We start from the raw sequence: 115,343 nt of genomic DNA on the forward strand, positions 1-115,343 counted from the left end.
CGAAATCGGCGGGTCCGTCGATTCCGGTCGAGATTCAAGGTCTGTCGGAAGTGCCGGGCGCGGGCGAGGAGGTTATCGTGCTGCCGGACGAGCGCAAGGCACGCGAAATCGCCTTGTTCCGTCAGGGCAAGTTCCGCGACGTGAAGCTCGCGAAGCAGCAGGCCGCGAAGCTCGAAAACATGCTCGAGCAGATGGGCGAAGGCGAAGTGCAGAACCTGCCGCTCATCGTCAAGGCCGACGTGCAGGGTTCGCAGGAAGCGCTCGTGCAGTCGCTGCAGAAGCTCTCGACCAACGAAGTGCGCGTGCAGATCGTGCACAGCGCGGTCGGCGCGATCAGCGAGTCGGACGTCAATCTGGCAACGGCGTCGAAGGCGGTCATCATCGGCTTCAACACGCGTGCGGATGCCCAGGCGCGCAAGGTCGCCGAGAACAACGGCATCGACATTCGTTACTACAACATCATCTATGACGCAGTGGATGAAGTGAAGGCGGCGATGTCCGGCATGTTGTCGCCGGAGAAGCGCGAAGTCGTGACCGGCATGGTCGAAGTGCGTCAGGTGATCCGCGTGCCGAAGGTCGGCCTGATCGCGGGTTGTATGGTGACCGACGGTGTGGTGAAGCGCAGCTCTTCAGTGCGCGTGATCCGCAACAACGTCGTGATCCACACCGGCGAACTCGACTCGCTCAAGCGCTTCAAGGACGACGTGAAGGAAGTGCGTCAGGGCTTCGAGTGCGGCATGTCGGTGAAGAATTTCAACGACATCGTCGAAGGCGACCAGTTCGAAGTGTTCGAAGTCACCGAAGTGGCGCGTACGCTGTAAGATTGCCCGCCGTAGAGTCAAGGCGGAGCGGGCCTCAAGGTCCGCTCCGCTTTTTTTATGGGCGCGGGCACGGCAATAAAAGGAACACATCATGGCCAAGAAACGTACATCCCCGAATCGAAATGTGCAGATCGCGGATCAGATCCAGCGCGATTTGTCCGAGCTGATGCGCGAGGTGAAGGACCCGCGTGTCGGGATGGTGACGATCCAGAGCGTCGAGCTGACGCCGGATTATGCGCACGCGAAAGTCTATTTCACGACGCTGACGGGCGATCCGCAGCAGACGCAGGACGGTCTGAATCACGCGGCCGGGCATCTGCATAACCAGTTGTTCAAGCGCTTGCACATCCACACGGTGCCGACGCTGCATTTCCATTACGACCAGACGATCGAGCGCGCGGTCGAAATGTCGAAGCTGATCGACGAAGCCAACGCGACGCGCGCGAAGGACGACGAGGAAGGCGCCTGATCGATGACTGGTTCTGCTCGTCCGAAGATTCCGCGCCGCGCGCTCGACGGCGTTTTGCTGCTGGACAAGCCGCTCGGGCTGTCGAGCAATGACGCGTTGATTCGCGCGAAGCGGCTGTATCTGGCGAAGAAGGCGGGGCATACGGGCACGCTCGATCCGCTCGCGACCGGCTTGCTGCCGCTTTGCTTCGGCGAGGCGACGAAGTTTTCGCAGGATCTGCTCGAAGCCGACAAGACGTATGAGGCGACGATGCGCCTCGGCATCCGCACGACGACGGGCGACGCCGAAGGCGAAGCGATCGACACGCGCGAGGTGACGTGCGACGAAGCGCAGGTTCTAGCGGCAATGGCGAATTTTCGCGGCGAGATCACGCAGGTTCCACCGATGTATTCCGCTTTGAAGCGCGACGGCAAGCCACTCTACGAATACGCGCGCGCTGGTCAGACGGTCGAGCGCGATGGGCGGCAGGTGACGATCCACGCGCTCGACCTGATCGCGTGTGCGCTGCCGCTCGTGACGTTTCGCGTGACGTGCAGCAAGGGCACCTACGTGCGCACGCTGGCGGAGGATATCGGCGAGGCGCTGGGTTGCGGGGCGCATCTCGTGGCGCTGCGGCGCACGGGTGTCGGCGCGCTGACGCTCGCGCACGCGGTGACGCTCGATGCGCTGTCGGATGCGCCGGAGGCCGAGCGCGACGGCTGGATTCAGCCCGTCGACGCGTTGCTCTCGACTTTTCCCGCCGTGCATCTCGATGCCGACGCCACGCGTCGCTTTTTGCACGGGCAGCGGCTGAAGCTTGCGGAAGTGTCGGCGCAACCGCTTGACGACGGTCGCGTGCGCGTCTACGCGGAGGATGGCGCGAAGCTGCTCGGCGTCGCAAAAGCGGGCGAAGGCGTGCTGGCGCCGGAACGACTGGTGGTAACCGCGAACTGAGATCGGCGAGACAAAAAGCCCGGAACCGCAGACACGGTTCCGGGCTTTTTCACATCTACGCGACAAAAAACTCAATGCGCCGCCGATGCCGCCGCCGCCGAGTCTCCGCCGCCCGAGCGTTCGGGCTTCGTGATCCAGATCAATCCGATCAGCGCGACGAAAATCCCCGCCGACAAATAGAACAGATCATTCACGCCGAGTTGCGCCGCCTGCTGTGTCGCCATGCTGTTGAAGAGTCCATAAGCTTGCGACTGATCGAACCCCGCGGCGCCCATTTGCGAAATTGAATTCGAGAAAACCGGGTTGTACGCGTTCGCCTGCTCGACCAGTTGCGTGTGATGGACGATCGAGCGATGCTCCCACGCGGTCGAAAAAATCGACGTGCCGATGCCGCCGCACATGATCCGCACAAAATTCGACAAACCCGACGCCGCCGGAATCCGATGCCCCGGCAGGCCGGACAGCGTGATCGACACGAGCGGAATGAAGAACCCGGCCATGCCAATGCCTTGAATCAGTGTCGGCATCATCAGCGAGTAGGTGTCGACGCCCGTCGTGTAGCGCGAGCGCATCCAGAAGCAGAGCGCGAACACGAGGAACGCCGCCGTCGCGATCTTGCGCGGATCGGTACGCGGCAGGAATTTGCCCGTCACGGGTGACAGCAAAATCGCGAACACGCCGACCGGCGCCATCACGAGCCCGGCGTCGGTGGCCGTATAGCCGATGTCGGTTTGCAGCCACAGCGGCAGGAGCACGAGATTGCCGAAGTACAGGCCGTAGCCGATCGAGAGCGCGATCGTCCCGCCGGTGAAATTGCGGAGTTTGAACAGCGACAGATCGACGACCGGATGCTCCGCCGTCAGCTCCCACACGATGAAGAACGCCAGCGCGATCACCGCGATCAGCGTGAGGACGATGATCGTCGTCGAATTGAACCAGTCGAGGTCCTTTCCCTTGTCGAGCATGATCTGCAGCGAGCCGACCCAGATCACGAGCAGCGCCAGGCCGACCGTGTCGATCGGCGCCTTGCGAATCGCCGAATCACGATCGCGGAAGATCGCAAACGTCGCAATGGCGGCCGCGATCCCGACTGGAATGTTGACGTAGAAAATCCACGGCCACGCGATGTTGTCCGAGATCCAGCCGCCGAGAATAGGTCCTGCGACCGGCGCGATCAGCGTGGTCATCGACCACATCGAGAGCGCCATCGGCGCCTTCGCGCGCGGGTAGCTCGCGAGCAAGAGCGTCTGCGAGAGCGGGATCATCGGACCGGCGACCGCGCCCTGAAACACGCGCGCGGCGAGCAGGAACGGCAGCGTCGGCGCGAGCCCGCACAGCCACGACGCGATGACGAACAGCACGATCGACGACATGAACAGGCGCACCTGCCCAAAGCGCTGCGTGAGCCAGCCGGTGAGCGGCACGGAGATCGCATTGGCGACCGCGAACGACGTGATGACCCACGTGCCCTGGTCGGACGCCACGCCGAGGTCGCCCGAAATCGATGGAATCGAGACGTTGGCGATCGACGTGTCGAGGACGTTCATGAACACCGCGAGCGAAACGGCGATCGTGCCGATCACGAGTTTCGCGCCTTCGAGCGGCGGATGAACCACGTTTGCCTGAGACATTGAACGGACCCGGCGCTTACATCAGCTTCGCTGCAGCGGGCTTCGCGTTGCCGCGCGACACCGAACTCTGCGCGCCGCCGCCCGAGCCGGCGTTCTGCTGGATGATGCGGGCAATTTCCGCATCGGCCTGATCGCCATATTTGTCGAAGACATTCGTCTGGTAGACCGTGTTCGGCGCGGTGCCGAGCTGGCCGCCTTCTTCGCTCTTGATCGTGACGTCGGCGTTCATCGAGAGGCCGATGCGCAGCGGATGCTGCTCCAGTTCCTTCGGATCGAGCGCGACGCGCACCGGCAGACGCTGCACGACCTTGATCCAGTTGCCGGTGGCGTTTTGCGCCGGCAGCAGCGAAAACGCCGAGCCCGTGCCCGCCGAGAAGCCGATCACCTTGCCGTGGAAAACGACGCCCGAGCCGTAGAGATCAGCCGTCAATTCAACCGGCTGGCCGATGCGCATGTGCTTCAACTGCACTTCCTTGAAGTTGGCGTCGACCCAGACGGCGTTGAGCGGCACGATCGCCATCAGCGGATTGCCCGGCGCCACGCGCTGGCCGACCTGCACCGAACGCTTCGCCACATAGCCCGTCACCGGCGCCGGCAGCGTGTTGCGCGCGTAGTTGATGTAGGCGTCGCGCACCTTGGCGGCGGCGGCGAGCACGTTCGGATGGCCCGCGATCGTCGTGTTGGCGGTCAGCGAGCGGTTCGACGCGAGTTCCTGCTGGGCGGCGTCGAGCCCGGCCTGCGCGCTGCGCACGGCGTCGCGCGCGTGCGAAATTTCTTCCTGCGACACGGCGCCCGTCTGCGCGATCGTCATGCGGCGGCGCAGATCGTCCTGCGCGCGCGACAGGTCCGAGCGGCGCAGCGCGACTTGCGCTTCATACTGGTTGTCGTTGACGAAGAGCGTGCGGACCTGGCGCACCGTCTGCGCGAGATTCGCCTCGGCCTGATCGAGCGCGACTTTCGAATCCGCCGGATCGAGCACGACGAGCGGATCGCCGACCTTGACCGTCTGCGTGTCGTCGGCGTTGACGGATGTCACCGTGCCAACCACTTGCGGCGTGATCTGCACGACGTTGCCGTTGACGTAGGCGTCATCGGTGCTTTCGTGAAAGCGCGCGACCAGGAAGTAATACAGCCCGTACGCGACGGCGGCGATGATGATGACGAGCACGATCAGCGTCATCAGCGTGCGGCGCTTGGTCGTGTTGGTCTTCGGCGCCGGCGCGGCGGCGGTTTGTTGGGGGTCGCTCATGGATGGCTCCGTTCCTGTCCTGTTCGATGCTGTTTTTCGATTCTGTTCTTAGTTCGCCGGGGCGGGGCTGGCCGCCGCATGCGTCTGGCCGCTGCCGTCGATGGCGAGATTCGTGTCGGTGGCGTCGAAACCGCCGCCGAGCGCCTTGATGAGCGCGATCTGCAGGTCGCGGCGCCGCATCCTGAGGTTCGTCACGGTCTGCTCGTTCGCGAGCCGGTTTTCGTCCGCCGACAACACCTGCAACTGCGGCGACAAGCCCGCCTTGTAGCGGATCACGGCGAGTTCGTAGGCGTGGGTGGCGGCGTCGAGCGCGCGCTCGGCGTCGACCGTCTGCTTGTCGAGCGAGCGGATCGCGGCGACTTGCGTGGCGACATCGTTCAGCGCATTGATCAGCGTCTGGTTGTAGTTCGCGACATCCAGCTCGAAGTCAGCGTAGCGGCCCTTCAACTGCGAGCGGAGATAACCGGCGTCGAAGATCGGCAGGTGGATCGCCGGACCGGCCTGGATCTGACGGCTGCTTGCCGTGAGAAATTTGCTCCAGCCGAACGCATCGAAGCCGAACGCGGCGGCGAGGTTGATGTCCGGGAAGAACTCGGCCTTCGCTTCCTTGATGTTGTGCGTCGCGGATTCGACCTGCCAGCGCGCGGCGACGATGTCCGGACGGCGCGAGACGAGATCGGCGGGCACGTTGTCCGGCAGCGCGACGTCGATCTTCGGATTCGCGACCGGCTTCGCGATCTGCAGGCCGCGATCCGGCCCCTTGCCGAGCAGCGCGCCGAGCTGATAGCGCACGCCGGTAATCTGGCCGTCGAGTTCGGTCAGGTTCGACTGGCTCGTCGCGACGTTGCCTTCGGCCGTGCGGCGCTCGACGTTCGTGTCGAGCCCGGCGGTGACGCGCCCGTTCGTGATGCGGCCGACGTCGTTGCGGTTCGCGATCTCGCGCTGGGCCACGTCGCGCAGCGCGTAGAGCAGCGCCAGCTGGTTATAGGTCCGCGCAACCGATGCGGCGAGCGTCACGCGCGCCTGCTGCATGTCGGCTTCGGCGGCTTTTTCCTGCGAGACGGCCATCGCGAGTCGCGACTTGTTCTTGCCCCACAGATCAAGCTCCCACGACGCGCTGACGAGCGCATTGTTCTCGCTGTACCACGTGCCGCCGTAGGGCGGCGGGAAGAGGGCATTCGCCGAATAGAGCTCGCGCGTCCACGAATACTGGCCGGTGACCTTCGGATAGAGCGCCGAGCGCGACGTCTCGATGTAAGAAGACGCCTTCGCGATGCGCGCCTGCGCCTGCGCGATCGACGGACTGCCCGCGAGCGCCTCGTCGATCAGTTGCGGCAGTTGCGGGTCGCCGAACTGCGCGGCCCAGTCGAGTTTGGGCCACGTGCCGCCCTGGGTCGGCAGGCTCTGGGTGCTCTCGAAGTTCTCGGGCGCGGCGAGCGTCTTGTCGCTGCCGATGCCGGAATAATTCGCGCAGCCGGCGAGCGCGAGCGCCGCGACTGCCAAGGCGAGCGCGCTTTTCGTGACGCGGGGCGCGGACGAGGAAAGTAGTTTCATCGCTCGACTCTTAGTTTTTGACTGGATGATGGACGGTGCAATCAATTTCTTTCAGTTTCATGACGAAAGTTTATTGTCAGCGCAACGGTGACCCTGGCTGCTTTCCGGCGGAGGCGAGGGCTGAATTGGCAAGCGTCGCGCAACCCGGATCGCCTGAATTCATCAGTACGCGCCGCAGCATGCTCTTGAGAAAGCCGACTTCCTCGGGCGTGAAGCCCATCAGGAGTTTGTCCATGACGCGAATGAAGATAGCCGGAATCTTCTCGGCGAGCGCGAAGCCTTCGGGCGTGAGTCCGAGCCGCACCACGCGCCGGTCTTCCTCGCTGCGCACACGCGAAAGCAGGCCACGCTTCTCCAGCCGGTCAATCAGCCGCGTGACGGCGCTCGCATCGATGCCGTATTCGCGGGCAAGATCGGCGGCGGTGAGGCCTTGTCCAGACGCGAGCATGAACACGATGCTCGCCTGTGTGCTGGTGATGCCGAGCTCGGCGGTCGTGTGTTGCGTGACCATGTTCCACATCGTCGAGCGGACCCGGCTCATCAGATAGCCGACGCTCTCGCCGAGTTGGTAGTCCGCGATTCGCGGCGGAGGATTAAGAGCGTCGCTCATGGATTCTCATGCGGTTGCAATAGTTGACTAGGCAGGATTATAGGATTGCTCTTAGGGCGGAGCAAGAAGTTTATGGAGACGCTTAAAAGTGGCCCGGGATGTGCTTTGACGAAAATCGACAACGGTCGCGCGGCTTTCGGGTTATGTCCTATTGTCAAATGCGCTGAGAAGCAGACATATCTGCGTGCTATACTTTCGGGTTCCCATTGCGCCGAGTGCTCGATTCAGACATCGAGACGTTCTTGCTTGAGTCCCCGAGCGAGCGACTACGGATAGCGCGAGCACCTTCGAAACTCGTCGAAGCTCGCACCGACGGCGCCCAACTGCACAGATCCTATGACTCGCGCCCTCCGCAACATCGCCATCATTGCCCACGTCGACCACGGCAAGACCACGCTCGTCGACCAGCTTCTCCGCCAGTCCGGCACGTTCCGGGAAAACCAGGCGGTCGTCGAACGCGTCATGGACTCGAACGACATCGAAAAGGAACGTGGCATCACGATTCTTGCGAAGAACTGCGCGGTGGAATACGAAGGCACGCACATCAACATCGTCGACACGCCCGGACACGCGGACTTCGGCGGTGAAGTGGAGCGCGTGCTCTCGATGGTCGACTCGGTGCTGTTGCTCGTCGATGCCGTCGAAGGCCCGATGCCGCAAACGCGCTTCGTGACCAAAAAGGCGCTGGCGCTTGGTTTGAAGCCGATCGTCGTGATCAACAAGGTGGACCGCCCGGGCGCGCGTATCGACTGGGTGATCAACCAGACGTTCGATCTCTTCGACAAGCTTGGCGCCACCGAAGAACAGCTCGATTTCCCGATCGTCTACGCGTCGGGCCTGAATGGCTATGCCGACCTGAACCCCGAAGTGCGCGAAGGCACGATGCGCCCGCTCTTCGAAGCGATCCTGGAACACGTGCCGGTCCGCCCGTCGGATCCGGACGCGCCGCTGCAACTGCAAATCACCTCGCTCGACTATTCGACCTACGTCGGCCGGATCGGCGTCGGGCGCGTCGCGCGCGGGCGTATCCGCCCGGGCATGGCGGTCGCCGTGCGTTCGGGCCCGGACGGCGCGATCATCAACCGCAAGATCAACCAGGTGCTGTCGTTCCGTGGCCTCGAGCGCGTGCAGGTCGAGGAAGCGCAGGCGGGCGACATCGTTTTGATCAACGGTATCGATGAAATCGGCATCGGCGTTACGATTTGCGCACCGGAAGCGCCGGAAGCGCTACCGATGATCACCGTCGACGAACCGACGCTCACGATGAACTTCCTCGTGAATTCGTCGCCGCTCGCGGGTCGTGAAGGCAAGTTCGTGACGAGCCGCCAGATCCGCGATCGTCTGATGAAGGAACTGAATCACAACGTCGCGCTGCGTGTGAAGGAAACCGGCGACGAAACCACGTTCGAAGTGGCGGGCCGCGGTGAATTGCACCTGACGATTCTCGTGGAAAACATGCGCCGTGAAGGCTATGAGCTTGCGGTGTCGCGTCCGCGCGTGGTGATGCATGAGGTCGACGGCGTGAAGCACGAGCCGTACGAAAACCTGACCGTCGACATGGAAGATGCGCACCAGGGCGGCGTGATGGAAGAACTGGGCCGCCGCAAGGGCGAAATGCTCGACATGGCGTCGGACGGCCGCGGTCGCACGCGTCTTGAATACAAGATCGCGGCACGTGGCCTGATTGGCTTTCAGGGCGAGTTCCTGACGCTCACGCGCGGTACGGGCCTGATGAGCCACACGTTCGATTCCTACGCGCCGGTCAAGGAAGGCGCGGTCGGCGAGCGCCGCAACGGCGTGCTGATTTCGCAGGACGACGGCGCGGCCGTCGCCTACGCGCTGTGGAAGTTGCAGGATCGCGGCCGCATGTTCGTGTCGCCGGGCGATGCACTGTACGAAGGCATGATCATCGGCATTCACAGCCGCGACAACGACCTCGTCGTGAACCCGATCAAGGGCAAGCAGTTGACCAACGTGCGTTCGTCGGGCACCGACGAAGCCGTGCGCCTCGTGCCGCCGATCCAGATGTCGCTGGAATACGCGGTCGAATTCATCGATGACGACGAACTCGTCGAAGTGACGCCGCAATCGATCCGTCTGCGCAAGCGTCATCTGAAGGAACACGAGCGCCGCCGCGCGAGCCGCGAAGGCGCCGTCGACTAAGTTCGACAGCCTCGCTAATAGTGTTTACCAAGCCGCCTTCGGGCGGCTTTTTCGTTGGCTGAAGCGCTGCAAAGCACTCTTGTTTTATTCAGCGAACGCCCGCACATGCTCGTTGCGACAGGGCGTGAGGTGCGACCATCGGCTATATCGACTATGTGTTGTGTGCTATGCTAGTCAGATGTTTTGCCGCTTTTTAGGTCCTTCCAAGCAGACTTGATTCGCGCAATCCGCCAAACGGTCAGGCCGTGTCGCGGAAGGTTTCTTAACCCGCTATTTCTCGAGAAACTCGAAGAAAGGTGAGCGTAAAAATGATGAAGCAATTCCAGCTGAACTCTTATCTGTTCGGCGGCAATGCTCCGTACGTCGAAGAACTGTACGAAGCCTACCTGGATAATCCCGCGTCCGTTCCGGACACCTGGCGTGATTATTTCGACGCGTTGCAGAACGTGCCGGCCTCCGATGGCACGAACCACAACGACGTGGCCCATGGCCCGATCGTCGAATCGTTCGCACAGCGCGCGAAGGCCAACGCCTTCATCCCGCGCGAAAGCACGGGCGACCTCGCCACCGCGCGAAAACAAGTCTACGTTCAATCCCTGATCGGCGCGTACCGGTTCCTCGGCTCGCAATGGGCGAATCTCGATCCGCTCAAGCGCCGCGAACGTCCGCACATCCCCGAACTCGAACCCGCGTTCTACGACTTCACCGAGTCGGACATGGATCAGACGTTCCATGCGCAGAACCTGTACTTTGGCTTCGAGCAGGCGTCGCTGCGGGAGATCGTCAAGGCGTTGCGCGACACGTATTGCGGCACGCTCGGCGCTGAATTCATGTACATCAGCGATCCGGAGCAGAAGCGCTGGTGGAAGGAACGCCTCGAATCGATCCGCTCGACGCCGAATTTCTCGAACGAGAAGAAAAAGCACATCCTCCAGCGCCTGACGGCGTCGGAAGGGCTGGAGCGCTTCCTTCACACCAAGTACGTCGGCCAGAAGCGCTTCTCGCTGGAGGGCGGCGAGAGCTTCATCGCCTCGATGGACGAGGTCGTGCGTCACGCGGGCGCGGCGGGCGTGCAGGAAATCATCATCGGCATGGCTCACCGCGGGCGCCTGAACGTTCTCGTGAACACGCTCGGCAAGATGCCGGCCGACCTCTTCGCCGAATTCGAAGGCAAGCACGTCGACGACCTGCCGGCCGGCGACGTCAAGTATCACAAGGGCTTCTCGTCGGACGTCTCGACCGATGGTGGTCCGGTGCATCTCTCGCTCGCGTTCAATCCGTCGCACCTCGAAATCGTCAACCCGGTGGTCGAAGGGTCGTCAAAGGCGCGCATGGACCGTCGCGGCGACGAAAACGGCATGCAAGTGCTGCCGGTCCAGATCCACGGCGACGCGGCCTTCGCGGGCCAGGGCGTGGTAATGGAAACGCTGAACCTCGCGCAAACACGCGGCTACGGCACGCACGGCACGCTGCACATCGTCATCAACAACCAGATCGGCTTCACGACGTCGGACCCGCGCGATTCGCGCTCGACGCTGTATTGCTCGGACGTGGCGAAGATGATCGAGGCGCCGGTGCTGCACGTGAACGGCGACGATCCCGAAGCGGTCGTGCTCGCCACGCAGCTCGCCATCGACTTCCGGATGCAGTTCCACAAGGATGTCGTGGTCGACATCATCTGCTTCCGCAAGCTCGGCCACAACGAGCAGGACACGCCGGCCGTCACGCAGCCGCTGATGTACAAGACGATTGCGAAGCACCCGGGCACCCGCGCGCTGTACGCGGAAAAGCTCGTGCAGCAAGGCGTGATCACGGCGGCCGACGCCGACAACTACGTCAAGGCGTACCGTCAGGCGATGGACGAAGGCCATCACACCATTGATCCGGTGCTCTCGAACTTCAAGAGCAAGTACGCGGTGGACTGGGTGCCGTTCCTGAACCGCAAGTGGACCGACGCCGCCGATACGGCCGTCCCGCTCGCGGAGCTGAAGCGCCTCGCCGACCGCATCACGACGATCCCCGACAACTTCAAGCTGCATCCGCTCGTCGAGCGCGTGATCAACGATCGCCGCGCGATGGGTCGGGGCGAGTCGAAGCTCGACTGGGGCATGGGCGAGCATCTGGCCTACGCGTCGCTCGTGGCATCGGGTTATGCCGTGCGTCTGACGGGCCAGGATTCGGGCCGCGGCACGTTCACGCACCGCCACGCCGTTCTGCATGACCAGAACCGTGAACGCTGGAACGACGGCACGTACATCCCGCTGCAGAACATCGCCGACGGTCAGGCGAAGTTCACGGTGATCGACTCGGTGTTGTCGGAAGAAGCAGTGCTCGGCTTCGAGTACGGCTATTCGACGGCCGAGCCGAATACGCTCGTCGCGTGGGAAGCGCAGTTCGGCGACTTCGTGAACGGTGCGCAGGTCGTGATCGACCAGTTCATCTCGTCGGGCGAAGTGAAGTGGGGCCGTGTCTCGGGTCTTACGATGCTGCTGCCGCACGGCTATGAAGGCCAGGGCCCGGAGCACTCGTCGGCGCGTATCGAGCGCTTCCTGCAACTGTGCGCGGACCACAACATGCAAGTGGTCCAGCCGACCACGCCGGCGCAGATCTTCCACCTGCTGCGCCGCCAGATGATCCGCTTGTTCAGGAAGCCGCTGATCATCGCGACGCCGAAGTCGCTCCTGCGTCACAAGGAAGCGGTGTCGGATTTGTCGGAACTCGCGAAGGGTTCGTTCCAGCCGGTGATCGGCGAAGTGGACGACGCCATCGAGCCGAAGAAGGTCAAGCGCGCGCTGGTGTGCTCGGGCCGCGTGTACTACGACCTCGTCGCGCATCGTCGCGAGTCGAAGTCGAACGATGTTGCGATCGTGCGTATCGAGCAGTTGTATCCGTTCGCTCACAAGCAGTTCGACGCGGAACTCAAGAAGTACGAAAACGCGGCCGAAGTGGTCTGGGTGCAGGACGAACCGCAGAACCAGGGCGCCTGGTTCTATGTCGAGCACCATCTGCGCGACGGCATGAAGGAAGGTCAGAAGCTGGCTTACAGCGGACGTCCGGCTTCGGCGTCGCCGGCGGTCGGTTACTACGCGAAGCACTACGAGCAGCAGAAGGCGCTGGTCGAAGGCGCGTTCGGCCGCCTCAAAGGCGCGCAGACGATCGCGAAGTAAGCAGAAGGCGTAAAGGATCGGGCGGTTTTAGACAAACTTCCCGATCCGCTCGTGTGGCCGCACTGCGGCGCTCGCAATCGATCGATGCGCGCAGCAGCCACGGAGTTCGTTCTCACAAGACACGTATTAGGACAATTCAGAATGGCTATCGTAGAAGTCAAGGTTCCCCAGCTTTCCGAATCGGTTTCGGAAGCCACCATGCTGCAGTGGAAGAAGAAGCCCGGTGAAGCCGTCGCGCAAGACGAAATCCTCATCGAAATCGAAACCGACAAGGTCGTGCTGGAAGTGCCGGCACCGTCCGCCGGCGTGCTCGCGCAAGTGATCAAGCATGATGGCGACATCGTCGTCGCCGACGAAATCATCGCGAAAATCGACACGGAAGCGAAAGCGGGCGAAGCGCCTGCGGCCGTCGCCGCAGCGGGCGACGCCGAAGTGAAACCGGCGCCGGTCGCGGCAGAAGCCGCACCGGCCGCGCAAGCCGCGCAGGCCTCGGGTTCGAGCAGCGCCGCATCGCCGGCCGCGGGCAAGATCCTGGCCGAGAAGGGCCTGTCGAACGATCAGATATCGGGTTCGGGCCGCGACGGCCGCATCACGAAGGGCGACGCGCTCGCCGCGACGCAAGGCGCACCGGCCGTCCCGGCCACGAGCGCGCCCGCCGCGAAACCCGCGCCCGCACCGGCTGCGAAGGCTGCCAAGCCGGCGCTGCCGGACGTGAAGGCGCCGACTTCCGCCGACCAGTGGCTGAAGGACCGCCCGGAGCAGCGCGTGCCCATGTCGCGCCTGCGTGCGCGGATCGCCGAGCGTCTGCTCGAATCGCAGCAGACCAACGCCATCCTGACGACGTTCAACGAAGTCAACATGGCGCCGGTCATGGACCTGCGCAACAAGTACAAGGACCGCTTCGAGAAGGAACATGGCGTGAAGCTCGGCTTCATGTCGTTTTTCGTGAAGGCCGCCGTCCACGCGCTGAAGAAGTTCCCGCTTGTCAACGCGTCGATCGACGGTAACGACATCGTTTATCACGGCTACTTCGACATCGGTATCGCGGTTGGTTCGCCGCGTGGTCTGGTGGTGCCGATCCTGCGCAACGCCGACCAGATGAGCCTCGCCGACATCGAGAAGAAGATCGCCGAATTCGGCCAGAAGGCGAAGGACGGCAAGCTGTCGATCGAGGAAATGACGGGCGGCACGTTCTCCATCTCGAACGGCGGCGTGTTCGGCTCGATGCTCTCGACGCCGATCATCAACCCGCCGCAGTCCGCGATTCTCGGCGTGCACGCGACGAAGGAACGCGCCGTGGTCGAAAACGGCCAGATCGTGATCCGTCCGATGAACTATCTGGCGCTGTCTTATGACCACCGGATCATCGACGGCCGCGAAGCCGTGCTGTCGCTCGTCGCGATGAAGGACGCGCTGGAAGATCCGGCCCGCCTGCTGCTCGATCTGTAAAAAACATTCAAGGACGCACGGTGCGCGCGATAGGCTCGCGCGCACCGCGACGCCAACAAAAGAAGGAAAGTCATGTCCAAGGAATTTGACGTCGTCGTGATCGGCGCCGGCCCCGGCGGCTATATTGCGGCGATCCGCGCAGCGCAGCTCGGTAAATCGGTTGCGTGTATCGAAAAGTGGAAGAACCCGGCCGGCGCGCTGAAGCTCGGCGGCACGTGCCTGAACGTGGGCTGCATTCCGTCGAAGGCGCTGCTTGCGTCGTCCGAGGAATTCGAGAACGCGACGAAGCATCTCGGCGACCACGGCATCAGCGTGTCGAACGTGAAGCTCGACGTCACGAAAATGCTCGCGCGCAAGGAAGGCATCGTCGAGAAGATGACGAAGGGGATCGAGTTTCTGTTCCGCAAGAACAAGATCACGTGGCTCAAGGGCCACGGCAAGTTCACCGGCAAGACCGACGCCGGCGTGCAGATCGAAGTGTCGGGCGAGGGTGAGACTGAAACCGTGACCGCGAAGAACGTGATCATCGCGACGGGTTCGAAGGCGCGCCATCTGCCGAACATTCCGGTCGACAACCGAATCGTTGCGGACAACGAAGGCGCGCTCTTGTTCGACGCTGTGCCGAAGAAGCTCGCCGTGATCGGCGCGGGCGTGATCGGCCTGGAACTCGGCTCGGTGTGGCGCCGTCTCGGGTCGGACGTGACCGTTCTCGAAGCGCTGCCGGCGTTCCTCGGCGCGTGCGACGACGCGCTCGCGAAAGAAGCCGCGAAGCAGTTCAAGAAGCAGGGCCTCGACATCCACCTCGGCGTGAAGATCGGCGAAGTGAAGACGACAGACAACAGCGTCTCGCTCGCCTACACCGACAAGGACGGCAACGCGCAGACGCTCGAAGCGGACCGTTTGATCGTGTCGATCGGCCGCGTGCCGAACACCGACAACCTCGGTCTGGAAGCGATCGGCCTGAAGGCGGACGAGCGCGGTTTCATCCCCGTCGACGATCATTGCGCGACCAGCGTGCCGAACGTGTACGCGATCGGCGACGTCGTGCGCGGCCCGATGCTCGCGCACAAGGCGGAAGACGAGGGCGTGCTGGTGGCCGAGATCATCGACGGCCAGAAGCCGCATATCGACTACAACTGCATTCCGTGGGTGATCTACACCGAGCCGGAAATCGCGTGGGTCGGCAAGACCGAGCAGCAGTTGAAGGCCGAAGGGCGCGAGATCAAGTCGGGCCAGTTCCCGATGATGGCCAACGGCCGCGCGCTCGGCATCAACAAGGCGGAAGGTTTCGTCAAGATGATCGCCGACGCCAAGACCGACGAGATTCTCGGCGTGCACATCATCGCGGCGGACGCGTCGGATCTGATCGCCGAAGCCGTCGTCGCGATGGAGTTCAAGGCGGCGTCGGAAGACATCGGCCGCATTTGCCATCCGCACCCGTCGCTGTCGGAAGTGATGCGTGAAGCGGCGCTCGCCGTCGACAAACGCGCGCTCAACATGTAACGCCGGCAGCACCCGAGCAGCACCACGACGAAGGCGGGCGGGAGTCATCCCGCTCGCCTTCGTCATATCCACAGGTCACTTGCGGGCCACATCGCGGCATCATGAACGTCAACGAATATTACGAACACGAACTACAGACGCGCGGTTACCAGTCGGACGAGGCGCAGCTCGTGGCGGTCGAACGCCTGCAGCGCTGCTTCGACGAATGGACCGCGTACAAGGCGCGCCGGTCGAACGCGCTGAAGAAGTTTCTCGTGCGTCCGGATCTGCCGCGCGGCGTGTACCTGTGGGGCGGTGTAGGACGCGGCAAGAGTTTTTTGATGGACAGCTTTTTCGCGGTCGTGCCGGTGCAGAGAAAGACGCGCCTGCATTTCCACGAGTTCATGCGCGAGGTGCATCGTGAGCTGGAAGAACTGAAAGGCCAGGCCGATCCGCTCGACGAACTCGCGCGGCGCATTGCGAAGCGCTATCGGCTGATCTGTTTCGACGAATTCCACGTCTCCGATATCGCCGACGCGATGATTCTTTACCGGCTGCTCGACCGGCTGTTCAACAACGGCGTGCAGTTCGTGATGACGTCCAATTACCATCCCGACACGCTCTATCCTGAGGGCCTGCACCGAGACCGATTGCTGCCCGCGATCGAGCTGATCAAAGTCAATCTGGATGTCCTCAACGTCGATGCCGGGACGGATTACCGCAAGCGCACGCTTTCGCAGGTGACGGCGTATCACACGCCGCTCGGCGCCGCGTCGGACCAGGCATTGCGCGCCGATTTCGCGAAACTCGCCGCCGTCCCTGATGAAAGCCCGCTGCTGCATATCGAAAAGCGCGAACTGAAGGCGCTGCGTAAGGCCGACGGCGTCGTCTGGTTCGACTTCGCGACGCTCTGCGGCGGCCCGCGCTCACAGAATGACTATCTGGAGCTCGCGAGCCGCTTTCACGCGGTGATCCTCTCGGACGTGCCGCAGATGTCGCCGCGCATGGCATCGGAGGCGCGCCGCTTCACCTGGCTCATCGACGTCTTCTACGATCACAAGGTGAAGCTCCTGATGTCGGCGGCGGTGCCGGCGGAGCAGCTATACGTCGAAGGGCCGATGGCGAACGAGTTCGCGCGGACGGTTTCGCGCATCGTCGAGATGCAGTCGAAGGAGTATCTGGAGACGCCGCGACGCATCGTCGACACTTCGCTTACCTGAATACGAGTATCAAAAATACCGGGCGGGCCAATTGGCAAAAGGCTCCGGCTCAATTTCAAGATTCGGACGTATCTGATACCGACGCTTTGGCGCGGTCGGTATCTTCCGTACACACCTAATTGTGTATGGAGATGATCATGAAGCCCTATCGCGACATGACCGATGAAGAATGGCAGATGGTCGCAGCGCTGCTTCCCGAATTGCGTCCCCGCGCCGAGTTGCGTGGGCGGCCGTTGGCGAACACGCGTGCCGTGCTCAATGGCGTCTTGTGGGTAATGTACAGCGGCGCGTCGTGGTCCACGTTGCCGCGCAAGTATCCGTCGTATCAGACGTGCCACCGGCGCTTTAAGGCGTGGCATGACTCAGGTGTGTTGTCACGCGTGATGGTCCAGTTGTTCGGACCGGCGGGCGAGAGCCTCTATTCGCTGATGAGCTCGCGCATGCGCGTGCCGGGCAGCGTCCCCGAGGTCGCGATGGAAGGCGCAGCACAGGTCCACGAGATCGTGCCCGCCGCGCCGGGTATCGTGCCGCCGCGTTTCGTGCCGGATATCGTGCGCCGCGCGGCTTGAGATTCGCCGCATCGGTATCGGTATCTGCGTTCAGCGGATAGAACCGGCCAAAGACGAACGTCTTTGGCCGGTTTTTTCATGTTTGCGGCTGATCAGTCACTGCTGACGCACCCACGTCTGCGAGCGCCCCAAAAGCGCCACGCCGATATACCCCCGCACCACCAGTTTCTGCCCGCCATCCTCGAGACGCATCTTGCACTTGTAGAGCTTGCCGCTCTCCGGATCGAGAATCTGGCCGCCTTCCCAGTCGCTGCCGCTGGGCTTCATCCCGGTGATGATCGTCATGCCCTTGATCAACTGGTCCTTGCGCGAATCGGTGCAGGCCGTGCAGCGGCGCTCCGGCTTGTCGTGCTCGCCGAGTCCCTGAATGATCTTGCCCGACAGATTGCCGCCGCCGTCGTCGATGATCTGCACGAGCGCCTTCGCCTGGCCGGTGTTGTCGTCGATGGTTTGCCACAGGCCCGCGGGCGAGTTCGACTGCGCTGCGGCGATCGTCGCCGATACGAAAAGCGCCGACGCGATCGTCATGCGCGCCAAAGCGCTTCCGATGAAACGGGTCATGCTTTCTCCTTTGCGAAAACGCATCTCTGGCGCGCGGCGTTGGTGTGGTGCCATAGAGAATCCGCGCGTCCTGGCCGGACAGCATACGTTAATGCGCCGGCATCGTTTTGTAGGATGGGCTCTAGGCCAATTTGACGAACTCGCTCAGCTTCGGTGCTCAAGCGCCGCTGTGAGCGTCGCGAAGGTGCGGTCGTCGGTGCGATCGAAGTGCAGCGGTGTTACCGAGACGCGTCCCGATGCGACCACCGCCGTCTCACTATCCGGCGCATTGGCGCGCGGCCCGCGCTGGAAGCGCAGCCAGTGATACGGCAGGCCTCGCGGATCGGTCTCGCTCAGCACGTCGATGCCTTCGACCAGACCGACGCCCTGATTCGTCGGCGTAAGCGGGCCGGCGGCCGAGGCGTCGCAGTCGGGGAAATTGACATTGAGGCACGTCGGTGCGTCGTGGGAGATGTCGAGCAACTGGCGGATCACGCCCGGCGCGAGCGTGCGCGCCGTGTCCCAGCGGACGTTTTCGCGATCGGTGAAAGCCTGCGAAAGCGCGATCGACGGCAAGCCGAGCAGGAGGCCCGTCATCGCCGCGCCGACGGTGCCGGAGAACATCGTCTCGACGCCGAGGTTCGCGCCGCGGTTGATCCCCGAGAGCACGAGCGCAGGCGGCGCGTCCTTCATCAGATGGCGCGCGGCCATCACGACGCAGTCGCCGGGAGTGCCTTGTACGCCGAAACGCCGCTCGCCCTGACGGCTTACGCGCAATGGAGAATGCAGGCTGATCGAATGCGAGGTGCCGCTCTGGTCGTGTTCGGGCGCGATGACCCAGACTTCCTCGGCAAGTTCCGCCGCGACGGCTTCGAGGACGGCGAGGCCGGGGGCGTCGATGCCGTCGTCGTTGGTGAGCAGAACACGTTGAACAATGGGTCGTGCGGACATCGTGGATCTCTCCTGTCGATCAGAGTTCGGGCTTACTCTGAATCCGTGCAACGTAGTTGCAATCGAATTGGCCTGAGCCGACCGATTATTGCAGAGATCGCAGCCTCCCGCGCCGTCGCGCTTACTTCACGCCGAGCCCGCGCAAGATCGCGTTGCCGTCCTCGGTAAGACGCACGGTTTTCTCGCCGGCGTCCTGCGACACCGTTTCGACATACCCATATTCCTGGAGCGAAGCGACATCGGGCGTCGCGGCGATGGCGTTGATCGGCCCGTGCCACAAAAGCAGCAGCGTGGCGATTTCGTGATGACTGAGCAGGCGCTTGATGGCTCGGACGGGAGCCGATTTTGGCCGGAGGTTCATGAGCGAACTCCTCTATTCACATGGCGATGTGGGCGGCGGCGGCCGCGGCGTTTTCGGTGGAGTGCGGGCAATGTATCGGCCGATTCTTAGGCGAAACTTAAATCAATCCGGGCCGGTGTTTCAGCATATGTCACGACCCGCGACGCCTTCGTGTCAGAACCGATAGTCGGGATTGCGCGGGTCGAACGTCTGGTCGTCGAAAGTCTTCGGCACCACGTTCTGGAACACGATGCTTTCGAAGATATTGCCGTCGTTGTCGAACGATTCCACCGAGCGGAACCACGGCCGCTCCAGATCGAGTCCCAGAATCTCCTTCTTCGCGTAGAACTCGGGTTGGCCGGTCGGCGTCTCGTAAGTGAACGCGACGACCCGCGCGCCTTCGATCGTCTTCACCTCGATGCGGCTCGCGCGCGTGACGCCCGCCTCGGCGAACTTCCGGCCCTCGGCGAGAAACTGCCGCGTGATGTATTCGACGCCCAGATCGCGCACCGAATGATTCGACTGCGCCCGCGCGAGCGGCCCGTGCAGCGACGCCCACAGCGGCACGACGCCAAGCAGCCCGCCGAGATGGCCGTAGACCTGGTCGGGGCGCGTCGAGTCGTCGTAGATCAGTTCCTGGCCTGCGTGCGCGCCGTCGGGCAGCCACCGCGCGTAGATGCGCAGCGGCTCGCGCGTGAGGCGCACGAGCATGTGGTCGGGGCGGTCTGGCCAGACGCCGCGGATGCGCTCACGCCGCACGAGCGTGAATTCATACGACGGGTAGCCGTTCGGTCCCTGCTTCAGATAGTGCGGCAGCGTGAGCGGATCGAGCGATTCGAAGAGCGCGACGAGGTCCGCGTCGCCCATGCTCGCGAGCAGGCCGCTGCGGGCGGCGCGCGAGAGCCAGCGGACTTGCTCGTCAAGCGGCAGTTTGCCCGCTTGCGACGGCGCGACGGTCGGCGGCGACGGTTTTTCGGCCGTGAGCGCCGCGCCGGCGGCGGAGGTGGCGGCGGCCGTCGGCAGCGCGTCGGCGGCGGTCTGCGCCGATGCCGCGGACCACCCGACGCAAACGCAGGCGAGCAGAACGGCTGAGGCCAGCGATCGCCTGAGTCGCGCATCCGGCATGAAGGGAGTCTCCGTGATCTAGACCTTCGATTTGGCGATTTCGGCGTCGCGCAGTTCGCGGCGCAAGATCTTGCCGATCGTCGTCTGCGGCAACGTGTCGCGGAATTCGACGGCGGCGGGGCGCTTGTAACCCGTCAGATGTAAACGGCTGAATGCGATCACTTCTTCCTCGGTCAGCGATTTATCGCGCGGCACGATGAAGACCTTTACGCGCTCACCGGTGACCGGGTCGGGCACGCCGAGCGCCGCGACCGAGCGCACTTTCGGATGCATCGCGAGGACGTCCTCGATCTCGTTCGGATACACGTTGAAGCCGGACACGATGATCATGTCCTTCTTGCGGTCGATCAGACGGATGAAGCCGCGCGCGTTCATCACGGCGATGTCGCCGGTCGCGAGCCAGCCGTTTGCATCGATCACTTTCGCCGTCTCGTCGGGGCGGTTCCAGTAGCCGTTCATCACTTGCGGGCCCTTTACGCACAACTCGCCCGGTTCGTCGATGGCGGCCCACGCGCCGTCGTCGCGGCGCATGCGCACGAGCGTGGCGGGCGCCGGCACGCCGACCGAGCCGTCGAATTCCTGCTGCTGACCGACGGTGACCGGCGTCATCGCGACGATCGGCGAGCATTCGGTGAGCCCGTAACCTTCGACGATCGGCTGCCCGGTTACTTCGCGAAACCGTTCCGCGACGGCTTTCTGCGTCGCCATGCCGCCCGCCATCGCAAGCCTGAGCTTCGAGAAGTCGCGGCTGCGGAACGCTTCGTTGTCGAGGAACGCGCAGTAGAGCGTGTTGAGCGCGGTGATGCAGGTGAATGTCTCGTTTCGTAGGACGCGCATCATCGTTTTCGTGTCGCGCGGATTCGCGATCAGGATGTTGCGCCCGCCGATGCCCAGGAAAATCAGCGCGTTCACCGTCAGCGAATAGATGTGATAAAGCGGCAGCGGCGTGAGTACGGTCGCGATGTCGCCTTTCAACTGCTCCTCGGCCCAGGCCTTCGCCTGCAGCAGATTCGCGATCACATTTCGGTGCGTGAGCATCGCGCCTTTCGCGACGCCCGTCGTGCCGCCGGTGTATTGCAGGAACGCGATGTCGCCGTGACCGCTCCGCACCGGTTCGAGCCTGCGCCGCTTGCCTTCGGCCAGGGCATCGCGCAGCGGCACTGCTTGCGGCAAATCGTACGCGGGCACCCCCTTCTTCACATGCCGCAGCACGAAGTTCAGCGCGTGGCCCTTCAGGTTGAGGCCGTCGGAAAGCAGATCGCCGAGCGCCGTCACGACGACGTGCTTCACCTTCGTGCCCGGCAGCGCGTCCTGCAGCGTCTTCGCGAAGGTTTCGAAGACGACGATCGTCTGCGCGCCGCTGTCCTTAAGCTGATGCGCGAGTTCGCGCGCGGTATAGAGCGGATTGACGTTGACGACGATCGCGCCCGCGCACAGCGTGCCGAAGAGCGTGACGGGATACTGGAACGTGTTGGGCATCATCAGCGCGACGCGGTCGCCGGGCTTCACGCCGATGCCCTGCAGATAAGCAGCGAACGCGTGCGCCTTCTTGCCGAGTGCCTCGAACGTGAGTTCGGCCCCGACGCTCACGTATGCGACGCGCTCGCGGTACGTCTCGACGCATTCGTCGAAGAAATGCACGAGCGACCGGTAACGCGACAAGTCGATGTCGTGCGGCACGCCCGGCGGATACGACGCGTACCAGATCCCGTCGGTGCTGTGCGAGTCGGACGCGCCCGGCATGGGCGGTACGTCTAGCGGATTCATCTGCGGTCTCCCTTGACGCCGCGTTGTTGTTCGAGTCGCGATGCGCGCCTAACGTTCCGCTGACAGCGTGCGGTCAGATTACCGCGCGTTCCAGAATTGCGACGACGCCCTGGCCGCCCGCCGCGCAGATCGAGATCAGGCCGCGCGGCGGCTGGCCGTCGGCACGGGCGGGCGCCTTCGCGAGCATCTTCGCCAGGTTGCCGACGATCCGGCCGCCGGTCGCCGCGAACGGGTGGCCCGTGGCGAGCGAGCCGCCGTTGACGTTCAGCCGCGCCCGGTCGATCGAGCCGAGCGGCCCGGCGAGGCCGAGCTGCGTGCGGCAGTATTCGTCGTCTTCCCAGGCGGCGAGCGTGCACAGCACTTGCGCGGCGAACGCTTCGTGGATTTCGTAGAAGTTGAAAGCATCGAGTGTCAGCGACGCGCGCGCCAGCATGCGCGGCACGGCGTAGGCGGGCGCCATCAGCAGGCCTTCCTTCTTGTCGATGTAATCGACGGCGGCCGTTTCCGAAAAGCTCAGGTACGCCAGCACGGGCAGGTTGCGCGCGATCGCCCATTCCTCTGAGGCGAGCAGCACGACCGACGCGCCGTCGGTGAGCGGCGTCGAATTGCCGGCGGTGAGCGTGCCGGCGTCGCGGTCGAAGACGGGCTTGAGCGCCGTGAGCTGGTCGAGCGTGATGTCGGGGCGCAGGTTGTTGTCGCGCGAGAGACCCTTGTACGGCGTCATCAGGTCGTTGAACCAGCCGCGATCGTAAGCCGCCGCGAGCTTGCGATGGCTCTCGTACGCGAGCGCGTCTTGCGCCTCGCGGGAAATTTTCCAGCGCTTCGCCATCAGTTCGCAGTGTTCGCCCATCGAAAGGCCCGTGCGCGGTTCGGCGTTGCGCGGCAGCGTCGGCTTGAAGAGCATGCCGGGGCGCAGCTTCGCGAGGGCGCCGATGCGCTGTCCGGCCGAGCGTCCGCGATTCGCCTCCAGCAGGATCTTGCGCATGCGCTCGTTCACGCCGATGGGCGCATCGGACGTCGTATCGACGCCGCCCGCGATGCCCGCGTCGATCTGCCCGAGCGCGATCTTGTTCGCGACGAGGATCACCGCTTCGAGCCCGGTGCCGCACGCCTGCTGGACGTCGTAGGCGGGCGTTTCCTTCGCGAGGGTGGTCGAGAGGAGCGCCTCGCGCGTCAGGTTGAAGTCGCGCGAATGCTTGATGACCGCGCCCGCCGCGACTTCGCCGAGCCGCACGCCGTGCAGGTCGTAGCGGTCGATGAGCGCCTGCAGCGTGAAGCTCAGCATGTCCTGGTTCGATGCCGTCGCGTACGCCGTGTTCGAGCGCGAGAACGGAATCCGGTTGCTGCCGACGATCGCGACGCGGCGCACGGCGGGAAGGGCGGAGGCGGTCATTTCAATTCCCATTCGAACTGTCCGCGAAGATGCGGTTTGTCGCCGGCCAGGTCGCGGACTTCGAAGTCGCGCTGGGTGGGCGAAGGCGCCGCGCTCCACAGCGTGGTTTCTCCGGGCAGGAAGATCGGCAGCTTGAAGTCGCCGTGAGCACGCGCGGCGGCGAGCGTCTTCGACGGCTGGAGCGCCGCGAGCGAGCGGCCGAGCGTCCACATCCCGTGGGCGATGGCGCGCGGAAAACCGAACGCCTTGGCGCTCAATGTGTGCAGATGGATCGGGTTGAAGTCGCCGGACGCCTTCGCATAGTCGCGGCCGAGCTGCGCCGGAAGCTGCCAGCGGGCTTCGCGAGCCAGCAGCGGTGCGGGCGGACGCGCTTCGGCGGGCGGCGCGTTCGTCGGCTGTCCGCGCGCGGTGCGCTTCAAGTAAACGCTGTCGCCATCCCAGACCGCTTCGCCGCGCCGGTAGATGCGCGTATGCAGCGTGAACGCCTGCCCCTTTTCGTGCGCGACGAGCGGACCGCTCTCCACCTCGATCCGCAGATTCTGCCCGACGGACAACGCCCGCCGCAGCCAGACCGTGTTCGCCAGATGCACGAGCCCGACGGCGGGCCACGGAAACGACGGATCGGTAAGCAGCATCAGGTGCAGCGGGAACGCGAGCACGTGCGGGAAAGTGACCGGCACGCCGTGCTCGGGGATGAAACCGCACACGCGCGCATAGCGGCCGATCTGCTCGGGATCGAGCGCCACATCGGGCCGCACGAGCCGCAGCGCCGGCACTTCCGCCGACGCATGCGGACGCTTCAAGAGCCCCGGCAACGCGCGCCCGTAGAGCTTCGCCGGCGGCGGCAGCGCATCGACGACGATCGTGCGCGCCCGCTGGATCGGGGGAGCCTGCATCGTCAGGCTCCGATCAGGCTCTGGCCGCATACGCGCACCAACTGTCCGCTGATGCCGGCCGACGCCGGACTCGCGAGCCACCCGATCGTTTCGGCGACATCGACCGGCTGGCCGCCCTGGCTCATCGAATTCATGCGGCGCCCGGCCTCGCGGATGCCAAGCGGAATGCGCGCGGTCATCTGCGTTTCGATGAAGCCCGGCGCGACCGCGTTGATCGTGATGCCGCGTGGCTGCAGCACGCGCTCCATGCTCGCGACGCGCCCGATCACGCCCGCCTTCGAGGTTGCGTAGTTCGTCTGACCGAGGTTCCCGGCGATCCCGCTGATCGACGACACGCCGATGATCCGCCCGCAGTCGTGCAGCACGTTCTGCGCGAGCAGGACGTCGTCGATGCGCTCCTGTGCGGACAGGTTGATGTCGATCACGCTGTCCCAGGCAGCCTGCGTCATTTTCGCGATGGTCCGGTCGCGCGTGATGCCGGCGTTGTGCACGACGATGTCGATACCGCCCAGTGCGTCAAGCGCCGCCGCGAGCTCAGCGGGCGCTTCGGGCGCACCGATGTCGGCGAGCAGCGCAGCGTGGACGCCACCCGACGGCGACGCGTCCTCGATGCCGAGCATCGTCTGGTCGAGCGCGTCCTTGGCGGCGGGCACGTCCAGGCCGATCACGTGCGCGCCGAGCGCGGCCAGCACGGCGGCGATCGATGCGCCGATCCCGCGCGCCGCGCCCGTCACGATGGCTCGCTTGCCGCTAAGAGGTTTCGACCAGTCGGCGGGTTTGACGAAGGGCGCGGCCTCGATTCGCACGACTTGCCCCGACACATAAGCCGAGCGCGGCGACAAAAAGAACCGCAACGCGCCTTCGAAGCTGGCACCTTCGGCCACCTGCAGCAGATTCGACGTGATGCCGTGGCGCGCCTCCTTGCCGAGCGAGCGCGCCATGCCTTCCAGCGCGCGCTGCGCGGTCCACGCGTGCGGGCTCCCGCACGTCTCGGGCGGCCGTCCGAGCACGATGATCCGTCCGCTCTTCGCCACCGAACGGATGCCGTCGTGGAAAAAGCCGTAGAGCTTCGTGAGTTCCGTGCTGTCGGCGATGCCTGTGCCGTCGAAGATCAGCGCCTCGACGCGGTCGCTCGCGTTCGCGTCGGGCGCCTGCGGCTCGAAGCGTCCGCTCATCGCGCCGTGCTCGTTGGCGAGCGGCAGCCAGCCGCGCGCGCTTTCGTGCGCGACGCCCGTCATGCCGACCGACTGCAGCACGTCGATCAGCGCGTCGAAAAGCGCCGGCGACGGCCCCGCGCCGATCGCGGCCATCCCGCCGAACTCGGGCCGGTCCGCGCGATGACGGCGCAGCACCTCGGGCCGCGGCAAGCCGATGGACCGGGCGACGCCCGCCCCGAACGATGAATTCACGAAGTCGAGATAGCGGTCTCTCATGATCTCAGGCAATCACCTCTTCCGGTTCCCGCTCGAGCGCGGCTTTGCGCTTCTGCAATGCTTCGAGCATACCGAAATCGGCGGGGAAGTCATCGACCTTCAGCACTTCCGCGCCGTATCGCGCGTAGTCGGCGAGCACCTGGCGGTCGGCGGCATCGATGAAGCCGCGCTGTTCGGCGTCGATCGCCCACGCGTCAAGATCGGGCAGGCTCTGCGGGATCGCCTCCAGTTCGCCTGATTTCACCGCGTGCCGCAACTTGCGCTCGATTTCCGTGAAGCGCGGGTTCAGCGCGAGAATCAGCTCGGCGTAACCGAGCGGGTCGATGTCGGAGGTCGGCGCGTAGGAATCGGCGATCAGGCGCTCGCGGGCGTCGCCGGGTGTCTGCATCAGATCGGCGATGGAACTCGCGAGCGCATCGCGCGGCACGCGGCGCAGCGTGCCGAACGGGAACGCGAGCATCCGCACGAGGACAGCGATCGCGCGGTTCGGATAATTGTCGAGGACACCGTCGATCGCGGCGTGCGCCTGCTGCAGCGCATCCTCGACGCCCCAGGCGACGAGCGGCAGGTCGCGCTCCGGACGGCCGTCGTCCTCGAAACGCTTGAGCGTCGCCGAGATCAGGTAGAGCTGTGAGAGCACGTCACCGAGCCGCGCCGACAGCCGCTCGCGACGCTTCAGATCGCCGCCGAGCGCGAGCATCGAAATGTCGGCGAGCAGCGCGAACGCGGACGAGAGCCGCGTCGCCGCGCGATAGTACGGCGCGAGACGCGGATCGGCGCGGCTCGGTTTCGGGATCAGGCGCGCGCCGCCGAAAGCGAACACGACACTGCGCATCGCGTTCGACGCCACGAAGCTCGCGTGACCGAAAAACGCGGCATCGAAATCGGCGAGGGCGCGGGCGGCGTCGGGCTCGCGCGTCGCGGCCATTTCCTTCAGCACGTACGGATGGCAGCGGATCGCACCTTGTCCGAAGATGATCAGACAGCGCGTAAGAATGTTCGCACCTTCGACGGTGATCGAGATAGGAACCTGCTGATAGGCGCGCGCGAGGAAATTCGACGGTCCCATGCAGATTCCCTTGCCCGCGACGACGTCCATGCCGTCGTTGATCACCTTCCGCGCGCGTTCGGTGATGTGGTACTTCGCGATCGCGGAGATGACGGACGGCTTCTCGCCGAGATCGACCGCTTGCGCGGAGAGCTTGCGGGCCGCGTCCATCACGTAGAGGTTGCCGCCCATGCGCCCGAGCGCTTCCTGCACGCCTTCGAAGCGGCCCACGGCCGTGCGGAACTGCCGGCGCACAGCCGCGTAGGCGCCGGTGCCGCGCACGGCGAGCTTCGCCATCCCGACATTCGACGACGGCAGCGAGATCGCCCGGCCCGCCGCGAGGCATTCCATCAGCATGCGCCAGCCGTTGCCGACCTGCGCGCGGCCGCCGATCACCCAGTCGATCGGGACGAAGACGTCGCGGCCCCAGTTTGGGCCGTTCTGGAACACGGCGTTGAGCGGCCAGTGGCGTCGTCCGATGTTCACGCCGGGGTGGCTCGTCGGGATCAGCGCGCAGGTGATGCCGGCTTCGTCTTCCGTACCGAGCAGGTGGTCGGGGTCGAGCGCCCGGAAGGCCAGGCCGAGCACCGTCGCGATCGGGCCGAGCGTGATGTAGCGCTTGTTCCACGTGACGCGAAAGCCGAGCGTCTCGCGGCCTTCATGCATGCCCCGGCAGACGATGCCGACGTCGGGAATCGCGGCGGCGTCCGACCCGGCGTAGGGGCTCGTCAGCGCGAAGCAGGGGATTTCCTCGCCGCGCGCGAGGCGCGGGAGGTAGTGGTTCTTCTGCTCTTCGGTGCCGTAGTGCATCAGTAATTCGGCGGGGCCGAGCGAGTTCGGCACCATCACCGAAACAGCCGCGGCGGAGCAGCGGGTCGCGAGCTTCATGATCACTTGCGAGTGGGCGTAGGCGGAGAACGCGCGGCCGCCGTACTGCTTCGGGATGATCATGCCGAGAAAGCCGTTGTCCTTGACATAGGCCCATGTCTCCGGCGAGAGGTCCTGCCAGACGGTGGTGGTGTCCCAGTCGTTGGCGAGGTCGCAGAGGCGTGTGCATTCGTTGTCGATGAAGTGCTGTTCTTCTTGCGACAGCCTGGCCGGGCCGTGGGCAAGTAGCGAGTCCCAATGCGGACGGCCGGAGAAGAGGGCGGCGTCCCACCAGACCGTGCCGGCTTCGATGGCATCGCGCTCGGTCGGGGACATCTGCGGGAGCATCTTGCGGAACTGGCTCAGTGCGCGCTGGCTCAGGAGCGTGCGGCGTAGGGGCTTGATCGTCAGCACGAGGGCTGGCGCGATGAAGAGGAGGGCGAGGAGCGTTGTTGCGAGCGGGCCTATGATGCCGGTGAAGCAGCCGGTGGCTACCCAGATGACCGCCCACGCGAGCCATAGAATGGCGTTCGCTTGGATGAAGATTAGCGCGCTGCTCACGACGACGAACGCGATGACGAAGCCTGCTGTCATGTGATTCCCCCTTGGCAGTGTTTTCTTGTTCTACTACAGAACAGGTCAGGAGGTGCAGCAGGGGATGTTCCCGAAGTCTAGAGGCGGCCGTCGGAAAAAACGCAGAAAGCGGAAGGGCCCGTTACCGAGCCCTTTGAAGTCACAGATTGAGGAAAGCTTTGACCCACGTATTTCGCGGCATCGGATTCTTCTTTGGTCGCGACTTCATCGTCAAATTTGAATTCTCTTGCCTTGAAAGAAAGCGATTTGATCTGGTCGACAAGTGCAACAGCCGGTCTGGCGAGAGTCGAGAGCGCCGCTAAGTAATCGCCGCCACCTCCCGCGCCGACTGCGTCATATCCACACCGCGCCGCTCCCGGCTGAACAGAATGAGTGCGGCGATGACCACTGACACCGTCCCCGCAACGATCGCCATCGCCATCCCATAGTTGTCGCCATGCCCCACCGCGATCGACGCCTGCATCGTCGCGTTCACCGATGCCAGCAAATTCCCCAACTGATAAACCAGCCCCGGAAATGTCGCGCGGATCTCATCGGGTGAAATCTCGTTCAGATGCACCGGAATCACGCCCCACGCGCCTTGCACCGATATCTGCATCAGAAACGCCCCGGCCGCGAGCGCCACCGGCCCGCTCGAGAACGCCCACAGCGGCAACACCGGCAGCGCAATCAGCGACGCGATGAAAATCGCCCACCGCCGCCCGATACTTTCCGACATCGACCCGAAAAACAGCCCGCCGACAATCGCGCCGATATTCAGCGTGATCGTGATCAGCGAAACCGTGTGCGGTTCGAAATGATGCTGCTCGCGCAGGAATGTCGGGTAAAGATCCTGCGTGCCGTGCGAGAAGAAGTTGAACGCGGTCATCAGCACGATCGAGTAGACGGACAACTGCCAGTTCTGCTTCAGCGTCTTGACGAGCCCCGTACGCGGGCGCTTTTCCATGGCCTTGAACGCCGGCGATTCGGGCACGTGCGCGCGCACGTAGAGGACGAGCAGCGCGGGCGCGACGCCGATGAAAAACATCCCGCGCCACCCGACATATTGATACAGCACCCCGAACACGATCGACGCGAGCAGATAGCCGGTCGGATAGCCTGCCTGCAAGAGCCCCGACACAAAACCGCGCGATTTCGGCGGGACGGTTTCCATTGTGAGCGCGGAGCCGACGCCCCACTCGCCGCCCATCGCGATGCCGAAGAGCGCGCGCAAAACGAGTAGCGTCATGAGATTCGGCGAGAGGCCAGAGAGCAGTTCGAGCAGCGAGTAACACGCGATGTTGATCATCAGCGTCGGACGGCGGCCGAATTTGTCCGCGAGACGCCCGAAGATCAGCGCGCCGATGGGACGCATCGCGAGCGTCAGCGTGATTCCAAACGCCACAGAGGGGATTTTTGTATTGAATTCGGTGGCGATGTCCTTCAATACGAAAACCATCAGGAAGAAATCGAATGCGTCGAGTGTCCAGCCGAGATAAGCGGCAAACGTCACGTTTCTCTGTTCTCGCGTCCAGCTCATTGCGCGGGTCTCCATCGATTGATTTAATCGAATAGCGATGCAGCCGGCAAACCTATAGCGGACCGGCCGCAGAGGGACGCCCGTCAAGGCGGGCACGAAGGAGTGTACGCCGGTGTTTAATAAATCGCTCGGGGAGGGCGGTGAAGCGGGATTAACTTTGGATAATCGATACAGGATTAATTCATATTCGATTCGGCAATGCCAGATCAATAACAGAAATGAAAGTAAATTGAATCGAAAATGACGACTGAAACAAAAAACCCCACGAACTCAAGTTCTGTGGGGTTGATTGTTTGCTGCATGCTGCTGAATGGACCTTGGTGCCCAGGAGAGGACTCGAACCTCCACGGTGTTGCCACCGCTAGGACCTGAACCTAGTGCGTCTACCAATTCCGCCACCTGGGCCAAGGGGTACAGCAAGCCCGCTATTGTAGCGGGTTGTACAACGGCGTCAATCGTTTGTTTGTTTCAATCCACGCGCATCACCACTCCGATGCGCTGCACAAATGAAAGAGCCACCCGAAGGTGGCTCTTTCGAAACATTTGGTGCCCAAGAGAGGACTCGAACCTCCACGGTGTTGCCACCGCCAGGACCTGAACCTGGTGCGTCTACCAATTCCGCCACCTGGGCCAAGGGTGCGTATGCAGCAAAGAACGCAATTATATCGGGCCCAATCAAGCTGTCAAGTTTTTTGAGATTCCCTCGGCCATCCCGCCGCGAGGCAGGCGCAGCGGGCTTCACGGCCGTCCGCGCGCGCCTTGAGGCCACGATGACGGGTGTTAGAATGATCCGCAGACATAACCCGCGCGCGGCGGCTATCGGAATGATCTGAACCATTCGCGAACCGTTCGAACCATCTGAACCGCGACGCCAGTCCAACGAGAAGAAATCATCGACAAGCCCTTGAGCAAATATCCGTATCCGATTCCGAGCCGCGAAGAAATTCTCGGCGCGTTGCGCACGAGCGAAACGCCGCTCGCCGCGAACGACATCGCCGAGGCGCTGTCGATCAAGCGCCAGGAGCGCGAAGGATTTTTCAAGCGACTGGGCGCCATGGAGCGCGACGGGCAGATCCGGCTCGACAAGCGCGGTCACTATCAGCTCACTCATCCGTCGAATTTCGTTGCGGGCCGCGTCCAGGGCCATCGCGACGGTTTCGGCTTCCTGATTCGCGACGACGGCCAGGACGATCTCTTCCTGCCCAACGGCGAAATGCAAAAGGTGATGCACAACGACCGCGTGCTCGCGCGCATCGTCGGCTATGACCGGCGCGGGCGGCCGGAAGGGCACATCGTCGAGGTCACGGACCGCGCGAACAAGCGCATCATCGGCCGGCTCATCAACGAGAACGGTGCGCTCATTCTCGTGCCGGAAGACAAGCGCATCGGCCACGACATCCTCATCACGCAGAACCCGAAGAAGGCGAAGGTCGGGCAGGTGGTGTCGGTCGATCTCACCGATTTCCCGAGCCGCCATTCGCAGCCGCTCGGCCGCGTGGCCGAAGTGATCGGCGATATCGACGATCCGGGCATGGAAATCGAGATCGCGGTGCGCAAGTACGGCGTGCCGCACGAGTTTAGCGACGCTGCGCTCGCCGTCGCATCGAAGCTGCCGGACGAAGTGCGCCCGGTCGATATCCGGCATCGCGTGGATCTGCGCGACGTGCCGCTCGTCACGATCGACGGCGAGGACGCCCGCGACTTCGACGACGCCGTCTATTGCGAACCGATGACAGTCGGCCGCGGCACGGGTTTTCGCCTGCTGGTGGCGATCGCGGACGTCTCGCATTACGTGCGCCCGAACGAGGCGCTCGACGTCGATGCGCTCGATCGCAGCACCTCGGTCTATTTCCCGCGTCGCGTGATACCGATGCTGCCGGAGAAGCTGTCGAACGGGTTGTGTTCGCTGAATCCGCAAGTAGACCGTTGCGTGCTCGTGTGCGACATGGTCATCACGTCGCGCGGCGAGATCAAGGCGTATCAGTTCTACCCCGGCGTGATGCACTCGGCGGCGCGCCTCACCTACACCGAAGTCGCGGCCGTGCTGACCAACACGAAGGGCCCGGAAGCAGCCCGCCGCGCCGACCTGCTGCCGCATCTGCAGAACCTGTACGGCGTCTACAAGTCGCTGCACGCGGCGCGCCAGAAGCGCGGCGCGATCGATTTCGACACAACCGAGACGTACATCGTCTGCAACGCGCAGGGCAAGATCGAGCAGATCGTGCCGCGCCATCGCAACGACGCGCACCGGCTGATCGAGGAGTGCATGCTGGCCGCGAACGTCTGCGCCGCCGACTTCCTCAAGCGCCACAAGCATGCGGGGCTGTATCGCGTGCATGCGGGCCCGACGCCTGAAAAGCTCGAAAACCTGCGGGCGTTCCTGCGTGGCGTCGGCCTGACGCTTACCGGCGGTGAAAAGCCCCACGCGAGCGACTACGCCGCGCTGATGGCGCAAGTCCGCGACCGGCCCGACGCGCAGATGCTGCAATCGATGGTACTGCGCTCGATGCAGCAGGCCGTCTACAGTCCGGACAACATCGGGCACTTCGGGCTCGCGTACGAGGCGTACGCGCACTTCACGAGCCCGATCCGCCGCTATCCCGACCTGCTTACGCACCGCGCGATCTACGCGATCTTGCAGGGCAAGAAGTATCAGCCGGACATCGGCCATCACATTTCGCTCAGCACGGGCCTGACAAAAGCCGCGCGCGAAATGCAGAAATCCGACGACGAATCGCGCGGCCGTTCACGCAACAATGTCGCGATCTGGGAAGAACTGGGGCTGCACTGCTCGTCGAACGAGCGGCGCGCCGACGAAGCCTCGCGCGACGTCGAAGCCTGGCTCAAGTGCTACTTCATGCGCGACAAGCTCGGCGAGGAATACGGCGGCATGGTGAACGGCGTGACGTCGTTTGGCATCTTCGTGCAGCTCGATTCGCTGTTCATCGAAGGGCTCGTGCACGTGACCGAACTCGGCTCCGACTACTTTCAGTACGACGAGGTCAAGAACGAGTTGCGCGGCGAGCGCACGGGCATCCGCTACCGGATGTCGGATCGCGTGCGCGTGCAGGTGAGCCGCGTCGACCTGGATTCGCGCAAGATCGACTTCCGGCTCGTGCGCGATACGCCGGTAAAGCCGCCTTCGGGACGCATCGCGCCGAACGTGCCGGAACATGCGGGTATTGGCGCGACCGCCGGACCGCGCGTGCGCTCGTTCGCCGCCGATGAAACGCCGAGCACGCGGCGTCGCGGCGGCAGCAAGCGGGGCGCATCGCCGCTCGCCGCTACCGCGAAGGACACCGGCGTCGCTAAAAAGCGCGGCGCGGCGCCAAAGGCGGCTCGCAAGAAGCGCTAGACGCTTATCGCTGGGCTGTTCCGGCGGCGCGCGTCATTCAAAAAATGCGCGGCCCGATGCGTGAAGGCGCATCGGGCCGCGTTTTGGTTTTCTCATTCAAGGTTTGCCAGTCATGTCACGTCTCAAGGTTCTTTACGGTTTTCACGCGGTGACCGCGCGCCTCAGGGCGGATGCATCGACGATCGAGGAGGTGCTGTACGACCCCACGCGCAAGGATCGCCGTATGCAGGATTTCCTGCGCTCGGCGAAGGAAGCGGGCGTGCGTCTGATCGCCGCCGACGAATCGCGTCTCTGGGGTCTCGCGGGCAACGTCGGGCATCAGGGCGTGGTCGCGCGCGCGCACGACATGCCGCTCGCGCAGAACCTCGCGGAACTGCTCGACGGCGTGTCCGGCACGCCGCTTCTGCTCGTGCTCGACGGCGTCACCGATCCGCATAACCTCGGCGCGTGCCTGCGCGTCGCGGATGCCGCCGGCGCGCACGCCGTGATCGCGCCGCGCGACCGCTCGGCGGGCCTGAACGCGACGGCCGCGAAAGTCGCGAGCGGCGCGGCTGAAACCGTGCCGTACATCACGGTGACGAATCTCGCGCGCGCGATGCGTGAATTGAAGGACGCGGGCGTGTGGGTGGTCGGCACGGCGGGCGAGGCGACGACGAGTCTCTATGAGACGAAGCTCGACGGGCCGATTGCGATCGTCGTCGGCGCGGAAGGCGAGGGCATGCGGCGCCTCACACGCGAAACCTGCGACGAAATCATGAACATTCCGATGGCGGGTTCCGTCGAGAGTTTGAACGTTTCGGTCGCGAGCGGCGTGTGTCTGTTCGAGGCGGTGCGCCAGCGGTCGGTGAAGAAATAACGCATCGATGAGGTTCATCGCCGTCGCGCTCGTCTGCGCACTTCTCTCCGCCTGCACCGTGACACGAATCGACCGCGGCACCTACATCGCCGACACGCGTCATCACGCGACGAGCGTCGATTCGCGCGTGCGTTTCCTCGTGATGCACTACACCGAAATCGATGAAGCGGGCTCGCTCGAGGTCCTCACGGGCCCGAACGTCAGCGCGCATTACGTCGTGCCGGATGCGCCCGCCATCGAGCACGGCGAGCCGGTGATCTACCGACTCGTGCCCGAAGAAAAACGCGCATGGCACGCGGGCGTCAGCGAATGGCAGGGCACGACGGAGCTGAACGCTGCGTCGATCGGTATCGAGAACGTGAACCTCGGTCCCGTCGATACCCCGCAAGGCCGCCGGTGGCAGCCGTATCCCGCAGCGCAAGTCGACGCGCTCGTGCGGCTCGCGAAGGACATCGTCACGCGTTACGCGATCCCGCCGACGCGCGTCGTCGGTCATAGCGACATCGCGCCGCAACGCAAGATCGATCCGGGTCCGCTCTTTCCGTGGCGCGCGTTGTACGCGGCGGGCGTCGGCGCATGGCCGGACGATGCGGACATCGCGCGCCATCTCGCGGGCCGCGATCCGAAATCGCCCGCCGATGTGAAAGCGCTGCAGGAAAAACTCAGGCGCTACGGCTACGAAGTCGCAACAGACGGCGTCCTCGACGACAGGACGCGCAACGTCTTCGCCGCGTTCCAGATGCACTTTCGACCGGGCGACTATGCGGGCCGGCCCGACGCCGAAAGCGATGCGATCGCCGCCGCGCTGCTCGACAAATACTTGCGCTGAGCGATCCGGATGACCGACTTCTACTTCCCGCTGCGCGCCCTGCACATGACCTGCGCGGGCTTGAGCATCGCGGGATTCTTTCTGCGCTGGCTCTGGATGCTGCGCGACGCGCCGCTCTTGCACAAACGCGCGACGAAGATCGCGCCACACATCATCGATACCCTGCTCTTGGTGAGCGCCATCCTGCTCGTCTTGATCGTTGGCTTCGAGGCGAACGCGCCATGGCTGTCGGCGAAGGTCGCGGGGCTGGTCGTGTACATCATGCTCGGCACGTTCGCGCTCAAACGCGGCCGCACGAAAACCGCGCGCGCCGTGTCCGGCGTGCTCGCGATCGCGACGTTCGCGTTCATCGTGTCGGTGGCGCGCTCGCACGATCCTCTGGGCTTTTTCCGCGTGTTAGCGTGACCGACGGAGCATGCCCGGCAAGCTCCGTTAAAATTCCGGTTTCCCTTCTCGCAGCCCCCACTCCCATGACTCAAGACGAACTCAAGCAACTCGTCGGCCGGGCCGCAGCCGACTACGTCAACGCGACCGTGCCCGAAGGCTCGGTGATCGGCGTCGGCACCGGCTCGACGGCAAATTGTTTCATTGATGCAATCGCGCAATCGAAGGCCCGCTATCGCGGCGCGGTGTCGAGTTCGCTCGCGACCTCCGCGCGGCTCGAATCGCACGGCTTCAAGGTGTTCGACCTGAATGAGATCGATTCGCTACCGGTGTACGTCGACGGCGCCGACGAAATCGACGCCAGCGGCGCGATGATCAAAGGCGGCGGCGGGGCGCTCACGCGCGAGAAGATCGTGGCGTCGGTGTCGGACGTGTTCGTCTGCATCGCCGATGCGAGCAAGCGCGTGCCGGTGATGGGCGGCTTTCCGCTGCCGATCGAAGTCGTGCCGATGGCGCGCACTGCAATCGGACGGCGCGTGACGGCACTCGGCGGCGTACCGATCGTGCGCGTGCAGAAGGACGGCCTGCCGTTCATCACCGACAACGGCAACGAGATCATCGACGTGAAGGGGCTGCGGATCACCGATCCGCGCGCGCTGGAAGCGCAGATCAATGCGTGGCCGGGCGTCGTGACGGTCGGCCTGTTTGCCGCGCGCGGCGCGAATCTGTGCCTGCTCGGCACGGACACGGGCGTCGAACGGATCGACTACATCCCGTCATAAAAAATAGCCTCGCCGACTGAACCACGCGCGAAAGGCGGTCGCCTCTCGCGCGTTCTTTTTTTGTCCACCGGCACGGATGTGCGCGAACGTACGCAGACGTACGCTGCGAGATAGCAGCGGCATCGAAACACTTAGACAATGCGGGAAGCTGCGGTAGCATGACCGGACTACTATTCGGAACCGCCCTTGCCCAACAACGACAGCGAACAAGCCATCGCGCGCGACGTCGAGGCGATCAGCCGCATCAGCGCGGTCCCGTCGATGCTGCGCGTCATCTGCAAGAACACGGGATTGGGGTTCGCTGCGGTCGCCCGCGTGACCGAAGGCAACTGGACGGCCTGCGCGGTGCAGGACGACATCCAGTTCGGTCTCAAAGCCGGCGGCCAGCTCGACGTCAGCACGACGCTCTGCATCGAAGCCCGCGCGGCGCGCAGGCCCATCGTGATCGATCACGCGAGCCTCGACCCCGTCTATCGCGACCATCACACGCCGCGCCTCTACAACATCGAGAGCTACATCTCGGTGCCGATCGTGCTGCCGAACGGCGAGTACTTCGGCAACCTGTGCGCGATCGATCCGCGTCCGCGCGTCGTCTCCGATCCGCGCACGGTGACGATGTTCACCCTCTTCGCCGAACTGATCGCGCTGCAACTCGACAGCGAAGGGCGCCAGCACGCGACCGAATCGGCTTTGCTCAACGAGCGCGCGACGGCGGAGCTTCGCGAACAGTTCATCGCGGTGCTAGGCCACGACCTGCGCAATCCGCTCGCAGCGGTGAGCGCGAGCGCGGAAGTGCTTCAGCGGCGCAGCAAGGAACCAGAGACGATTTCGATCGGCCGCCGTCTTCAGGCGACGACGCGCCGCATGGCGCGCCTGATCGACGACGTCATGGATTTCGCGCGCGCCCGGATGGGTTCGGGCCTCTACGTGACGCTCGCGCCCGAGGACGATCTGCGTTCCGCGCTGTGCGACGTCGTCGCCGAATTGCGCGATGCGAATCCGGGGCGCACGGTGCTGGAAAGCATCGGGATCGGGCAGCGCGTCGTGTGCGACCGCGGACGCTTGCAGCAACTGCTGTCGAACCTGCTCGGCAATGCGCTTGCATACGGCGCGCGCGATGAGCCGGTGAAGGTGGACGCGTGGATAGAGGACGACTGTGTCGTGGTTTCAGTGACGAACGGCGGCCAGCCGATCGCCAAGGACGACCTGCATAAGGTTTTCGAACCCTATTGGCGTCCCGCGACCAGCAAACCGGGCGGCGGGCTCGGCATCGGCCTGTACATCTGCTCGCAGATTGTCGAGGCGCATGGCGGCGTGCTGGACGTCACGTCTTCGGAGGAGAAAGGCACGCGGTTTGTCGCGCGGCTGCGCATCTGCGAATGAAGCGCGCGAGAAAGGATGGGTCTGAAGAACCAGGTATCGTAATTGCTGAATGAAGGTCGGGAGATTTTGGGGCGATGCCTTTAGAGCCATGGTGGCGCCGCCGATAGGATGCAGGCCGCGCTCGAACGTCAGCCGTTCGGCGTTCAGCACCATCAACACTCATGAGCCCACATCGATGCAATCCGATCTCCGATACGCCCTCAACAGCGCCTACGAACGCATGAAGTTGCAGGAGCCGTCGCCGGCGGCGTTCGCCGCCAGTTACGCGCTCAGCCTTGGGATCATCATGGGCGGGGAGACGTGCAAGGGCATGTCGGCGGAGGAGGCGGCGGTGGAGCGCGCCTATGTATCGATGCTTGCGGCGCTCTACGAAATCCGGTTGGGCGTACAGGCCGTAGGCCGCGAAGTCCCCCGGCGATGACACAAAGCGAAAGGCCCGGCAACGATCTGCCGGGCCTTTCGCGTTTCAGAAGCTTCAATACGCGTTGCGGTTGATGAAACCCTTGAGCATCGTGATCGCGACGATCTTGATGTCGAACCAGAACGACCAGTTGTGAATATAGAAAAGGTCGAACTTCACGCGGCTTTCCATCTTCTCGACCTTCGTCGTCGCCCCGCGATAGCCGTTCACCTGCGCCCAGCCGGTGATACCCGGCTTGATCCGATACCGGAACATGTAGCCGTAGACGAGATCCTTGTACAGATCGTCGTGTTCGATCGCATGCGGTCGCGGACCCACCACCGACATGTCGCCGAACAACACGTTCAGGAATTGCGGCAGCTCATCGAGGCTCGTGCGCCGCAGAAATGCGCCGACCTTCGTCACGCGCGGATCGTTGCGCGTCGCCTGCGTGATGTGGCCGGCGTGCTCCGCGTGCATCGCCATCGAGCGGAACTTGTAGATGCGAAACGGCCGTCCGTCGGCGCCCTTGCGCCTTTGCGTGAAGAGCACCGGCCCCTTCGACGTCGTCTTGATCGCGATCGCGATGGCAACCAGCAAGGGCGCGAGGGCAACCAGTGCGGCCGTCGCGAAACAGCGGTCGAACAGCATCTTCGGCCACATCTGCAGCGCGTTGATGGGCGAGGTCGTGAGGTTGATCGACGGCAGGCCGGCGACGGCGGTCATCGAATGATTGAAGAGCGACATACTGCGCGTATCGGGAATCAGGCGCAGGTCGACGAAGTCGTGGCGCAGCGCGTGGACGAAGCGAAAGATCGTGTGCTCCTCCGACAGCGGCAGCGCGAGCCACACTTCGTTGATGCCTTCGGCGCGCACTTTCGCGACGAATTCGTCGAAGTCATTCAGCACGGGCAGGCGTCCCGCACGCGGATGGCCGATGCCGCTCGCGTGCAGCGCTTCGTCGCCGCTCGTATCGAGCAGGCACACGGGCGTGAAGCCTTGCCCCGGCGTGCGGCTCAGATGGGCAAGCAGCGTTCGCGCGAAGCCCTGCGCGCCGACGATTGCGACCGTTCGCTGATTGAAACCGCGGCTTCGCATCACGCGCAATGCGACGTGCATGACGCACTTGGACAAGACGATCAGCGCGCCCGAAATGAGCGTCGAATAGGCGAACCAGAGGCGCGACACCGCATCCATCCGATGCAGCGTGAAGGCAAGCAATAGCCCCGTCGCGACGACCGCCATCCACGCGAGCGTGACGCGCGCGAGCATCGCGGCAAGCGCCTTGCCGCGCCAGGTTTCGTACACGCCGAAGGTCGGAAAGAGCAGCAGTGCGAGTACACAGTTGAACGCGATCAGGAGGATTTCGGTGTCACTGAAATCCATCGATGGCGAGAAGCGCATCGAGTGGGCGATCAACCCGCCCGCGACGATGAACGCGACATCGAGCGAGCGAAGCGTCCGGTCGAACGTCATGGTCTCGCTCCGCGCTGGCCGCTTTCTGCTTAGTGTTCGTCGCTCGTCGCGGGATGCGTGGTTTCGGTGGCGCGCAGGCGCGGCAGCAGGCGATCGAATTCGCGCTTGACCAGGCCGTAGCATTCGCAGGCGCGCGCTTCGAGCCCCGCACGGTCGACGACCTTGATGCAGCCGCGGCTGTGATGGATGAGGCCCGCGTCGTGCAGCTTGCCGGCCGCTTCGGTCACGCCTTCGCGGCGCACACCGAGCATGTCCGCGATGAGTTGCTGCGTCACCTGCAATTCATTCGATGCCGTGCGGTCGATCTCGATCAGCAGCCAACGGCAAAGCTGCTTGTTGAGCGAGTGATGGCGATTGCAGGCCGCAGTCTGCGCGACTTGCGTGAGGAGCGCTTGCATGTAGAGCAGCATCAGGCGGCGCAGGAAGTCCGAGCGGCCGAACTGCTCGCGCAGTGCCTGCGCGCTCATGCGGTAGGCGAAGCCGGGGCACTGGACCTGCACGCGCGTCGGCATGGTTTCGCCGCCGGTCAGGACCGGCACGCCTGTCATGCCTTCGCGGCCGACTGCGGCGATTTCGACGGAACCGCCGTCTTCCATCGTGTGCAGGAGCGAGATGATCGCGGTGGTGGGGAAATAAACGTGGTGGATGCGCTGACCCGAATCACACAGCAGTTGTTCGGTACGAAGCTGGACGAGTTCGAGATGCGGCGTGAGGGCTTGCCATTCGTGCGCCGGAAGCGCGCCCAACAGATGATTTCCATGCAGGTCGGACTGGAGGGTCAGCATGATTTTTTCTCTCGTAACTTCGCGCAGTGCGCTTCACTATTTTTTTCTGGCGGTGAAGGTCTCGAGGACTTCTCTTGTTACCCCGGTCCGAAACAATCATCGCCAGCCCCGTAGCAGCCCGACTTCGCTTGTTATTAGAGGTTGTTTGCGTCGCACCTTGGCTGCGAGTCTCTTTTAGCGAGGACCGTGCCAATCGAGGCAACAGCAATGCCATCATGGGCTCACCTGAAACAGGCCTTGTGTGCGGCAGCGCAACGAAGCGTTTTTGTTTCAGTTATGAACATCGGTGGTCTAAAGAATCGATGAGTGGCATCCCCCCTTTCGTATGTGAAAAGGGCGCCGGACGGGCTTTCCAGGTTTTGTCCCCCGTCCGATAAGCCTCACCGGGGTTCATCCCTCCTTGGCCCCATCTCCATTTGTAGGGACTTTGAAAAATGATTCATCCGTGTTCCATGAACTTCGTGCATTAACGAAGCGAACGCGGGGTGAATCGTCTGCGCAACGGCCGGACCGCCGTGGCACTGGGCTCGCCGGGTGACAAGCAGGCAGTTCTCGTCTCGTGCGCGCTCTGCGGGAAACGTTGCGTGGGACACATGCGCCGGTCGGGTCACGTCGCCAAAGCGCTTCAGGTAATCCCTTCGCGCCTTGATGGGAAAAGGGCGGGCGCGGTGGTGCAACATCGCGGTCCATGACGCCCGAACCGCCACGATTCCAAAACGTGTGCGCGGTGCGGCGCTGCCCGTGCGATCGAATTCTTCCTTCTCGACGGGCGTGCACGGAAATGTTTCACTTGCCGACATGCCCGCGTGTTTTCGTCGTACGCAAAGCGCGTCGATGATACAAATGCTCATTCAGCAGACGATTGCCGCGAGCACGGGCACGACGCGTTCGTAGGCTTCTTCAAGCAGGTCGAAGGATGCCTCGCAGTGATCGCGCCGTCCGCGCGACAGCGAACGCGCGAGGCGACATTGCAGCACCATCGATTCGCTCGCGATCTTTTGCGCGGCGACCGGCGCGGCCGTCGGAATGTCGAACCCTTGCTTGCGCATCCAGCGCAGGTATTGTCCGAGGAATTCGAAGTTCGAACCAAGCTGTCGCATCACGTTGAACGCGTAATGGCCCGCGTAGGCTTCGCCGCGTTCGAGCATCGTCTCGACGTGGCCTGCGAACGCCGCGCGCCAGCGCGTCACCGGGTTGTGCTCCGGGCGCCGAAGAAGATGGGCGCAGAGAATATCCGCGGCGATCTCGGCGAGAGCCGTGCCCGTCAGCGACGGCCGCGCGCGCTTCACGAACTCGACGTGCGGAAAGATCTCCGCCGCGCCATTGGTTTCGAGAGCGGTATGCAGCACGTGATCGTAATCGTCGCCGTCGAGCAGGTGATAGCCCGTGTTGTGAAAGTAGCCGAGGCGCCGCGCGTCCGGCTCGATCACGTCGATGCCGATCGTCGTCTTCGCATGCGCGCGGCGATATGAGATCGAGCGCGTGTCGGGCAGCCAGAACGCGTCCACTTCAATCAGCACCGTATTGGCGCGGCGTGTCTGGGTGAGCGCGCGCTCTTCCAGCGAATCGAGGATCGACAGTTCCTGCACCTGCAAGCCGTAGAGCTTTTCGATGTCGTCGAGCGGGGGGCGCGGGAGCGTGAACTGATCGTCTTCGAAATCCTGCGTGACCGCGAAGGCAAGCATTGCGCGTGGTTCGAAGCCATAGCCGTGCAGCAATTCGATCCACAAGTCGGCGTGGCTGTCGGTGTCGTGCCAGATGCGTTCGCCGCGATGCAGCGCATGCGCGTGATGGCGGCGCGCGCGCATCTGCAACGGATCGAGACTGATCACGCGCGAACGGCTCGCACCGGAGTCGACGCCCGTGACATGGAACGCGCTCATGCAGTGACCTCGTGGCGAACCGGCGTGTGGACGATGTCGTAGCGACCGCGCGTCGTGCGCGCGATGCCTGCATCGGTGGCGGTGATCATGCGGATTTTCCCATGAAGGGTGAGCGTTGCGCGAGGCAATTCGCGCATGGCGGATGCTTGGCGAATGGCGCTTCGTTTAAGGATGTTCGTCATACGGAAGCACGATGCACCATCGATCGATGATCGTTACGTCGGACGAACCACACATCGGACGGAATGCCGCGAAGCCATGTGCGGTAAGGCTTATTTAACGAATCCGCAGAGGCAGGCGTCGGTGCGATGGCGCACTGAAAGGCGGGAGTTACGGACGTACCGTGTCATCGTCGCAAAGCGGGCTCGTCGCCGGCAGCATGGAGACCTTGATGAACTGGAAAACGCTGGACTTCGAACAATTATCGGCGCGTGAGCTGTATCTGATTCTGCGTGCGCGCAGTGCCGTGTTCGTCGTCGAACAATCGCACGTGCATCTCGATGCCGACGGCCGCGACGAATCCGGCATTCACGTTTTCGCAACCGACGACATCACGCGGCCGATGCCGGTGCTCGCCTACGCACGCATTCACGAAGGCGATGCCGAGGATCCCGAAGTGGTCGTCGACAAGATCCTGACGAGCCCGCTGCGGCGCGGCGACGGCACCGCCGAAGCGCTGATCGAGCGCGTGCTCGCGGTTGCCGCGGAACGCTGGCCGGGACGCGGCGTACGGCTCTCGGCGCCGGTGAGCCTGCGCGGTTTCTACGAGGCGTTCGGATTCCGCAAGACCGAAGGGCCGTTCCTCGAACACGGCATGCCGTACATCGGTCTGACGAGAAAGAGCCGCCTGTTGCGCGATACCGCGAGCCTGATGAAAGCGCAGGCCGCGGCATATCGGGACACCTTCGAACTTCTCTGACCGGTGCGAAGCAACGAGGATTCTTGACGCTTCGTGCCGTTCCGTCCGGCCCCACATGAAAATCGTCCACCTCGCCAATCATGCGCAGACCATCGGCAACGGCACCGTCAACATGATGGTCGACCTGGCCTGCGTACAGGCACGTTTGGGGCACGACGTGGTCGTGGCGTCATCGGGCGGCGGCTTCGAGCCGCTCTTGCGGCGTCACGGCATCAATCACGTGCTCCTGCAACAGTCGCGGCAACCGTGGCGCGTGCCGTCGATGGTCGCGGGCTTCAATCGTCTCATCGACCGTTTCGATCCCGACATCGTCCACGCGCACATGATGACCGGCGCGCTCGTCTCGCGTTTTGCCGGCATGCGGCGGCGCTTCGCGCTCGTTACGACCGTGCATCAGGAGGCTCAGAAGAGCCCGTCGCTCGTGCGCTGCGGTGATCACATGGTCGCGGTGAGCGAGTCGGTGGCGGAGAGCCTGATCGAAGGCGGCATGCTGCGCGAACGGCTTTCGGTCGTGCGCAACGGCGCCGTCGATGCGCCGCGTCTCATCTGCCGGCCGCCCGCGAAACCGGTGCGACTGAAGCACCCGAACGTGCTGTGCGTCGCGGGGATGTATCGGCGCAAGGGGATCGCCGACCTGCTGCAAGCGTTTGCGCAAGTGCACGAAGAGGCGCTCGAGGAACGCGAATTCCTGCCGCAGCCGCATCTGTACCTCGCCGGCGACGGCCCCGACCGCTATTCGATGGAAGAGCTCGCAGCGCAACTCGGTATCGCGGACGTCGTGCATTTTTTGGGCTTCGTCGCGGACCCGCGCCCGTATCTCGCAGAGGCCGATGTCTTCGCGCTCGCATCGCACGTCGATGCGTGCCCGCTCGTGTTGAGCGAAGCGCGGGAGGCGGGCTGCGCGATCGTCGGCACGCGGGTCGGCGGCATCCCCGAAATACTCGATGGCGGCTCGGCCGGCGTGCTCGTGCCACCCGAAGAGCCGGACCAGCTTGCGATGAAGTTGCGCTGGCTCCTGATGGACACGCACGCGCGCGTGCAACTCGCGGCGCGCGCGAAGTGCAACCTCGAGGTGTTTTCGGTGGAACGCGTCGCGCGCGAGTATATGGCGGTCTACCAGCGCGCGCTTTCGGAGCGCGCATCGATGGAACGCAGGCAGGAAGCGCGCGGCACGCGACGCGCCCCCGACGGCGCGCTATGACGCCAACCGGCATATTTACCGGCCCGCGCGCCGCAGTGCCTCCTTCGCGCCGATCTTCCCGATCGCAGTTTTCGATGTTGCACCGCTGAACCATGTACGCGCCGGGCGGACGAGGTGCTCAGACAATACCGACTTCAGCACCCGGCAACGTTCGGACCCGCACAGAACGGCTGCAATATGCTTGTTCAAATGGATATATGACATTCAGGACCGGTTCGATTACCGAAATAATCGGCTGGTCGCCGCGCAAGCGGAAAAACTCACGCCGTCGTTCTTCAGGTTCACTGACGAACGGCGGCGCGTGTGCGGATGAAACGCGGTCATTCGTCCGACAAAGCATGGCAGGCGCGATTCCGTAATGCATGGCCGCGCCGAAACGCAGGTCGCTGGATGAAAAAGGGCAGTGGATACACAAAGAGCGCGTCGCGATATGTGCGGACGACCGCTGTTGGCGCGAAATCGAGAGGGAATACCCTGTCAGGACTTTCCCAACTGGTTTTCGATGCAGCGAAGACGCAACGTATCAAGCACGGCGAATGCCCGTTCGGAACGCCGTGCCCTTCGCAAATGAGGAAAGCGCGAAGCGATGCGCGAGAGGCATACAGCTACGGTCAGGCGCAAGGGGAGAAGCGTGATGGATGAAAACAAAGAGCGATCGCTGGTGGCGAAGGTGATGGACGGACTCGTCTCCGGCATCGTCGAGCAAAAATATGGCGCGATACTGCCGCCACAGGACATTCTGTCCAAGGAATTCGACGTCAGCCGCACCGTCATGCGCGAGGCGCTCAGCATGCTGCTGGCCCGCCACATGCTCGACGTGAGGCCGAAGACCGGCACGCGCATTCGTCCGATGAGCGACTGGCGGCTGATCGATGAAGACGTTGTGAGCTGGCGCTTTCGTGCCAAGCCCGATCAGACGTTTCTTCGCGATGTAATCGAATTCCGCATGCTGATCGAGCCGCGCGCCGCCGCGCTCGCGGCCGCTCGCGCAATGCCGGACGAAGTGGCCGGCATCCGCGACGCGTTCGATGCGCTCGCCCGCCTGACCGTCGGCGAGCCGGAATACCAGGCGGCCGACGAGGCGCTGCACACGCGCATCGTCGCGGCGAGCGGCAACCAGTTTTTCCGCCAGATGACCGCGATCGTGCGCGGCGCGCTGGTGACGGTGAATCCGATCGTCGACGGCATCGAGGCCGTGCGCGAAGCCACGCTCGCGGCGCAGCGCAAGGTGGTCGAGGCGATCGAGGCGAAGGACGCTTCGGGCGCCGAGCGCGCGACGCGTGCGCTGATCGATCTGGCCGCCGAGGAAGTGGGGCGCGCGTTTTCGCTGGAACGAAGCGGCGAAAATCCGCCGGTGGTCGGAGAGGCTGCGGGAATTTAAGGCGCGGATGGACGGGTGTCGTCAGAGCGAACCGGGGCTTGCCCCGGTTTTTTGTTTTTGTGCTTGCCGGTGTCCTGTGAGCGTGAGGCACAATGCCGCGACCGCTTTAACCCACCCGGAGGCCAGCAGATGAGCAACACCACCACCACGATCCGCTGGGGCATCATCGGCGCGGGACGCATTGCGCGGCGTTTCGCCGATGGCCTCGCCCACGTGCCGGGCGCCGTGCTGGCGGGCGTGTGGTCGCGGCGCATTGAAAGCGCCGCGACGCTGGCCACGCCGTTGCGCGCACGCGCCTTCGATTCCCTCGACGCCCTGATCGGCGAAGTCGATGCGCTCTACATCGCGACGCATCAGGACAGCCATCCCGAATACGCGCTGCGGGCGTTCGCCGCCGGCAAGTCGGTGCTGTGCGAAAAGCCCGCAGCCGTGAACGCGCGCACCTTGCAGCAGATGATCGACACCGCGCGCGCCGCGAAGCTGCTCTTCATGGAAGCGATGAAGCCGCCGTTCTATCCGCTCTACGCGCAGTTGCGCGCGCATCTCGCCACTGACCCGATCGGCGAGATCGGGCTCGTGCGCGCGGGCTGCTCGATAGCGAACGTGCCCGGGACGCACCCGTCGTTCTCGAAGGACATCGGCGGCGGCGCACTGCTCGACATCGGCATCTACGAGGCGTTTCTCGCGGTCGACTGGCTCGGCGAAGCGCTCGACGTGCAGACGATCGGACGAATCGGCGCGACGGGCGTCGATACATTCGCGAGCCTGAACGTGCGCCACGAGCGCGGCATCTCGCAACTTTTCTGCGGACTCGACCTGCAAGGCCGCGGCGACGCGCTGATCGCTGGCACTGGCGGCACCGTGACGATCCACGAGAACTGGTGGAATCCGGCGCGCGCGACCGTCACCTATATCGACGGCCGCAAGGTCGAACTGGACGCGCCCTTCGAAGGCGGCGGGCTCAACTACGAGACCGCGCATTTCTGCGAGCTGCTGCGCGCCGGTGCGATCGAAAGCCCCGTGATGCCGCACGCGACCTCGATGCGCATGATCGCGATCACCGATGCCGCCCGCCGCGACCTGGGCCTGCGCTTTCCTTTCGAGACGGATTAAAGTCCGCGCACCTTTCGCCGTTAACTCCGCGTACCGGCGCCGCGTTCGTTGAGGAACGGCGGCGCTCCACAATTTGAAAGCTCGCGAAGCCAACGTCGAATCCATGCCTCCTATGAAAATCCTGTCGAAACTCATGCTGTTGGTCCTGCCCGTCCTCGCCGCGTGCGGCGGGAGCGGTTCCGATGACCAGGTCTGCACGGGCGGCGCCGCGCTCGAAAAGAACTGCGTGCCGAAATCGACGAATACGCTGCCCGAAGGCATCTGGAACGGCGCGACGACGACAGGGCTCGCCGCCCAGACGCTCGTTCTCGAAAACGGGCAGTACTTCAGCGTCTACACGTCGAGCGGCAATTTCGTATGGATGACCGAGGGCATCATCACGGCGAAGGACGGCGCATTCAACGATCCGGCGACGGTCGCGCTGTCGAACTCCGGTGCGCTGATGGCCGGCGTGATGAACGGCAGCTTCATCGGGAAGACCTCGCTCAGCGCGACGACCAACATCAACACGACGCCGATCACCGAGCCGCTGATCTTCAACGGTAACTACAACACGGTCTACGACACGCCGCTCACCGTCGCCGACGTGCTCGGCAACTGGACCAACCCGGCGACCGTCACGACGTCGGCGTCCGTCACGTTCGCCGCCGACGGCACGCTGACCGGCTCGCAGGGCGCCTGCACGTTCACCGGCACCGTCAAACCGCGCGCGACGGGCAAGCACGTGCTCGACGGCTCGCTTCTCTTCACGAGCAGCGCGTGCTCGGCGGGCATCAACGTGGCGATGCCGATCGAGGCTACGGTGATCAACGGGCAACTGACCTTCGTCGGCGTGACGCCGCAGCGTTCCAGCGCGTTCTCGCTGACGGCGACGCGCTAAGGTATTTCCAGCGTCCTGAAGCAAAAAAGCCGCTTGACGAATTCGTCGAGCGGCTTTTTAACGGGCAAAGGGCGCGATCAATCGTTCAATGCCGCCCGGGCAGCGCGAGCCTGCGCTCGAATCTCCGCTGGACGAATTCAAGAATGCTGCACAACACCCAGTAGACGAACGCCGCCGCGAGATACAACGGCAACGGCTGATATGTCGCCGCGATGACTTCCTGCGCGCTGCGCAGCAACTCCGTCACGGTGATCACCGACACGAGCGACGTGTCCTTGATCAGGCTGATCAGACTGTTCGACAGGCTGGGCACCGCGATCCTCAACGCTTGCGGCGCGATGATGTAGCGCAGCGTCTGCGTGCGCGAGAGACCGAGACTGTACGCTGCAAGCCACTGTCCGCTATGCACGCCGAGAATCGCGCCGCGCATGCTCTCCGACAGATACGCCGCCACGTTCGCCGACAATGCGATCACCCCCGCAGGCGTCGGTTCGAGCGAAATACCGAGGCTTGGCAACCCGTAATAGATCACGAAAATCTGCACGAGAAGCGGCGTGCCGCGCATCACGCTCACATAGCAGCGCCCGATCAGGTTAAGTGCGCGATTGCGGCTGATGCCCATCAGCGCCAGCACGACGGCTGCGATCAGCCCGAAGAACATCGAGTAGACGGCGAACTTGATCGTCAGCAGGGCGCCTTGCACGAGGACCGGGGCGGATTGGACGAGCAGGGATGTCGTGGACATGTAGGGGTAACGTTAGCCTTGAAGGGTGCCACGCGAGAAAGCGCACATCATAAACCGGGCGCAAAAAAGAGAAGGGCGGCATCGCCAGCGGATGCCGCCCTCTTGTCGCCTGTGCTTGAGCGCGACTGGCTTACTTGGCGGGCTTCGTCACGTCGATCCCGAACCATTTCTCCGAGATCTTCTTGAACGTACCGTCCGCTTCGAGCTGGGTCATTGCGTCGTCGATGGCCTTCTGGAACTTCGGATTGCCCTTCTTGAACGGAATTCCCGACGGATTGCCCGCACCGACGTTCGCGCCCGTGCGCAGCGGCAGCTGCGAGTTCTTCATCAGGTACGCGAGCATCAGACGGTCGTTCAACGCTGCGTCGAGCCGGCCCGCGGCCAGGTCTCGCAGATATTCAGGCGCGCCCGGATACGTCTTCACGTCGATGCCCTGAACGGCCTTCGCCATGTCCATATAGTTCGTGCCAAGACCGACGCCGAGCTTCTTGCCCTTCAGTTCCTCAAGCGACTTGAACTCGCGCGAATCGTCCTTGCGCTGGATCAGCTGTGCGTTCGAGTACGTGTACGCCGGCGAAAAATCGAGCGTTTGCTTGCGCGCATCGGTGATGCCGACCTGATTCACGATCACGTCGAACTTGCCTGCCTGCAGGCCCGCGATGATGCCGCTCCATTCCGTCGTGACGAATTCCGGCTTCACGCCGAGCTTGGTGGCGACGGCTTTCGCGATATCGACGTCGAAGCCGACGAGCTCACCTTGCGGCGACTTCGAGTTGAACGGCGGGAAGGTGCCTTCGAGACCGACGCGCAGCGTGCCGCGCTGCTTGACCGTGTCGAGCAGATCCTCGGCGTGCGCAACCGCCGACAGCGATGCGCCGATCAAGCCGGCGACGAGCACTTTCTTGAGCAGTGACAGTTTCATTGTGTTGATGACCTCTTGGTTGGGTTCTGTAAGGCGTCGAACGCTGCAAATGCGGCGATCATAGTCAAAATGCAATCGATATCTAAAGATCGTTTGTCTATTTCTATATTACGCAAGCGCCTCGACGCATTCGGTCACGAGCGCCGGCCCTTTGTAGATCAGCCCCGTGTAGATCTGAACGAGCGAGGCGCCCGCCGCGAGCTTCGCGCGGGCATCGGCGCCCGAAAAAATCCCGCCGACGCCGATAATTGGCACCTCCGTCCCGACTTCCGCGCGCAGCTTGCGGATGACGTTGTTCGACGCCTCGAAGACCGGCTTGCCTGACAGGCCGCCGGTTTCGTCTCCATGCGGCAAACCCGTCACGGCGGTACGCGAGAGCGTGGTATTCGTCGCAATCACGCCGTCGATCTGGTGGCGCAACAGCGTGCCCGCGATCTCCTTGATCTGCTCGTCGTCGAGATCGGGCGCGATTTTGAGCGCGAGCGGCACGAGTTTGCCGTGCATGTCGAAGAGGCGCTGCTGCTTGTCTTTCAGCGCGCCGAGGAGCGCATCGAGCTCGCCCGCGCCTTGCAGTTGCCGCAGGTTCTTCGTATTCGGCGACGAAATGTTGATCGTCACGTAGCTCGCGAACGGATAGACGCGTTCGAGGCAATAGAGGTAATCGTCGGCGGCGCGCTCGATCGGCGTATCGGCGTTCTTGCCGATGTTGAGCCCCAGTACCCCGCGATAGCGCGCGGCCTGCACGTTCGCGACAAACTGATCGACGCCGCCGTTGTTGAAGCCCATCCGGTTGATGAGCGCCTCCGCCTCCGGCAGACGGAAGATGCGCGGACGCGGATTGCCCGGTTGAGCGCGCGGCGTGACCGTTCCCACTTCGATGAAGCCGAAGCCCAGTGCCCCGAGGCCGTCGATGCACGCGCCGTCCTTGTCGAGACCCGCCGCCAGCCCGACCGGATTGCGAAAGCTCAGGCCCATGACGGTTCGCGGCGAATCGGGCAATTGCTTCGCGAGCATGCCGGCGAGTCCAGTGCGACCGGCGGCCCCGAGCATGCGCAGCGTCAGGTGGTGGGCGTCTTCGGCGTCCATGCGAAAGAGACGGGCGCGCGCGAGCGGATAGAGAGAACTGAACACGTGGGAATGAGCCGGCGACGGCCAGAAATTGAGACCCGCTATTTTAGCGGCTTTGGGCGGAGCGCCCTTGGGAATCGGAATCGGACGATTTTCGAGGCGTGCTTTTGGGCGAAAGCGGTCGAAAGCGCCCGGAAAGCGCGTTCGTCAGCGCGGTTCGTGCTCGCCGCGCGGCATCTTGCCGGGCATCGGCGGCGTGCCGGCGGAATGCATCGTCGCGGGATCGAGGAGCGACCAGTTGCCGTCGATGAGTCCTTCAAGCGGGCGGAAATTCGCCTTGTACGCCATCTTGTCGCTTTCGCGAATCCAGTAGCCGAGGTAGACATGCGGCAAATCGAGGCTCTTCGCCTGCTCGATCTGCCAGAGGATGTTGTAAGTGCCGAAGCTCGTGTGCGACAGCCCAGGTTCGAAGAACGTATAGACCGAAGAAAGCCCGTCGCCGAGGATGTCGATCATGCTGATCATCCGCAATTCGCCGGGCTGGTCCGGATGGCCAGGATGCGGCGGTTCGCGGAATTCGACGAGACGCGAATTGATGCGGCTTTGCAGGAGGAACTGTTCGTACTGGTCGCGGCTGTCGCGGTCCATGCCGCCACCCGCGTGCCGCGCCGACTGGTAGCGCATGTAGAGCGCGTAATGCTCTTCGTCGTAGTGAAGCGGCGCGACGCTCGCGACCAGCGCGCCGTGCTGCTTCCACACGCGCCGCTGGGTACGATTCGGCATGAAGCGCGCGACCGGCACGCGCACCGGCACGCAAGCTCGGCAGCCGTCGCAATAGGGGCGGTACGTGAAGACGCCCGAGCGCCGGAAACCGGCCTTGACGAGTTCGGTATAGACGTCGGAGTTGATGAGATGACTGGGCGTGGCGACTTGCGAGCGTGCGACGCGCCCTTCCAGATAACTGCAAGGGTAGGGCGCTGTTGCATAGAATTGCAGCGCGGAAAGCGGTGACAGCGGCAGCTCGTTGGGGTGAGTCACGTTGGCGGCTCTCGCAGGCGTCTTCTCTCGGTCCCGGACGTGGCGCGAACAGGTTTCGTCACGCGGCGGTCATCGAGTCAATGCGTCGGATCTGGTCATCTGGATGACGCGCATTTCAGCGCGCCAGCACGTCGAGGAGGACGGATTTGTCGAAGTGCCAGGGGATCGGCGATTCGGCGACAGCGCGGCGCAAGTGCGTAACGAAACCCTTGCGCGGAATCTCGCGGCCGCCCAGCGACGCCAGATGCGACGTGTTCTGCTGACAGTCTATCATCTCAATTTTATGCTGGCGCAAGTGTCCGACGAGCGCCGCCAGCGCGATTTTCGAGGCGTCGCTCTTGTGCGCGAACATCGATTCGCCGAAGAACATCTTCCCGAACGACACCCCATACAAGCCGCCGACGCGCTCGCCGTCGAACCACGTTTCGATACTGTGCGCGTCGCCCGCGCGATGCAGCGTCGAGTAGGCATCGACGATATCGGCGGTGATCCAGGTCCCGCGCTGGCCTTCGCGCGGCGTTTCTGCGCACGCGCGCATGACGGCGGCGAAGTCGTCGTCGACGCGCACTTCCCACGCCGGATCGCGCAGCACGCGCTTTAGCGTCTTGCGAAATGAATCGGAAACCTTGAATTCAGCGGGAACGAGGACCATGCGCGGGTCGGGACTCCACCACAGCACGGGCTGGCCGTCCGAATACCACGGAAAGATGCCGCGCCGATAGGCGTCGATGAGACGCGACGGCAGCAGGTCGGCGCTCGCGGCGAGGAGGCCGGGCGCGCCGCTCGTCGCGCCGAGCGCGCGCTCGACGGGCGGAAACGGATCGTCGGAGGCGAGCCACGGAACCATGGGCGACTCCGTCAGCCGTCGCGCAGGGTGCGGAAGATGTCGCCGGTATGCAGCGTGTAGGTGCCGGCGGCGCGGTCGGCGAAGAAAAAGCGCAGCGTCTGGCCGACGGTCGGGAACGCGATTTCGTCCCACGGAATTTCGCTTTCATCGAAGAGCTTCACTTCGAGGCTCTCCTCGCCGGCGTCGACGTCGATGTCGAGCAGGCGCGCGAGATAGAACAGATGCACCTGATGCACGTGCGGGACGTTGAGCAACGTGAAAAGGCTCTGGATTTCGACGCGCGCGCCGGCTTCCTCGAGCGTTTCGCGGGCGGCGCCTTCGCTCGTCGTCTCGTCCATCTCCATGAAACCGGCGGGCAGCGTCCAGTAGCCGTAGCGCGGTTCGATCGCGCGGCGGCAGAGCAGCACCTTGTCGTCCCAGACCGGCACCGTGCCGACGACGTTGCGCGGATTCTGATAGTGGACGGTGCCGCAGTTGCCGCACACGAATCGTTCGCGGTTGTCGCCGGGCGGGATGCTCAGGCCGACTTCGTGGCCGCAGACGGAACAGAATTTCATAGACGAGGAGAGGGAAAGTGTCGTGGGAGTGTATCACCGGAGGGGGTTCTCTTTCGCGGCGGCATGTCGGGTTCGGTGGCGGCGAGGCGGTCGTTATTTGCGTCCGCCCACGGCTTGTTCGAAGCGATTTTTTTTGCGCGCAGACGGGAAAAGCGCGAGTTGCCTTGCGACCAGCGATTCGTATCCAGCCCGTGCGAGGACATGGTTGACACACTCGCCGGTGTTGGCGCGGCGCCATAGGTTTCAACGCACCAGCCCCGTGCACCGCCCCGACGCGTCTTCACCGCTTCTCGTTACAATATTCGAATCACCACCAGGCACCGCCTCCATGTCCACGATCCCCGCCACGCGCCCCCCAATGCTCGCCACTGCCGAAGCGCTCGCGATCCTGCTTGCCGCCGCGCGACGAGTCGAGGGCGTCGAAACGATCGATACGCTCGATGCCCTCGGCCGCGTCCTCGCCGCCGATGTCGTCTCGCCGCTCGACGTCCCGCCGATGCACACCAGTTCGATGGACGGCTACGCTGTGCGCGCGGCCGATCTGGCGGGCGCGTCGGAAGGCCAGCCCGTCGCCTTGAGCGTCTCGCAGCGCGTCCCGGCCGGCCACGTCGCCGCGCCGCTCGCCGCGGGCACGGCCGCGCGCGTTTTCACCGGTGCGACCGTGCCGCCGGGGGCCGACGCCGTCGTCATGCAGGAAATGGCGAACGCCACCGAGGACGGCCGCGTCGCCTTCGCGCAGCCGCCCGTGGCCGGGGAGTGGATCACGCCCCAAGGCGCCGACATCCGCCGCGGCTCGGTGATCCTTCCCGCCGGCACGCGCCTGACGCCGCAGGCGCTCGGACTTGCGGCATCGGTGGGCTGCGCGGCGCTCGACGTCGTCAAGAAAACGCGCGTCGCCGTTTTCTTCACCGGCGACGAACTGACGATGCCCGGCGAGCCGCTGCGCGAAGGCGCGATCTACAACTCGAACCGCTTCACGTTGCGCGCGCTGCTCGCGAAACTCGGCTGCGAAGTGACCGATCTCGGCATCGTTCCCGACCGGCTCGATGCCACCCGCGATACGCTGCGCCGGGCCGCGCGCGAGCACGACCTGATTCTGACGTGCGGAGGTGTATCGGTCGGCGAGGAGGATCACGTGAAACCAGCTGTCGAGGCGGAAGGGCGCATCTCGATGTGGCAGATCGCGATGAAACCGGGCAAGCCGCTCGCGTTCGGCGCGGTGCGTCGCGGCGATGAAGGCGAGGCTTTTTTTATAGGCCTGCCCGGAAATCCGGTGTCGAGTTTCTGCACGTTCCTGCTGTTCGTCCGGCCGTTCATCCTGCGGCTGGCGGGTGTCGAAGAAGTCGCGCCACGCGTCTTTTCGATGCGCGCTGATTTCACGCAGAAAAAAGGCGATCGCCGTAACGAATTCCTGCGCGCGCGCGTGAACGACGCGGGCGGGCTCGACATCTTCGAAAATCAAAGCTCGGCCGTGCTGACTTCGACCGTCTGGGGCGACGGCCTCATCGACAATCCGCCGAATCACGCGATCGTCGCGGGCGAAATCGTGCGCTTCATTCCGTTTTCGGAACTGATGCGCTAAAGGAAAGAACGAGGAAACGATGAAAGTGGAATTGAGGTTTTTCGCGAGCGTGCGTGAAGCGCTTGGCGTGGCGAACGAGAGCGTCGAGGTGCCGGACGGCATCGTGAACGTCGGCGACGTGCGCGCCTGGCTGCGCACGCGCGGCGGCACGTGGGCCGAGACGCTCGCGGAAGGGCGGTCGCTGCGCATGGCGTGCAATCACGTGATGACGGACCCGTCGCAGCGCATCACCGAAGGCTGCGAAGTCGCGTTCTTCCCGCCGGTCACGGGCGGCTGACATGACGACCGTCCGAGTCCAGGAAGCCGATTTCGATATCAGCACCGAAGTCGCCGCGTTGCGCGCAGAGAACCCGAAGGTCGGCGCGGTGGCGTGCTTCGTCGGGACGGTGCGCGATCTGAACGAAGGCAGCGCCGTCGCGACGATGGAGCTCGAGCACTACCCGGGCATGACCGAAAAGTCGCTCGAAGCGATCGCGCGGCAGGCCCGCGAGCGCTGGCCGGGGTCGGACGTGCTGATCGTGCATCGCGTGGGCGTGTTGAAGCCGCTCGATCAGATCGTGATGGTCGCGACCACGGCGATGCATCGCGCGGAGGCTTTCGAATCCTGCGCGTTCGTGATGGATTATCTGAAGACGCAGGCGCCGTTCTGGAAGAAGGAAAAGACCGAGGCGGGCGAGCGCTGGGTCGATGCGCGCGAATCCGACGATTCCGCGCTCAAACGATGGGGCGGTTGAGCGGTTATCCCGGCCGCTCCGTCCCTTTGCCGACGAATTTCGCCGGAAAGGGTTCACCATCGGCCCGCGCAGGGAGTTCGGGCTCGTCCTTGCCGGTGCGCAGCCGTTTCAACGCCGCGAGCAGGTCGATCTGCTCATCCGGAATCTTGTAATCCCATCCGAATTTGCTCAACTGCAGACTTTGCGCGATGCGCAGCGCTGGCTCCATGAAGAGCACGGCCGCGGCAGGCTCATAGCGCGCCTCGACGGTATTCAAAAACAGCGAAAGCCAGCGCGCGAAGTGCTGCGGTTCGATATCCCCGAGCGGCCGATGCGCTTCCTGCACATTCCCTCGATATTGCTTCGAGCCCAGCACGAGGCTCGACCAGAACGTCGTCATCTTGGCGAGATGCTCGTCCCAGCGGCCCGTCAACTCGCGCGTAAAGATCGGCCCGAGCAGCGGATCGTCGTCAACGCGGTGATAGAACGCCTCGACAAGCGCGCGGACGTTGGCTTCGTCCGCTTCGGCGTGACGCGGTGTCGCGCTTTCGTGCAATGTTTCCTGATTCATGATGGGGCCAGTGTGTTCTCAAGGCGGACGGCCGCGCGTCGGTTTTGCTGACGGCGTGTAACGATCTGTCGCACAATATCGGCTTGTATGGCGGAGTGTCGGTAGCAGATGTTATCCGCCGTCGAGGCCGGCGCGGTAGTTGTCCCTTTGCGCCGAGCGGTTTCGATCATCGAAATCGTTTAACTCCACGCTTCTCCGTCTAATTAATATCAACGATGCGCCATCGAGCGCGTGCACTGAAGCAAATCATGCGACTCACCGACTACACCGATTACTCGCTGCGCGTCATGCTGTACTTGGCGATTCGTCCCGAAGGGCTCACGACAATCCAGGAAATCTCGGATGCCTACGGCATTTCCAAGAACCATCTGATGAAGGTCGTCCAACGGCTCGGTGAACTCGGCTGGATCGAGACCGTGCGTGGTCGCAACGGCGGGTTGAAGCTGAATGAGCGATCGGCCGGGTTGACGATCGGCGAAGTCGTGCGCAAGACGGAAAACGATTTCGTGATCGTCGGCTGCTTTGCCGGCGACGACGAAGCCCACCGCCATTGCGTGATCCAGCCGCATTGCCGTCTGAAAGGCGTGTTCGCCGCCGCGCGCGACGCCTTCCTCGCCGAGCTCGACAAACACACCGTCGGCGAACTGTCGGAGCCTGCAAATGAACTGGCGACGCTGCTCGGCATCGTACGATTCGTGCCGTCGGCTGGCAGCGGTTTTGCGACGGCTCATTGAGCTGACGTTTTTAGCGCGGGTGCCCGCCCGTCAACGCGTCCCGCGCCGAAATCAGAAAAAATGCGCGTGGTGCGCAAATTTATGCTTGAAAGCGCGGAGAAACACCTCATTTTGAACACATTCCGATTTGGAGGTCTCAATAATGAGAATCGACAAGCTAACCACGAAGTTTCAGGAAGCACTCTCCGACGCGCAGAGTCTCGCCGTCGGGCATGACAATCAATACATCGAACCGGTCCATCTGCTTGCCGCGCTGATCGCGCAGCAGGACGGCTCGGCGCGCTCGCTCTTGTCGCATGCCGGCGTGCAGGTGCAGGCGCTGCAAACCGCGCTCAATGACGCAATCACCCGTTTGCCGCAAGTCCGGGGCACCGACGGCAATGTGCAGGTGAGCCGCGAGCTCGCGGGCCTGCTCAACAGCGCCGACAAAGAGGCGCAAAAGCTTAACGACACGTACATCGCGAGCGAGATGTACCTGCTCGCCGTCGCGGACGACAAGGGCGAAACCGGCCGCATCGCGAAACAGCACGGCCTGACGAGGAAGGCGGTCGAGGCCGCGATCAACGCGGTGCGCGGCGGCGCGCAAGTGAATAGCCAGGACGCCGAGAGCCAGCGCGAGGCGCTCAAGAAGTACACCGTCGACCTGACGGAGCGCGCCCGTGCGGGCAAGCTCGACCCCGTGATTGGCCGCGACGACGAAATCCGCCGCGCGATCCAGATTCTCCAGCGCCGCACCAAGAACAATCCGGTGCTGATCGGCGAGCCGGGCGTCGGCAAGACGGCGATCGTCGAGGGTCTCGCGCAGCGTATCGTCAACGGCGAAGTGCCGGAAACGCTTAAGAACAAACGCGTGCTGTCGCTCGACATGGCCGCGCTGCTCGCGGGCGCGAAGTATCGCGGCGAGTTCGAAGAGCGCCTGAAGGCCGTGCTGCACGACATCGCGAAGGACGAGGGGCAGACCATCGTCTTCATCGACGAAATCCACACGATGGTCGGCGCGGGCAAGGCCGAAGGCGCGATGGACGCGGGCAACATGCTGAAGCCGGCGCTCTCGCGCGGCGAGCTGCATTGCGTCGGCGCGACGACGCTCGACGAGTACCGCAAGTACATCGAGAAGGACGCGGCGCTTGAGCGGCGCTTCCAGAAGGTGCTGGTCGACGAGCCGACGGTGGAAGCGACCATCGCGATCCTGCGCGGCTTGCAGGAAAAGTACGAGCTGCATCACGGCGTCGATATCACCGATCCGGCGATCGTCGCGGCGGCGGAACTGTCGCATCGCTACATCACCGACCGTTTTCTGCCCGACAAGGCCATCGACCTGATCGATGAAGCGGCCTCGAAAATCAAGATGGAAATCGACTCGAAGCCCGAGGAGATGGACCGGCTCGACCGTCGTTTGATCCAGTTGAAGATCGAGCGCGAAGCGGTGAAGAAGGAGAAGGACGAGGCGTCGCAAAAGCGATTGCAACTGATCGAAGAGGAAATCGACCGGCTGAACCGCGAATATTCCGATCTTGAGGAAATCTGGACCGCCGAGAAGGCCGCGGTGCAGGGCAGCGCGCAGTTGAAGGAAGAAATCGAGAAGGTGCGCGCGGATATCACGCGTTTGCAGCGCGAAGGCAAGCTCGAAAAGGTCGCTGAATTGCAGTACGGCAAGTTGCCTGAGCTCGAAGCGCGTCTGAAGCAGGTCACGCAGGCCGAGGCGACCGAGCAGAGCAATCCGACGCGGCCGCGGCTCCTGCGCACGCAGGTCGGCGCGGAGGAAATCGCGGAAGTCGTGTCGCGGTCGACCGGTATCCCTGTCTCGCGGATGATGCAGGGCGAGCGTGAAAAGTTGTTGCAGATCGAAGGCAAGCTGCATGAGCGCGTGGTCGGCCAGGATGAAGCGATCGGCGCGGTCGCCGATGCGATCCGCCGCTCGCGCGCCGGTCTCTCGGACCCGAACCGGCCGTACGGCTCGTTCCTGTTCCTCGGGCCGACGGGCGTCGGCAAGACCGAGCTGTGCAAGGCGCTGGCGGCGTTCCTGTTCGATTCGGAGGATCACCTGATCCGCATCGACATGAGCGAGTTCATGGAGAAGCACAGCGTCGCGCGGCTGATCGGCGCGCCGCCGGGCTACGTCGGCTATGAGGAAGGCGGGTATCTGACCGAGGCGGTGCGGCGCAAGCCCTACAGCGTGATCCTGCTCGACGAAATCGAGAAGGCGCATCCGGACGTGTTCAACGTCCTGCTGCAAGTGCTCGACGACGGCCGCATGACAGACGGACAGGGGCGCACCGTCGACTTCAAGAACACGGTGATCGTGATGACGTCGAATCTCGGGTCGCAGGTGATCCAGTCGATGGTTGGTGAGCCGCACAACGCCGTGAAGGACGCGGTGTGGGAAGAGGTCAAGCTGCATTTCCGGCCGGAATTCCTGAACCGGATCGACGATGTCGTCGTGTTCCACTCGCTGGATCGCAGCAATATCCAGTCGATTGCGCGGATTCAGTTGCAGCGGTTGCATGACCGGTTGGCGAAGCTGGATATGCAGTTGGACGTGTCGGATTCGGCGCTGGAGCAGATCGGCAAGGTCGGCTACGACCCGCATTTCGGGGCGCGGCCACTGAAGCGCGCGATCCAGCAGGAAATCGAGAATCCGGTGGCGAAGCTGATTCTGGCGGGCAAGTTCGGACCGAAGGACGTGATTCCAGTCGATATACGGGAAGGGAAGTTCGTGTTCGATCGCGTCGTGCATTAAGCGCTGAGGCGTTTGGTGTTTGCGAGAGGGCGGCGGAGAAATCCGGCGCCCTTTTTTTTTTATTTGCGGTCGCATGGATTTGAATACAGGCACGTCGCGTGCCGCAGGGTTCCTTTTGATTGCACGGATTTTGATAACCCATAGACTTCAATGGGGAAAAATCTATTAGATCGAACGGATAAGTGTCGACCTCATTCGCACGATGCTAGTATCTCTACGATCAAAAGGATTTCGCACATGAAGATCGAACTTGTGGATGCCCATGACATCGGCGTCGCGGTGCGCGCCGCGCGCAAGGCCCAGCGCCTTCGGCAAGACGATGCCGCGGGCAGCATCGGAGTGAGCGAGAGTTTTCTCGGCAAAGTCGAAAAGGGCGCCGAAAGCGTCCACTGGGGCAAGCTTTTCCAGGTGCTCGAAGGGCTGGGCGTGCGCGTGAGCGTCGATATCCCCGATGCCGCCGGCGAACTCTTCGCGAGTGAGGAGATCAAGCGTCGAGTGCGCGTCGAGCGGGCAGAGAAGCGCAAGGCTGTGCGGGAGAAATTGGATGAGTGAGCGGCCGGAAACCGTCGCGGCACACCGCAATCTGGTCGCGAGCATCAATGCCGTCGAAGTCGGCACGCTCAACGCCGACGACGACATCTGGTCGTTCACCTACCTCCCGTCATGGCGCGAGCGCGGCGACGGCTACGCATTGAGCCCCGCGCTTCCGCTGGATGGCGAAATGGTGCGCGACGGCAGCACGCGTCGCCCCGTCCAGTGGTACTTCGACAACCTGCTGCCCGAGGAAGGCCAGCGCACGCTGCTCGCGCGCGACGCCGCGATCCGCAATGAAGCCGATGCCTTCGCGCTGCTGGCGCACTACGGCGCTGTGATGGCATCCAGCTCGCGCCGTTCTACGACCTGCTGAGCGTGGCCGCGTATGGCACGCCGTCGTATCAGAAGAGCGACTGGCCGGGCAGGGCGTCGTTCGCGTGGGACCTGCTCGATGCGCGCCACTACGCCGACTTCGACCGCGCGCTAATGCTGCGCGCCGCAGACGTGCTCGGCATCGCGAAAAAAACGGCGGTGCGCCTGCTGGATGCGCTCGTCAGCGGCATCGCGAAGGCGGCGGCGGATTTGTATGCGCAGGTTGAAGAGGAGAACGCCGCGTTGCTGGCGGCGCGGCCCGCGCTCGCCGCGACGCTCGGCGGCGAGTTGACCTGCCTGCGCGTGATCCGCCACACGATCATCGCGGATATGGTGCGCAGGCTGGAGAAGTAGAGGCGGGAAGGAGGCCTATCGCGAGCGCGTGAACACCGCTCATGGTTTGCGTGCGAGCGGTGTGAACGAGGACAAATCTGAAGCAAGCGCCGGCCAATATTGCGAGCACGGTTTGACTAAGAATAAGAGCAAAGGTGGAAACGCCGACAAACCCCTTCGCTCTAGCAAGCGAATCGGAGTCAAACGCACAAACGAAAACGCCGCCGACGCGAGAAGCGCCAGCGGCGTTGATCCGTTAAAAACGCCTTAAGTGTTCTTGTCGCCTTCGCTCTTGCCGAACAGACCGCCCAGTCCGCCGAGCGAGCCCAGCACGCCGGTCAGATCGAGCTTGCCTTCCGCGGGGACTTCGCCGTTGGGCGTCGCGCGGTCGACGAGATTCGGCAGCACCGCCGCCAGCATCCCCGACAGTTGATCACCCGAGACACCCGCCTTTTGCGCCAGCGCGCCGACCTGCTCGGAGCCGAGCACGTTCGTGATCGTGTCGGGGGCGATCGGCTTGTTCTCGCCAGTGCCGATCCATGAGGAAATGATGTCGCCCGCGCCGTGTTCGTGGAAACGCTGGATCAGTCCGCTCAGGCCGCCTGGCTGATTGTTGATGAACTCCATCGCGACAGCGATCAGATTGGAGGAGCCGCCGCCGCCTTCAGGCGACGATTTGCCGAGGGAGGATGCAAGGGAATCGAGTAGGCTCATGGCTGTCTCACTACGAATGATGCGGGTTGGATGCCGCCGTGGCGCCGCGTGCGTGCCGCAAACGAGGCCAGGGCGGGATGCGCCGTCCGCACGCGGGCGACGAAAAAGGTACTGCTGCGAGTAACCTGTGCGGTGACTGCGCGCCGATTGAACGATCCGGCTTCGCGAATCCGCGCACCCGTTATCGAGTCGCGGTTCGCCGATTGGTTCCAGTCGAGCAGCAGACGTTGGCTTACTGGCTCGCCGCCGCGCTGCTTGCGGCCTTGTCTTTCTTCTTCGACTTGGCCGGCTTCGTGTCGCTTGCGCCGGATGCCGATGCGGCTCCCGCAGCAGCGGCTTTCTTCGATGCCTTGGTCGCCTTCGTGCCCGAGGCTGCCGTCGTCGTTGCAGGCGCCGCCGCCGTGCCCGATGCCGCATCGGCCGAAGCGCTGGCTTTGTCCTTCTTCGATGCCTTCGTAGCCTTCGGCGTCGAAGCGGGAGCGGGCGCAGCAGTCGTCGCCGTGGTAGCCGCAGGCGCTGTCGACGATTTGCCCGACGACGTGCTCGGACGCGCGGCCGGCTTGCCGCTCGGCGGAGCAGAAGAACCGCCGACGGTCAGACCTTCCGCCTCGAGATTCGTCACCGATTTCGTGCCGAGGCCCTTGACGCGGGTGGCGAGGTCGTCGGCGTCCTTGTACGGGCCGTTTTTCGTACGTTCGTCGATGATCGCCTTCGATTTCACCGGCCCCAGGCCCTTGACGGCCTCGAGCGCGGCCTGGTCGGCGGTGTTGACATCGACGGCCGCGAACGCGGCTCCAACCGACAGCATAAGCGCAACGCACAGCATCAGCAGCTTTTTCAGCATGACAGGCACTCCGGAAGAGAGCTAGATTGAAAAGTCGGTCGGGCGGAGTCGATCAGGTTCGATCGGTGCCGTTAAGCATAGGATAAAAACCGTCCCGGACGATATTGGGCCGCATTTTGCCCCGCCATGTCGGTGGCAATGCGCGGCCTCACAATAATTAACGTTGTGGCACCCCGCCGGATGACCGCGTTTGTACCGATGCCCGCGACGTTTCGTGATCCCGATGGTCGTCACGGCGTCATTGCGCCGGTTTCGACGGCAAATTGGCGGATTGTGAAGGATCGCGCAGCGGTGCCGCCGCAACCGGCGCTTTGGCGAACGCGCCGCGCACTTCGAAACCGACCTTGTCGAGCACGACGCCTTTCGAATCGACGAGTTCGAGCGTATGACGTCCCGGCCACGGCAGCCACGCGATGCGCGGCGCGCGGCCGAGCGTCTTGCCATCGAGTTGCCATGCGTTTTGCTGCGCCGGACCGCCCGCGCTTTCGAACCACACGCGCTGCGAGGCCGCAGGAATGTCCGGGTCGAGCGCGAAGATGGTGCCGTCGGTGGGCGCGCCGATCTTCGCCGCGCCGCGATTCGACGCGCCCGCGAGCGCCGCCGACGACAGCGCGATCCGCGGCATTTCCGAGCCGCGCACGAACCAGTCGTCGCGCGACGGTTCGATGTGATCCTCATACGCGATGCGCGTTTTCACGACGCCCGCAGGCGCGCTCGCGGCCCGGCTCGGCACGCGGCGATGCAGGTAATTGATCAACGCGGCCCACACCGGCGCGGCGCCGGTAACGCCGGAGACGTCCCACATCGGCGCGCCGTCCGCATTGCCGACCCACACGCCGACGGTATAGCGCGACGAATAGCCGATCGCCCAGTTGTCGCGCATGTCCTTGCTCGTGCCCGTCTTCACCGCGCTGAAAAAGCGTGTCGCGAGGACGCTGTCGAAGCCGAAGGTGCGGGTGCGCGCGTTGTTGTCGGCGAGGATGTCGGTGACGATGAAGCTCGCTTCGGGGCTGAATACGCGCGTGCTGGCAGGCGGCGGCGCGTGCGTCAGGAGATCGCGCGTCGGATTTGCGACGCCGCCGTTGGCGAGCGCCCGATACGCGTTGGTGAGCGAGAGCAGCGTCACGTCGGCGCTGCCGAGCGCGAGGCTGAAGCCATAGTAGTCGCCGGTTTGCGACAACGGCAGCCCGAGCGCGACGAGCGTCTTCGCGAAGCGATGCGGCGTGACCATCACGAGCGCGCGCACGGCCGGCACGTTCAGCGACGACCCAAGCGCCGTGCGCACGCTCACCCAGCCCTTGAAATCGTGATCGTAGTTCTGGGGAATGTAGAGGCCGCCGCCGGTCGCGAGGTCGAGCGGAGCGTCGTCGAGAAGGGTCGCGGAGGTCAGACGTTTCTCATCGATCGCCTGTGCATATAAGAACGGCTTGAGCGTCGATCCGGCCTGGCGTGCGGCGAGCACCGCATCGACTTCGGGCGCATTCGAGAAACCGCCCGCCGATCCGACCCACGCGAGCACGTCGCCCGTCTTGTTGTCGATGACGATCGCCGCGCCGTCGTGCACGTTGCGCGGCGCGGCGCGCGAATTGAGTTCGGTGAGCGTGCGCGCGAGCGTGTCGCGGGCGTAGCGTTGCAGGCGTGCATCGAGCGTCGATCGAACGCGCGCGCCCGCCGCTGGATGCGCCTCGCCCGCGATGCGCCGCGCGAAATGCGGTGCGAGCGCGTCGTAGTCGGACGAAAGCGCGGGCGCCGATGTCGTGCGCGTGAGCGCCAACTGGACGTAGGCGTCGAGGTTCGCGCAGCCCTCAGCCGCACGCATGTCGCGCAGGATCGCACACGCGCGCGCTGCCACCTTCGCATACGGCGCGTTCGGCGCGCGCACGAGCGCCGCGGCGAGCGCGGCCTCGCGTTCGTTCAGCCCGGAAGGCGCCTTGCCGAAGAGCGTCTGCGAGAGCGCGGACAACCCGACGATTTCCCCGCGAAACGGCACGAGGTTCAGATAAGCCTCAAGAATCTGATCCTTGCGCCACGCATGATCGAGCCACAGCGCGCCGACCGTCTGCTGCGCCTTTTCACCGACGGAGCGCCGGCCCGGCCGCTTGCCTTCGTCGTCGATGAGCGTGGTGAGCTGCATCGTCACCGTCGATGCGCCGCGCGTGCGCGTGTTCCACAGATTGCCCCACGCAGCCGCCGCCGCGCCGCGCCAGTCGACGCCGCCGTGCTCGTAGAAGCGCTTGTCCTCCGATACGACGATCGCCTGCCGCAAGGCCGGCGAGATGTCGGCGAGCGCGACCCAGTCGCCGCGCCGCGCCGTCCTGTCGATGCGCACGCGCTGCAGCGGCTCGCCGTCGCGATCGAGCAGGACCCAGTCGGAGCTGCGCCAGTTGCCGCGGACTTCGTCGAACGTCGGCCACGCGTGCGCGGGAAGCGCCAGCAGGCATCCGATGACGACAACGAGGCGGGCGGCGGCGCGTTTCATCGCGTCACTTCGCAGCGAGTGGCTTGACGACGACCGGCGCGTTCGGCGTCGCGCCGAACGTCGAGGGCGCGTAGAGCGCTTCGACGCGCGTCGGAGGCAGGCCGAACGTGCCGGCGTTATTGAGCCGCACGGTGTATTCGACCTGCAGCTTGCCCTTCGGCAGATAGTCGTAATACGCGCGATAGCCGTCGAAACCGCGCTCGACGAACGCCGGCCACGCGCCTCGCTGCTGCTGCTCGCCTTCGGTCGCGGCCTCCGAATCGCGGCCGAGCCCGGAGCCAAGGATCGTCGCGCCGGCGGGAATCGGATCGTTGACGACGACCCATGTCATGTCACTCTGCGCGTCGATATCGAGCCGCACGCGCACGATGTCACCGCGCGTGAGCACGCCCCTGACGGCCGGATCGATGGGCGTGACGGTCTTCGTGATCCGGTAGCCCGACGCGAACGGCGCCTTCAACGCAACGGCCGCGAGACTTTCGATCGTCGCCCACGGCTTGCCCGTGCCTTGCTGCGTAACCGTGAGCGTGCCGTTCGACCAAGGCAGCGTCGCGCTGGCAGGCGGCGTTATCGTCTGTTCACTTGACCCAAGCTGCACCTTCGTCTGCCCGCTGACCGGCGTGCTTTCGAACACGCGCGAGAAGCGCTCGACGGCGAGCGTGCCCCAGAGGTTCGCGGTCGTCGTCTGCCAGGCGCCGTTCTTCTGCAACGCCAGCAATCCGCCGACGAGACGCGGCATTTCGTCTTTCCAGCCGGGCGCGTCGGCGAAAAGAAGCGCCGTGCGCGCCGCGTTCGATTCGGTGCCGGTCATGAGCCAGTAGAGGTCGTCGTCGCGTTCGGTCGAGAAGGTGAGGCGCGTGCCCTGATACGTGAGCCGCGCCCGCAGGATCTGCTCGACTTGCGCGCGCTTGTCGTCGCGGCCCGGGATGCCATCGACGCGCGAGAGGATCGCGTAGTAGTCGAGCAGCGCCGAGGTCGGCCACTGGTTCGGCGTGACGGTGATCGAGCCGAGCATGCGCGGCTGCGCCATGCCGAACCTCGACAGCGCTTCGAGCGCCGCAAGCTTGCGCAAGTCGAGATCCTGACGCGGGGCCCAGAAGTCGCGCTTTATCTTCCCTTCGACGAAATTCACGAGCCCCGCCGCGAGCTTGTTTCTCGTCTCGTCGGGGAGAGCGAAGCGACGGTCCGCCTTCGACGCCTCGTCGGATGCCGCAAGCAGATACGCCGACAGCGTCGGGCTGCCGGTGGGCTTTTCGTCGTCGGCGGGCGGGAAGTAGTTCGCGAGGCCGTCGCGGTCCAGATACGACGGCATGCGTGCGAGCACCGTTTGCCATTGCGCGGCATCGGCGAGACCGAGCGCGCGCGAACTCTGCTGCTCCAGGCACGAGTACGGATAGCGCTCGAACCAGCGGCGCACGCCGGGCAGGCCGTCGGCAAGCTTCGGCTGCAAGGACACCGCGACACCGCCGCGCAGCACGCCGTCGCCCGATGCCACGGCATCGGCGGGCGGGGCGACAGGCAGGGTGAGCGTGCCGTCGACTTGCGCGATCGTCGCCTGCTGGACCGTCACGGGGATCGCGGCCGTCACGCGCTGGGTCAGCTTGACGCTGTCGCTCGCCTTCGCGCCGCCTTGCTCCGCTGCGCTTACTTCCCACGTCAACGAAGCGGAAGCCGCCGCGCCGATCGCATCGGGTGTCGTCACGTTCCACGCGATTTCCTGCGACGAATCCGCCGCAAGCTCGACGGTCTGCGCGGGCAGATCGAGCGTCGGCACGCGCGGCGTCACGACGACGGTCATCTTGCGCGGGGTCGTGTTGCGCAGCGTGAACTGCGCGCGGAACGCATCGCCGACACGCACGAGCGGGGGCAGTCCCGAGATCAGCTGCAAGTCCTGCGTGCTGCGGATCGACGCGCTGCCGCTGCCGAACTGCCCCGCGCCGACGGTCGCGATCGCGACGATCCGAAAGCTCGTCAGCGCGTCGTTGAGCGGCACGTCGACGGACGCTTCGCCGTTTGCATCGAGCGTCACGCGCGGATTCCAGAGCAGGAGCGTGTCGAAGAGTTCGCGCGTCGCGCCGTGTCCGCCGCCGCCGCCCGCCGGCACCGCCTTGCGCCCGAAATGGCGCCGCCCGACGATCTCCATCTGCGCCGTCGATGTCTCGACGCCATACGCACGCCGTTGCAGCATGGCGTCGAGCACGTCCCAGCTTCGGTTCGGCATCAGTTCGAGCAGGGCTTCATCGACGGCGGCGAGCGCGATCTGCGTGCCCGCTGGCGCGGGTTTGCCGCCGGGCAGCGCCACGCGCACCTTCACGTGCGCCTTCGAGCGCACCGCATATGACTTCGCGTCGGGGTTCACCGTCACGGCGAGCCGGTGCGCCGCCGTGCCGACCTTGATCTCCGCGAGGCCGTAGCGGAACGCCGGCTTCGACAGATCGACGAGCGGCGTCGGCGCTTCGTACTGGCGGCCTTCGTACCAGAACGCGCGCGCCCATTCGACGGGCGCCTTCCAGCCCCACGTAAAGAACGAATACCACGGCACTTCGTGAATCCGTCCGCGCAGCGCGAGCACCGACACATACACGTTCGGCCCCCACGATTCCTGCACTTTCAGCTCGACGGTCGGGTCCTTGCCGTTCAGTTCGATGACTCGCGTCTCGACCACGCCCTCGCGTTCCACCGCGACGAGCGCTGTCGCGTACCGGAACGGCATGCGCACCTGGAAACGCGCCGTTTCGCCCGCTTCGTAGCTGGCTTTTTCCGGAAGGATGTCGATGCGGTCGGTGTTTTCACCGCCGAACCACAGTTCGTCCTCGCGCGTAACCCACACCGAAGTGGTGGCGCTGGCGGCGCGCCCGTCGCCGTCTTTCGCGACGGCGATCAGGTCGATGTTGCCCGCTTCCTTCAATTTGGCGTCGCAGGAGAGGAGACCGTGGTCGTCGCTCTTGCCGCTGCAAAGCGTGCCGAGGTCCTTGGTTTCCGTGTGGTTGTCGTAGGCGTAGAAGCCGCCGACCATGCGCTTGCGCGAACTCGACATCGTCCGCGCAACGGCGCGCACTTCCAGCGCGACGCCCGCTCGCGGCTTGCCCTGCAGGTCGACGGCGAGCGCCTGCACCGGCACCGCGTTGCCGACCGAGACCCAGTGCCCCGCCTTGATGCCGGCCGCGACAGCGGCGGGCCAGAGCGTGGCGTCGCCGCGAATCGTCTGGATTTCGCCGTTTGGGTCGGCGAAGGTCGCTTCCAGCGCGAGGCGCTTCGGCGCCTCGACGGCGGGCAGCGGCTTGAGCGTCACTGCGCCCGCGCCGTTGCGATCGAGCGAGACGGCCACTTTATCGGCGACGAGCAGCGCCTTCGATGCGTCTTCCTGCGTGCTTTCCTCATCGTCCGACGCCGCGCTCGCGCCGTTGTCGGCGGGCTTTCGATACGGCGTAAAACTGAACGCCTCGTATTGCGACGCGAACGCGGGCGACGCGTCGCGCAGCAGCGCCGACACTTTCACCGGCAGGTTCGACGCCGGCCCGCCCGACACGTATTCGATCTGCACCGCGACCGGCGCTTCGTTCGCCGCGACGAGCGCACCCGTTTTCGAATCACGTACGGCGATAGAGCCCTTGAACACCGGCAGCCGGAACTCCTCGACGCGAAAGCTCCCCGCATAGAACGACGACCCCGACGATCCCTCGTCGTTGCTCGAAGCCGAACCGTCGTCGAGCGACACGCTGTATTCGCCGAGTTTCGCCGCCGTGGGCACGGGGAACGTGGAGTCAGCGCTGTGATCGGCGGCCCAGACGAGCGGCAGGCGATACGTCTGCCCGCTGCCTTCGTGGCGGATCGTCATGCGCGACGGATAGTGGTCCGGAAACCTGAATCCGCCGAGCGTCTCGACCCGCATCAGATGTTTCATCGACACTGTTTCGCCCGCGCGCACGAGCGTCCGGTCGAAGACGGTATGCGCGCGCGTCGTCTGGTCGAGGGCCATGTCGGTCGGCACGTTGAAGCGCCACGACTCGATGCCGCGATTCCAGTCCGAGCGCACGAACGCCATGTCGGGGCCGGTGGCGGGATCGTCGACGCGCGCCGACACGAAGAAGCCGTTGTAGCTGAAGCTATGCTCATCGCACTGGCTGAGCGGCGCGAGCGGCTTGCTGATCGTGACGAGGCCGCTCGCGTCGGTCTTGCCGAGCGCGAGTTGCTCGCCGTTGCAGTCGGTCACGCGCACTTGCGCGTTGGGCACGGGCTTGCCGCTGTCGAGCGCCGTCACCCAGACGACGCTGTTTTCGCGGCCCTGCTTGAAGTGCACGCCGAGGTTGGTCACGAGCACCGACGTGCGCACGTACATCGCCTGGGGCTTGCCGAGGAGCGAACTGCCGAGCGCGGGCGACGCCAGTTCGACGACATAGAAACCGGGCTTCGCCAGCGGAATGCCGACGACCTCGAACGGCCTGAGCGACTTCGGATCGGCGGCGGGAAGCGTGAGCGCTTCGACGCCCGGCTGCTTCGTCAGCAGCGATAGGGAACGCACGTCGATCTGCGGGTCCTTCGCGGTGCTGGTGGGGGTGTACACCGGCGCGATGCCGTTCGCTAGCGCTTGCGGCAGCGTCGCTTCGATCTCGGTGCGCGACATCGACGTGCCGTCGAAGCGGTCGACGATGCGCATCCAGCGGCGGATTTCGTCGTCGGCATCGACTTTTAGCTTCGTCACGCGCGACGGGCCCGCGTTCAAGCCCTGCACATGTAGATCGGCTTCGACGTGACGCAGCGTGACGGGCAGCATCGCGGGCATGTTCGGCTCGGCGAAGCGCTCGATGATGCCGAACGTCGACGACGAAAATTTCGCAAGCGGCGGCATTGGCGCGGTCGCGGTCTTGAGCGGGAACAGGTCGGCGTTGGCGAGCTTGCGGCCGCTCGTATCGGACAGGTTCGCGGGCAGTGCGATCGACAAATCCGCACGCTCGGGCAGCGGCGCTGCGAACTCGATGCCTTCGACTTCCGTGCTCTTGTCGTCGTCGAAGTGCGGCGCGACGTTGCCGCCGGGGCCGTGCAGCACGATCTTCGCGGCATCCGCGCGGCTGACCGGCGCGCTGAAGCGCAGGCGCAATGGCCTGAGCGGCGTGCACGGCGCTTTCTCGTTCTCGCGCTCGCACGAAAAACTCGCGGTGAAGGGCTCGCGCACGGTGAAGTCGAAGCGCTTTTCGACATCGTTCGCGATGCCGCCCGGGCCCGCTACGCCCGCGCCGTACACGAGTTGCATCTTCGTAGCGGAGGGGAGGGTCTGCTGGCAGGCAAGCGTCAGCACGCGGTCGCTTTCTTGGTCGAGCCGGAAGTGCTTGAGCAGCGCGGCGCGCGCGGCGGCATCGAGTGTCTTGACGGGAATCCGGTTGCCGAGCCCGCTCGATTCGCACCACACGTTCGCGAGCACCGAGGCCTCGGTCGCCGGGCCGTTCAGCCGCAACACGAACACCTGATCTTCCTCGATTTCGCCGCCACCCGGCATCACGCGCGTGACGAACGGGCCGCCCGTCTCGAACGTGAAACTGCGCTTGCCCGTGACCGCGTTGCCAGCGGAGGACTTCAAGCCGTCGTTGAAATCGACCGCGCACTGGACGCCCGGCGGGAGGTCGGCCATGAAATCGTAGGCCCAGGTTTTTTCGTTGATCCAGCGCGCCGTGCCCGCCACCGACGCACCCTTGCAGCTCACCTTGGCCGGTGCCTGCGCGCCCGGACTGCCGAACGCGATCATCGCTTCGTCGAATTTGACGACGACCTGACGCACCTGCGCGACCTTGCCCTGCGGTGACACGCTGACGGCGCGAGCGGCGTCAGCGCGCTCGATCGCGGCGCCGAAGACAACGGCGGTGAACAGGGCCATCGCGGCCAGAATCCATTGTTGTTTTGCTTTGACGCGGCTCATTCGCGCTTGACTCCAGATCGGCAGACGCCGCCGATTCTACCGGAGCCCTACGCATTTCTTTCAACCAGCGTGCATGTGGCGGCAGGTTTTTGCCCGAAGGTTGCGTTCGATGGCAGTTTTACGCGTTATGCGCGCGCTCTGCCCCAACTGGAACGTGCCGCGTACTGACCTTGCGCCAGTACATATAGAGTCCGACGCCCGCCACGCCGAGGCTTGCCGTATTCGCGACCCAGAAGCCGCGCGCGCCCTGAAGCCACATCGGCACCGCGCCGCCGACGTCGAAGCCGAGCAGATAGCCGCCGCCCAGCCCGATGCCCCACAGCGCGACGGCATAGATCACGGTCGGCACGAGCGTCACTTTGTAGGCGCGCAGCACGAACGCGGTCGAAATCTGCAGCGCGTCGAAGAGGTGGTAGAACACGATGATCAGCACGAGCGGCATCGCTGCCGCGATCACCGCCTGATCCGGCGTGTAGGCAGCGATGAGGTGTGGCCGCAGCGCCAGCACGAGCGCACCGTAGACACACGCGATCAGCGTCGCGAGCGCGATGCCGTGACGCGAGAGCGACGCGGCGTCATCGAAACGTTGCGCGCCGAGCGCCTGCGAGACGAGCGTCGACGAAGCGATGCCGATCGAAAGCGGCGTCATGTAGAGTACCGCGCCAAGATTGCCGGCGATCTGATGGCCGGCAAGCGACGTCGTGCCGAAGCGCGAGATGAAAAGCGCCATGAACGTGTACGACGTCACTTCGATCAGGTACGACAACCCCATCGGAATGCCGAGTTTCAGGAGCGCCGCCTGTCGCTTCCAGACCGGCCAGCAAAAGCGCGTGAAGATCTCGAACGGCCGGAAGAACTCGAACTTCACGAGCACCGTCATCCCGACGATCGCCAGCATCCAGTTGATGAGCGTGCTCGCGAGCGCGCAGCCGGGGCCGCCGAGCGCCGGCACGCCGAAGCCGCCGAAGATGAACCAGGTATTGAGCGGAAACTTGACGATCAGCGCGCCGACTTGCAGAAACATCACGAGCCGGGGCTTGCCGACCGCGTTCGTAAGCGAACTGTAGACGCGAAACACAAGGCTCGCCGGCAGCCCGAACGACACGATCCGCAGATATTGCACCGTGCGCTCGTGCAGCGCGGGCGGCGCGTCGGCGAGGCCGAGCAGCGGTTCGGGAAAATAGAGCAGCACGAAGCCGATCGCGGCGAGCGCGGCGGCGAGCCAGAGCGCCTGCCGCACTTCCTCGCCGATCTCCTTCTCGCGCGCCGCGCCGAAAAGCTGCCCGGCGATCGGCTGCAGCGCGACCAGAATGCCCGTCAGCCCGATATAGATCGAGATATACACCGACGACCCGAGCCCGAGCGCGGCGAGATCCGTGGCGGAAAAGCGGCCGACCATCGCGGTATCGATCACGCCGAACGCGATGATGGCCAACTGGCCGATCAGCACCGGCCACGCGAGCGACGCGATCCTGCGGACGTCGGCGAGCATTGCGTGCAACGGCTGCGTCATCGATTCAAGGCCGGCGCAGCGTCTTCGGACGCGGCCGCTTGATGGGCGGCGTCGGACGTTCGATGCGCACGTAGAGGCGGAAGCGCTCGTCGCGGTCGGCGACGCGCCGGCCTTCCCAGACGAGCTTCCACTCGAACGCCGACATCGACGACGGCTCGCCGAAATCGTTGCGATCCTGCCGCAGGATTACGTCGCAGTCTTCGTCGAACGCGAAGTGCATGCCGCCGAAATAGGCGAAGGTGGCGATCTGCGCGTCGCCGAGACGCACCGGCGAGATGCAGGTGTAGTCGGGCGGAAGATGATCGGCGATGCGCTCGGCGACGTCGCGATACGTGCGGCTGTAGTTCACGACCGGCAGCCACAGTGTCATCAGCAGCACCCACATCAGCGTGGTTCCGGCGCTGGACAGCACGACGCTGCGCCAGAGCACTTTCGGATGGCGCGCGAGACGCCAGCGTGCTAGCAGGAACCAGCAGACCGTGACCGCCACCGCGCACACGAATGACAGGATCTTGAACTCCGGCGCGAAGCCGGGCGCCAGGCGCGCGAGATTGCGCGCGAGCGGCGCCGGCCAGCCGATCATGCCGGCCGTCCAGACGAGCCATACGAACGTGCCGAGGATCGTGAAGCTCAACATCGCGAACCAGTCGATGGCGTTGATCGCGCCGCGCTTGAGCGTCGGCAAAGCGAAAGTCGCGAGCACCGAGAGCGGCGGCAGCAACAGCATGAAGAGCCGGTTCGTCTCGCGGCTTTGTAAAACGACCAGCACGAGCAGCGGCCCGATCACCGAGAGCGGCACGGCCACGTGCGGCGAGCGCCGCTGGCCGCTCCAGCTCACGAACGTCCAGATCGCGAGCGGCCACGCGGGCCACGTGAAGAGCGGCAGGTTCTTCATCGCGTAGCCGAGAACTTCGGTCGGCGGTCCCGTGAACGTGTGAAAACTGTTGCGCCACCACTGGCGCAGCCACCATTCGCCGTCGTCGGGATAATAGTGCAGCGTCGCCAGCACCCACGCGCCGATCAGCACGATCGCGACTGGCAGCCCCATGATCACGAGCGGCAACGGCCGCACCTGACGCACGATGATCGTCATCGCGAGCGTGCAGATGAGGAGAGCGAAAACGAGCACCGGGCTGCTCGACAAGCCCACCACGCCGATCGCCGCACCCCAGATCAGCGCGCCTTGCACGGGTTTGTCGATGCTGCGCACGAGGCCGTAGACGAGCATCGCGCTGCCGGTGAATTGCGCGAGGAGCGGGGAGGTTTCGTGGCCGCGCTCGGCGAGACCGAAGCAGGCGAGCAGGATCAGGAGCGCGCCGTCGGCGAGCGTGCGGCCGTAGTCGCGCGGTTCCGGCTCGCCGCCGAACGCGTATTTGAACGGCTGCGCTTCGTCGCGCCGGCCGAGGAGGTAGGCCGTATACCAGACGAACGCGCAGGCGAGACAGAAGAGCAGGCCCGTCACGACGCGCGACGCATTGCTCGCATCGACCCACGGACTCAGCACGCGGATCGATAGCGCGCCGAGCCAGTACATCAGCGGGCCGTCGCCGGTCAGCGCCTTGCCGACGAGATTCGGCAGCAGCCAGTCCTTGGCGTCACCGTTTGCCATCGTCCACATCACGCCGAAGCCCGCCGCGTCCTCGTTCTTCCACGGATCGCGGCCGAAAAGACCGAACGACGCATAGACGATACAGATGGCGAGCAGCAGCCAGCGCGGCAGGGCGCTGGTGGCGGAGGCGGTCAGGCGGACGACAGATCGCATGCGAAAAGGTGAGAGAGGATGGGGAGGCTGGCGGGCTTTCGGGTGTCACCGCTGCCGCGCGAAGTCGATGCCGCGCGCGAACCAAAAAGCATGCGGCATTGTAGACGCGCGCCGCGCGGTGCGTCAGAGCCAGGGCGCAACCGATGTAACGAGCGGCAACAACCTGTGACGTTCCTTGAACGTCGGCGACAAAAAAAGGGCAGCGTAAGCTGCCCTTTTTTTTGCGGATATGGGCGACTGGCGCCGATATCCGAGATGCTTCAGACGTTTGCCGTCTTACTTCTTCGACGAAAACGCTGCGAACTTCTTGTTGAACTTCTCGACGCGGCCGGCCGTGTCCATGATCTTTTGCTGACCGGTGTAGAACGGATGCGACTCCGACGACACTTCGATCTTCGCGAGCGGGTACGTCTTGCCTTCGAACTCGGCGGTTTCGCGCGTGTTGATGGTGGAACGCGTCACGAACTTGAAGTCGTTCGACATGTCGATGAACAGGACTTCGCGGTAATTCGGGTGAATGCCTTCTTTCATGGTCTTTCCTGGGTATCTGACGGTAGCCAACCCGCTCGGGGCTTCCGAACTATTCAGAAGCTGGCCTTTCAAGCGCGAGTCACTTGCCTGAGGTCGAAAAACGGCGATTATGCCAGAAAATCAGTCGTTTGGCAGGTTTTCGGGGCGCTTCCTTACTCATGACGCCCGGCCAGCGCGCCCACGCCCGCCGGGTCCTGCCGGTAATAACGTGCTAATAGCCGGTACAACTCCGGATACGCCGCCTCGAACGCATGCGGCGTGACGAAGAGCGCCTCGCTGCACACCGCGAAAAACTCCGACGGATGCTCCGCCGCGTAGGGATCGATCAGCGAATCGCGCTCGAAACGGCTCCAGCGGCGGTCCGGCACCGCGTCGACCTGCGCGCAGAAGTGGTCATAGGCGTGATCGAAGACGTTGGACCATGCCTGCGCGTCGAGCGGCGCGTGCCAGCGCCGGAAGAGCGGCGGATGGCCGTCAGCTTCGCCGTTCAGCATGTCGATCTTGTGCGCGAACTCGTGGATCACGACGTTGTACGCCTCCGCGCCGTCGGTCATCTGCGCGTCTTCCCACGACAGCACGACCGGCCCGCCTTCCCACGCTTCGCCGCTCGCGTCCTGCTCCACCTCGTGGACGACGCCGTCCTCGTCCTCCACCGTCTTCCGGATCACGAATTCCCCCGGATAGACGATCACGCCGACCCAGCCGCGATACAGGTCGAGACTCAGGTTCAGCACCGGCAGACAAGCCTGCGCGGCAATCGAGACGATCATCGCGTCGGTCAGTTGCAGGTCGTGGGCGGTCGAAAATTCCTTCTGCGCAATGAAAAGGCTCGCGTCCTCGCGCAGACGGGCGAGTTCGGCAGCATCTAGATGGCCGAAAAACGGCAGCGCGTCGAGCGTGCTTTGCCAGAGGGCGTCGTCGATCGCGTATTTGCGCAGCGCGCGCTCGCGGCGTTGCGCGCCGAACCAGCGGGAAAAGAGATTGGGCATCGTTCAGTCGATCTGTTTTTGCCAGCACGCGAAAATGCCGCCGACGAGCGCGACGCCCATCAGGAAGTAGAAACCGTCCAGCGACGCCAGGAAGTTCGCCTGCTGCGCCACCATCCGGCTCACGCTGACGAGCGCGAGCGAGTGCGCTTCGGCGGCGCTGCGGCCGGCGGCGGCGAAACCGTTCGACAACGCTGCGAGCGTTTGCTGGAACACCGGATTGTACGGATTTGTCCACTCGACGAGGCGCGTCTGGTGCACCGCCTGCCGATGCTGCTCGACGATGATCACCGAAGCGGTCGCGAACGAAATCGTCAGTTGCCGCACGATGTTCTTCAGCCGATAGCCGTGCGTGAACTCTTCGATCGCGAAGATGCGAAACGTCAGGTTCGCGACCGGCAGCACGATAAAAAGCAGCAGCAAGCCGCGCAGCAGCATCGGCAGGATCAGCGCCGACTGGCCGACCGCGGGCGACATGCGAGTCATCATCCACGCGACGAGCGCCGCGATTGCGAACCCCGGCACGATGATCCACTTCTTGCGCGGCAGGAGCTGCGCATAGCGAAAATAGGCGAAAAGCGCGGTTCCCGAGATCAGCGACGTCACGCCGACGAGCCGTCCCGCGTTCTCTACCGGATAGCTCAGGCCTTGTTCGAGAAAGCGCGAGATCAGGTAGCTGAAGCCCGTCGACTCGTAGTAATAGAACATATAGAGCAGGAGCCCGACCTGGAACGTGCGCTCACGCAGCGCGTGCAGCCGCACGAGCGGCGACGGATGATGCCACTGGTGCCAGATGAACCAGGCGAGGGCAACGATGCCGGCAACCGTTAGCAGGATCAGCATCGGCGAGGCGCTGAAAAGCTGGAAGCGGACCTGCTGCATCACGATTTGCAGCGCGCCCTGCGCGAACGCGAACAGCAGATACGGCCAGAAATGCGACTCTCCGCGCGCCTCGGGCTGCACGTTGCCGGAATCGGGCAGGACGAGGAACGCGAACACCGCGAACGCGGCGCCGACGGGCGCGGTGGAGAGGAAGATCGCGCGCCAGTCGAAGTGTGAAATCAGCAGGCCGCCAGCGAGCGGGGCGAGCGCGCTGCTCAGGATGATCATGCCGAGAAACGCGCGCAGGGCGCTCGCGCGCTGCTGCGGCGCGAGGCTGATCTGAATCAGGATGCGGCAGGCGCCCATCATCGGGCCGATAAAATAGCCCTGGAAACCGCGCGCGAACATCAGTTGCAGCGACGAGTCGCTCAACGCTGACATCGTCGCGCCCGCCGCGTAGAGAAGCAGGCAGCCGGCGATATAGCGCCGGTGACCGAGCCGCTCGACCCACCATTGCTGTTGGAGAATGCCGAGCACGGCCGCGACCGCATACGCGCTCGACGACCACACGAGCTCATCCGGCGACGCGTTCACGCCGCCCGCGATATAGCTCGCGAAGAAAGAGAAGATGGCGTTGTCGAAGTAGTCGAGGCCGGTCGCAAGCGCCAGCACCCACGGGAAGAAGTCGGCGCGCAGACGCCCGGCGGCGAGGGCAGGCGAGTTCATGCGCCTTCGGGCTTTGCTTTTGACGTTTTTTTTGCCGCCGTGACCGCTTTCTTGCGCTGTTCCAGCAGTTGGTCGGCGGGCTGGCCGGCGAGGCGCGCTTCGACGTAGTCCAGATCGCGCCGCAGTTCGGCGCGCACCGTTTGCGCTTCTTTTAGCTCGCGGCGCACCGCTTCGATGCGCGTATCGAGCGCGTCGAGCTGTTGCTGCAGGCCGCTGCGGATTTCGTCGAGCGATTCGTCGGAGTAGCGTTTGCGCCCCGTTTCAGTCGATTCGAGCGGCCGCTTCAACATCTCGACGATGCCGTGCAGCGAAAACCCCAGCGATCGCAAACGCAGAATCCGCCCGAACCGTTCGAGATCGCTTTCATCGTACAGACGATAGCGGCCCACGCTTCGGCTCGGCGTAACGAGGCCGCGCTCCTCGTAATACTTCAGCGTGCGCGGCGTGACGCCGAGACGCCCGGCGGCGTCGCGGACGGTCAGAAGTGGGGTGGATTCATCGGCCATGCGACGGATTATAGATCAACCTGTACGTTCACGTACAGGTTGGCGCCAGCGCATGCTACCGACGAAAAAAACCGCCCGGAGGCGGTTTCGGTGCAGCCATGATGCGGGAGCGAGAATCAGCTTCCGCCGCGGCGCATCAGATCGAAAAACTCGGAATTGCTCTTCGTCTGGCGGATTTTGTCGAGCAGGAATTCCATCGCTTCGACTTCGTCCATGTCGTGGATGAACTTGCGCAGCACCCAGACCTTTTGCAGCAGATCCGGCTTGATCAGCAACTCTTCGCGACGCGTGCCCGACTTGTTCAGATTGATCGACGGATAGACGCGCTTTTCAGCCAGACGCCTTTCCAGGTGCACTTCCATGTTGCCGGTGCCCTTGAACTCTTCGTAGATCACGTCGTCCATGCGGCTGCCGGTTTCGATCAGCGCCGTACCGATGATGGTGAGCGAACCACCTTCCTCGATATTGCGCGCGGCGCCGAAAAACCGCTTCGGACGCTGCAGCGCGTTCGCATCGACACCGCCCGTCAGCACCTTGCCCGACGCCGGCACGACCGTGTTGTAGGCGCGCGCGAGACGCGTGATGGAGTCGAGCAGAATCACGACGTCGTGCTTCATTTCGACGAGGCGCTTTGCCTTCTCGATCACCATTTCCGCGACTTGCACGTGGCGCGCAGCGGGTTCGTCGAAGGTCGAGGCGATCACTTCGCCGGCCACCGAGCGCTGCATTTCCGTCACTTCTTCCGGCCGCTCGTCGATGAGCAACACGAAGAGCACGATGTCCGGATGGTTCGACTTGATGGCATGCGCGATGTGCTGGAGCATCACCGTCTTGCCCGACTTCGGCGACGCGACGAGCAAGCCGCGCTGGCCCTTGCCGATCGGCGAGATCATGTCGATGATCCGGCCGGTGACGTTTTCCTCGCCGCGCATTTCGCGTTCGAGCGGCAGCGGCTTGTTCGGATGCAGCGGCGTCAGGTTCTCGAACATGATCTTGTGCTTCGAGGCCTCGGGCGGCTGCCCGTTGACCTTGTCCACCTTGACCAGCGCGAAATAGCGTTCGCCGTCTTTCGGCGTGCGCACTTCGCCTTCGATGGTGTCGCCGGTGTGCAGATTGAAACGGCGAATCTGCGACGGGCTGATATAGATGTCGTCCGTACTCGCGAGATACGAGGTCTCGGGCGAGCGCAGGAAGCCGAAGCCGTCGGGAAGGACTTCTAGCGTGCCGTCGCCGAAAATCGTGTCGCCTGTCTTGGCGCGCTTCTTGAGAATCGCAAACATCAATTCCTGCTTGCGCAGGCGGTTTGCGTTTTCGATCTCGAGGCCATTGGCCATTTCGATCAGTGCTGACACGTGCTGAGACTTGAGCTCGGATAAATGCATACGGATTTCCCGCCAGGGAGAGAGGTGCGACAGAAAGATTGGGGAGAAGAGGTGAGCGGAACCGCTCTAGGACTTGTACGTCTTGAAGTCTTGTGATTCTAGCATAGCACACGCCGGACAGGGCCCGGGTGGCGCTGCGACGCGGGTTTCGCGCGCATGTTGTCGCTTCACAACATTGGCTCGTGCACGCTGGTGCACGTTTTGTGTGCGCATTAAGAGGAGAGCGCCTTTGCAGCGCTCTTCTCTTGCGGTGTGACGTGTTACAGGTTGCTATCGAGGAACGCGGTGAGCTGCGACTTCGACAATGCGCCGACCTTCTGCGCGGCGACAGCGCCGTTCTTGAACAGGATCAGCGTGGGGATGCCGCGCACGCCGAACTTGACCGGCGTCGACTGATGCTCGTCGACATTGATCTTCGCGATCTGCAGGCGATCGCCGTAATCCTTCGCGACTTCGTCGAGGATCGGGGCAATCATCTTGCACGGACCGCACCATTCCGCCCAGAAATCGAGCAGGACTGGTTTATCCGACTTGACGACGTCCTGTTCGAACGATGCGTCGCTGATATGCTTGATTGATTCGCTCATTATCTGAATACCTCTATCGATTCGAGGCCCGCGTTTGAATGCTCGCCACGATACACCAAAACAGGAAAAGTTCTTCGTTGCGCTGCGGCTGAAACCGCTCGCGTACCGCAAGCGCCAAACCGTTGCCGGCCGGGCTGTACGGGTGATTCAAGTGGCATCTTAGCCTACTTTGCTATCCGTTGCCGGGTGCTGATAGGGACCATCTGAGGGCGGAAACACGAAGCGCAAGAGGCGTGTTGCCGTAGCGTTTTTCGGCTCGTCGCCGGCAATGATTGGCGCTTCAGGGTCGCGCTGTGCTGCGCCCGGTGATACAATTCGTCGTGACGGGCCTCCTCGCATGGCGGCGCGGTCAACCTGGTCAGGTCGGGAACGAAGCAGCCACAGCCGTTTTCCGCCAGTGCCGAGGGTCGGGCTCGTCACCTTCCGCTTTTTCTCTGTTTTTCTCCCTCGTTTTTCATTGTTCCGGCGCTCGTTTGCATCGCCTTTGCGGCTGTTTTGCGATAGGACGTTGCTGATACAATTTCGGCATGACCTATCAAGTTCTCGCACGCAAATGGCGGCCGAAATCGTTCGCGTCGCTCGTCGGCCAGGAGCACGTCGTTCGTGCGCTCACGCACGCACTCGACGGCGGCCGCCTGCATCACGCCTATCTGTTTACAGGCACGCGCGGCGTCGGCAAGACGACGCTCTCGCGCATCTTCGCGAAGGCGCTCAACTGTGAAACGGGCGTGACCTCCACGCCGTGCGGCGTGTGCCGTGCGTGCCGGGAAATCGACGAGGGGCGTTTCGTCGATTACGTCGAGATGGATGCGGCAAGCAATCGCGGGGTCGACGAGATGGCGGCGCTGCTCGAACGCGCCGTCTACTCGCCGGTCGATGCGCGCTTCAAGGTCTACATGATCGACGAAGTGCACATGCTCACGAACCACGCGTTCAACGCGATGCTGAAGACGCTCGAAGAGCCGCCATCGCATGTCAAGTTCATTCTCGCCACCACCGATCCGCAGAAAATTCCGGTCACGGTGCTCTCGCGCTGTCTGCAATTCAATCTGAAGCAGATGCCGGCGGGCCACATCGTCTCGCATCTCGAACACATCCTCGGCGAGGAACATATTCCGTTCGAGTCGCAGGCGCTGCGGCTTTTGTCGCGCGCAGCGGACGGCAGCATGCGCGACGCGCTCTCGCTCACCGATCAGGCGATCGCCTATTCGGCCAATCAGGTCACCGAGGAAGCCGTGCGCGGCATGCTCGGTGCGCTCGATCAAAGTTATCTGATCCGCCTGCTGGAGGCGCTCGCGGCAGGGGATGGCGAAGGCGTACTGTCTGTGGCTGATGAGATGGCGTTGCGCAGTCTGTCGTTTTCGACCGCGCTGCAGGATCTTGCGGGATTGCTGCACCGGATCGCGTGGGCGCAGTTCGCGCCGGCATCGGTGCTGGATGAATGGCCCGAGGCGGAGGATGTTCGGCGGTTTGCCGAGGCGCTTTCGGCGGAACAGGTGCAATTGTTCTATCAGATCGCGACGGTCGGGCGCAGTGAGTTGGGCCTCGCGCCTGATGAGTATGCTGGCTTCACCATGACCCTGTTGCGCATGCTCGCGTTCGAACCGGCGGGTGGGCCGGGCGGCGGCGGTGGTGTCGTGGTGAATGGGCCGTCGTCGGGCGCCGAGGTTGCGCGCAAGGCGGTCGCCGGCGTGGCGGTTGCGGGTTCGCGTGCGCTGGTGTCGGGTGAGAGTGAGTCGAGCGGTGCGCGTGCTGTTGCGGCGACCGTCTCTTCGACGCCAACGCACGCGCAGTCATCGAGCTCGCGGGAATCGGCGGCGATGGTCGAAGCGTTTGAGCAAGAGGCAAGTACTACGCGGAGCGCCGCTGCGCACGTCGACTCGCCGCGTTCTGCTGATGCAGGCGTTCGTGAGAACGCTGTGTTGAAGCATTTGAATGCCGCGGGCGGGGCGGCAACCTCCGATAACGCGATGCTCAAGCGTTCGAACGACGCCGCATCGGCAGGACTGGCTGCGTCTGAAGGCGCGATGCCCGCACAGGCGTCTCGGCGTGAGCCGAAGTCTCAGGACAATGCCGCGTTGGCAGAATTGGCTGCGTCTGAAGGCGCGATGCCCGCACAGGCGTCTCGGCGTGAACCAAAGTCCCGGAACAGCTTCGCATCGGCAGAATCGGGTGCGCCCGAAGGCGCGATGCTTGAGCGTCCGGATGCTGCTGCACAGCCTTCTCCTGGCGCGCCGAAGTCTCAGATCGCCGCTGCATCGGCAGGGTCAGCTATTCCGGAAAACGTGGCGATCTCCGAACGCGCGACGACGCCTCTGAACATTGCTGCATCGGCAGGAACGAGTACGCCTGCAAGCACAGCAACGCAAAAAGGTGCGACGCCCACGCACCCGAATGTCGCTTCGCATGAGGAATTGGCGCCTTGGGACGACGCAGTAACGTCCGGAGGTGCAACGAACGCTTCCGCGCAAAATGAATCGCGGGCGTTCGAAGGAGCGGCGTCGAATCCCGATGCCGCAGCATGGGCAGAACCGCCGACGACCGAAAGCACCGAGTCGGGCGAAGCCGCCGCGTCAGCACGCGAGAGCGATGTTGCGACCGATTTCGACGCAGCATCGCTAACAAACGCACCGCGCTCGCCCACCGACTCCGCGCAGCAATCTCCCGACGTATCCGCATCGCCCGTCGCCGCAGCCGCGCGGCAAGCCGCCACCGATTCCGCACGCGATACCCCGACACCCGCCGACAAACCCCGCGCCGCCACCGGCGCAAGCGCCGCGCTCGACGTGTTGCGCAGCGCGGGAATGCGCGTGTCGTCGGATCGGGGAACGCGAGGCGCGCCGCCTGTGCCGAAACCCGTCGCGGCGTCGCCGAAGCGCGCCGCGCCCGCTGTGCAGGTCCCGACGCCGCGTCGCGCGCCCGCCGCAACCGTCGAAGCCACCCCGAAGCCCGCCACCGAAGCCACGCCTAAACTCAGCGCCAGCTCCGCCGTGCCGCCGTGGGAAGACATGCCGCCGGACGACTATATGCCGGCATCGTCGGAGGACGCGTACTTCATGCCGCCCGACGACAACTTCGTCCCCGCGTTCGACAGCGGCCCCGACGACCTTCAGTTCAACGCCGCGCCGGCGAAAGCAACCTCGAAACCCGACCCGCGTCCGCTTCCCGCAGCCGTGCCGCTCGATGCGATCGGCGTCGCGGGCGACTGGCCGTCGCTCGCCGTCGACTTGCCGTTGAAGGGCATCGCCTACCAGCTTGCCTTCAATAGCGAACTGACCGCCTGCGACGCCGCGTCGATCGCGCTCAGCGTGCCTGTGCCGCAATACGCTGAGGCAGCGCAAGTCGCTAAACTGAAGGCAGCGCTTGCCGAAAAACTCGGCCGCGCGTTCGAAGTGAATGTCACGGTCGGGCCGGCGCGCCGCACGGCCGCCGCCGTCGATGCCGCCGCCCGCGCAAAACGCCAGCAGGAAGCCGAGCAGGAAATCACGCAGGATCCGTTCGTGCAGTCGCTGATCCGCGACTTTGGCGCGAGCATCGTCCAGGGTTCGATCAAGCCGCTCGCAGCGGGCCTGCGACCAGAGTAAGGCGCATGGAATCTGAGCAAGCGCGTGAGCCAGAGAAAGCGGCGCAGCGCAAGCCCTCGCCGACAGCGATAGCTCTGATCGACAGCGCCGGCAAAAAGATTATTCGAACGACGCTCGCCGATGAGGCTAAAAGCGTCGCGCGCGAAGTTTTTCGAGATACGCGCTGGCAAGCAATACGCAACGTGCAACCGGACGCGTCCGTCACTGATCCGCATTACCCCGATCCAAGCAAGGAGCCACATCATGATGAAGAACCAACTCGCCGGGCTGATGAAGCAGGCCCAGCAGATGCAGGAAAACATGAAGAAGATGCAGGACCAGCTCGCGCTGATCGAGGTGGAAGGGCAGTCGGGCGCGGGCCTCGTCAAGGTGACGATGACCTGCAAGAACGACGTGCGCCGCGTGCAGATCGACCCGAGCCTGCTCGCCGACGACAAGGACATGCTTGAAGACCTCGTCGCCGCCGCCTTCAACGACGCAGTCCGCAAGGCCGAAGCCACCACTCAGGAAAAGATGGGCGGCATGACAGCCGGCATGCCGATGCCGCCGGGCTTCAAGATGCCGTTTTAAGGGCGCGTCGCGCGTCCATCGCAGGAACACATGAAACAACCTTCCGCGTTGTCGGCGCTCGTCGAAGCGCTGCGCGTGCTGCCGGGCGTCGGTCCGAAGTCGGCGCAGCGCATGGCCTATCACCTGATGCAGCACGATCGCCCGGGTGCGGAAAAGCTCGGGCGATCGCTCATGTTCGCTACCGAAAACCTGAAGCACTGCGAGAAGTGCAACACGTTCACCGAGGCGCAGATCTGCGAAGTGTGCAGCGATCCCGAGCGCGATCCGGCGCTCCTGTGCGTCGTCGAAACGCCCGCCGACCAGATCATGCTCGAACAGACGCTCACCTATCGCGGGCTCTATTTTGTGCTGATGGGGCATCTGAGTCCGCTCGACGGCATCGGCCCGAAAGAGATTCACTTCGACCGGCTGATCAGTCGCGCGAACGATGGCATCGTGCAGGAAGTCGTCCTCGCGACGAACTTCACGAACGAAGGCGAGGCGACCGCGCACTATCTGGCCCAGACGCTCAAGTCGAAGGGATTGACGGTGACGCGTCTTGCGCGAGGCGTGCCGGTGGGTGGCGAACTCGAATACGTCGATGCCGGGACGATCGCGCGCGCGATGCTGGACCGGCGCTCTGTATAGGACTGGTCGAATGACTGAAGAAGAAGCAAAGGCGCTCGCCACGCATCGGCACTACAAAGGCGGCCTGTATCGTGTGATCGGTGTGGCGCGGCATTCCGAAACCGAGGAGCCGATGATCGTCTACGAACATCTGTGGCCGCATGAACGCGGCTTGTGGGTGCGTCCGGCCGAGATGTTCAACGGCACGCTCGACGACGGCACGCCGCGCTTCAAGGCGCTCGATATTCCGCTTTGAAGCGCGGCCCAGAAAAAATCTGTATGGGGCGAGAGTAAGCGCATGGGGCCAGAGTAAGCGCTAAAGCGCCAACTCTGGTCGACCGCGTTGCATGGGACCAGAGTAAGGCGCTGAAGCGCCAACTCTGGTCGACCGCGTTGCATGGGACCAGAGTAAGGCGCTGAAGCGCCAACTCTGGTCGACCGCGTTGCATGGGACCAGAGTAAGGCGCTGAAGCGCCAACTCTGGTCGACCGCGTTGCATGGGACCAGAGTAAGGCGCTGAAGCGCCAACTCTGGTCGACCGCGTTGCATGGGACCAGAGTAAGCGCTGAAGCGCCAACTCTGGTCGACCGCGTTGCATGGGACCAGAGTAAGCGCTGAAGCGCCAACTCTGGTCGACCGCGTTGCATGGGACCAGAGTAAGCGCTGAAGCGCCAACTCTGGTCGACCGCGTTGCATGGGACCAGAGTAAGCGCTGAAGCGCCAACTCTGGTCGACCGCGTTGCATGGGACCAGAGTAAGCGCTGAAGCGCCAACTCTGGTCGACCGCGTTGCATGGGACCAGAGTAAGCGCTGAAGCGCCAACTCTGGTCGACCGCGTTGCATGGGACCAGAGTAAGCGCTGAAGCGCCAACTCTGGTCGACCGCGTTGCATGGGACCAGAGTAAGCGCTGAAGCGCCAACTCTGGTCGACCGCGTTGCATGGGACCAGAGTAAGGCGCTGAAGCGCCAACTCTGGTCGACACAGGAGACAACATGACCGCATCGACCGGGCCGCTCGCCGGCGTCAAGGTGCTGGAACTCGGCACGCTGATCGCCGGGCCGTTCGCCGCGCGCTTCATGGGCGAATTCGGCGCCGACGTCATCAAGGTCGAAGACCCGAACGGCGGCGATCCGCTGCGCAAATGGCGCAAGCTCTATCCGGAAGTCGGCGGGACGTCGCTCTGGTGGGCCGTGCAGGCGCGCAACAAGAAATCCGTGACCGTGAATCTCAAGGCCGAAGAGGGCAAGGAGATCGTGCGGCGGCTCGCGAAGGAAGCCGATATCGTCGTCGAGAACTTTCGGCCGGGGTTGCTCGAAAAGCTCGGGCTCGGCTACGAGGTCTTGTCGGCGGAAAACCCAGGGCTCGTCATGGTGCGCCTGTCCGGCTATGGGCAGACAGGTCCGTATCGCGACCGGCCGGGCTTCGGCGCGATCGCGGAATCGATGGGCGGCTTGCGGCACATCACCGGTTATCCCGACTTGCCGCCGCCGCGCATTGGCATCTCGATCGGCGATTCGATCGCGGCGCTGCACGGTGTGATCGGCGCGCTGATGGCGCTGCATCACAAGCAGGTGAACGGCGGACGCGGCCAGGTGGTCGACGTCGCGCTCTACGAAGCTGTCTTCAACATGATGGAAAGCGTCGTGCCGGAGTACGGCGTGTACGGCCTCGTGCGCGAGCGCACGGGCGCGTCGCTGCCGGGCATCGTGCCGTCGAACACGTATCCGTGCCGCGACGGCAGCGTCGTGATCGGCGGCAACAGCGATCCGATCTTCAAGCGCCTGATGAACGCCATCGAACGCGACGATCTCGCGAACGATCCCGCGCTCGCGTCGAACGACGGCCGCGTGCCGCGCACGCAGGAAATCGACGCAGCGATCGGCGCGTGGCTCGCGCCGCGCAGCATCGACGAGGCGCTCGCGGTGCTCAACGCCGCCGACGTACCGGCGGGCCGCATCTACAGCGTCGCCGACATGTTTACCGACCCGCAGTACCTCGCGCGCCAGATGCTGCAGCGTTTTCCGTGGCAGGACGGCCGCGAGATCACGCTGCCGAACGTCACGCCCAAGCTCTCGGAGACGCCCGGCGAAACGCGCTGGCTCGGGCCGCAACTGGGTGAACACACGGATGAAGTCCTTCAATCGCTCGGGTATGATCCTGACGATATCGCGAGGCTGCGCGCGGCCAGGGTGATCTAGCCGCGGCGGACCAGAGCACAACAACAAGACCACGAGAATCGGAGACAGAAGTCGATGAAACGCAGAACGTTCATTGCGAGCGGTGCCGTGCTCGCAGGCGGAGTAGTGTCGGGCGCGCCGCTCGCATTCGCGCAGGCGAAGCCGGAGCAGTCGAAAGTGGCCGTCGCGGTCGGCGGCAAGAACCTGTTCTATTACCTGCCGCTCACCATCGCCGAGCGCCGCAATTACTTCAAGGACGAAGGGCTCGAAGTCGAGATCTCCGATTTCGCCGGCGGCGCGAAGGCGCTGCAGGCGGCGGTCGGCGGTAGCGCCGATGTCGTGTCGGGCGCATTCGAGCACACGCTGCTCTTGCAGGCGAAGGGCCAGATGTTTCGCGAATTCGTGCTGCAAGGGCGCGCGCCGCAGATCGTGTTCGCGGTATCGAAGAAGGCGATGCCGAACTACAAGACCGTCGCCGATCTGAAGGGCAAGAAGATCGGCGTGACGGCGCCCGGTTCGTCGACGTCGATCATGGCGAGCTACGTGCTCGCGAAGGCGGGGCTGACCGCGAGCGACGTCGCGTTCATCGGCGTGGGCGCGGGCGCCGGCGCGATTGCCGCGCTGCAATCCGGCCAGATCGACGCGATCGCGAACCTCGATCCCGTGATGACCAAGCTGGAGCGCTCGGGCGATATCCGCATCATCTCCGATACGCGTACGCTCGCCGATACGAAGAACGTCTTCGGCGGCAACATGCCGGCGGGGTGTCTGTACGCGTCGCAGAGTTTCATCAACAAGAACCCGAACACGACGCAGGCGCTCACCAACGCGATGGTCCGCGCGCTGAAGTGGCTGCAGACGGCATCGGGTTCCGAGCTGATCGCGACCGTGCCGGAAGGTTATCTGCTCGGCGACCGCGCGCTCTATCTCGACTCGTGGCAGCACGTGAAAGAAGCCTTGTCGCCAGACGGCCTGATGCCCGCCGACGGTCCCGCGACTTCGCTGAAAACCTTGCAGGCGTTCGATCAGACCGTGAAGGGCAAGCCGATCGATCTGTCGAAAACGTGGACGAACGACTTCGTCAAGAAGGCCCTGGCGAGCGTGAAGGCCTAAGCGATGGCGCTCACGTCTTCCTACGCGCTCGCGCTCGAAAACATCACGTGCACGTTCACGTCGCGCGACGACCGCAACGCCCGCTACACCGCCGTCAGCCAGACGACGCTGCGCATCGCGCCGGGCGAGTTCGTCTCGGTGGTCGGTCCGACGGGCTGCGGCAAGTCCACGTTGCTCAACATCGGCGCGGGGCTGTTGCAGCCGTCGTCGGGCGAGGTGACGGTGTTCGGCGAACCGCTCGCTGGCATCAACCGGCGCGCGGGCTATATGTTCCAGGCCGAAGCGCTGATGCCGTGGCGCTCGGCAATCGATAACGTCACCGCCGGCCTCGCGTTTCGCGGCGTGCCGAAAAACGAGGCGCGCGAACGCGGCGAGGAGTGGCTGAAACGCGTAGGCCTTGGCGGCTTCGGTGACCGCTATCCGCACCAGCTATCGGGCGGCATGAGAAAGCGCGTCGGCATGGCGCAGACGCTGATCCTCGATCCTGACATCATCCTGATGGACGAGCCGTTCTCCGCGCTCGACATCCAGACGCGCCAACTGATGGAAAACGAGCTGCTCGACTTGTGGGCGGCCAAGCGCAAGGCCGTGCTCTTCATCACGCACGACCTGGACGAAGCGATTTCGATGTCGGATCGCGTGGTCGTGCTGTCGGCGGGGCCGGGCACGCATCCGATCGGCGAATTCACGATCGATCTGCCTCGTCCGCGCGATGTCGCCGAGATTCGCTCGCATCCGCGCTTCGTCGAATTGCATGCGCAAATCTGGGGCGTGCTGCGCGAAGAGGTGCTGAAGGGCTATCAGCAGCAGCTTACCGCCGTCTAATCCGAGGCCGAACGACAATCATGTGGAACAAATTGCGCCCGAATCGCGCAAATCTGGTGCTTTGGCAATGGCTGCTGCTCGTCATGTGCTTCCTGCTCTGGTATGTGCTGACGAGCCCGACGCTGCTCCCCGCTTTCTATTTCGACGACAACAGCAAGGCCGCGTTCTTCTTCGGCGAGCCGCAGAAGGTCCTTCTGCGCATCTGGGAATGGTTCACGACCGGCGAAATCTACGTCCACCTCTGGGTGACGCTGATCGAAACCGTGCTCGCGTTCACGATTGGCACGGTGCTGGGACTCGGCGTCGGCTTGTGGCTCGCGCTCGCGCCGCTGATGAGCGCGCTGCTCGATCCGTACATCAAGGCCGCCAACTCGATGCCGCGCGTGATCCTGGCGCCGATTTTCGCGGTGTGGTTCGGCCTGGGCATCTGGTCGAAGGTGGCGCTCGGCGTGACGCTCGTGTTTTTCATCGTGTTCTTCAACGTCTATCAGGGCGTGAAGGAAGTGAGCCCGGTCGTGCTCGCGAACGCGCGCATGCTCGGCGCAAATCGCAAACAATTGTTGCGGCACGTCTATTTGCCGAGCGCGACGAGCTGGGTGTTTTCGAGCCTGCATACGTCGGTGGGACTGGCGTTCGTCGGCTCGGTGGTGGGCGAGTATCTTGGATCGGCGCGCGGTGTGGGCTATTTGATCCTGCAGGCTGAAGGCACGTTCGACATCAATACCGTGTTCGCCGGCATTCTCGTGCTGACGGCGTTCGCGCTGGTGCTGGACGGTATCGTCGCACTGGTCGAGCGGCGGCTGATGAAGTGGCAGCCTGAAACGGGGGAGACGGAGAAGCTGTAATTCCCCGCGATGCACAAAAAAAAATGGCGCACCTTCGTTCAGGCGCGCCATTTTTTTCAGCGGATCACGGCTCGATGACCACTTTTCCCGTCACGCGGCGCTGCGCCATGTCGTCGAGCGCCTGGGGCGTTTCGTCGAGCGTATAGCGCTTCGATACGTGCGGCTTGAGCTTGCCCTCCCTGATCCAGCCGACCATGCGCTCGAAGCCCGCCGCGCCGAGTTCGGCTTCGCGCTTCATGTGATCGCCCCAGAACACGCCGACGATGCTCGCGCCTTTCAGTAGCGGCAGGTTGAACGGCAGCTTCGGGATCTCACCGTTCGCGAACCCGACGACGAGATAGCGTCCGCGCCACGCGATGCTGCGAAACGCCGGTTCGGCATATTCGCCGCCGACCGGATCGAAGATCACGTCGGGGCCGCGCCCGTCGGTCAGCGCCTTGATGCGCTCGCGCAGATCCTCGCGCGAGTAGTCGATCGTCGCGTCCGCGCCGTTTGCGGTACAGACCGCGAGCTTCTGCGCGCTCGATGCCGCCGCGATCACCCGCGCGCCGAGCGCCTTGCCGATCTGCACCGCCGCGAGCCCGACGCCGCCCGCCGCGCCGAGCACGAGCAGCGTCTCGCCGGCCACGAGCGCCGCACGATCTGCGAGCGCGTGATACGACGTGCCGTACGCGAGCGTGAAGGCGGCGGCGCTCGCGAGATCGACGTCGTCGGGGAGCGCGATGCACGCGTCCTCGCGCGCGAGCGCCTGCTCGGCGAACGCGCCGTGCGCGGTGTAGGCCGCGACGCGCATTCCTGGCTTGAAGCGCGTCACGCCCGCACCGGTTTCGCGAACGATTCCGGCCAACTCCGCGCCGGGCGTGAACGGTAGAGGCGGTTTGAACTGATATTTGTTCTGGATGATGAGGACGTCGGGGAAGTTGACGCTCGCCGCTTTCACGTCGATGACGACTTCGCCCGACGCGGGATGCAGGTCGGGCAAGGTCTCGATGGAAAGCGTCTCCGGGGGTCCGTGGCGGGTGCATCGAACGGCGCGCATGTCGTCTCCCAAATGAATAGCGCAAGTGTAGAGCAGAGGGCTTGCAAGGCGCTTGCCCAGTCGTTCGCGTGCCATCTTTCCTCGGTTACAATCGTCGGATGCGAATCCTACTCAGCAACGACGACGGTTATCTGGCGCGCGGCCTCAACGTCCTGTACGAGGCCATGGTGCCGCTCGGCGACGTCACGGTGATGGCGCCCGAGCAGAACTGCAGCGGCGCCTCGAACTCGCTCACGCTCTCGCGCCCGCTCACGATCCATCAGGCGGCGAACGGCTTCAACTACGTGAACGGCACGCCCACCGATTCCGTCCACATCGCGCTCACCGGCATGCTCGAAGAGCAGCCGGACCTCGTCGTCTCGGGCATCAACAACGGCCAGAACGTCGGCGAGGATACGCTGTATTCCGGCACCGTCGCGGCCGCCACCGAAGGCTTCATGTTCGGCATCCCGGCGATCGCGTTTTCGCTCGTCGGCCGCGACTGGCTGCATCTTGATTCAGCGGCCCGCGTCGCGGCTGAAATCGTCGCGCATTTTCTCGAGCACCCGATGCCCGGGCATCCGCTCTTGAACGTCAACATCCCGAGCCTGCCCTACGAGCAACTGGGCGACTGGCAGGTGACGCGGCTCGGCAAGCGTCATCCGTCGCAGCCGGTGATCCGGCAGACCGATCCGCGCGGCAATCCGATCTACTGGATCGGCCCGTCGGGCGATGCGCTCGATGCCAGCGAAGGTACCGATTTCCACGCAGTCGCGAACGGCCATGTGTCGATCACGCCGCTGCAACTCGATCTGACTCACACGAGGCGGCTCACCGAAACACGCGAGTGGGCGCTGGCCGGGAGCCATCGCTCATGACGGACGAGCGCGCGAAGCGCTTTCCGCTGGCGCTCGCCGATCTCGTGCGCGAGCCGCGCAAGCCGGTTGCCCGCGCGGATCAGGCGCGCGCGAAGCCGGCGGGCGCCGCGTTGCACTCGGTGCCGGGCGTCGGATCGACAGTCTCGCGCAGTACGCCGCTCAAAGCCGCCGACGCGAACGCCGCCGTGGTCAAACCGGCCAAGCCGGTCGTGACGCGTTCGGCGAGTCTGGTCCCGAGTCCCGTGACGAAGCCGCTGCCCGGCGCATTGCGCGCGGCGCCGCGTCAAAACGAGCATCGTGAATCAAACGTTAGCGTCAAGCGTGGCGCTCCAAATGTCGCGCTGAACACGACGCATGCGCTGACCTCGGAACGGGTTCGCGAACGCATGGTCGAACGGCTGCGCGCGAACGGCATCACCGACGCGCGCGTGTTGAACGCGATGTCTGTCGTGCCGCGCCATATGTTCGTCGATCCCGGACTCGCCGCGCAGGCTTATGAAGACGCGGCGCTGCCGATCGGCCATCATCAGACCATCTCGAAACCGTCGGTGGTCGCGCGCATGATCGAACTCGTCGCGGCGGGCCGGACACTCACGAAAGTGCTGGAGATCGGCACCGGCTGCGGCTATCAGGCGGCGGTTCTCTCGCTGGTCGCCGCCGACGTGTATTCGATCGAGCGGGTGCGTCCACTATCTGAGCGCGCGAAGCTCAACCTGCGGCCACTGCGCGTGCCGAACATTCGCCTGCATTACGGCGACGGCCGGCTCGGCCTGCCGGCGGCGGCGCCGTTCGATGCGATCGTCATCGCGTGCGCGGGGCTCGACGTGCCGCAGGCGCTGCTCGAGCAACTGGCGATCGGCGGCAGGCTCGTCGCGCCGGTCGGCTCGCAGAGCGCGCAGTCGCAAGTGCTGACGCTCGTCGAGCGCGTGTCGGCCACGCAATGGCGCGAGTCGCAGCTCGATCGTGTTTTCTTTGTACCCTTAAAATCCGGAGTGATTTGACACCGATGAGTATGTTGCGTGCTTGGCGAGTAAGGAGCGCGAGCGCCCGCCCGACGGCGGTCCAGCGCGGTTTGTGTATCCTCGCGCTGTCCGCCCTGGCGGCCTGTGCGACGCGGATGGATCAGGCGCCGGTCGTCGACCGCACGGGCGGGGCGATCAGCACGGACGCCGCCGCGCAGGCCGCGGCGCAGAACGGCCCGCCGCCGCCCGGTTATATCCGCGTGAAACCGGGCGACACCCTATATCGGATCGCACTGGAAAACGGTCAGAATTATCGGGATATCGCGTCATGGAACAACCTGACGAACCCGAACCAGATCGAAGTCGGTCAACTCGTGCGCGTGGCGCCTCCGGGCGCGAATCTCGCCGCGACGACGCCGGGCGTTGCCACCGCGCCGATCGTGGGCGGCGGGGTGCAGGCACAGCCGCTCGGCACGCCGCCTGGCGGTGCCCAGCAGCCAGGCGTGACGACCGGCACGACGGCGCAGCCGCCGGTGTACGGTTCGTCGTCGGGGATGGGCGTGGCGCCGGGCGCGGCCGCTGGCGCAGGAATCGGAGCAGGCGTTGACAGCGGCACTGCCACCGCACCCGCTGCGCAGCCGGCGTTCATCTGGCCGGTGCGCGGCCCGATTCTCGGCACGTTCGACGATGCCAAGAACAAGGGCTTGAACATCGGCGGCGTGGCGGGAGATGCGATCAATGCGTCGGCGGATGGCCGGGTCGTGTACTCGGGCAACGGTCTGCGCGGATACGGCAACCTCATAATCATCAAGCACGATGCGACTTTTCTCACGGCATATGCACATAACCGCGCTTTGATGGTAAAAGAGGGTGACGCAGTAACAAAAGGTCAAAAAATCGCCGAGATGGGGAATAGCGATTCCGACCGCGTGATGCTGCATTTTGAAGTTCGCCGTCAGGGCAAACCTGTCGACCCGCTGAAGTACTTGCCGCCGCAATAAAAAGCGAAACCATCATGCCTAAAACGAAGCGCCGCCTACCGCAAGCCGAGACTGAGACGATCAGCCGACCCATGCAAGTGTCGGTGGAAGACGGTGCTTCGACCCACGACGAAGACGACGCCGATGCGGTGGACGTCGAAATCGACCCATCCGACGAGGAAGGCGAGATACGATCGAAGGATTCGGGTGATGTCGCAAACGATAACGTTCCCGATGCCGACGATTTCCGTTCGATTCTGCAAGCCGAGCTCACCGCCGACACTATCCAGCATTATCTGAATCGAATCAGCGTCAAGCCGCTTTTGACTGTCGAGGAAGAGCAGCGCTATTCGCGGCTTGCAAAAGCGGGCGAATTCGAAGCGCGGCAGGTGATGATCGAGCGTAATTTGCGGCTCGTCGTGAGTATCGCGAAGGGTTATCTGAATCGCGGGGTTCCGCTTCTCGATTTAATCGAGGAGGGCAATCTCGGCCTGATGCACGCCATCGAAAAATTCGATCCGACGCGCGGTTTCCGTTTTTCGACTTATGCCACCTGGTGGATTCGCCAGAGCATCGAGCGCGCGATCATGAATCAGGCGCGCACGGTGCGCCTGCCGGTGCACGTGATCCGCGAGCTGAATCAGGTTTTGCGCGCGAAGCGCCACCTGGAAAAAAATTCCGCCAACTCGAACACGGCGATCGCGCCCGACCGACGCGACGCGAGCATCGACGATATCGCCTACCTCACCGGCAAGACGCCCGAGGAAGTCACCGATATCCTCGCGCTCAATGAACATACCGCCTCGCTCGATGCGCCGCTCGACCTCGATCCGGGTTCGAGCCTGCTCGATCTGCTCTCCGACGACCAGAGCCAGTCGCCCGACGCCGAAGTACAGCATCGCGAACTCGAGACGTTGACGCGCCTGTGGCTCTCGCGCCTGTCGGACAAGCACCGGCACGTGATCGAACGGCGCTTCGGGCTGAACCACATCGAGCCCGCGACGCTCGAGGAACTCGCCGATGAAATGGGCCTCACGCGCGAGCGGGTGCGCCAGATCCAGCAAGAGGCGCTCGTGCGGCTCAAGCGCTTTTTCGCTTCCAACGGCGTTCGCAAGGACGCCGTGCTCTAGGATTCATGACTCCCATCCTCGTTTTCGACATCGAGACGATTCCCGATGTCGACGGTATTCGCCGTCTCGAAGATCTGCCGTCCGACCTGTCCGACGCAGAAGTCGCCGAATTCGCGTTCGCGGCACGCCGCGAGCGCGTCGGCAACGATTTCCTGCCGCACCATCTGCAACGCATCGCTGCGATTTCGTGCGTGTTTCGCGACAACAACGGCTTTCGCGTGCGCTCTCTCGGCACGCCGCAAGATTCCGAGGCGGCGCTGATCCAGTCGTTTTTTCGCGTGATCGAAAAGTACACGCCGCAACTGGTCTCGTGGAACGGCGGCGGGTTCGACCTGCCCGTGCTCAACTATCGTGCGCTGGTGCATGGCGTCGCGGCGTCGCGCTACTGGGATTCCGGCCAGGACGACCGCGAATTCAAGTTCAACAACTACCTGAGCCGATACCACACCCGCCACACCGATCTGATGGACGTCCTCGCGATGTATCAGGCGCGCGCGAACGCGCCGCTCGACGCCCTCGCCAAACTGTGCGGCTTCCCCGGCAAGCTCGGCATGGACGGCGGCAAGGTGTGGGAGGCGTACTGCGACGGCCGCATCGACGAGATCCGCGCCTATTGCGAGACGGACGTCGTCAACACGTACCTGATGTACTGCCGCTTCCAGCTGATGCGCGGCGGCTTCTCGGCGGACGAATACGCCGACGAAATCAACTTCGTGAAGAACGCGCTCGCGCTCGAACCATCGCCGCACTGGGCGCAATATCTGGCCGCGTTCGGGAAGTAAGGCTGCGACGTTCGACTACAATCTCGCATTTGCCACGTCAGTCAGGAAGTCCGCAGGTGTCTGAATCCGCTCGAAAATCCTCGCATCGCCGCCGCGCCGCGCCGGCCAAGTCAGTCGTCGTCGATCCGTCGTTCGTCGCGCCCGAAATCGAGATCGAATCGCTCGATATGGACGCACGCGGCGTCGGCCGAACGGTCAATGAAGACGGCGAGCCGGGCAAGGTCATTTTTGTCGAAGGCGCGCTGCCCGGCGAGCGCGTGACGTACTCCAGCTATCGCAAGAAGCCGAGCTTCGAGCAGGCGCAGGTCGTCAAGGTGCTGCGCGAAAGCGTGATCCGCACGAAGCCAAAATGTAAATTTTTCGGCACATGCGGCGGCTGCTCGATGCAGCATCTCGACGTGCGCGCGCAAATCGCCGTCAAGCAGCGCGTGCTCGAAGACAATCTGCAACATTTGAGCAAACTGCGCGCCGAAACGATGTTCCGGCCGATACACGGGCCGTCGTGGGGTTACCGGTATCGCGCGCGGCTGACGGTGCGGTATGTGGAGAAGAAGGGCGGCGTGCTGGTCGGTTTCCACGAGAGGAAAAGCAGCTTCGTCGCCGACATGACGAGTTGCGAAGTCCTGCCGCCGCACGTTTCCGCGATGCTCGTGCCGCTGCGGCACTTGGTGACGGGGCTGTCGATCCGTGATCGCATGCCGCAGATCGAGCTCGCGGTCGGATCGGACGTGACGGCGCTCGTGCTGCGACTCCTCGAACCGCTGACTGAAACCGACGAGGCGCTCCTGCGCGACTTCGCTGACGAACACGGCGTCCAGTTCTGGCTCCAGCCGAAGGGTCCGGACACGGTTTATCCGTTCTATCCGCTCGACCAGCAGCTCGCCTACACGCTGCCGGAATTCGCGATCCGCATGCCGTTCAAGCCGACGGATTTCACGCAGGTGAACCACCAGATCAACCGCGTGCTGGTGAGTCGCGCGCTGAGCCTGCTGGCAGTATCGAAGACGGATCGTGTGCTCGATCTTTTTTGCGGCATCGGCAATTTCACCTTGCCGCTCGCGCGGGTGTCGCGCGAAGTGGTCGGAATCGAGGGCAGCGAAGTGCTCACGACGCGCGCGCTGGAAAACGCGAAGGCGAATGGCGTCGATGCGCATACGTCATTCGCGTGCCGCAACCTGTTTGAAGTCACCGCCGACGACCTGCGCGCGCTCGGCGCCTTCGACAAGTTCCTGATCGATCCGCCGCGCGAAGGCGCGCTGGCGGTGGCGAAGGCGCTCGCGGACATCGCACAGAGTGGTGACGGCCCGCTGCCGAAGCGGATCGTTTACGTGTCGTGCAGCCCGTCGACCCTTGCCCGCGACGCCGGTTTGCTCGTCCACGAAGCAGGCTACCGGATGAAGGGCGCGGGCGTCGTGAACATGTTTCCGCACACGTCGCACGTCGAATCGATCGCGCTTTTCGAGCGTGATTGAAGCCACAACGCTTTCCGTAGACGAAAAAAAACCGGCCCGCGAGGGCCGGTTTCGTATTTCAGGCGACCGCGATCAGTTGCGATTGCCGCCGAAGATGCCGAGCAGCGCCAGCAGGTTCGTAAAGACGTTATACAGATCGAGATAAATCGCGAGCGTGGCGCTGATGTAGTTCGTCTCGCCGCCGTTCACCACGCGCTGCACGTCGAACAGCATGTAAGCCGAGAAAATGACGATCGCGAGCACGGAGATCGTGAGCATCAGGGCCGGCAATTGCAGGAAGATGTTCGCGAAAGCGGCGAGCAGGATCACCATCACGCCCATGAACAACCACTTGCCGAGGCCCGAGAAGTCGCGCTTGCTGACCGTGGCGATGGTCGCCATCGCGGCGAAGATCACGCCGGTGCCACCGAACGCCATCATGATGAGCTGCGGCCCGTTCGAAAACCCGAGGATGAAGCTCAAAAGGCGCGAGAGCATCAGGCCCATGAAGAACGTGAAGCCGAGCAGCACGACGACGCCGATGCCGCTGTCCTTCGTTTTCTCGATGGCGAACATGAAGCCGAACGCGATAGCCAGGAACGCGATGAAACTCATCGTCGGGCTGGTGGCGGCGAAAAGCGAAAAGCCCGTCGCGACGCCGATCCAGGCGCCGAGGACCGTCGGCACCATCGATAGCGCGAGCAGCCAGTAGGTATTGCGCAGCACGCGATTGCGCGTCTCGACCGACGTGACGCTGCCATTGCGGCCAAAACTGTAGGGTGATTCGTTCATGGTTTCTCCTTGCCTTTGCCTTGAGTCTGAAAACAAGACATCCGTAACAACGGTGAGTATGACGTGCCGGCGCTTCTGTTTTCTCTACGCGCCAGTCGCGTGCGGCACGTATATGCGTCTATCTTGCACTGAATTCAATAGTGCCGCATCACAGCCGACACCATCTGCGACGACTGGTTCGACCCTTACGAATCCGTAAGGTTTCAATCGCAATCATACCTGTCTTCGTGCTACAATTGTCGATTCATTTAAATTCGTAACCCGTTCATTTTTTGGGAGTTTTTCATGGCGATCGAGCGCACCCTGTCGATTATCAAGCCGGACGCAGTGGCAAAGAACGTTATCGGCCAAATCTACAGCCGTTTCGAAAACGCTGGCCTCAAGGTTGTTGCGGCTCGCATGGTTCACCTGTCGCGCGCTGACGCGGAAAAGTTCTACGCCGTGCACGCTGCACGCCCGTTCTTCAAGGACCTGGTCGAATTCATGATCTCCGGCCCGGTGATGATTCAGGCGCTGGAAGGCGAGAACGCAATTGCGCAGAACCGTGACCTGATGGGCGCGACGGACCCGAAGAAGGCCGACAAGGGAACGATCCGCGCGGATTTCGCCGACAGCATCGACGCGAACGCCGTACACGGCTCGGACGCTCCGGAAACGGCGCGCCAGGAAATCGCGTTCTTCTTCCCGGAAGTGAACGTTTACTCGCGCTAATTGCGTTTGGCCTCCGCATCGCGCGGGGGCACACTGGATGCAAGCAGGAACTGGCGCGAACGGCCCGGGCGACCTGCCCGGAATTCGCACAAGACAGAAATGGCAGAATTCGATATGACGAGCAGCTCTACCGTCAACCTTCTCGATCTCGACGCCGCCGGGCTCGTGGCATATTGCGGCAGCCTTGGGGAAAAGCCGTTTCGCGCCAAGCAGTTGCAGCGCTGGATCCACCAGTACGGCGCCGACGACTTCGACGGCATGACGGACCTGGCAAAATCCCTGCGCGAAAAATTGAAAGGCCGCGCCAATATGGCGATGCCTGAAATCGTCCGCGATCACGTTTCCAGCGACGGCACGCGCAAGTGGCTGATCGACGTAGGCAACAGCAACGCAGTCGAGACGGTTTTCATCCCCGAGGAACATCGCGGCACGCTGTGCGTTTCGTCGCAGGCTGGCTGCGCCGTGAACTGCCGCTTTTGCTCGACGGGCAAGCAGGGCTTTTCGCGAAATCTCAGCACGGGCGAGATCATCGGGCAGTTGCGGATGGCTGAATTCGCGCTGCGCAAGTCGCTCGGACGCGAAGTCGGCGGGCCGGGCAAGGGCGAACGCGTCGTGACTAACGTCGTGATGATGGGCATGGGCGAACCGCTGCTCAATTACGACGCCGTGGTCCCCGCGATGCGCCTGATGCTCGACGACAACGCCTACGGCCTGTCGCGCCGGCGCGTGACGCTGTCGACGTCCGGCGTCGTGCCGATGATGGACCGTCTCGCGGCTGATCTGCCGGTGGCGCTCGCCGTCTCGCTGCACGCGCCGAATGATCCGCTGCGCGACATGCTCGTGCCGCTGAACAAGAAGTATCCTTTGCGCGAGCTGATGGCGGCGTGCCAGCGTTACCTGAAGGTGGCGCCGCGCGACTTCATCACGTTCGAATACTGCATGCTCGACGGCGTCAACGACAGCGAAGCGCACGCGCGCGAATTGCTCGCCGTCACGCGTGACGTGCCGTGCAAGTTCAACTTGATTCCATTCAATCCGTTCCCGGAATCGGGCCTCACCCGTTCGCGCAACGATCAGATCAAGCGTTTCGCACAGGTGCTGATGGACGCGGGCATCGTGACGACGGTGCGCAAGACCCGCGGCGACGACATCGATGCCGCCTGCGGGCAACTCGCTGGCGCGGTGCAGGACCGCACGCGACTCGCCGAGCGCATGGGCCGGCAGTCGAAAGTGATCGAAGTGCGGGCGGTCTGAAATCTGCCCGAAAGCGGCGGACGCTCGTTTTTAACGAATCCACGTGTTTTTGGCGCAGAAAACAAAGAAAAACGAAGCAAGCGATCGGATGCGGCGCGGAAAGCCGCACATTTTGTTATAAAGCGGTCTGCGACGGGCAGCAGGGTTGTATCGTGCACAAATAGTCGTGCAACCCGACGCTTTGCAGCGTCAAATAAAAGAATCGATGCGAGGAATTTGGCATGAGTGAGCCGCAGCACCCGGCGCCGTTTGGAAGTCACGACGGCAGTCATTCCGGCGGTCCGTCCGGTAGCTTTCCGGATGGCGAAGCGTTGGCCGGCACGACGGCGCCGAGCGGAAATCAGGCGGGGAGCTTGGAATCGATCGTCGCGGTCGGCGCGCGGCTGGCGCAGTTGCGCACGGCGAAAGGCTGGTCGATCGACGATGTATCGGCGCGATTGAAAGTGTCGCCGCAAAAGGTACGCGCGCTCGAAGCCGGCGACCTGAGCCACTTGCCCGACCGCACGTTCGCGGCGGGCATCGTGCGCAGCTACGCGAAGATGCTCGGCGCGGATCCGGCGCCGTTCACGCAGGCGATGCGCCGCGCGAATGGTCCGGTGGAGCAGAATCTTTCGTTGCCGGCGTCGGCCGGCGGCGGTTTGCCGCGGGCACGCGTGTCCGTGCCGCTCAACACCGCCGGGCGCCGCCGTTCGTGGCTCTGGGGTATAGCGGCGGTGATCGTCGCGATGATCGCGCTCGCGATGTGGCACACGGGCGGCGATTCGGCCGGCTGGCTTGCACGCCTGAAGGCGAGCGCCAACGGCACGGCGGTATCGGGCAACAACGGGGCGGGCGCGGCGTCGTCGGTCGCGACTCCCGACGAGATGGCGGCGGCCAATACCGGCGAAGCTTCCTCGACCGATGCTGCAGCCACCGCGGGTATGCAGCCGATGCCGCATCCGCTCGGGACCAATGCGCTGCCGGCTTCATCGTCGGCGATCTTGGCGATGCAGCCCGCAAGCGGTGCGGCCGCGCCGGCAACCGTGCCGCTAGCGACCGCTCCGGCTGTTGCATCGGCCTCTGCGCCGGCCGTCGCAGGCTCCGGGTCGAGCGCGCTCGAACTGAAAGTGAAGGCGGACAGCTGGTTCAGCGTGCGCCAGAAAGACGGCAAGGAAGTATTCTCTGGTCTCGTGCACGGTGGCAACGTCCAGCGCGTCGAAGGCGAGGCGCCTTTCAAGGTGACGATCGGCAATCAGGCGGGCATGGAATCACTCACGCTCGACGACGAACCGGTCGATCCCGCCAAGTACGCCAACGCCAAAGGCAACGTCGCGCGGTTCTCCGTGCCCTGAGGCCAATTCGGCACGCACCGCGGCATGAATAGAGAGCGCCGCCGGCTACCCCGGCGGCGTCGGTTTGAGGGTTCCACAGAAGCGTCACCTCAGGAGGCGGCGCAAGAGGGTTTTTTCGATGCAATCCGAAGCTCAATCCCTGATCAGCAGCAAGATTTGTTCGACCGAACCGGTGTTCGGCGGGCCGCTCAAGCGCCGCCCGTCGCACGGCGTCGATGTCCGCTGGGGCGGCCAGCTCGTGACGATCGGTGGCGATGCACCCGTGCGCGTTCAGTCGATGACCAATACCGACACCGCCGACGCCATCGGCACCGCGATTCAGGTGAAGGAGCTGGCGCAAGCCGGCTCCGAACTGGTACGCATCACGGTGAACACTCCGGAAGCGGCGGCGGCCGTGCCGCACGTGCGCGAGCAGCTCGACCGGATGGGCGTGAGCGTGCCGCTCGTCGGCGATTTTCATTACAACGGCCACTTGCTGCTGCGCGATTTTCCCGCGTGTGCCGAGGCGCTGTCGAAGTACCGGATCAATCCGGGCAACGTCGGGCAAGGCGCGAAGCGCGACACGCAGTTCGCGCAGATGATCGAAGCCGCCGCGCGCTATGACAAGGCGGTGCGCATTGGCGTGAACTGGGGCAGTCTCGACCAGGACCTGCTCGCGCGCATGATGGACGAAAACGCCGCGCGCGCCACGCCCTGGGACGCCCAGAGCGTGATGTACGAGGCGCTGATCCAGTCGGCGATCGGGTCGGCGGAACGCGCGGTCGAACTCGGTCTCGGGCGCGACAAGATCATCCTGTCGTGCAAGGTGAGCGGCGTGCAGGACCTGATCGCCGTGTATCGCGAACTGGCGAAGCGCTGCAGCTTCGCGCTGCACCTCGGGCTGACCGAGGCGGGCATGGGATCGAAGGGCATCGTCGCGTCGACCGCTGCGCTTTCCGTGCTGTTGCAGGAAGGCATCGGTGACACGATCCGTATTTCGCTGACGCCGGAACCGGGCGGCGCGCGCACGGGCGAAGTCGTCGTCGGCCAGGAGATTTTGCAGACGATGGGTCTGCGCTCCTTCACGCCGATGGTCATCGCCTGCCCCGGCTGCGGCCGCACGACGAGCACGCTGTTCCAGGAACTCGCCTCGCAGATCCAGACGTATCTGCGCAACGAAATGCCGGTATGGCGCGATCAATACCCGGGCGTCGAGAAGATGCACGTCGCGGTGATGGGCTGCATTGTGAACGGGCCGGGCGAGTCGAAGCAGGCGAATATCGGCATCAGCCTGCCGGGTTCGGGCGAGAATCCGGCGGCGCCCGTCTTCATCGACGGTGTGAAGGTCAAGACGCTGCGCGGCGAGCATATCGCCCAGGAATTCCAGCAAATCGTGAGCGAGTACGTCGCGCGCACCTATGGCAAGCGCGAAGAAACGGCCGCGGCATCACTCTAAAGACAGATGACAGAACAGAAGAAACGGCTCGAAAAACTGAGCGGCGTGAAGGGCATGAACGACATCCTCCCGCAGGATGCCGCGTTGTGGGACTTCTTCGAATCGACCGTCAAGTCGATGCTGCGCTCGTACGGTTATCAGAACATTCGTACGCCGATCATCGAGCACACGCAGCTTTTTACGCGTGGCATCGGCGAAGTGACGGACATCGTCGAGAAGGAAATGTACAGCTTCACCGACGCGCTCAACGGCGAGCATCTCACAATGCGCCCGGAGAACACGGCGGCGGTCGTGCGCGCGACGATCGAGCACAACCTGCTGTACGACGGCCCGAAGCGCTTGTGGTACGTCGGACCGATGTTCCGCCACGAGCGTCCGCAGCGCGGGCGGTATCGGCAGTTCCATCAGGTTGGCGTGGAAGCGCTCGGCTTCGCAGGGCCCGATGCCGACGCCGAAATCATCATGATGTGCCAGCGTCTTTGGGACGACCTGGGCCTTACCGGCATTCGCCTCGAGCTTAATTCGCTCGGCCAGGCCGATGAGCGCGCAGCGCATCGCCAGGAACTGATCGCGTATCTCGAAAAGCACGTCGAATTGCTCGACGAGGAAGCGAAGCGCCGTCTCTATACGAATCCGTTGCGCGTGCTGGACACGAAGAATCCCGCGCTGCAGGAAATTGCGCAGAACGCGCCGAAGCTCGTCGATTTTCTCGGCGAGGAATCGCGCACGCACTTCGAAGGCGTACAGCGTCTCCTGAAGGCTAACAATATTCCGTTCAAGATCAATCCGCGTCTCGTGCGCGGCCTCGACTATTACAACCTGACCGTCTTCGAGTGGGTCACCGACAAACTCGGCGCTCAGGGCACAGTGGCCGGCGGCGGCCGCTACGATCCGCTGATCGAGCAACTCGGTGGCAAGCCGACGAAAGCGTGCGGCTGGGCGATGGGCGTCGAGCGGATTCTGGAACTGTTGAAGGAAGAAAAGCTCGTACCGGAGGACGAAGGCACCGACGTCTACGTCGTGCACCAGGGCGAGGCGGCGGCGGAACAGGCGTTCATCATCGCCGAGCGTCTGCGCGACACCGGCCTCGACGTCATCCTGCATTGCAGCCCGGACGGGGCGCCGGCAAGCTTCAAGTCGCAGATGAAAAAAGCCGATGCGAGCGGCGCGGCATTCGCCGTGATCCTCGGCGAGGACGAACTCGCGCAGGGCACGGCGGGCGTCAAGCCGCTGCGGGCGATCGAACGGGAAGGCCAGAAGAACGAGCAATCGACTGTTCCGCTGGAAAACTTGACCGAATTTCTAATCAATGCGATGGTTGCATCCGCCGCCGACGGCGCTGATTAAATTTTAGGCAGCGACCGTGCGCGCAGTGCCGGATCGAGAGGATTCGGCACGGTGCGCGCAATAAATAAGGCATAGAAGGAATGGTTGGGCAATGAGCTATCACGACGAACAAGAATCACTGGAAAATCTGAAGCACTGGTGGGCCAAGTGGGGCAACGCGACGACATGGATCGTCCTCGCCGTGCTCGTGGTCGCGGCGGGCTTTAACGGCTGGAACTATTGGCAGCGCCGGCAGGCGGCGGAAGCGGCTGTGCTTTACGATCAGGTCCAGCAGGCGGTCACTGCGAACGACAAGGCGAAGATCGCACGTGTCGCCGGCGACATGGAGGACAAGTTCGGCCGCACGGCCTATGCGCAGATGACGGCGCTCGCCGCCGCGAAGGCACTCTACACGGCCGGCGATAGCGCGGCCGCGAAGGCGCAATTGCAATGGGCCGTCGACCATGCGAAGGACGACGAGTACAAGCAGATCGCGAAGCTGCGTCTCTCGCTCCTGTTGCTAGACGAAAAATCCTACGACGCCGGCCTGAAAGTGCTCGCCGACGCGCCGCTCGATGCGTTCAAGGGCGTCGTGTCGGATCGTCGTGGCGATTTGCTCGCGGCGCAGGGCAAGCGCGAGGACGCCCGCGCCGCCTATAAGGTGGCGCTCGACACGCTGCCGCAAAGCGACACTTCCGCGCGTCAACTGGTCCAGTTCAAGCTGGACGCGCTCGGCGGTTGAGTCCCGCCGCCTCCGCACCGTTGCCAGCCGCCGGGCCCGTCGCTGAAAAGCGCGCCCGCGGCGCACGCCGATCAATCGAATGTTCAATCTCCAATTGCGTCCACCGATGACCCTTCTGAAACGCTACGCCCTGCCGCTTGCCTGTGCGATGACTGCCTTGCTGGCCGCGTGCTCATCCGCCAAGGACGAACGGCGCGTTCCGACGCCGCTCGTGGAAATCAAGCCCGTTCTCGAAGTCGGGCAGGTGTGGAAGGCGAGCGTCGGCAAGGCCGGCCGCTATCTGTTCATGCCTGTCGCCGTCGGCGACGCGGTGTATGCCGCCGGCGTCAACGGCACGGTCGCGAAGATCGATGCGAAGACTGGCCAGGACGTATGGCGCACGAAGCTGAAGGACGATCTGTCGGCGGGCGTCGGCAGCGACGGTACGTTGACCGCCGTCGGCGGGCTCAAGGGCTCGGTCTACGTGCTCGGACCGGACGGCAAGCAGTTGTGGACCGCCGTCGCGCCGGGCGAACTCGTGTCGCCGCCGCTCGTCGGCAACGATCTCGTGATAGTGCGCACGATCGATGGCAAGGTCATCGCATTCAACGCGCAGACTGGCGAGCAGAAGTGGACCTTCCAGGTCCGCGCGGTTCCGCTGAACCTGCGCGTCGCGGCCGGCATGACATTCGCGGGCAATCAGGCCGTGCTCGCGGGCTTTCCCGGCGGCACGTTCGCGGCGATCAACATCCAGACCGGCGACGCCTACTGGCAAGCGCCCGTCTCGTTCCCGAAAGGCGTGACCGAAGTCGAGCGCATCAACGACGTGACCGGCGCGCCGTCGCTCGTCGGCGCGCAGACTTGCGCGGTGACCTTCCAGGGTCGCCTCGGTTGTTTCGATGCGAATTCCGGCCGTCCCGTCTGGGAAAAAGCGTTTTCGAGCGACAGCGGCCTGGCGCAGGACGCGCAAGTCGTCGCAGCCGGCGACGACTGGTCGGTGGTGAACGCGTTTCGCGCGTCGGACGGCACGCCACTCTGGAAAAGCGACAAGCTGAAGAACCGTCAGGTCAGCGTGCCTTATATCCTGGGACGCGCGGTCGTCGTCGGCGACTTCGAAGGCTATGTGCACTTCCTCGAAGCCAGCAGCGGCGAACTGATCGGCCGCGCGAAGACGGATGGCAGCGCGATCACCGCGGCGCCGGTGCTCGCGGGCGACACGCTCGTCGTGCAGACGCATGACGGCGACCTGTACGGATTCCGTCCCCGCTGATTTGTCGAAGTGACCTGATCTGCGAGCCGGCGCTGCCGGCTCGCGTGCTTTATCGGCGCGAGATTCGCGCCACCGGTCGACGGGCCGAACACTGCAGCATCGAACAGAAGTAGAAGCGAGGCGCAAAGCATGAGCGCACACTCGTGAAATGAAGCCAGGCGGCAGACGAAAAGCCGCCGCAAATCGGCGCCACCGCCGAGGCAAGTCTCTTGCATGCGAAGCACTCCGACGTGCCGCATGCCGAATCCATGCTAATTTTCGACAAACGCAGGCTTTTCCGCGGCGTTTCCGTGGCCTTGGCGTTCCGTGCGCCGGTGTCGGCCGCCTTGCGTTCAACTGTGAACAACATCTGATGAAACCCGTTATTGCCCTCGTGGGGCGCCCCAATGTGGGGAAATCGACTCTTTTCAACCGCTTGACGCGCTCGCGTGACGCGCTCGTCGCCGACTTGCCCGGTCTCACGCGCGACCGCCACTACGGCGAGGGCCGCGTGGGCGACCGGCCGTATCTCGTCGTCGATACGGGCGGCTTCGAGCCCGTCGCGAAGGACGGCATCCTGCACGAAATGGCGCGCCAGACGCGTCAGGCGGTGGAGGAAGCGGACGTGGTCGTGTTCATCGTTGATGGACGCAACGGCCTGGCGCCGCAGGACAAGGCGATCGCCGACTATCTGCGCAAGACCGGCCGTCCGCTCTTTCTCGTCGTGAACAAGGCGGAGGGCATGAAGTACAGCGCCGTCGCGAACGATTTCTACGAGCTAGGTCTCGGTGACCCGCGCGCGATCTCGGCCGCGCACGGCGATGGCGTCAACGAAATGATCGGCGACGCGCTCGAAATCGCCTACGCCGGCCAGCCGGAAGAGGACGACGACGAAAAGGCGAAGCACGGCGTGAAGATCGCGATCGTAGGGCGGCCGAACGTTGGCAAATCGACGCTCGTGAACGCGCTGATCGGCGAGGAGCGCGTGATCGCGTTCGACATGCCCGGCACGACGCGCGATTCGATCTATGTTGATTTTGAGCGACAAGGCCGCAAATACACTCTGATCGACACGGCGGGTCTGCGTCGGCGCGGCAAGGTGTTCGAGGCGATCGAGAAGTTTTCGGTGGTGAAGACGCTGCAGTCGATTTCGGACGCGAACGTCGTCATCTTGCTGCTCGATGCCCAGCAGGACATCTCGGAACAGGATGCGCATATCGCGGGTTTCGTGGTCGAGCAGGGACGGGCGCTGGTGGTCGGCGTGAACAAGTGGGACGGGCTCGATTCGCACACGCGCGAGCGGACCAAGGGTGATCTCACGCGCAAGCTCAAGTTCCTGGATTTCGCCAAGTTCCATTACGTGTCGGCGCTGGAGAAGACGGGCATCGGCCAGTTGATGAAATCGGTCGACGACGCCTACGCCGCCGCGATGGCCAAATTGCCGACGCCGAAGCTGACGCGCGCGCTGATCGACGCCGTGGAATTCCAGCAGCCGCGCCGGCGCGGTCCGGTGCGTCCGAAGCTGCGTTATGCGCACCAGGGTGGGCAGAATCCGCCGATCATCGTCGTGCACGGCAACGCGCTCGACGCGATCACGGACACCTATAAAAGGTACCTCGAAGGGCGCTTCCGAGAAACTTTCGGGCTGGCCGGGACTCCATTGCGCATAGAGTTCCGCTCGAGCACGAACCCTTACGCGGACAAAGGCTGAGTCCCGCGCGCACCAAGCGTTTGGCCCCTGTGGAGGCGCTGGTGCGGAAAAGAAAATCGGCTATAGTGTAGCGATTGTTGGCGGATCTCTTTTTCTTCCCCCACAATTACGTTCAACCTGCAAAAAAACACGGAGTTTGCTATGAGCAACAAAGGGCAATTGTTACAAGACCCGTTTTTGAACGCACTGCGTAAAGAGCACGTGCCGGTGTCGATCTATTTGGTCAACGGCATCAAGCTTCAAGGGAACATCGAATCGTTCGACCAGTACGTCGTGTTGCTCCGCAATACGGTTACCCAGATGGTCTACAAGCACGCCATTTCCACGGTCGTGCCGGCCCGTCCGGTGAATTTCCACCCGGACGCTGAATCGTCCTAAACCAAGTCGCGGCCGGTGATCCAACGTCGATAAAAAGTTACTCGCCGGTCGCTTCAAAACCAATACCTCAATTTGATCAACGCAGCGCTTGTCGGCATCGACTTCGGCAAAATCGATTTCGAAGCCAGTCTTGAAGAACTCAGCCTGCTCGCACAAAGTGCGGGCGCCAATCCCGCTGTCACGCTTACCGGCCGCCGTTCGAGCCCCGATGCCAAGATGTTCGTCGGCAGCGGCAAGGTCGAAGAGTTGCGCCTCGCGTGCGAAGCGAACGACGTCGAACTCGTCATTTTCAATCACGCCCTCGCGCCCGCGCAGCAGCGCAATCTGGAAGGCGCGCTGAACCGGCGTGTCGTCGATCGCACCAGCCTGATCCTCGATATTTTTGCGCAGCGCGCCCGCAGCCACGAAGGCAAGCTGCAGGTCGAACTCGCGCAGCTCCAGTATCTGTCGACACGGCTCATCCGCGCCTGGACTCACCTCGAGCGTCAAAAGGGCGGTATCGGGCTGCGCGGCCCGGGCGAAACGCAGCTCGAAACCGACCGGCGCCTCATCGGCGAGCGCATCAAGGCGCTCAAGGCGCGGCTCGAAAAGCTGCGCCGCCAGCACGGCACGCAGCGCCGCCAGCGCGTGCGCAACCGGACGATGTCGGTGTCGCTCGTGGGCTATACGAACGCGGGCAAGTCGACGCTTTTCAACGCGCTGACCAAGGCGCAGGCCTACGCCGCCGACCAGCTCTTCGCCACGCTCGATACCACCTCCCGCCGCGTGTTCCTCGGCGAGGAAGCGGGGCACGTGGTCGTGTCGGATACGGTCGGGTTCATTCGCGAGTTGCCGCACCAACTGGTCGCGGCGTTTCGCGCGACGCTCGAGGAAACCATCCACGCGGACTTGTTGCTGCACGTCGTCGATGCATCGAGCGCCGTGCGCCTCGATCAGATCGATCAGGTGAACGAGGTGCTGCGCGGCATCGGCGCGGACACGATTCCGCAGATTCTCGTCTTCAACAAGATCGACGCGGTGCCTGAACTGGCGGCCCGCGGCGACGCGGTTGAAAGGGACGAGTATGGTAATATTTCGCGCGTCTTTTTGAGCGCACGCACGGGGCAAGGTCTCGACGCGCTGCGCGCTGCCATCGCCGAAATCGCTGCATCGGATTCCAGTGAACTCAACGCGGTTCCCGAGTTCACCGAACCTGCGGAATCTGCTGAATCACCCGAATCAACGCAATCCTCGTCGTACGACGAAGCCGCGCTGCCGGAAGACCACCGGCCAGCCAGCGAACCGAACGAACACGACGACCGCAAGGTCCCCGAGCACGGGCACTGAAGCTGTTCCGATCTGCATTGACCCGGCTGTCTAATGGTGAATCACCGAGTGAACGACTACAACGAGCGGAGTAACCGGCAGCATTCGCATGCCGTCTTTTCGATTGACGACCCGCGCTGGGGGCGGGGCGACGGCAATGGTGGCACCAAGAACGATCAGAAGCGTCCGCAGGAGCCGAAGCGTCCCAACGGCAAGGAAGGCGACGGCCCGCCCGATCTCGATGAAATGTGGCGCGACTTCAACAAGCGTCTGGCCGGTCTCTTCGGCAAGAAACCCGGCAACGGCGCGCCGCGCGCGGACAATGGCCGGGGCGCGAAGATCGGCTTCGGGATCGTCGTCGGCGTTCTGATCGCGATCTATCTCGGCAGCGGCGTGTTCGTTGTACAGGATGGACATGTCGGCGTCGTGTCGCAGTTCGGCAAGTACAAGGGCACGGCCGACCAGGGCATCCATTGGCGTCTGCCCTATCCGTTTCAGTCGCATGAAATCGTCAACACCGCACAGATCCGCTCGGTGGAAGTGGGGCGCAACAACGCGCTCACGCAGGCGAACGTGCGCGACGCGTCGCTCCTCACGCACGACGCCGATATCGTCGACGTGCGGTTCGCCGTCCAGTATCAGATCAAGTCGCCGACCGACTATCTCTTCCGCAATCTCGATCCCGATCAGAGCGTGACGCAGGCCGGCCAGGCCGCGATCCGCGAAATCGCCGGCGCGGAGCCGACGGACGACCTTCTCTACAACGATCGCGAATCGCTGCGCGCGCGTCTTATCGACACGATCCAGCGCTCGCTCGACGCGTACAAGACCGGCCTCCAGGTGACGGGCGTCACGCTGCAAAGCGTGCAGGTGCCCGCGCAGGTGCAGGCGGCGTTCGAGGAAGCGGCGAAGGTGCGCCAGGACAACGAGCGCGCCCGCGATACCGCGCGCGCCTATGCGGCGCAACTTCTGCCGCGCGCGAAGTCCGACGCGGCACGCACGATCGACGAGGCCACCGCGTACAGCAATCGCGTGGTGACGCAGGCGCAAGGCGATGCCGAGCGCTTTAAGCAGGTCTACGCAGAATATTCGAAGGCTCCGGCATTGATTCGTCAACGCATGTACCTGGACACGATGCAGCAGATTTATTCGCGCGCGACGAAGGTGTTCGTCGACAGCAAGGCGGGCAACAACGTGCTGTATCTGCCGCTCGACAAGATCGCCGAAGCGGCGCGTCATCGTCCGGGCGAGGCCGCCGTCAGCGAGCCGCCGGGCAGTGGCGCGGCGGCGACCGCGGCTCCGGCCCCGGCTTCAGGCGCGGCAGCAACGGCGGCGTCGACACCGGCATCGGCTGCGACGCCTGCAAGCGCGGCGAGCGGCGCCAGCCAGAGCGGTGCGAACGATCCGCTGCGCTCGCGCGACGCGTTCCGTTCGCGTACCCGTCAAGACGACCTGCAATAAGGAGCGCGATCATGAATCGAATCATTGCGCTCGTCGTGGCCGTCGTCATCGTGCTGTTCATCGGTTCGTCGATGATCTTCGTCGTCGACGAGCGGCATGCCGCCGTCGTGTCGGCGCACGGCGAAGGTAATCCGAAACTCTACGGCCCCGGCCTCCATTTCAAGCTGCCGCCGCCGTTCCAGACGGCCACGCTGATCGACACCCGCACGCTTACCATCGACGAAACCGGCTCGGACCGTTTCACGACGTCCGATAAAAGCGAAGTGCTGGTCAACACGGTCATCAAGTATCGCGTGACCGATCCGCTCAAGCTGTTCGAAAGCAACGAGAAGAACACACAGAGCGCGCAGGAACGTCTGACCGCGCTTGCTCGCACGGCGCTCGCGAGCGCGTTCACGAAGCGCTCGCTCAACGACGCGCTCGCCGAGCAGCAGGCAATCGCAAGCGAGGCGCAGAAGTCGATCGAGCAGTCCGCGTCGGCGTTCGGCGTCGATCTGGTGGATCTGCAGCTCACGCGCATCGACTTTCCGCCGGCCGTCGCCGATTCGGTCTACAAGCGCATGATCGCGGCACGCCAGCAGGCCGCCGCCGACGAGCGCGCGAAGGGCACGGCCGAAGCGGACAAGATCAAGGCCGACGCGGACCGCCAGCAGCAGGCGACGCTCGCGGAAGCGTACAGTCAGGCGCAGACGATCAAGGGCGAGGGCGACAGCCAGGCCGCCGCGATCGCCGCCGATGCCTACGGACGCGATCCGCAGTTCTACCAGTTCTATCAGAGCCTCGAAGCGTACAAGAAGACGTTCAAGCCGGGCGACGTGATGGTGCTCGACTCGAGCAGCGACTTCTTCCGCTTCATGCGCGGCCCGAACGGCGGCCTCGCGGATGTGGCTCCCGCGCTCAAGCGCTGATTGTGCGCGTGCCTGAGCGAACGCTCCGGCACCTTCATTCGAATGGATATGGCCGCGACGTTACTGCTTGCGCTTGCGCTGATGCTGATCATCGAAGGGATGTTCCCGTTCGTGTTCCCGACGGCATGGCGTGACACATTCCGCCGCATCGCCGAGCGGCCGACGAACCACATCCGCATCGGCGGCCTGATCGCGATGGGGCTCGGACTCATCCTCCTCCTGATCGCGACCTGAGGCGCTTCGCGCGCCTTCTGTCTTTACACGAGCGCCCGAAGGTCGCTCAAACACCCCGTAGGAATCGTTTCGATGTCGACCTGGTTACTTCCCGAGAATATTGCCGACGTGCTGCCGTCGGAGGCCCGCAAGATCGAAGAGCTGCGCCGGCGGCTGCTCGACCGCTTCCGCTCGTACGGCTACGAGCTCGTGATGCCGCCGATGCTCGAATACATCGAGTCGCTTCTGACGAGCGGCGGCAGCGACCTCAACCTCCGCACCTTCAAGCTCGTCGATCAGCTCTCGGGCCGCACGCTCGGCCTGCGCGCGGACATCACGCCGCAGGTGTCGCGGATCGACGCCCATCTGCTGAACCGCCAGGGCGTGACGCGCCTTTGCTACGCGGGCAACGTGCTGCATACGCGTCCGCGCGGCCTGCACGCGACGCGCGAGCAGATCCAGATCGGCGCGGAAATCTACGGCCACGCGGGCCTCGAAGCCGATCTCGAAATTCAGACGCTGATGCTCGATTCGCTGCATCTGGCGGGATTGACGAAGGTGCGTCTCGATTTGTGCCACGCGGGGGTGCTTGCCGCGCTGCTCGAACTGGAACCGGCGGCGGCATCGCTGGGTGAAGCGCTTTTCGATGCGCTCGCCAGCAAGGACGTGCCGCGCCTGAATGAACTCACCGCTCATCTCGGGCAGGTGCCGCGCGAGGCGTTGCGCGCGCTGCCGTCACTGTATGGCGATGCGTCGGTGCTCGACACGGCGCGCGGCCGTCTGCCGAACCTGCCTGTGATCTCCCGCGCGCTCGATGATCTCGCATTCCTTGCATCGCAAGCGAACGGCGCGGAACTGATGATCGACCTGGCCGATCTGCGCGGCTACGCGTATCACAGCGGCGTGATGTTCTCGGCCTACGTCGACGGCGTGCCCAACGCGGTCGCGCGCGGCGGCCGTTATGACGACGTCGGTCTTGCGTACGGCCGTGCGCGTCCGGCGACGGGCTTTTCGCTGGACCTGCGCGAAGTCGCGCGTATTTCCCCGGTTGATGCACGCGGCAGTGCGATCCTCGCACCGTGGAAGCACGACGAGCCGCTGCGCGCGGCCGTCGCGGCTTTGCGCGACAAGGGCGAAGTGGTGATCCAGGCGCTCCCGGGCCACGACCACGATCTCGACGAATTCGCGTTCGATCGTGTGCTCGTCGAGCGTGACGGCACGTGGACCGTGGACGCACGAAAGTAAGCAGCCAAATGCCAGACCTTTGATCGGCAACGACTTTTTCAGGCGTTTCCGATCGACACGGGTTCACGAAAGTCCCGAAAAACTCGGAACCTTCCGCGAACATAGGTAAAATGCGTTTTTAACCAGCTAACGAATCAACATGTCTGCCAGTGCAGTGAATGTGAACCCCGGGCGCAACGTCGTCGTGGTGGGCACCCAGTGGGGTGATGAGGGCAAAGGCAAGATCGTAGACTGGCTGACGGACCACGCCCAGGGCGTCGTGCGCTTCCAGGGCGGTCACAATGCGGGTCACACGCTCATCATCGGCGGCAAGAAAACCATCTTGCGCCTGATTCCCTCGGGCATCATGCGCGCGGGCACGGCCTGTTACATCGGCAATGGCGTCGTGTTGTCGCCGGAAGCGCTCTTCAAGGAAATCGGCGAACTGGAAGCGGCGGGAATCGACGTCCAGAAGCGCCTGTTCATCTCCGAAGCGGCCACGCTGATCCTGCCGTATCACGTCGCGATCGACCAGGCGCGTGAAGCGCGCCGCGGCGCGAGCAAGATCGGCACGACGGGGCGGGGCATCGGCCCGGCTTACGAGGACAAGGTCGGCCGTCGCGGGTTGCGCGTGCAGGATCTGTTCGACGCTCCGGTGTTCGCCGAACGCCTGCGCGAAACGCTCGACTTCCACAATTTCGTGCTCACGCAATACCTGGGCGCGGCTGCGGTCGACTATCAGGAAACGCTCGACACGATGCTCGGCTACGCGGATCGCCTCGCGCCGATGGTCACCGACGTCTCACGCCGTCTCTACGACGAGAACCACGCCGGCCGCAACTTGTTGTTCGAAGGCGCGCAAGGCACGCTGCTCGACATCGATCACGGCACTTATCCGTACGTCACGTCGAGCAATTGCGTCGCGGGCGCGGCGACGGCGGGCGCGGGCGTTGGTCCGCAGAAGCTGAACTACATTCTCGGCATCACGAAGGCGTATTGCACGCGCGTGGGCGCCGGTCCATTCCCGAGCGAGCTGTACGACGCCGATAACGCCGAACGCCAGGAGCAGGTTGGCTTGACGCTCGCTACCGTCGGCAAGGAATTCGGTTCGGTGACGGGCCGTCCGCGCCGCACCGGCTGGCTCGATGCCGCTGCGCTGCGCCGCTCAATCCAGATCAACGGTATCTCGGGCCTGTGCATGACGAAGCTCGACGTGCTCGACGGCCTCGAGGAAGTTAAGCTGTGCGTCGGCTACAAGCTCGATGGCAAGACTGTCGATATCCTGCCGCGCGGCGCGTCGGAAGTGGAGCGTTGCGAGCCGGTCTATGAGACGTTCGGCGGCTGGAAGGAAAGCACGATCGGCATCACGCAATGGGACGGCCTGCCGGAAAACGCGCGCGCCTATCTGACGCGCGTGCAGGAAGTGGCCGGCGTGCCGATCGACATGGTCTCGACCGGTCCCGACCGTGACGAAACCATCCTGCTGCGCCATCCGTTCAAGGTCTGAGCGCGCGTAATCGGCGCAAGCGGCTCAAGCGGCTCGCCTGAACCGATCGCTTCAAAAAAATGTGGCCGCACTGAGCGGCCACATTTCGTATATAACCGCAGTACGCATTTGAAAGAGTCTTACCATGATCGCGATGACGGACCCGCGCAACGACGACAAGAACCTCTGGGTCGGCTGGGATGAATATCACCGGTTGATCGAACTGCTCGCCTTGCGCGTGCACGAGTCCGGCTGGAAGTTCGACAACATCCTGTGCCTCGCGCGCGGCGGCCTCCGCGTCGGCGACCAGCTCTCGCGCATCTACGACCTGCCGCTCGCGATCCTCTCGACGAGTTCGTACCGCGAGGCCGCCGGCACGGAGCAGGGTGCGCTCGACATCGCGCAGTACATCACGATGACGCGCGGCGATCTGAGCGGCAACGTGCTGCTCGTCGACGATCTGGTCGACTCGGGCGTCACGCTCGCGCGCGTGCAGGAGCATCTGAAGGAACGCTATCCGGCGGTCACGGCGGTGCGCTCGGCGGTGCTCTGGTACAAGGCGTGCTCGAACGTGAAGCCCGACTATCACGTTCAGTTTCTGGAAACGAATCCGTGGATTCATCAACCGTTCGAGGAGTGGGATACGGTGCGTCCGCACAATCTCGGCGCATGGATCAAGCGCGGCATGCAGAACGGCCGCGGCTGACACGCATCACCGAACGAGCCGGGCTCGACGCCGTTCGCTCATGCCTTCGGGCATGGCCGAACGGCGTTTTCTTTGTGCACTGAAAGTCATGGCGCGTTCAAGAAGCACCGCGCCGATGCACCGTCGCCATTTCAACGCAATGCTAAACTGCGCCATCCCGCCTCGCGTGGTGCTCGGACAACAGGGAACCGGCGGTTTGCCTGCAACGTTAGAATGGCGTTCGTTTTTTCCGCCTCAAACGGATACCTCGCGTTTATGACCAATCTGACTCACGCGCAAGAGCGCAAGCAGCCTCTCCCGACGCTGGCGCTTGCCGCCATCGGCATCGTGTTCGGCGATATCGGCACGAGTCCGCTGTATGCGCTGAAAGAGGCGTTCAGCACGTCGCACGGCATCGAATTGACCGATGCCTCCATCCTCGGCGTCATCTCCCTGCTCTTCTGGGCGATCGTCATCGTGGTCGCGATCAAGTACGTGCTCTTCGTCATGCGCGCCGACAACAACGGCGAAGGCGGCGTGCTCGCGCTCATGACGCTCGCGTTGCGCACCTTCAGCAATACCGGGCGCATGTCCGGCATCCTGATGATGCTCGGCATCTTCGGCGCGTGCATGTTCTACGGCGACGCCGTGATCACCCCTGCAATGTCGGTGCTCTCGGCGGTGGAGGGGCTCACGATCTCGACGCCGCACCTGGCGCCCTACGTGCTGCCGATCACGATCGTCATCCTCATCATGCTCTTCTGGATCCAGCGGCGCGGCACGGCGGTCGTAGGCCGGCTGTTCGGCCCGATCATGGTGCTGTGGTTCGCGACGCTCGCCGTGCTCGGCGTGTATCACATCGTGCTCGAACCGCGCGTCATCATTGCGCTGAACCCGTACTACGCGTTTTCGTTCATGCAGCAGCACGTGCTGCAGGCGTACATCGTGCTCGGCTCGGTCGTGCTCGTGCTGACGGGCGCCGAAGCGCTCTACGCCGACATGGGCCACTTCGGCGCGAAGCCGATCCGCCTCGGCTGGTATTGCTTCGTGATGCCGTCGTTGCTTCTCAACTATTTCGGCCAGGGCGCGCTTCTGATGCACTCGCCGGAGGCGCGCGTAAGCCCGTTCTTCCTGCTCGCACCGGACTGGGCGCTGCTGCCGCTCGTCATCCTTTCGACAATCGCGACGGTGATCGCGTCGCAGGCGGTCATTTCCGGCGCCTATTCGCTGACGAGCCAGGCGATCCAGCTTGGCTACGTGCCGCGCATGAAGATCCTGCACACGTCCGAGCTCGC

General features: G+C 64.0%; 100 protein-coding genes, 2 tRNA genes and 1 other RNA gene (2 of these 103 only partly in view). 61 read left to right on the forward strand and 42 right to left on the reverse strand.

Annotated elements, in window-relative coordinates; genetic code table 11:
• From infB to truB, 3 genes are all read left to right on the forward strand, one after another.
• Window positions 1-821: the 3' end of a translation initiation factor IF-2 gene (infB, locus tag AWB65_RS05140; RefSeq protein WP_087666118.1), read on the forward strand. 2,143 nt of this gene lie to the left of the window's left edge; only the last 821 of its 2,964 coding nucleotides appear in the window; the start codon falls outside the window, past its left edge; its stop codon occupies window positions 819-821.
• 91 nt (window positions 822-912) lie between these two features.
• Entirely contained in the window at window positions 913-1,290 is a 378-nt protein-coding gene (gene rbfA, locus AWB65_RS05145; protein WP_087656392.1) for a 30S ribosome-binding factor RbfA, read from the forward strand.
• Between the two features lie 3 nt (window positions 1,291-1,293).
• On the forward strand, window positions 1,294-2,223 hold the full coding sequence (gene truB, locus AWB65_RS05150; protein ID WP_087666119.1) for a tRNA pseudouridine(55) synthase TruB: 930 nt from the start codon (window positions 1,294-1,296) through the stop codon (window positions 2,221-2,223).
• Between the two features lie 71 nt (window positions 2,224-2,294).
• Here truB and AWB65_RS05155 read toward each other — a convergent pair whose 3' ends face one another.
• From AWB65_RS05155 to AWB65_RS05170, 4 genes are all read right to left on the reverse strand, one after another.
• Complete coding sequence (locus AWB65_RS05155) at window positions 2,295-3,854, reverse strand: DHA2 family efflux MFS transporter permease subunit (protein ID WP_087666120.1); 1,560 nt, start codon at window positions 3,852-3,854, stop codon at window positions 2,295-2,297.
• Between the two features lie 16 nt (window positions 3,855-3,870).
• Window positions 3,871-5,103, reverse strand: coding sequence for an HlyD family secretion protein (locus AWB65_RS05160; protein ID WP_087666121.1), 1,233 nt, complete (start codon window positions 5,101-5,103; stop codon window positions 3,871-3,873).
• Between the two features lie 48 nt (window positions 5,104-5,151).
• Window positions 5,152-6,657 (reverse strand): efflux transporter outer membrane subunit, encoded by a 1,506-nt coding sequence (locus AWB65_RS05165; protein WP_087666122.1) that lies wholly within the window; start codon window positions 6,655-6,657, stop codon window positions 5,152-5,154.
• 76 nt (window positions 6,658-6,733) lie between these two features.
• Window positions 6,734-7,267, reverse strand: coding sequence for a MarR family winged helix-turn-helix transcriptional regulator (locus AWB65_RS05170; protein ID WP_087666123.1), 534 nt, complete (start codon window positions 7,265-7,267; stop codon window positions 6,734-6,736).
• 336 nt (window positions 7,268-7,603) lie between these two features.
• Here AWB65_RS05170 and typA point away from each other — a divergent pair, with 336 nt between their 5' ends.
• The 6 genes from typA to AWB65_RS05200 all read left to right on the forward strand — a co-directional run bounded on the left by typA (window position 7,604) and on the right by AWB65_RS05200 (window position 17,317).
• Complete coding sequence (gene typA / locus AWB65_RS05175; protein WP_087666124.1) at window positions 7,604-9,430, forward strand: translational GTPase TypA; 1,827 nt, start codon at window positions 7,604-7,606, stop codon at window positions 9,428-9,430.
• Between the two features lie 308 nt (window positions 9,431-9,738).
• On the forward strand, window positions 9,739-12,597 hold the full coding sequence (locus AWB65_RS05180) for a 2-oxoglutarate dehydrogenase E1 component (RefSeq protein WP_087666125.1): 2,859 nt from the start codon (window positions 9,739-9,741) through the stop codon (window positions 12,595-12,597).
• A 141-nt stretch (window positions 12,598-12,738) separates the two neighbouring features.
• Window positions 12,739-14,046, forward strand: coding sequence for a 2-oxoglutarate dehydrogenase complex dihydrolipoyllysine-residue succinyltransferase (odhB, locus tag AWB65_RS05185; RefSeq protein WP_087666126.1), 1,308 nt, complete (start codon window positions 12,739-12,741; stop codon window positions 14,044-14,046).
• A 72-nt stretch (window positions 14,047-14,118) separates the two neighbouring features.
• Window positions 14,119-15,549: a dihydrolipoyl dehydrogenase gene (gene lpdA / locus AWB65_RS05190; protein ID WP_087666127.1), complete on the forward strand. Its 1,431-nt coding sequence runs from the start codon at window positions 14,119-14,121 to the stop codon at window positions 15,547-15,549.
• A gap of 101 nt (window positions 15,550-15,650) precedes the next feature.
• Window positions 15,651-16,748: a cell division protein ZapE gene (gene zapE, locus AWB65_RS05195; protein WP_087666128.1), complete on the forward strand. Its 1,098-nt coding sequence runs from the start codon at window positions 15,651-15,653 to the stop codon at window positions 16,746-16,748.
• Between the two features lie 137 nt (window positions 16,749-16,885).
• Window positions 16,886-17,317: a transposase gene (locus AWB65_RS05200; protein WP_159907528.1), complete on the forward strand. Its 432-nt coding sequence runs from the start codon at window positions 16,886-16,888 to the stop codon at window positions 17,315-17,317.
• Between the two features lie 96 nt (window positions 17,318-17,413).
• Here AWB65_RS05200 and AWB65_RS05205 read toward each other — a convergent pair whose 3' ends face one another.
• From AWB65_RS05205 to AWB65_RS05260, 12 genes are all read right to left on the reverse strand, one after another.
• Entirely contained in the window at window positions 17,414-17,845 is a 432-nt protein-coding gene (locus tag AWB65_RS05205) for a DUF2147 domain-containing protein (RefSeq protein WP_235007522.1), read from the reverse strand.
• Between the two features lie 177 nt (window positions 17,846-18,022).
• The gene (gene surE, locus AWB65_RS05210) at window positions 18,023-18,808 is read right to left on the reverse strand and encodes a 5'/3'-nucleotidase SurE (RefSeq protein ID WP_087666130.1); all 786 of its coding nucleotides are present in this window, start codon (window positions 18,806-18,808) and stop codon (window positions 18,023-18,025) included.
• 121 nt (window positions 18,809-18,929) lie between these two features.
• Complete coding sequence (locus AWB65_RS05215) at window positions 18,930-19,169, reverse strand: hypothetical protein (protein WP_087666131.1); 240 nt, start codon at window positions 19,167-19,169, stop codon at window positions 18,930-18,932.
• Between the two features lie 153 nt (window positions 19,170-19,322).
• Complete coding sequence (locus tag AWB65_RS05220; RefSeq protein ID WP_087666132.1) at window positions 19,323-20,273, reverse strand: DUF1571 domain-containing protein; 951 nt, start codon at window positions 20,271-20,273, stop codon at window positions 19,323-19,325.
• A gap of 18 nt (window positions 20,274-20,291) precedes the next feature.
• Entirely contained in the window at window positions 20,292-22,040 is a 1,749-nt protein-coding gene (locus tag AWB65_RS05225; RefSeq protein WP_087666133.1) for an AMP-binding protein, read from the reverse strand.
• A gap of 73 nt (window positions 22,041-22,113) precedes the next feature.
• Window positions 22,114-23,433 carry an acetyl-CoA C-acetyltransferase gene (locus AWB65_RS05230; RefSeq protein WP_087666134.1) on the reverse strand — a complete coding sequence of 440 codons (1,320 nt, stop codon included), beginning with the start codon at window positions 23,431-23,433 and terminating at the stop codon, window positions 22,114-22,116.
• Entirely contained in the window at window positions 23,430-24,329 is a 900-nt protein-coding gene (locus AWB65_RS05235) for a MaoC family dehydratase (protein ID WP_087666135.1), read from the reverse strand. The genes AWB65_RS05230 and AWB65_RS05235 overlap by 4 nt, the downstream gene beginning before the upstream one ends.
• A 2-nt stretch (window positions 24,330-24,331) precedes the next feature.
• Window positions 24,332-25,762, reverse strand: coding sequence for a 3-oxoacyl-ACP reductase (locus AWB65_RS05240; protein ID WP_087666136.1), 1,431 nt, complete (start codon window positions 25,760-25,762; stop codon window positions 24,332-24,334).
• Between the two features lie 4 nt (window positions 25,763-25,766).
• Window positions 25,767-28,271, reverse strand: coding sequence for an acyl-CoA dehydrogenase (locus AWB65_RS05245; protein WP_087666137.1), 2,505 nt, complete (start codon window positions 28,269-28,271; stop codon window positions 25,767-25,769).
• A 298-nt stretch (window positions 28,272-28,569) separates the two neighbouring features.
• A complete protein-coding gene (locus AWB65_RS05250; RefSeq protein ID WP_087666138.1) occupies window positions 28,570-29,790 on the reverse strand; it encodes an MFS transporter in 1,221 nt (406 codons plus the stop codon).
• Window positions 29,791-30,108: 318 nt separating this feature from the next.
• A tRNA-Leu gene (locus tag AWB65_RS05255) sits at window positions 30,109-30,195 on the reverse strand.
• 139 nt (window positions 30,196-30,334) lie between these two features.
• Window positions 30,335-30,421 (reverse strand) — tRNA-Leu (locus tag AWB65_RS05260).
• Between the two features lie 273 nt (window positions 30,422-30,694).
• On the opposite strand from AWB65_RS05260, the gene rnr reads away from it, so the two are divergent.
• The 7 genes from rnr to AWB65_RS05295 all read left to right on the forward strand — a co-directional run bounded on the left by rnr (window position 30,695) and on the right by AWB65_RS05295 (window position 37,800).
• The gene (gene rnr / locus AWB65_RS05265; protein WP_087666139.1) at window positions 30,695-33,145 is read left to right on the forward strand and encodes a ribonuclease R; all 2,451 of its coding nucleotides are present in this window, start codon (window positions 30,695-30,697) and stop codon (window positions 33,143-33,145) included.
• Between the two features lie 112 nt (window positions 33,146-33,257).
• Complete coding sequence (gene rlmB, locus AWB65_RS05270; protein ID WP_087666140.1) at window positions 33,258-34,001, forward strand: 23S rRNA (guanosine(2251)-2'-O)-methyltransferase RlmB; 744 nt, start codon at window positions 33,258-33,260, stop codon at window positions 33,999-34,001.
• A 7-nt stretch (window positions 34,002-34,008) separates the two neighbouring features.
• On the forward strand, window positions 34,009-34,830 hold the full coding sequence (locus AWB65_RS05275) for an N-acetylmuramoyl-L-alanine amidase (protein WP_087666141.1): 822 nt from the start codon (window positions 34,009-34,011) through the stop codon (window positions 34,828-34,830).
• Between the two features lie 9 nt (window positions 34,831-34,839).
• Window positions 34,840-35,235, forward strand: coding sequence for a SirB2 family protein (locus tag AWB65_RS05280; protein ID WP_087666142.1), 396 nt, complete (start codon window positions 34,840-34,842; stop codon window positions 35,233-35,235).
• Window positions 35,236-35,300: 65 nt separating this feature from the next.
• Entirely contained in the window at window positions 35,301-35,996 is a 696-nt protein-coding gene (gene rpiA / locus AWB65_RS05285) for a ribose-5-phosphate isomerase RpiA (RefSeq protein ID WP_087666143.1), read from the forward strand.
• Window positions 35,997-36,182: 186 nt separating this feature from the next.
• Complete coding sequence (locus tag AWB65_RS05290) at window positions 36,183-37,379, forward strand: GAF domain-containing sensor histidine kinase (RefSeq protein WP_235007513.1); 1,197 nt, start codon at window positions 36,183-36,185, stop codon at window positions 37,377-37,379.
• 175 nt (window positions 37,380-37,554) lie between these two features.
• Complete coding sequence (locus AWB65_RS05295) at window positions 37,555-37,800, forward strand: hypothetical protein (RefSeq protein WP_125474069.1); 246 nt, start codon at window positions 37,555-37,557, stop codon at window positions 37,798-37,800.
• A 54-nt stretch (window positions 37,801-37,854) separates the two neighbouring features.
• On the opposite strand, the gene AWB65_RS05300 is transcribed toward AWB65_RS05295, so the two are convergent.
• The 4 genes from AWB65_RS05300 to AWB65_RS35400 all read right to left on the reverse strand — a co-directional run bounded on the left by AWB65_RS05300 (window position 37,855) and on the right by AWB65_RS35400 (window position 42,105).
• Window positions 37,855-39,255 (reverse strand): undecaprenyl-phosphate glucose phosphotransferase, encoded by a 1,401-nt coding sequence (locus tag AWB65_RS05300; protein WP_087666145.1) that lies wholly within the window; start codon window positions 39,253-39,255, stop codon window positions 37,855-37,857.
• A gap of 29 nt (window positions 39,256-39,284) precedes the next feature.
• The gene (locus AWB65_RS05305) at window positions 39,285-40,040 is read right to left on the reverse strand and encodes a Crp/Fnr family transcriptional regulator (protein WP_087666146.1); all 756 of its coding nucleotides are present in this window, start codon (window positions 40,038-40,040) and stop codon (window positions 39,285-39,287) included.
• An 851-nt stretch (window positions 40,041-40,891) separates the two neighbouring features.
• The gene (locus tag AWB65_RS05310) at window positions 40,892-41,923 is read right to left on the reverse strand and encodes a DUF1839 family protein (protein ID WP_087666147.1); all 1,032 of its coding nucleotides are present in this window, start codon (window positions 41,921-41,923) and stop codon (window positions 40,892-40,894) included.
• Window positions 41,920-42,105 (reverse strand): hypothetical protein, encoded by a 186-nt coding sequence (locus AWB65_RS35400; RefSeq protein WP_125474070.1) that lies wholly within the window; start codon window positions 42,103-42,105, stop codon window positions 41,920-41,922. The genes AWB65_RS05310 and AWB65_RS35400 overlap by 4 nt, the downstream gene beginning before the upstream one ends.
• A 209-nt stretch (window positions 42,106-42,314) precedes the next feature.
• Here AWB65_RS35400 and AWB65_RS05315 point away from each other — a divergent pair, with 209 nt between their 5' ends.
• Both AWB65_RS05315 and AWB65_RS05320 read left to right on the forward strand, forming a co-directional pair.
• Window positions 42,315-42,842 (forward strand): GNAT family N-acetyltransferase, encoded by a 528-nt coding sequence (locus AWB65_RS05315; protein WP_087666148.1) that lies wholly within the window; start codon window positions 42,315-42,317, stop codon window positions 42,840-42,842.
• Between the two features lie 55 nt (window positions 42,843-42,897).
• Window positions 42,898-44,043 carry a glycosyltransferase gene (locus AWB65_RS05320; protein ID WP_087666149.1) on the forward strand — a complete coding sequence of 382 codons (1,146 nt, stop codon included), beginning with the start codon at window positions 42,898-42,900 and terminating at the stop codon, window positions 44,041-44,043.
• Window positions 44,044-44,161: 118 nt separating this feature from the next.
• Here the strand turns inward: AWB65_RS05320 and AWB65_RS36850 are convergent, their stop codons facing one another.
• A complete protein-coding gene (locus tag AWB65_RS36850; protein ID WP_235007514.1) occupies window positions 44,162-44,407 on the reverse strand; it encodes a hypothetical protein in 246 nt (81 codons plus the stop codon).
• Window positions 44,408-44,677: 270 nt separating this feature from the next.
• On the opposite strand from AWB65_RS36850, the gene AWB65_RS05325 reads away from it, so the two are divergent.
• The 3 genes from AWB65_RS05325 (at window position 44,678) to AWB65_RS05335 (ending at window position 47,417) form a co-directional block, all read left to right on the forward strand.
• On the forward strand, window positions 44,678-45,424 hold the full coding sequence (locus tag AWB65_RS05325; RefSeq protein ID WP_087666150.1) for a FadR/GntR family transcriptional regulator: 747 nt from the start codon (window positions 44,678-44,680) through the stop codon (window positions 45,422-45,424).
• Window positions 45,425-45,553: 129 nt separating this feature from the next.
• Window positions 45,554-46,537, forward strand: coding sequence for a Gfo/Idh/MocA family protein (locus tag AWB65_RS05330; RefSeq protein ID WP_087666151.1), 984 nt, complete (start codon window positions 45,554-45,556; stop codon window positions 46,535-46,537).
• A 103-nt stretch (window positions 46,538-46,640) separates the two neighbouring features.
• Window positions 46,641-47,417, forward strand: coding sequence for a hypothetical protein (locus AWB65_RS05335; RefSeq protein WP_235007515.1), 777 nt, complete (start codon window positions 46,641-46,643; stop codon window positions 47,415-47,417).
• Window positions 47,418-47,502: 85 nt separating this feature from the next.
• Here AWB65_RS05335 and AWB65_RS05340 read toward each other — a convergent pair whose 3' ends face one another.
• The 6 genes from AWB65_RS05340 to AWB65_RS05365 form a co-directional block, all read right to left on the reverse strand.
• Entirely contained in the window at window positions 47,503-48,162 is a 660-nt protein-coding gene (locus AWB65_RS05340; RefSeq protein ID WP_087656100.1) for an amino acid ABC transporter permease, read from the reverse strand.
• A gap of 130 nt (window positions 48,163-48,292) precedes the next feature.
• Window positions 48,293-49,084 carry a cystine ABC transporter substrate-binding protein gene (locus AWB65_RS05345; RefSeq protein WP_087656099.1) on the reverse strand — a complete coding sequence of 264 codons (792 nt, stop codon included), beginning with the start codon at window positions 49,082-49,084 and terminating at the stop codon, window positions 48,293-48,295.
• Between the two features lie 108 nt (window positions 49,085-49,192).
• Window positions 49,193-50,215: a quinone-dependent dihydroorotate dehydrogenase gene (locus AWB65_RS05350; protein ID WP_087666153.1), complete on the reverse strand. Its 1,023-nt coding sequence runs from the start codon at window positions 50,213-50,215 to the stop codon at window positions 49,193-49,195.
• A gap of 144 nt (window positions 50,216-50,359) precedes the next feature.
• A complete protein-coding gene (locus AWB65_RS05355; RefSeq protein WP_087666154.1) occupies window positions 50,360-51,190 on the reverse strand; it encodes an arginyltransferase in 831 nt (276 codons plus the stop codon).
• Window positions 51,191-51,305: 115 nt separating this feature from the next.
• Window positions 51,306-52,037, reverse strand: coding sequence for a leucyl/phenylalanyl-tRNA--protein transferase (gene aat, locus AWB65_RS05360; protein WP_087666155.1), 732 nt, complete (start codon window positions 52,035-52,037; stop codon window positions 51,306-51,308).
• A gap of 11 nt (window positions 52,038-52,048) precedes the next feature.
• The gene (locus tag AWB65_RS05365) at window positions 52,049-52,594 is read right to left on the reverse strand and encodes an NUDIX hydrolase (protein ID WP_087642359.1); all 546 of its coding nucleotides are present in this window, start codon (window positions 52,592-52,594) and stop codon (window positions 52,049-52,051) included.
• A gap of 358 nt (window positions 52,595-52,952) precedes the next feature.
• Here AWB65_RS05365 and AWB65_RS05370 point away from each other — a divergent pair, with 358 nt between their 5' ends.
• From AWB65_RS05370 to moaE, 3 genes are read left to right on the forward strand one after another with little or no spacing between them, the layout of a single operon-like run.
• Entirely contained in the window at window positions 52,953-54,176 is a 1,224-nt protein-coding gene (locus AWB65_RS05370) for a molybdopterin molybdotransferase MoeA (RefSeq protein ID WP_200821675.1), read from the forward strand.
• Between the two features lie 19 nt (window positions 54,177-54,195).
• Window positions 54,196-54,453, forward strand: a complete 258-nt coding sequence (moaD, locus tag AWB65_RS05375; RefSeq protein ID WP_087666157.1) for a molybdopterin converting factor subunit 1 — start codon at window positions 54,196-54,198, stop codon at window positions 54,451-54,453.
• A 1-nt stretch (window position 54,454) separates the two neighbouring features.
• On the forward strand, window positions 54,455-54,910 hold the full coding sequence (gene moaE, locus AWB65_RS05380; RefSeq protein WP_087666158.1) for a molybdopterin synthase catalytic subunit MoaE: 456 nt from the start codon (window positions 54,455-54,457) through the stop codon (window positions 54,908-54,910).
• 4 nt (window positions 54,911-54,914) lie between these two features.
• On the opposite strand, the gene AWB65_RS05385 is transcribed toward moaE, so the two are convergent.
• Window positions 54,915-55,460, reverse strand: coding sequence for a group III truncated hemoglobin (locus AWB65_RS05385; RefSeq protein ID WP_087666159.1), 546 nt, complete (start codon window positions 55,458-55,460; stop codon window positions 54,915-54,917).
• A gap of 248 nt (window positions 55,461-55,708) precedes the next feature.
• Between AWB65_RS05385 and AWB65_RS05390 the strand changes: the two genes are divergently transcribed.
• The 5 genes from AWB65_RS05390 (at window position 55,709) to AWB65_RS37725 (ending at window position 60,194) form a co-directional block, all read left to right on the forward strand.
• Window positions 55,709-56,194, forward strand: coding sequence for an Rrf2 family transcriptional regulator (locus AWB65_RS05390; RefSeq protein WP_087666160.1), 486 nt, complete (start codon window positions 55,709-55,711; stop codon window positions 56,192-56,194).
• Window positions 56,195-56,336: 142 nt separating this feature from the next.
• Window positions 56,337-58,934 carry an ATP-dependent chaperone ClpB gene (gene clpB, locus AWB65_RS05395; protein ID WP_087666161.1) on the forward strand — a complete coding sequence of 866 codons (2,598 nt, stop codon included), beginning with the start codon at window positions 56,337-56,339 and terminating at the stop codon, window positions 58,932-58,934.
• A 237-nt stretch (window positions 58,935-59,171) separates the two neighbouring features.
• Window positions 59,172-59,486: a helix-turn-helix domain-containing protein gene (locus tag AWB65_RS05400; RefSeq protein WP_087666162.1), complete on the forward strand. Its 315-nt coding sequence runs from the start codon at window positions 59,172-59,174 to the stop codon at window positions 59,484-59,486.
• Window positions 59,479-59,841, forward strand: a complete 363-nt coding sequence (locus tag AWB65_RS37720) for a HipA N-terminal domain-containing protein (protein WP_327357346.1) — start codon at window positions 59,479-59,481, stop codon at window positions 59,839-59,841. Before AWB65_RS05400 ends, AWB65_RS37720 begins: the two co-directional genes overlap by 8 nt.
• 2 nt (window positions 59,842-59,843) lie before the next feature.
• Window positions 59,844-60,194 (forward strand): hypothetical protein, encoded by a 351-nt coding sequence (locus AWB65_RS37725; RefSeq protein WP_327357348.1) that lies wholly within the window; start codon window positions 59,844-59,846, stop codon window positions 60,192-60,194.
• Window positions 60,195-60,440: 246 nt separating this feature from the next.
• Here AWB65_RS37725 and AWB65_RS05410 read toward each other — a convergent pair whose 3' ends face one another.
• The 12 genes from AWB65_RS05410 to trxA form a co-directional block, all read right to left on the reverse strand.
• Window positions 60,441-60,887: a YidB family protein gene (locus tag AWB65_RS05410; protein WP_087666163.1), complete on the reverse strand. Its 447-nt coding sequence runs from the start codon at window positions 60,885-60,887 to the stop codon at window positions 60,441-60,443.
• 232 nt (window positions 60,888-61,119) lie between these two features.
• Window positions 61,120-61,731: a ComEA family DNA-binding protein gene (locus AWB65_RS05415; protein ID WP_087666164.1), complete on the reverse strand. Its 612-nt coding sequence runs from the start codon at window positions 61,729-61,731 to the stop codon at window positions 61,120-61,122.
• Between the two features lie 238 nt (window positions 61,732-61,969).
• Window positions 61,970-64,210: a penicillin-binding protein 1C gene (gene pbpC, locus AWB65_RS05420; RefSeq protein ID WP_087666165.1), complete on the reverse strand. Its 2,241-nt coding sequence runs from the start codon at window positions 64,208-64,210 to the stop codon at window positions 61,970-61,972.
• A gap of 4 nt (window positions 64,211-64,214) precedes the next feature.
• Window positions 64,215-70,121, reverse strand: a complete 5,907-nt coding sequence (locus tag AWB65_RS05425; protein ID WP_087666166.1) for an alpha-2-macroglobulin family protein — start codon at window positions 70,119-70,121, stop codon at window positions 64,215-64,217.
• A gap of 118 nt (window positions 70,122-70,239) precedes the next feature.
• Entirely contained in the window at window positions 70,240-71,613 is a 1,374-nt protein-coding gene (locus AWB65_RS05430; RefSeq protein ID WP_087666318.1) for an MATE family efflux transporter, read from the reverse strand.
• A gap of 25 nt (window positions 71,614-71,638) precedes the next feature.
• Entirely contained in the window at window positions 71,639-73,396 is a 1,758-nt protein-coding gene (locus AWB65_RS05435; protein ID WP_087666167.1) for an ArnT family glycosyltransferase, read from the reverse strand.
• 276 nt (window positions 73,397-73,672) lie between these two features.
• Entirely contained in the window at window positions 73,673-73,927 is a 255-nt protein-coding gene (locus AWB65_RS05440; protein ID WP_062636969.1) for a type B 50S ribosomal protein L31, read from the reverse strand.
• Window positions 73,928-74,079: 152 nt separating this feature from the next.
• Window positions 74,080-74,916, reverse strand: a complete 837-nt coding sequence (locus AWB65_RS05445; protein ID WP_087666168.1) for a M90 family metallopeptidase — start codon at window positions 74,914-74,916, stop codon at window positions 74,080-74,082.
• Between the two features lie 3 nt (window positions 74,917-74,919).
• Window positions 74,920-76,461 (reverse strand): MFS transporter, encoded by a 1,542-nt coding sequence (locus tag AWB65_RS05450; RefSeq protein ID WP_087666169.1) that lies wholly within the window; start codon window positions 76,459-76,461, stop codon window positions 74,920-74,922.
• Window positions 76,458-76,967: a MerR family transcriptional regulator gene (locus AWB65_RS05455; RefSeq protein WP_087666170.1), complete on the reverse strand. Its 510-nt coding sequence runs from the start codon at window positions 76,965-76,967 to the stop codon at window positions 76,458-76,460. Before AWB65_RS05455 ends, AWB65_RS05450 begins: the two co-directional genes overlap by 4 nt.
• 116 nt (window positions 76,968-77,083) lie before the next feature.
• Window positions 77,084-78,349 carry a transcription termination factor Rho gene (rho, locus tag AWB65_RS05460; protein ID WP_087666171.1) on the reverse strand — a complete coding sequence of 422 codons (1,266 nt, stop codon included), beginning with the start codon at window positions 78,347-78,349 and terminating at the stop codon, window positions 77,084-77,086.
• Between the two features lie 260 nt (window positions 78,350-78,609).
• Window positions 78,610-78,936, reverse strand: a complete 327-nt coding sequence (trxA, locus tag AWB65_RS05465; protein WP_008349330.1) for a thioredoxin TrxA — start codon at window positions 78,934-78,936, stop codon at window positions 78,610-78,612.
• A gap of 322 nt (window positions 78,937-79,258) precedes the next feature.
• On the opposite strand from trxA, the gene ffs reads away from it, so the two are divergent.
• The 9 genes from ffs (at window position 79,259) to AWB65_RS05510 (ending at window position 88,657) form a co-directional block, all read left to right on the forward strand.
• An RNA gene (ffs, locus tag AWB65_RS05470) (signal recognition particle sRNA small type) lies at window positions 79,259-79,357 on the forward strand.
• A 106-nt stretch (window positions 79,358-79,463) separates the two neighbouring features.
• Window positions 79,464-82,520: a DNA polymerase III subunit gamma/tau gene (dnaX, locus tag AWB65_RS05475; protein WP_087666172.1), complete on the forward strand. Its 3,057-nt coding sequence runs from the start codon at window positions 79,464-79,466 to the stop codon at window positions 82,518-82,520.
• A 243-nt stretch (window positions 82,521-82,763) separates the two neighbouring features.
• The gene (locus AWB65_RS05480; RefSeq protein WP_087666173.1) at window positions 82,764-83,090 is read left to right on the forward strand and encodes a YbaB/EbfC family nucleoid-associated protein; all 327 of its coding nucleotides are present in this window, start codon (window positions 82,764-82,766) and stop codon (window positions 83,088-83,090) included.
• Between the two features lie 30 nt (window positions 83,091-83,120).
• Entirely contained in the window at window positions 83,121-83,717 is a 597-nt protein-coding gene (gene recR, locus AWB65_RS05485; protein ID WP_087666174.1) for a recombination mediator RecR, read from the forward strand.
• A gap of 10 nt (window positions 83,718-83,727) precedes the next feature.
• Window positions 83,728-83,952 carry a DUF1653 domain-containing protein gene (locus AWB65_RS05490; RefSeq protein ID WP_087666175.1) on the forward strand — a complete coding sequence of 75 codons (225 nt, stop codon included), beginning with the start codon at window positions 83,728-83,730 and terminating at the stop codon, window positions 83,950-83,952.
• A gap of 737 nt (window positions 83,953-84,689) precedes the next feature.
• Window positions 84,690-85,895 carry a CaiB/BaiF CoA transferase family protein gene (locus AWB65_RS05495; RefSeq protein ID WP_087666176.1) on the forward strand — a complete coding sequence of 402 codons (1,206 nt, stop codon included), beginning with the start codon at window positions 84,690-84,692 and terminating at the stop codon, window positions 85,893-85,895.
• 54 nt (window positions 85,896-85,949) lie between these two features.
• Window positions 85,950-86,987 (forward strand): ABC transporter substrate-binding protein, encoded by a 1,038-nt coding sequence (locus tag AWB65_RS05500; RefSeq protein ID WP_087666177.1) that lies wholly within the window; start codon window positions 85,950-85,952, stop codon window positions 86,985-86,987.
• Between the two features lie 3 nt (window positions 86,988-86,990).
• Window positions 86,991-87,812 carry an ABC transporter ATP-binding protein gene (locus AWB65_RS05505; protein WP_087666178.1) on the forward strand — a complete coding sequence of 274 codons (822 nt, stop codon included), beginning with the start codon at window positions 86,991-86,993 and terminating at the stop codon, window positions 87,810-87,812.
• A gap of 20 nt (window positions 87,813-87,832) precedes the next feature.
• Window positions 87,833-88,657 carry an ABC transporter permease gene (locus AWB65_RS05510; RefSeq protein ID WP_087666179.1) on the forward strand — a complete coding sequence of 275 codons (825 nt, stop codon included), beginning with the start codon at window positions 87,833-87,835 and terminating at the stop codon, window positions 88,655-88,657.
• A gap of 64 nt (window positions 88,658-88,721) precedes the next feature.
• On the opposite strand, the gene AWB65_RS05515 is transcribed toward AWB65_RS05510, so the two are convergent.
• Window positions 88,722-89,696, reverse strand: a complete 975-nt coding sequence (locus AWB65_RS05515; RefSeq protein WP_087666180.1) for an NADPH:quinone oxidoreductase family protein — start codon at window positions 89,694-89,696, stop codon at window positions 88,722-88,724.
• A 98-nt stretch (window positions 89,697-89,794) separates the two neighbouring features.
• Between AWB65_RS05515 and surE (AWB65_RS05520) the strand changes: the two genes are divergently transcribed.
• Genes surE (AWB65_RS05520) through rlmD form a run of 6 tightly spaced genes read left to right on the forward strand, consistent with a single transcriptional unit; the run spans window position 89,795 to window position 95,879 of the window.
• A complete protein-coding gene (gene surE, locus AWB65_RS05520; RefSeq protein ID WP_087666181.1) occupies window positions 89,795-90,553 on the forward strand; it encodes a 5'/3'-nucleotidase SurE in 759 nt (252 codons plus the stop codon).
• Window positions 90,550-91,554, forward strand: coding sequence for a protein-L-isoaspartate(D-aspartate) O-methyltransferase (locus AWB65_RS05525; RefSeq protein WP_087666182.1), 1,005 nt, complete (start codon window positions 90,550-90,552; stop codon window positions 91,552-91,554). Before surE (AWB65_RS05520) ends, AWB65_RS05525 begins: the two co-directional genes overlap by 4 nt.
• A gap of 5 nt (window positions 91,555-91,559) precedes the next feature.
• Complete coding sequence (locus tag AWB65_RS05530; RefSeq protein ID WP_087666183.1) at window positions 91,560-92,516, forward strand: peptidoglycan DD-metalloendopeptidase family protein; 957 nt, start codon at window positions 91,560-91,562, stop codon at window positions 92,514-92,516.
• Window positions 92,517-92,530: 14 nt separating this feature from the next.
• Entirely contained in the window at window positions 92,531-93,625 is a 1,095-nt protein-coding gene (gene rpoS / locus AWB65_RS05535) for an RNA polymerase sigma factor RpoS (protein ID WP_087666184.1), read from the forward strand.
• 5 nt (window positions 93,626-93,630) lie between these two features.
• Window positions 93,631-94,407: a 3'-5' exonuclease gene (locus AWB65_RS05540; RefSeq protein ID WP_087666185.1), complete on the forward strand. Its 777-nt coding sequence runs from the start codon at window positions 93,631-93,633 to the stop codon at window positions 94,405-94,407.
• 56 nt (window positions 94,408-94,463) lie between these two features.
• Window positions 94,464-95,879, forward strand: a complete 1,416-nt coding sequence (gene rlmD / locus AWB65_RS05545) for a 23S rRNA (uracil(1939)-C(5))-methyltransferase RlmD (RefSeq protein WP_087666186.1) — start codon at window positions 94,464-94,466, stop codon at window positions 95,877-95,879.
• Window positions 95,880-95,951: 72 nt separating this feature from the next.
• On the opposite strand, the gene AWB65_RS05550 is transcribed toward rlmD, so the two are convergent.
• A complete protein-coding gene (locus AWB65_RS05550; RefSeq protein WP_087666187.1) occupies window positions 95,952-96,650 on the reverse strand; it encodes a Bax inhibitor-1/YccA family protein in 699 nt (232 codons plus the stop codon).
• A gap of 285 nt (window positions 96,651-96,935) precedes the next feature.
• Here AWB65_RS05550 and ndk point away from each other — a divergent pair, with 285 nt between their 5' ends.
• From ndk to AWB65_RS05640, 17 genes are all read left to right on the forward strand, one after another.
• Window positions 96,936-97,361, forward strand: a complete 426-nt coding sequence (ndk, locus tag AWB65_RS05555) for a nucleoside-diphosphate kinase (protein ID WP_087666188.1) — start codon at window positions 96,936-96,938, stop codon at window positions 97,359-97,361.
• A gap of 114 nt (window positions 97,362-97,475) precedes the next feature.
• Window positions 97,476-98,615: a dual-specificity RNA methyltransferase RlmN gene (gene rlmN, locus AWB65_RS05560; protein WP_087666319.1), complete on the forward strand. Its 1,140-nt coding sequence runs from the start codon at window positions 97,476-97,478 to the stop codon at window positions 98,613-98,615.
• Between the two features lie 221 nt (window positions 98,616-98,836).
• On the forward strand, window positions 98,837-99,946 hold the full coding sequence (locus AWB65_RS05565) for a helix-turn-helix domain-containing protein (RefSeq protein ID WP_087666189.1): 1,110 nt from the start codon (window positions 98,837-98,839) through the stop codon (window positions 99,944-99,946).
• A 118-nt stretch (window positions 99,947-100,064) separates the two neighbouring features.
• Window positions 100,065-101,381 carry a flavodoxin-dependent (E)-4-hydroxy-3-methylbut-2-enyl-diphosphate synthase gene (gene ispG / locus AWB65_RS05570; protein WP_087666190.1) on the forward strand — a complete coding sequence of 439 codons (1,317 nt, stop codon included), beginning with the start codon at window positions 100,065-100,067 and terminating at the stop codon, window positions 101,379-101,381.
• 6 nt (window positions 101,382-101,387) lie between these two features.
• On the forward strand, window positions 101,388-102,728 hold the full coding sequence (hisS, locus tag AWB65_RS05575; protein WP_087666191.1) for a histidine--tRNA ligase: 1,341 nt from the start codon (window positions 101,388-101,390) through the stop codon (window positions 102,726-102,728).
• A gap of 91 nt (window positions 102,729-102,819) precedes the next feature.
• Window positions 102,820-103,449: a YfgM family protein gene (locus tag AWB65_RS05580; RefSeq protein WP_087666192.1), complete on the forward strand. Its 630-nt coding sequence runs from the start codon at window positions 102,820-102,822 to the stop codon at window positions 103,447-103,449.
• Window positions 103,450-103,555: 106 nt separating this feature from the next.
• Window positions 103,556-104,698 (forward strand): outer membrane protein assembly factor BamB, encoded by a 1,143-nt coding sequence (gene bamB / locus AWB65_RS05585; RefSeq protein ID WP_087666193.1) that lies wholly within the window; start codon window positions 103,556-103,558, stop codon window positions 104,696-104,698.
• Between the two features lie 352 nt (window positions 104,699-105,050).
• Entirely contained in the window at window positions 105,051-106,388 is a 1,338-nt protein-coding gene (der, locus tag AWB65_RS05595; protein WP_087666195.1) for a ribosome biogenesis GTPase Der, read from the forward strand.
• Between the two features lie 141 nt (window positions 106,389-106,529).
• Window positions 106,530-106,766, forward strand: coding sequence for an RNA chaperone Hfq (gene hfq / locus AWB65_RS05600; protein WP_006999489.1), 237 nt, complete (start codon window positions 106,530-106,532; stop codon window positions 106,764-106,766).
• Between the two features lie 72 nt (window positions 106,767-106,838).
• Window positions 106,839-108,092, forward strand: coding sequence for a GTPase HflX (hflX, locus tag AWB65_RS05605; RefSeq protein ID WP_087666196.1), 1,254 nt, complete (start codon window positions 106,839-106,841; stop codon window positions 108,090-108,092).
• Window positions 108,093-108,140: 48 nt separating this feature from the next.
• Window positions 108,141-109,532, forward strand: coding sequence for an FtsH protease activity modulator HflK (hflK, locus tag AWB65_RS05610; protein ID WP_087666320.1), 1,392 nt, complete (start codon window positions 108,141-108,143; stop codon window positions 109,530-109,532).
• An 11-nt stretch (window positions 109,533-109,543) separates the two neighbouring features.
• Window positions 109,544-110,440, forward strand: coding sequence for a protease modulator HflC (gene hflC / locus AWB65_RS05615; RefSeq protein ID WP_087666197.1), 897 nt, complete (start codon window positions 109,544-109,546; stop codon window positions 110,438-110,440).
• Window positions 110,441-110,482: 42 nt separating this feature from the next.
• Window positions 110,483-110,674 carry a DUF2065 domain-containing protein gene (locus AWB65_RS05620; protein ID WP_087656056.1) on the forward strand — a complete coding sequence of 64 codons (192 nt, stop codon included), beginning with the start codon at window positions 110,483-110,485 and terminating at the stop codon, window positions 110,672-110,674.
• A 72-nt stretch (window positions 110,675-110,746) separates the two neighbouring features.
• Entirely contained in the window at window positions 110,747-111,898 is a 1,152-nt protein-coding gene (locus AWB65_RS05625; protein ID WP_087666198.1) for an ATP phosphoribosyltransferase regulatory subunit, read from the forward strand.
• Window positions 111,899-112,037: 139 nt separating this feature from the next.
• Entirely contained in the window at window positions 112,038-113,384 is a 1,347-nt protein-coding gene (locus AWB65_RS05630) for an adenylosuccinate synthase (protein ID WP_087666199.1), read from the forward strand.
• Between the two features lie 124 nt (window positions 113,385-113,508).
• Window positions 113,509-114,069: a phosphoribosyltransferase gene (locus AWB65_RS05635; RefSeq protein ID WP_087666200.1), complete on the forward strand. Its 561-nt coding sequence runs from the start codon at window positions 113,509-113,511 to the stop codon at window positions 114,067-114,069.
• Window positions 114,070-114,324: 255 nt separating this feature from the next.
• Window positions 114,325-115,343, forward strand: the 5' portion of a protein-coding gene (locus AWB65_RS05640; protein ID WP_087666321.1) for a potassium transporter Kup. It continues 874 nt past the right edge of the window; 1,019 of the gene's 1,893 nt are visible here — the first part of the coding sequence; it begins with the start codon at window positions 114,325-114,327; its stop codon lies beyond the right edge, outside the window.

It is taken from the genome of Caballeronia humi (assembly GCF_001544475.1).
GTDB lineage: Bacteria > Pseudomonadota > Gammaproteobacteria > Burkholderiales > Burkholderiaceae > Caballeronia > Caballeronia humi.

Coding starts and splice junctions, on each gene's coding strand:
- clpB (WP_087666161.1), top strand. CDS start 56,337: ATGAGAATCGACAAGCTAACCACGAAGTTTCAGGAAGCACTCTCCGAC.
- AWB65_RS05425 (WP_087666166.1), bottom strand. CDS start 70,121: ATGAGCCGCGTCAAAGCAAAACAACAATGGATTCTGGCCGCGATGGCC.
- AWB65_RS05625 (WP_087666198.1), top strand. CDS start 110,747: ATGTCGACCTGGTTACTTCCCGAGAATATTGCCGACGTGCTGCCGTCG.
- AWB65_RS05320 (WP_087666149.1), top strand. CDS start 42,898: ATGAAAATCGTCCACCTCGCCAATCATGCGCAGACCATCGGCAACGGC.
- pbpC (WP_087666165.1), bottom strand. CDS start 64,210: ATGAAACGCGCCGCCGCCCGCCTCGTTGTCGTCATCGGATGCCTGCTG.
- rbfA (WP_087656392.1), top strand. CDS start 913: ATGGCCAAGAAACGTACATCCCCGAATCGAAATGTGCAGATCGCGGAT.
- AWB65_RS05280 (WP_087666142.1), top strand. CDS start 34,840: ATGACCGACTTCTACTTCCCGCTGCGCGCCCTGCACATGACCTGCGCG.
- bamB (WP_087666193.1), top strand. CDS start 103,556: ATGACCCTTCTGAAACGCTACGCCCTGCCGCTTGCCTGTGCGATGACT.
- zapE (WP_087666128.1), top strand. CDS start 15,651: ATGAACGTCAACGAATATTACGAACACGAACTACAGACGCGCGGTTAC.
- AWB65_RS05230 (WP_087666134.1), bottom strand. CDS start 23,433: ATGACCGCCTCCGCCCTTCCCGCCGTGCGCCGCGTCGCGATCGTCGGC.
- rlmN (WP_087666319.1), top strand. CDS start 97,476: ATGACGAGCAGCTCTACCGTCAACCTTCTCGATCTCGACGCCGCCGGG.
- AWB65_RS05155 (WP_087666120.1), bottom strand. CDS start 3,854: ATGTCTCAGGCAAACGTGGTTCATCCGCCGCTCGAAGGCGCGAAACTC.
- rho (WP_087666171.1), bottom strand. CDS start 78,349: ATGCATTTATCCGAGCTCAAGTCTCAGCACGTGTCAGCACTGATCGAA.
- AWB65_RS05415 (WP_087666164.1), bottom strand. CDS start 61,731: ATGCTGAAAAAGCTGCTGATGCTGTGCGTTGCGCTTATGCTGTCGGTT.
- AWB65_RS05620 (WP_087656056.1), top strand. CDS start 110,483: ATGGATATGGCCGCGACGTTACTGCTTGCGCTTGCGCTGATGCTGATC.
- AWB65_RS05315 (WP_087666148.1), top strand. CDS start 42,315: ATGAACTGGAAAACGCTGGACTTCGAACAATTATCGGCGCGTGAGCTG.
- typA (WP_087666124.1), top strand. CDS start 7,604: ATGACTCGCGCCCTCCGCAACATCGCCATCATTGCCCACGTCGACCAC.
- AWB65_RS05325 (WP_087666150.1), top strand. CDS start 44,678: ATGGATGAAAACAAAGAGCGATCGCTGGTGGCGAAGGTGATGGACGGA.
- AWB65_RS05170 (WP_087666123.1), bottom strand. CDS start 7,267: ATGAGCGACGCTCTTAATCCTCCGCCGCGAATCGCGGACTACCAACTC.
- rpoS (WP_087666184.1), top strand. CDS start 92,531: ATGCCTAAAACGAAGCGCCGCCTACCGCAAGCCGAGACTGAGACGATC.
- AWB65_RS05250 (WP_087666138.1), bottom strand. CDS start 29,790: ATGAGCTGGACGCGAGAACAGAGAAACGTGACGTTTGCCGCTTATCTC.
- dnaX (WP_087666172.1), top strand. CDS start 79,464: ATGACCTATCAAGTTCTCGCACGCAAATGGCGGCCGAAATCGTTCGCG.
- AWB65_RS05510 (WP_087666179.1), top strand. CDS start 87,833: ATGTGGAACAAATTGCGCCCGAATCGCGCAAATCTGGTGCTTTGGCAA.
- AWB65_RS05525 (WP_087666182.1), top strand. CDS start 90,550: ATGACGGACGAGCGCGCGAAGCGCTTTCCGCTGGCGCTCGCCGATCTC.
- AWB65_RS05300 (WP_087666145.1), bottom strand. CDS start 39,255: ATGACGTTCGACCGGACGCTTCGCTCGCTCGATGTCGCGTTCATCGTC.
- AWB65_RS05245 (WP_087666137.1), bottom strand. CDS start 28,271: ATGACAGCAGGCTTCGTCATCGCGTTCGTCGTCGTGAGCAGCGCGCTA.
- AWB65_RS05450 (WP_087666169.1), bottom strand. CDS start 76,461: ATGAACTCGCCTGCCCTCGCCGCCGGGCGTCTGCGCGCCGACTTCTTC.
- AWB65_RS05430 (WP_087666318.1), bottom strand. CDS start 71,613: ATGCTCGCCGACGTCCGCAGGATCGCGTCGCTCGCGTGGCCGGTGCTG.
- rlmB (WP_087666140.1), top strand. CDS start 33,258: ATGTCACGTCTCAAGGTTCTTTACGGTTTTCACGCGGTGACCGCGCGC.
- der (WP_087666195.1), top strand. CDS start 105,051: ATGAAACCCGTTATTGCCCTCGTGGGGCGCCCCAATGTGGGGAAATCG.
- AWB65_RS35400 (WP_125474070.1), bottom strand. CDS start 42,105: ATGACGAACATCCTTAAACGAAGCGCCATTCGCCAAGCATCCGCCATG.
- AWB65_RS05505 (WP_087666178.1), top strand. CDS start 86,991: ATGGCGCTCACGTCTTCCTACGCGCTCGCGCTCGAAAACATCACGTGC.
- AWB65_RS05200 (WP_159907528.1), top strand. CDS start 16,886: ATGAAGCCCTATCGCGACATGACCGATGAAGAATGGCAGATGGTCGCA.
- AWB65_RS05205 (WP_235007522.1), bottom strand. CDS start 17,845: ATGACGATCGCGTCGGCGCTTTTCGTATCGGCGACGATCGCCGCAGCG.
- AWB65_RS05180 (WP_087666125.1), top strand. CDS start 9,739: ATGATGAAGCAATTCCAGCTGAACTCTTATCTGTTCGGCGGCAATGCT.
- odhB (WP_087666126.1), top strand. CDS start 12,739: ATGGCTATCGTAGAAGTCAAGGTTCCCCAGCTTTCCGAATCGGTTTCG.
- hflC (WP_087666197.1), top strand. CDS start 109,544: ATGAATCGAATCATTGCGCTCGTCGTGGCCGTCGTCATCGTGCTGTTC.
- AWB65_RS05235 (WP_087666135.1), bottom strand. CDS start 24,329: ATGCAGGCTCCCCCGATCCAGCGGGCGCGCACGATCGTCGTCGATGCG.
- AWB65_RS05435 (WP_087666167.1), bottom strand. CDS start 73,396: ATGCGATCTGTCGTCCGCCTGACCGCCTCCGCCACCAGCGCCCTGCCG.
- hisS (WP_087666191.1), top strand. CDS start 101,388: ATGACAGAACAGAAGAAACGGCTCGAAAAACTGAGCGGCGTGAAGGGC.
- ispG (WP_087666190.1), top strand. CDS start 100,065: ATGCAATCCGAAGCTCAATCCCTGATCAGCAGCAAGATTTGTTCGACC.
- recR (WP_087666174.1), top strand. CDS start 83,121: ATGAAACAACCTTCCGCGTTGTCGGCGCTCGTCGAAGCGCTGCGCGTG.
- AWB65_RS05340 (WP_087656100.1), bottom strand. CDS start 48,162: ATGTCCACGACATCCCTGCTCGTCCAATCCGCCCCGGTCCTCGTGCAA.
- truB (WP_087666119.1), top strand. CDS start 1,294: ATGACTGGTTCTGCTCGTCCGAAGATTCCGCGCCGCGCGCTCGACGGC.
- AWB65_RS05530 (WP_087666183.1), top strand. CDS start 91,560: ATGAGTATGTTGCGTGCTTGGCGAGTAAGGAGCGCGAGCGCCCGCCCG.
- AWB65_RS05275 (WP_087666141.1), top strand. CDS start 34,009: ATGAGGTTCATCGCCGTCGCGCTCGTCTGCGCACTTCTCTCCGCCTGC.
- AWB65_RS05345 (WP_087656099.1), bottom strand. CDS start 49,084: ATGAAACTGTCACTGCTCAAGAAAGTGCTCGTCGCCGGCTTGATCGGC.
- AWB65_RS05305 (WP_087666146.1), bottom strand. CDS start 40,040: ATGCTGACCCTCCAGTCCGACCTGCATGGAAATCATCTGTTGGGCGCG.
- AWB65_RS05225 (WP_087666133.1), bottom strand. CDS start 22,040: ATGAATCCGCTAGACGTACCGCCCATGCCGGGCGCGTCCGACTCGCAC.
- AWB65_RS05580 (WP_087666192.1), top strand. CDS start 102,820: ATGAGCTATCACGACGAACAAGAATCACTGGAAAATCTGAAGCACTGG.
- AWB65_RS05400 (WP_087666162.1), top strand. CDS start 59,172: ATGAAGATCGAACTTGTGGATGCCCATGACATCGGCGTCGCGGTGCGC.
- AWB65_RS05495 (WP_087666176.1), top strand. CDS start 84,690: ATGACCGCATCGACCGGGCCGCTCGCCGGCGTCAAGGTGCTGGAACTC.
- rpiA (WP_087666143.1), top strand. CDS start 35,301: ATGACTCAAGACGAACTCAAGCAACTCGTCGGCCGGGCCGCAGCCGAC.
- surE (WP_087666181.1), top strand. CDS start 89,795: ATGCGAATCCTACTCAGCAACGACGACGGTTATCTGGCGCGCGGCCTC.
- surE (WP_087666130.1), bottom strand. CDS start 18,808: ATGTCCGCACGACCCATTGTTCAACGTGTTCTGCTCACCAACGACGAC.
- AWB65_RS05490 (WP_087666175.1), top strand. CDS start 83,728: ATGACTGAAGAAGAAGCAAAGGCGCTCGCCACGCATCGGCACTACAAA.
- AWB65_RS05390 (WP_087666160.1), top strand. CDS start 55,709: ATGCGACTCACCGACTACACCGATTACTCGCTGCGCGTCATGCTGTAC.
- aat (WP_087666155.1), bottom strand. CDS start 52,037: ATGGTTCCGTGGCTCGCCTCCGACGATCCGTTTCCGCCCGTCGAGCGC.
- AWB65_RS05445 (WP_087666168.1), bottom strand. CDS start 74,916: ATGCCCAATCTCTTTTCCCGCTGGTTCGGCGCGCAACGCCGCGAGCGC.
- lpdA (WP_087666127.1), top strand. CDS start 14,119: ATGTCCAAGGAATTTGACGTCGTCGTGATCGGCGCCGGCCCCGGCGGC.
- AWB65_RS05365 (WP_087642359.1), bottom strand. CDS start 52,594: ATGAAATTCTGTTCCGTCTGCGGCCACGAAGTCGGCCTGAGCATCCCG.
- AWB65_RS05515 (WP_087666180.1), bottom strand. CDS start 89,696: ATGCGCGCCGTTCGATGCACCCGCCACGGACCCCCGGAGACGCTTTCC.
- trxA (WP_008349330.1), bottom strand. CDS start 78,936: ATGAGCGAATCAATCAAGCATATCAGCGACGCATCGTTCGAACAGGAC.
- AWB65_RS05330 (WP_087666151.1), top strand. CDS start 45,554: ATGAGCAACACCACCACCACGATCCGCTGGGGCATCATCGGCGCGGGA.
- hfq (WP_006999489.1), top strand. CDS start 106,530: ATGAGCAACAAAGGGCAATTGTTACAAGACCCGTTTTTGAACGCACTG.
- AWB65_RS05630 (WP_087666199.1), top strand. CDS start 112,038: ATGTCTGCCAGTGCAGTGAATGTGAACCCCGGGCGCAACGTCGTCGTG.
- AWB65_RS05635 (WP_087666200.1), top strand. CDS start 113,509: ATGATCGCGATGACGGACCCGCGCAACGACGACAAGAACCTCTGGGTC.
- AWB65_RS05540 (WP_087666185.1), top strand. CDS start 93,631: ATGACTCCCATCCTCGTTTTCGACATCGAGACGATTCCCGATGTCGAC.
- AWB65_RS36850 (WP_235007514.1), bottom strand. CDS start 44,407: ATGCATTACGGAATCGCGCCTGCCATGCTTTGTCGGACGAATGACCGC.
- AWB65_RS05500 (WP_087666177.1), top strand. CDS start 85,950: ATGAAACGCAGAACGTTCATTGCGAGCGGTGCCGTGCTCGCAGGCGGA.
- AWB65_RS05220 (WP_087666132.1), bottom strand. CDS start 20,273: ATGCCGGATGCGCGACTCAGGCGATCGCTGGCCTCAGCCGTTCTGCTC.
- AWB65_RS05385 (WP_087666159.1), bottom strand. CDS start 55,460: ATGAATCAGGAAACATTGCACGAAAGCGCGACACCGCGTCACGCCGAA.
- moaD (WP_087666157.1), top strand. CDS start 54,196: ATGAAAGTGGAATTGAGGTTTTTCGCGAGCGTGCGTGAAGCGCTTGGC.
- AWB65_RS05215 (WP_087666131.1), bottom strand. CDS start 19,169: ATGAACCTCCGGCCAAAATCGGCTCCCGTCCGAGCCATCAAGCGCCTG.
- AWB65_RS05335 (WP_235007515.1), top strand. CDS start 46,641: ATGCCTCCTATGAAAATCCTGTCGAAACTCATGCTGTTGGTCCTGCCC.
- AWB65_RS05295 (WP_125474069.1), top strand. CDS start 37,555: ATGCAATCCGATCTCCGATACGCCCTCAACAGCGCCTACGAACGCATG.
- AWB65_RS05370 (WP_200821675.1), top strand. CDS start 52,953: ATGCTCGCCACTGCCGAAGCGCTCGCGATCCTGCTTGCCGCCGCGCGA.
- ndk (WP_087666188.1), top strand. CDS start 96,936: ATGGCGATCGAGCGCACCCTGTCGATTATCAAGCCGGACGCAGTGGCA.
- AWB65_RS05455 (WP_087666170.1), bottom strand. CDS start 76,967: ATGGCCGATGAATCCACCCCACTTCTGACCGTCCGCGACGCCGCCGGG.
- AWB65_RS05310 (WP_087666147.1), bottom strand. CDS start 41,923: ATGAGCGCGTTCCATGTCACGGGCGTCGACTCCGGTGCGAGCCGTTCG.
- AWB65_RS05550 (WP_087666187.1), bottom strand. CDS start 96,650: ATGAACGAATCACCCTACAGTTTTGGCCGCAATGGCAGCGTCACGTCG.
- AWB65_RS05160 (WP_087666121.1), bottom strand. CDS start 5,103: ATGAGCGACCCCCAACAAACCGCCGCCGCGCCGGCGCCGAAGACCAAC.
- AWB65_RS05240 (WP_087666136.1), bottom strand. CDS start 25,762: ATGAGAGACCGCTATCTCGACTTCGTGAATTCATCGTTCGGGGCGGGC.
- AWB65_RS37720 (WP_327357346.1), top strand. CDS start 59,479: ATGAGTGAGCGGCCGGAAACCGTCGCGGCACACCGCAATCTGGTCGCG.
- AWB65_RS05165 (WP_087666122.1), bottom strand. CDS start 6,657: ATGAAACTACTTTCCTCGTCCGCGCCCCGCGTCACGAAAAGCGCGCTC.
- AWB65_RS05410 (WP_087666163.1), bottom strand. CDS start 60,887: ATGAGCCTACTCGATTCCCTTGCATCCTCCCTCGGCAAATCGTCGCCT.
- AWB65_RS05480 (WP_087666173.1), top strand. CDS start 82,764: ATGATGAAGAACCAACTCGCCGGGCTGATGAAGCAGGCCCAGCAGATG.
- moaE (WP_087666158.1), top strand. CDS start 54,455: ATGACGACCGTCCGAGTCCAGGAAGCCGATTTCGATATCAGCACCGAA.
- AWB65_RS05565 (WP_087666189.1), top strand. CDS start 98,837: ATGAGTGAGCCGCAGCACCCGGCGCCGTTTGGAAGTCACGACGGCAGT.
- AWB65_RS05440 (WP_062636969.1), bottom strand. CDS start 73,927: ATGAAAGAAGGCATTCACCCGAATTACCGCGAAGTCCTGTTCATCGAC.